General features: G+C 73.2%; 85 protein-coding genes, 3 tRNA genes, 1 pseudogene and 1 riboswitch. Of the genes and pseudogenes, 47 read left to right on the forward strand and 42 right to left on the reverse strand.

What is annotated here, in order from left to right; translation table 11 throughout:
- Positions 1-12: 12 nt before the first annotated feature.
- Both Q3W68_RS27385 and Q3W68_RS27390 read right to left on the reverse strand, forming a co-directional pair.
- Positions 13-927 (reverse strand): IS3 family transposase, encoded by a 915-nt coding sequence (locus Q3W68_RS27385; RefSeq protein WP_302904860.1) that lies wholly within the window; start codon positions 925-927, stop codon positions 13-15.
- A complete protein-coding gene (locus Q3W68_RS27390) occupies positions 924-1217 on the reverse strand; it encodes a transposase (protein WP_013289120.1) in 294 nt (97 codons plus the stop codon). The genes Q3W68_RS27385 and Q3W68_RS27390 overlap by 4 nt, the downstream gene beginning before the upstream one ends.
- Before the next feature lie 480 nt (positions 1218-1697).
- On the opposite strand from Q3W68_RS27390, the pseudogene Q3W68_RS28375 reads away from it, so the two are divergent.
- Both Q3W68_RS28375 and Q3W68_RS27405 read left to right on the forward strand, forming a co-directional pair.
- Positions 1698-2749 (forward strand): annotated as a pseudogene (locus Q3W68_RS28375) (IS110 family transposase).
- 47 nt (positions 2750-2796) lie between these two features.
- The gene (locus Q3W68_RS27405) at positions 2797-3237 is read left to right on the forward strand and encodes a hypothetical protein (protein ID WP_302908186.1); all 441 of its coding nucleotides are present in this window, start codon (positions 2797-2799) and stop codon (positions 3235-3237) included.
- Positions 3238-3399: 162 nt separating this feature from the next.
- Here the strand turns inward: Q3W68_RS27405 and Q3W68_RS27410 are convergent, their stop codons facing one another.
- Positions 3400-4371, reverse strand: a complete 972-nt coding sequence (locus Q3W68_RS27410; RefSeq protein WP_302908187.1) for a hypothetical protein — start codon at positions 4369-4371, stop codon at positions 3400-3402.
- A gap of 135 nt (positions 4372-4506) precedes the next feature.
- On the opposite strand from Q3W68_RS27410, the gene Q3W68_RS27415 reads away from it, so the two are divergent.
- The gene (locus Q3W68_RS27415; RefSeq protein ID WP_302908188.1) at positions 4507-4650 is read left to right on the forward strand and encodes a hypothetical protein; all 144 of its coding nucleotides are present in this window, start codon (positions 4507-4509) and stop codon (positions 4648-4650) included.
- 81 nt (positions 4651-4731) lie between these two features.
- Here the strand turns inward: Q3W68_RS27415 and Q3W68_RS27420 are convergent.
- The 6 genes from Q3W68_RS27420 to Q3W68_RS27445 all read right to left on the reverse strand — a co-directional run bounded on the left by Q3W68_RS27420 (position 4732) and on the right by Q3W68_RS27445 (position 9548).
- Positions 4732-4803: transfer RNA gene (locus tag Q3W68_RS27420), tRNA-Val, on the reverse strand.
- Positions 4804-4886: 83 nt separating this feature from the next.
- Entirely contained in the window at positions 4887-5354 is a 468-nt protein-coding gene (locus tag Q3W68_RS27425; protein ID WP_128138072.1) for a peroxiredoxin, read from the reverse strand.
- Between the two features lie 82 nt (positions 5355-5436).
- A complete protein-coding gene (locus Q3W68_RS27430) occupies positions 5437-5871 on the reverse strand; it encodes a DUF3052 domain-containing protein (RefSeq protein ID WP_013287823.1) in 435 nt (144 codons plus the stop codon).
- Between the two features lie 110 nt (positions 5872-5981).
- On the reverse strand, positions 5982-8555 hold the full coding sequence (locus tag Q3W68_RS27435; protein WP_302908189.1) for a transketolase C-terminal domain-containing protein: 2574 nt from the start codon (positions 8553-8555) through the stop codon (positions 5982-5984).
- A 62-nt stretch (positions 8556-8617) separates the two neighbouring features.
- Complete coding sequence (locus Q3W68_RS27440; protein WP_302908190.1) at positions 8618-9088, reverse strand: MarR family winged helix-turn-helix transcriptional regulator; 471 nt, start codon at positions 9086-9088, stop codon at positions 8618-8620.
- A 52-nt stretch (positions 9089-9140) separates the two neighbouring features.
- The gene (locus Q3W68_RS27445) at positions 9141-9548 is read right to left on the reverse strand and encodes a secondary thiamine-phosphate synthase enzyme YjbQ (RefSeq protein ID WP_302908191.1); all 408 of its coding nucleotides are present in this window, start codon (positions 9546-9548) and stop codon (positions 9141-9143) included.
- 189 nt (positions 9549-9737) lie between these two features.
- Here Q3W68_RS27445 and aceE point away from each other — a divergent pair, with 189 nt between their 5' ends.
- Positions 9738-12482 carry a pyruvate dehydrogenase (acetyl-transferring), homodimeric type gene (gene aceE, locus Q3W68_RS27450; protein ID WP_302908192.1) on the forward strand — a complete coding sequence of 915 codons (2745 nt, stop codon included), beginning with the start codon at positions 9738-9740 and terminating at the stop codon, positions 12480-12482.
- Positions 12483-12620: 138 nt separating this feature from the next.
- On the opposite strand, the gene Q3W68_RS27455 is transcribed toward aceE, so the two are convergent.
- Positions 12621-13067: an SRPBCC domain-containing protein gene (locus Q3W68_RS27455; protein ID WP_302908193.1), complete on the reverse strand. Its 447-nt coding sequence runs from the start codon at positions 13065-13067 to the stop codon at positions 12621-12623.
- A gap of 201 nt (positions 13068-13268) precedes the next feature.
- Here Q3W68_RS27455 and Q3W68_RS27460 point away from each other — a divergent pair, with 201 nt between their 5' ends.
- The 3 genes from Q3W68_RS27460 (at position 13269) to gltX (ending at position 17383) form a co-directional block, all read left to right on the forward strand.
- Positions 13269-14582 carry a GH1 family beta-glucosidase gene (locus Q3W68_RS27460; protein WP_302908194.1) on the forward strand — a complete coding sequence of 438 codons (1314 nt, stop codon included), beginning with the start codon at positions 13269-13271 and terminating at the stop codon, positions 14580-14582.
- A complete protein-coding gene (locus tag Q3W68_RS27465) occupies positions 14579-15856 on the forward strand; it encodes an MFS transporter (protein ID WP_302908195.1) in 1278 nt (425 codons plus the stop codon). The genes Q3W68_RS27460 and Q3W68_RS27465 overlap by 4 nt, the downstream gene beginning before the upstream one ends.
- 117 nt (positions 15857-15973) lie before the next feature.
- A complete protein-coding gene (gene gltX, locus Q3W68_RS27470) occupies positions 15974-17383 on the forward strand; it encodes a glutamate--tRNA ligase (RefSeq protein WP_302908196.1) in 1410 nt (469 codons plus the stop codon).
- 4 nt (positions 17384-17387) lie between these two features.
- Here gltX and Q3W68_RS27475 read toward each other — a convergent pair whose 3' ends face one another.
- Positions 17388-17990 (reverse strand): copper resistance CopC family protein, encoded by a 603-nt coding sequence (locus tag Q3W68_RS27475; RefSeq protein WP_302908197.1) that lies wholly within the window; start codon positions 17988-17990, stop codon positions 17388-17390.
- Between the two features lie 191 nt (positions 17991-18181).
- Between Q3W68_RS27475 and Q3W68_RS27480 the strand changes: the two genes are divergently transcribed.
- Positions 18182-18844: a hypothetical protein gene (locus tag Q3W68_RS27480; RefSeq protein WP_302908198.1), complete on the forward strand. Its 663-nt coding sequence runs from the start codon at positions 18182-18184 to the stop codon at positions 18842-18844.
- Positions 18845-18912: 68 nt separating this feature from the next.
- Here the strand turns inward: Q3W68_RS27480 and Q3W68_RS27485 are convergent, their stop codons facing one another.
- A complete protein-coding gene (locus Q3W68_RS27485; protein WP_302908199.1) occupies positions 18913-19242 on the reverse strand; it encodes a hypothetical protein in 330 nt (109 codons plus the stop codon).
- A 104-nt stretch (positions 19243-19346) separates the two neighbouring features.
- Here Q3W68_RS27485 and Q3W68_RS27490 point away from each other — a divergent pair, with 104 nt between their 5' ends.
- The 5 genes from Q3W68_RS27490 to fabF all read left to right on the forward strand — a co-directional run bounded on the left by Q3W68_RS27490 (position 19347) and on the right by fabF (position 24385).
- Positions 19347-20621: a CdaR family transcriptional regulator gene (locus Q3W68_RS27490; protein ID WP_302908200.1), complete on the forward strand. Its 1275-nt coding sequence runs from the start codon at positions 19347-19349 to the stop codon at positions 20619-20621.
- 97 nt (positions 20622-20718) lie between these two features.
- Entirely contained in the window at positions 20719-21888 is a 1170-nt protein-coding gene (locus tag Q3W68_RS27495; protein ID WP_302908201.1) for an acyltransferase domain-containing protein, read from the forward strand.
- Positions 21889-22833 (forward strand): beta-ketoacyl-ACP synthase III, encoded by a 945-nt coding sequence (locus Q3W68_RS27500; protein WP_302908202.1) that lies wholly within the window; start codon positions 21889-21891, stop codon positions 22831-22833.
- An 83-nt stretch (positions 22834-22916) separates the two neighbouring features.
- Positions 22917-23156, forward strand: a complete 240-nt coding sequence (locus Q3W68_RS27505; protein ID WP_007072348.1) for an acyl carrier protein — start codon at positions 22917-22919, stop codon at positions 23154-23156.
- A 2-nt stretch (positions 23157-23158) separates the two neighbouring features.
- Positions 23159-24385, forward strand: a complete 1227-nt coding sequence (gene fabF, locus Q3W68_RS27510) for a beta-ketoacyl-ACP synthase II (protein ID WP_302908203.1) — start codon at positions 23159-23161, stop codon at positions 24383-24385.
- Positions 24386-24474: 89 nt separating this feature from the next.
- On the opposite strand, the gene Q3W68_RS27515 is transcribed toward fabF, so the two are convergent.
- From Q3W68_RS27515 to Q3W68_RS27525, 3 genes are all read right to left on the reverse strand, one after another.
- Positions 24475-24696 carry a hypothetical protein gene (locus Q3W68_RS27515; RefSeq protein WP_013287840.1) on the reverse strand — a complete coding sequence of 74 codons (222 nt, stop codon included), beginning with the start codon at positions 24694-24696 and terminating at the stop codon, positions 24475-24477.
- 71 nt (positions 24697-24767) lie between these two features.
- Positions 24768-26492: a glycoside hydrolase family 3 protein gene (locus tag Q3W68_RS27520; RefSeq protein ID WP_302908204.1), complete on the reverse strand. Its 1725-nt coding sequence runs from the start codon at positions 26490-26492 to the stop codon at positions 24768-24770.
- Between the two features lie 33 nt (positions 26493-26525).
- Positions 26526-27017: a DUF3145 domain-containing protein gene (locus tag Q3W68_RS27525; protein ID WP_302908205.1), complete on the reverse strand. Its 492-nt coding sequence runs from the start codon at positions 27015-27017 to the stop codon at positions 26526-26528.
- Between the two features lie 329 nt (positions 27018-27346).
- On the opposite strand from Q3W68_RS27525, the gene Q3W68_RS27530 reads away from it, so the two are divergent.
- Positions 27347-27676, forward strand: a complete 330-nt coding sequence (locus tag Q3W68_RS27530) for a hypothetical protein (RefSeq protein ID WP_013287842.1) — start codon at positions 27347-27349, stop codon at positions 27674-27676.
- Between the two features lie 37 nt (positions 27677-27713).
- On the opposite strand, the gene Q3W68_RS27535 is transcribed toward Q3W68_RS27530, so the two are convergent.
- Complete coding sequence (locus Q3W68_RS27535) at positions 27714-28343, reverse strand: carbonic anhydrase (RefSeq protein WP_302908259.1); 630 nt, start codon at positions 28341-28343, stop codon at positions 27714-27716.
- A 148-nt stretch (positions 28344-28491) separates the two neighbouring features.
- On the opposite strand from Q3W68_RS27535, the gene Q3W68_RS27540 reads away from it, so the two are divergent.
- The 4 genes from Q3W68_RS27540 (at position 28492) to Q3W68_RS27555 (ending at position 34006) form a co-directional block, all read left to right on the forward strand.
- A complete protein-coding gene (locus Q3W68_RS27540) occupies positions 28492-29406 on the forward strand; it encodes an alpha/beta fold hydrolase (protein WP_302908206.1) in 915 nt (304 codons plus the stop codon).
- Positions 29407-29530: 124 nt separating this feature from the next.
- Positions 29531-31648 carry an AAA family ATPase gene (locus tag Q3W68_RS27545; protein WP_302908207.1) on the forward strand — a complete coding sequence of 706 codons (2118 nt, stop codon included), beginning with the start codon at positions 29531-29533 and terminating at the stop codon, positions 31646-31648.
- A 91-nt stretch (positions 31649-31739) separates the two neighbouring features.
- On the forward strand, positions 31740-32654 hold the full coding sequence (locus Q3W68_RS27550) for a cation diffusion facilitator family transporter (RefSeq protein WP_302908208.1): 915 nt from the start codon (positions 31740-31742) through the stop codon (positions 32652-32654).
- Between the two features lie 143 nt (positions 32655-32797).
- Positions 32798-32928, forward strand: a riboswitch (cyclic di-AMP (ydaO/yuaA leader).
- A 4-nt stretch (positions 32929-32932) separates the two neighbouring features.
- A complete protein-coding gene (locus Q3W68_RS27555) occupies positions 32933-34006 on the forward strand; it encodes a hypothetical protein (protein WP_302908209.1) in 1074 nt (357 codons plus the stop codon).
- A gap of 21 nt (positions 34007-34027) precedes the next feature.
- Here Q3W68_RS27555 and Q3W68_RS27560 read toward each other — a convergent pair whose 3' ends face one another.
- On the reverse strand, positions 34028-34480 hold the full coding sequence (locus Q3W68_RS27560) for an SRPBCC family protein (RefSeq protein ID WP_302908210.1): 453 nt from the start codon (positions 34478-34480) through the stop codon (positions 34028-34030).
- Between the two features lie 101 nt (positions 34481-34581).
- A complete protein-coding gene (locus tag Q3W68_RS27565; RefSeq protein ID WP_013287849.1) occupies positions 34582-34941 on the reverse strand; it encodes an STAS domain-containing protein in 360 nt (119 codons plus the stop codon).
- 418 nt (positions 34942-35359) lie between these two features.
- Here Q3W68_RS27565 and Q3W68_RS27570 point away from each other — a divergent pair, with 418 nt between their 5' ends.
- The 3 genes from Q3W68_RS27570 (at position 35360) to Q3W68_RS27580 (ending at position 37277) form a co-directional block, all read left to right on the forward strand.
- Positions 35360-35764, forward strand: coding sequence for a hypothetical protein (locus Q3W68_RS27570; protein WP_269704695.1), 405 nt, complete (start codon positions 35360-35362; stop codon positions 35762-35764).
- Between the two features lie 159 nt (positions 35765-35923).
- Positions 35924-36598: a BON domain-containing protein gene (locus Q3W68_RS27575; RefSeq protein WP_302908211.1), complete on the forward strand. Its 675-nt coding sequence runs from the start codon at positions 35924-35926 to the stop codon at positions 36596-36598.
- Between the two features lie 124 nt (positions 36599-36722).
- A complete protein-coding gene (locus tag Q3W68_RS27580; RefSeq protein ID WP_302908212.1) occupies positions 36723-37277 on the forward strand; it encodes a thioredoxin domain-containing protein in 555 nt (184 codons plus the stop codon).
- Between the two features lie 7 nt (positions 37278-37284).
- Here Q3W68_RS27580 and Q3W68_RS27585 read toward each other — a convergent pair whose 3' ends face one another.
- Positions 37285-40062: a LuxR C-terminal-related transcriptional regulator gene (locus tag Q3W68_RS27585; RefSeq protein WP_302908213.1), complete on the reverse strand. Its 2778-nt coding sequence runs from the start codon at positions 40060-40062 to the stop codon at positions 37285-37287.
- A gap of 153 nt (positions 40063-40215) precedes the next feature.
- Here Q3W68_RS27585 and Q3W68_RS27590 point away from each other — a divergent pair, with 153 nt between their 5' ends.
- The 5 genes from Q3W68_RS27590 (at position 40216) to serS (ending at position 45912) form a co-directional block, all read left to right on the forward strand.
- On the forward strand, positions 40216-40659 hold the full coding sequence (locus Q3W68_RS27590) for a hypothetical protein (RefSeq protein WP_302908214.1): 444 nt from the start codon (positions 40216-40218) through the stop codon (positions 40657-40659).
- Positions 40656-41792 carry an alcohol dehydrogenase catalytic domain-containing protein gene (locus tag Q3W68_RS27595; RefSeq protein ID WP_302908215.1) on the forward strand — a complete coding sequence of 379 codons (1137 nt, stop codon included), beginning with the start codon at positions 40656-40658 and terminating at the stop codon, positions 41790-41792. Before Q3W68_RS27590 ends, Q3W68_RS27595 begins: the two co-directional genes overlap by 4 nt.
- Positions 41793-41823: 31 nt before the next feature.
- On the forward strand, positions 41824-42999 hold the full coding sequence (locus Q3W68_RS27600) for a trans-acting enoyl reductase family protein (RefSeq protein WP_302908216.1): 1176 nt from the start codon (positions 41824-41826) through the stop codon (positions 42997-42999).
- A gap of 31 nt (positions 43000-43030) precedes the next feature.
- Positions 43031-44185, forward strand: a complete 1155-nt coding sequence (locus Q3W68_RS27605; RefSeq protein WP_302908217.1) for a MerR family transcriptional regulator — start codon at positions 43031-43033, stop codon at positions 44183-44185.
- A 443-nt stretch (positions 44186-44628) separates the two neighbouring features.
- Positions 44629-45912, forward strand: a complete 1284-nt coding sequence (gene serS / locus Q3W68_RS27610; RefSeq protein WP_120568601.1) for a serine--tRNA ligase — start codon at positions 44629-44631, stop codon at positions 45910-45912.
- Here the strand turns inward: serS and Q3W68_RS27615 are convergent.
- From Q3W68_RS27615 to Q3W68_RS27630, 4 genes are read right to left on the reverse strand one after another with little or no spacing between them, the layout of a single operon-like run.
- Entirely contained in the window at positions 45899-46882 is a 984-nt protein-coding gene (locus Q3W68_RS27615; protein ID WP_302908218.1) for a cytochrome c biogenesis CcdA family protein, read from the reverse strand. The genes serS and Q3W68_RS27615 overlap by 14 nt on opposite strands.
- A complete protein-coding gene (locus Q3W68_RS27620) occupies positions 46879-47472 on the reverse strand; it encodes a redoxin family protein (protein ID WP_302908219.1) in 594 nt (197 codons plus the stop codon). The genes Q3W68_RS27615 and Q3W68_RS27620 overlap by 4 nt, the downstream gene beginning before the upstream one ends.
- A 15-nt stretch (positions 47473-47487) precedes the next feature.
- Positions 47488-48954 carry an NADH-quinone oxidoreductase subunit NuoF family protein gene (locus Q3W68_RS27625; RefSeq protein ID WP_302908220.1) on the reverse strand — a complete coding sequence of 489 codons (1467 nt, stop codon included), beginning with the start codon at positions 48952-48954 and terminating at the stop codon, positions 47488-47490.
- Positions 48951-50675 carry a hypothetical protein gene (locus Q3W68_RS27630; protein ID WP_302908221.1) on the reverse strand — a complete coding sequence of 575 codons (1725 nt, stop codon included), beginning with the start codon at positions 50673-50675 and terminating at the stop codon, positions 48951-48953. Before Q3W68_RS27630 ends, Q3W68_RS27625 begins: the two co-directional genes overlap by 4 nt.
- A 238-nt stretch (positions 50676-50913) precedes the next feature.
- On the opposite strand from Q3W68_RS27630, the gene Q3W68_RS27635 reads away from it, so the two are divergent.
- A complete protein-coding gene (locus Q3W68_RS27635) occupies positions 50914-52359 on the forward strand; it encodes an alpha-amylase family protein (RefSeq protein ID WP_302908222.1) in 1446 nt (481 codons plus the stop codon).
- A 73-nt stretch (positions 52360-52432) separates the two neighbouring features.
- Positions 52433-53320, forward strand: a complete 888-nt coding sequence (locus tag Q3W68_RS27640; protein ID WP_302908223.1) for a L,D-transpeptidase — start codon at positions 52433-52435, stop codon at positions 53318-53320.
- A 40-nt stretch (positions 53321-53360) separates the two neighbouring features.
- Here the strand turns inward: Q3W68_RS27640 and Q3W68_RS27645 are convergent, their stop codons facing one another.
- A complete protein-coding gene (locus Q3W68_RS27645) occupies positions 53361-54104 on the reverse strand; it encodes an SDR family NAD(P)-dependent oxidoreductase (RefSeq protein WP_302908224.1) in 744 nt (247 codons plus the stop codon).
- A 139-nt stretch (positions 54105-54243) separates the two neighbouring features.
- On the opposite strand from Q3W68_RS27645, the gene Q3W68_RS27650 reads away from it, so the two are divergent.
- Both Q3W68_RS27650 and Q3W68_RS27655 read left to right on the forward strand, forming a co-directional pair.
- Positions 54244-55095 (forward strand): alpha/beta hydrolase, encoded by an 852-nt coding sequence (locus Q3W68_RS27650; RefSeq protein WP_302908225.1) that lies wholly within the window; start codon positions 54244-54246, stop codon positions 55093-55095.
- Positions 55029-55406, forward strand: coding sequence for a PIN domain nuclease (locus tag Q3W68_RS27655; RefSeq protein WP_302908226.1), 378 nt, complete (start codon positions 55029-55031; stop codon positions 55404-55406). Before Q3W68_RS27650 ends, Q3W68_RS27655 begins: the two co-directional genes overlap by 67 nt.
- Before the next feature lie 66 nt (positions 55407-55472).
- Here Q3W68_RS27655 and Q3W68_RS27660 read toward each other — a convergent pair whose 3' ends face one another.
- From Q3W68_RS27660 to Q3W68_RS27670, 3 genes are all read right to left on the reverse strand, one after another.
- A complete protein-coding gene (locus Q3W68_RS27660) occupies positions 55473-55601 on the reverse strand; it encodes a hypothetical protein (protein ID WP_302908227.1) in 129 nt (42 codons plus the stop codon).
- Positions 55602-55681: 80 nt separating this feature from the next.
- The gene (locus tag Q3W68_RS27665; RefSeq protein ID WP_013287870.1) at positions 55682-55936 is read right to left on the reverse strand and encodes a hypothetical protein; all 255 of its coding nucleotides are present in this window, start codon (positions 55934-55936) and stop codon (positions 55682-55684) included.
- The gene (locus Q3W68_RS27670) at positions 55933-56247 is read right to left on the reverse strand and encodes a DivIVA domain-containing protein (RefSeq protein WP_302908228.1); all 315 of its coding nucleotides are present in this window, start codon (positions 56245-56247) and stop codon (positions 55933-55935) included. The genes Q3W68_RS27665 and Q3W68_RS27670 overlap by 4 nt, the downstream gene beginning before the upstream one ends.
- A gap of 269 nt (positions 56248-56516) precedes the next feature.
- Between Q3W68_RS27670 and Q3W68_RS27675 the strand changes: the two genes are divergently transcribed.
- The 3 genes from Q3W68_RS27675 (at position 56517) to Q3W68_RS27685 (ending at position 58795) form a co-directional block, all read left to right on the forward strand.
- Entirely contained in the window at positions 56517-57353 is an 837-nt protein-coding gene (locus tag Q3W68_RS27675) for a helix-turn-helix transcriptional regulator (protein ID WP_026268303.1), read from the forward strand.
- 13 nt (positions 57354-57366) lie between these two features.
- Positions 57367-57573, forward strand: coding sequence for a DUF397 domain-containing protein (locus Q3W68_RS27680; RefSeq protein WP_302908229.1), 207 nt, complete (start codon positions 57367-57369; stop codon positions 57571-57573).
- Between the two features lie 82 nt (positions 57574-57655).
- Complete coding sequence (locus Q3W68_RS27685; RefSeq protein WP_302908230.1) at positions 57656-58795, forward strand: site-2 protease family protein; 1140 nt, start codon at positions 57656-57658, stop codon at positions 58793-58795.
- A 1-nt stretch (position 58796) separates the two neighbouring features.
- Here the strand turns inward: Q3W68_RS27685 and Q3W68_RS27690 are convergent, their stop codons facing one another.
- The gene (locus tag Q3W68_RS27690) at positions 58797-60023 is read right to left on the reverse strand and encodes an FAD-binding protein (RefSeq protein WP_302908231.1); all 1227 of its coding nucleotides are present in this window, start codon (positions 60021-60023) and stop codon (positions 58797-58799) included.
- Between the two features lie 67 nt (positions 60024-60090).
- Between Q3W68_RS27690 and Q3W68_RS27695 the strand changes: the two genes are divergently transcribed.
- Complete coding sequence (locus Q3W68_RS27695) at positions 60091-60525, forward strand: hypothetical protein (RefSeq protein WP_302908232.1); 435 nt, start codon at positions 60091-60093, stop codon at positions 60523-60525.
- 312 nt (positions 60526-60837) lie between these two features.
- Here Q3W68_RS27695 and Q3W68_RS27700 read toward each other — a convergent pair whose 3' ends face one another.
- Positions 60838-61767, reverse strand: coding sequence for an LLM class F420-dependent oxidoreductase (locus Q3W68_RS27700; protein WP_302908233.1), 930 nt, complete (start codon positions 61765-61767; stop codon positions 60838-60840).
- An 87-nt stretch (positions 61768-61854) separates the two neighbouring features.
- On the opposite strand from Q3W68_RS27700, the gene Q3W68_RS27705 reads away from it, so the two are divergent.
- The gene (locus Q3W68_RS27705) at positions 61855-62163 is read left to right on the forward strand and encodes a metalloregulator ArsR/SmtB family transcription factor (RefSeq protein WP_302908234.1); all 309 of its coding nucleotides are present in this window, start codon (positions 61855-61857) and stop codon (positions 62161-62163) included.
- Between the two features lie 3 nt (positions 62164-62166).
- Entirely contained in the window at positions 62167-62697 is a 531-nt protein-coding gene (locus tag Q3W68_RS27710) for an SRPBCC family protein (RefSeq protein ID WP_302908235.1), read from the forward strand.
- Positions 62698-62713: 16 nt separating this feature from the next.
- Here the strand turns inward: Q3W68_RS27710 and Q3W68_RS27715 are convergent, their stop codons facing one another.
- Positions 62714-63271, reverse strand: a complete 558-nt coding sequence (locus Q3W68_RS27715; RefSeq protein WP_302908236.1) for a Uma2 family endonuclease — start codon at positions 63269-63271, stop codon at positions 62714-62716.
- Between the two features lie 47 nt (positions 63272-63318).
- Entirely contained in the window at positions 63319-63702 is a 384-nt protein-coding gene (locus Q3W68_RS27720; RefSeq protein WP_302908237.1) for a hypothetical protein, read from the reverse strand.
- A gap of 126 nt (positions 63703-63828) precedes the next feature.
- Between Q3W68_RS27720 and Q3W68_RS27725 the strand changes: the two genes are divergently transcribed.
- Both Q3W68_RS27725 and Q3W68_RS27730 read left to right on the forward strand, forming a co-directional pair.
- Complete coding sequence (locus tag Q3W68_RS27725) at positions 63829-64785, forward strand: ATP-binding cassette domain-containing protein (RefSeq protein ID WP_302908239.1); 957 nt, start codon at positions 63829-63831, stop codon at positions 64783-64785.
- Positions 64782-65609 carry an ABC transporter permease gene (locus tag Q3W68_RS27730; protein WP_302908240.1) on the forward strand — a complete coding sequence of 276 codons (828 nt, stop codon included), beginning with the start codon at positions 64782-64784 and terminating at the stop codon, positions 65607-65609. Before Q3W68_RS27725 ends, Q3W68_RS27730 begins: the two co-directional genes overlap by 4 nt.
- 65 nt (positions 65610-65674) lie before the next feature.
- Here the strand turns inward: Q3W68_RS27730 and Q3W68_RS27735 are convergent, their stop codons facing one another.
- Entirely contained in the window at positions 65675-68815 is a 3141-nt protein-coding gene (locus Q3W68_RS27735) for a BTAD domain-containing putative transcriptional regulator (RefSeq protein WP_302908241.1), read from the reverse strand.
- Positions 68816-68868: 53 nt separating this feature from the next.
- Positions 68869-69630 (reverse strand): GNAT family N-acetyltransferase, encoded by a 762-nt coding sequence (locus tag Q3W68_RS27740; RefSeq protein ID WP_302908242.1) that lies wholly within the window; start codon positions 69628-69630, stop codon positions 68869-68871.
- Positions 69631-69788: 158 nt separating this feature from the next.
- On the opposite strand from Q3W68_RS27740, the gene Q3W68_RS27745 reads away from it, so the two are divergent.
- Entirely contained in the window at positions 69789-70256 is a 468-nt protein-coding gene (locus Q3W68_RS27745; protein WP_302908243.1) for an SRPBCC family protein, read from the forward strand.
- A 50-nt stretch (positions 70257-70306) separates the two neighbouring features.
- The gene (locus tag Q3W68_RS27750; protein WP_302908244.1) at positions 70307-71494 is read left to right on the forward strand and encodes an aromatic acid exporter family protein; all 1188 of its coding nucleotides are present in this window, start codon (positions 70307-70309) and stop codon (positions 71492-71494) included.
- A gap of 6 nt (positions 71495-71500) precedes the next feature.
- Here the strand turns inward: Q3W68_RS27750 and Q3W68_RS27755 are convergent, their stop codons facing one another.
- Positions 71501-72085, reverse strand: coding sequence for a GNAT family N-acetyltransferase (locus tag Q3W68_RS27755; RefSeq protein ID WP_302908245.1), 585 nt, complete (start codon positions 72083-72085; stop codon positions 71501-71503).
- 79 nt (positions 72086-72164) lie between these two features.
- Here Q3W68_RS27755 and Q3W68_RS27760 point away from each other — a divergent pair, with 79 nt between their 5' ends.
- Positions 72165-72599, forward strand: coding sequence for a hypothetical protein (locus Q3W68_RS27760; protein ID WP_302908246.1), 435 nt, complete (start codon positions 72165-72167; stop codon positions 72597-72599).
- Between the two features lie 56 nt (positions 72600-72655).
- Entirely contained in the window at positions 72656-73447 is a 792-nt protein-coding gene (locus Q3W68_RS27765; RefSeq protein WP_302908247.1) for an aminoglycoside N(3)-acetyltransferase, read from the forward strand.
- Positions 73448-73621: 174 nt separating this feature from the next.
- Here Q3W68_RS27765 and Q3W68_RS27770 read toward each other — a convergent pair whose 3' ends face one another.
- Entirely contained in the window at positions 73622-73942 is a 321-nt protein-coding gene (locus Q3W68_RS27770; protein ID WP_302908248.1) for a hypothetical protein, read from the reverse strand.
- A gap of 121 nt (positions 73943-74063) precedes the next feature.
- Between Q3W68_RS27770 and Q3W68_RS27775 the strand changes: the two genes are divergently transcribed.
- Together Q3W68_RS27775 and Q3W68_RS27780 are read left to right on the forward strand one after the other, a co-directional pair.
- A complete protein-coding gene (locus Q3W68_RS27775) occupies positions 74064-74291 on the forward strand; it encodes a hypothetical protein (RefSeq protein ID WP_302908249.1) in 228 nt (75 codons plus the stop codon).
- A gap of 226 nt (positions 74292-74517) precedes the next feature.
- Positions 74518-74967, forward strand: a complete 450-nt coding sequence (locus Q3W68_RS27780; protein WP_302908250.1) for a hypothetical protein — start codon at positions 74518-74520, stop codon at positions 74965-74967.
- Positions 74968-74987: 20 nt separating this feature from the next.
- Here Q3W68_RS27780 and Q3W68_RS27785 read toward each other — a convergent pair whose 3' ends face one another.
- Both Q3W68_RS27785 and Q3W68_RS27790 read right to left on the reverse strand, forming a co-directional pair.
- Complete coding sequence (locus Q3W68_RS27785; protein WP_302908251.1) at positions 74988-75323, reverse strand: hypothetical protein; 336 nt, start codon at positions 75321-75323, stop codon at positions 74988-74990.
- 117 nt (positions 75324-75440) lie between these two features.
- Entirely contained in the window at positions 75441-75923 is a 483-nt protein-coding gene (locus Q3W68_RS27790; RefSeq protein WP_302908252.1) for a hypothetical protein, read from the reverse strand.
- On the opposite strand from Q3W68_RS27790, the gene Q3W68_RS27795 reads away from it, so the two are divergent.
- The gene (locus Q3W68_RS27795; protein WP_302908253.1) at positions 75904-76278 is read left to right on the forward strand and encodes a hypothetical protein; all 375 of its coding nucleotides are present in this window, start codon (positions 75904-75906) and stop codon (positions 76276-76278) included. The two genes, Q3W68_RS27790 and Q3W68_RS27795, sit on opposite strands and share 20 nt — an antisense overlap.
- A gap of 722 nt (positions 76279-77000) precedes the next feature.
- Here the strand turns inward: Q3W68_RS27795 and Q3W68_RS27800 are convergent.
- From Q3W68_RS27800 to Q3W68_RS27820, 5 genes are all read right to left on the reverse strand, one after another.
- The gene (locus Q3W68_RS27800) at positions 77001-77543 is read right to left on the reverse strand and encodes a hypothetical protein (protein WP_302908254.1); all 543 of its coding nucleotides are present in this window, start codon (positions 77541-77543) and stop codon (positions 77001-77003) included.
- 74 nt (positions 77544-77617) lie between these two features.
- Positions 77618-77694: transfer RNA gene (locus Q3W68_RS27805), tRNA-Ile, on the reverse strand.
- Between the two features lie 120 nt (positions 77695-77814).
- On the reverse strand, positions 77815-79050 hold the full coding sequence (locus Q3W68_RS27810; RefSeq protein ID WP_302908255.1) for an NAD(P)/FAD-dependent oxidoreductase: 1236 nt from the start codon (positions 79048-79050) through the stop codon (positions 77815-77817).
- On the reverse strand, positions 79043-81178 hold the full coding sequence (locus tag Q3W68_RS27815; RefSeq protein WP_302908256.1) for an MMPL family transporter: 2136 nt from the start codon (positions 81176-81178) through the stop codon (positions 79043-79045). Before Q3W68_RS27815 ends, Q3W68_RS27810 begins: the two co-directional genes overlap by 8 nt.
- Positions 81179-81354: 176 nt before the next feature.
- Positions 81355-81427, reverse strand: a tRNA-Asn gene (locus tag Q3W68_RS27820).
- Between the two features lie 269 nt (positions 81428-81696).
- Between Q3W68_RS27820 and Q3W68_RS27825 the strand changes: the two genes are divergently transcribed.
- On the forward strand, positions 81697-82101 hold the full coding sequence (locus Q3W68_RS27825) for a hypothetical protein (protein WP_302908257.1): 405 nt from the start codon (positions 81697-81699) through the stop codon (positions 82099-82101).
- Positions 82102-82197: 96 nt separating this feature from the next.
- A complete protein-coding gene (locus tag Q3W68_RS27830) occupies positions 82198-83382 on the forward strand; it encodes an ROK family transcriptional regulator (protein WP_302908258.1) in 1185 nt (394 codons plus the stop codon).
- Positions 83383-83464 lie beyond the last annotated feature (82 nt).

Genomic DNA, 83464 nt, shown 5'->3' on the forward strand with positions numbered 1-83464 from the left:
GTGAAGTGACCCCTACCCGCCGGACACCTCGATGTCTGTCAGGGACTCTCGGTGGATCTTCTCGTAGGTGTCGGGGCTGACGTTACCCAGACGGCTGTGCCGACGCCGAGGGTTGTAGAAGCCCTCGATGTAGGAGAAGACCTCCATCTCCAGTTCATGGCGAGACGGCCAGGACCGGGTGTAGATCAGTTCGGTCTTGAGGGTGGCGAAGAACGTCTCCGCCATGGCGTTGTCGTAGCAGTCGGCCACCGAGCCCATAGAGGCCAGGACCCCGCAGGAACGCAGGGTGCGGCCGAACTCGAACGACGTGTACTGCGTCCCCCGATCCGAGTGATGGATGAGCTGTTCACGGGCGGGTCGGCGGTGCTGGATGGCCATGCCGACGGCATCGAGGATGAGCTCGGTGCGCAGGTGATCGGCCATCGCCCATCCGACAACGCGGCGGGAGTAGGCGTCGACCACGACCGCGAGGTAGAGGAATCCTTCCCAGGTGCGTAGGTAGGAGATGTCGGCAACCCAGAGCCGGTTCGGTGCGGTGGCGTGGAACTGCCGCTGGACCAGGTCCGGTGCGGTCGCCGTGGACGCGGCCTTCCGCCGGGGTTTGCCGCGCCGGCGCCGGTGAGCGCCCTCGATCCCTGCTAGCCGCATCAGTCTCGCTACCGACTTGCGGTTCCAACGGTGACCGCGCTCGTGCAGCTCAGCGGTTAGCCGGCGGGCGCCGTAGACGCCTCGGTGCTCCGACCACGCCCGCCGGGTGATCTCCACGCGCTGTTCGTCGCGGCGTTGCCGGTTGGCGGCACGTTGTCGACCGCCGCGCAGCCACTGGTAGAAGGCGCTGTGGCCAACGCCGAGCAGGCGGCAGAGCAGACGGACCGGGTAGCTGGTCTTCTCCGCGTCGATGAACCGGTAGACGTCGGTCCGGTTCACCGCTCCGTCTCGCGTGCGAAGAAGACCGCGGCTTTTTTCAGGATCTCCTTCTCCAGCTCCAGCTGGGCGACCTGCCGCCGCAGCCGCACCAGCTCGGCACGTTCATCAGCGGCCAGGTCACTGGGCCGGCCGCCGTCGCGTTCCTGCCGCATCCGGTCGACCCAGTTGCGCAGCGTCTCGTGGTTGACGCCCAACTCCCGGCCCACATCACGGATCGTGCGACCGGAGTCGAGCACCAACGCCGCGGCCTGCCGGCGGAACTCCTCGGGGTACTTGCTCTGTCGAGCCACAGCGGTTTCCTCCTCCTCGGCAGGATGCCAAGTCAGGAGGTGTCCGGTCTTAGGGGGTCACTTCAAGGCACTTCATCCGCTTATGAGCTGCGCAAAGACAGTGCATCGACCATCACCATTAGGCACCATTGGTCGACGTCCCACGGCCTGGCGACGGCCTGCGCCTGGCCAGCCACCCCTTTACATCAACCGATGTCACACCCCTCTGCAAGCATGGATGCTCAATGGCCAGAGGGGACGACATGGCATCGACCAAGCGGCAACGCCCAATTCTGAGAGGGTGTCCCCGCCGGCCGGGCCTGACCCGACTTTGAACTGGCTCCGTGCCCTCATGTGGACCCGTTGACCCGGTCGGGCGGGGGCACCTCTCTCGGCACCTGCACGGGGCGGCGTGGTGACCTGATTAGGAGCTCGGGTTCGTCCCTCATCCCCGTTCTGTCCAGCGTTCTCCTCGTGTTCGGTGGTCGAGCCTTGCCGTCAATGCAGCGGGTAGGAGGCAGCGTGAACGAGGACCAGGACCTGACCGTCGGGGTCGACACGCACAAGGACGTGTACGTCGCGGCGGTGTTGGACCAGACCGGTCGGGTGCTGGGCACCAGAGGCTTTCCGACGACGATGCGCGGCTACGCGCAGCTCGCCACATGGGCTGAGTCCTTCGGCACGGTGGTCAAGGTCGGTCTGGAAGGCAGCGGCAGTTACGGCGCCGGGTTGCTGCGGTTCCTGACTGACTACGGCCTGACCGTGGTCGAGGTCGACCGCCCGGACCGCTCCACCCGCCGCCGGATCGGCAAGACCGACACCATCGACGACGAGTCCGCCGCCAGGGCGGTTATCTCCGGCCGAGCCAGCGGCACCCCGAGACCCGACACGCCCAGATCGAGATGATCCGGGCTCTGCGCGTCGCCCGCCGCGGAGCGATGAAAGCCCGAATTCAAGCCGGAGGTCAAGTCGAAGCACTCATCGTTTCGGCCCCCGAACCCGTGAGACAACTGGTGCGCGGGCTGGCCGGCAAGAAACTCATCCGCGCCTGCGCCGCTCTGAGGCCTGGCACCGTATCTGACCCGACGACCGCCACCAAGCTCGCGCTGCGCAGCCTCGCCCTACGCTGGCTCGCACTCCAAGCCGAGGTCGACGACCTCGACAGCCACTTGGCCGCCCTCGTCACCGCCGCCGCCCCGGATCTGGTCGCGCTGCCTGGCGTCGGAGTCGACACCGCTGGGCAACTCCTCGTCACCGCCGGCGACAACCCTCACCGCTTACACTCCGAAGCAGCTTTCGCCCGGCTCTGCGGCGTGGCCCCCATCCCGGCCAGCTCCGGACGCATCGACCGCCACCGCCAACACCGTGGCGGCGACCGCGACGCCAACCGTGCCCTCTGGCGCATCACCCTCGTCCGCATGCGCTGCCACCAACCCACCAAGGACTACGTCACCCGCCGCACCGCAGAAGGCAAGACCAAGACCGAGATCATGCGCTGCCTGAAGCGCAACATCGCCCGAGACGCCTACCGGCTGCTCACGAACTCCGCATAGCCAACATCGGTCTCGACACCACTAACCAGATCAGGCACGCTGCACCGGTGGCGATCGACACCACCGGCACATTCTGGCGCGGCGACGACTTGACCGACCTCGCCGACTACCTCCGCGAGTACCAGCCCGGCGGCTACCCGGTAGCTCGGGTTAAGGAGATGATCTGCCAACCGTGCGGCGGCAAGACCTTCGCGGTCCTCGCCGACGACGAGAACGGGTGCGCACAGACACGGTGTCTGACCTGCGGCGACCACGCCTTGATCGCGGACAGTGCCGACTACTGGCTAAACGCCGACCCGGAGGAATGCGCCTGCCCATGCGGCGGCGAAGCCTTCCAGGTCGCCGTCGGGTTCGCCCTGCGCGCCGACGGTGAAGTCCAGTGGGTCAGCGTCGGACTCCGCTGCACCCAGGATGGCACCCTTGGCGTCTACACCGACTGGAAGATCGACTACTCCCCGACCGGCCACCTGCTGATCGGCGCGGCATGACCCACGCGACCCACCCGCTTTCTTGACAGAAATAGGAGCGTCAACCTCGCCCGCAGCTGGCGCACCGGCAGCCGGTCGACTCCGGTGGCCACTCACCCGTTGACCTTTGTCGATTGCTGCATGGGTCGTGCCTCCAGGGGCGACAGCAGGCCGTCGGTCGAGTCAGGTGAAGGGCCGAACGGGCGCAAGGACGGTCCACCGACGCGAGGTGTACGTCAGTGAGGGGGTACCTGGATAGTCCGAGATCAACCAAAGATGCGTGATCTCTGCTGGCAGGACAGGGTGGCGCGCCGGTGGTCCGTAGTCGGCTACCGCTAGCAGACAGCCCTGAATGTCAAGCGAGGAAGCTGGCATAAAGGGCACGACGATGGCTAGGTGACGCTCCGTGCGACCGGACTGAGCCAGCTTGCGGCGCTCACCATCGCACCGGCGGGAAGCGATGAAGCGTTCAGCCCAATCCGTCAGCCTGTTGGGGTCCGATTGGCCCACCCATCCAACCCGCAGTCGGGCTGTTCCCGGCTTCAGGGGCGGTGAAGCTGGCGGGTCCGGGAACGCTGCAACGAAGCCGAGGTCGCTGAGCCCTGTGGGGATTGCGGTTTGGAACGGTGAGTCGGGATAGATGGTCACCCCTGACGCTCGTGCTGCCTCCAGCCCTAGGAGGAACGGGGTGAGCACGTCCTTGGCCCATGCCCTCGGCCGATTCGGATACCGATTGATGCTGAGCTCCCAACCCAAGCGGCATGGCCGGACATCGAGGCAGTCGATACGCTTTGCCTCCCAACCAGCCGCGACCTCGTCGCGGTCCTCAGTAACTTCGACCGCGGCCACCGGGCTGAGCCCACGCATAATATCGAAGTCATGGACGGCATGGCCGCTGTTGAGGTCGGCGTTCTTAAGCCAGCGTGGCCTGATCTCACGCGCGATCACCCTCCAAGCCAGCGCCTCGGAAGGCTTGCTGGGTGGACTGATGACTCGGGCCGAGTAGAACCTCAAGAAGGGGTTGATCTCATCTCCGAATCGACGAGGCTGGCGGTCGTTCCCGACCGTCAGGCGCGGCGAAGTCTCGTCCAGTCTGTCGTCGATCACGACGAAGGTCGACCCTCCCCGCTCACGTCGGAGGCTGCGTAGCTTCACGGCCGGTCTGCTCCCGCCACTGTCCGCCGCCGGCTTGGACGAGACGAGTGACCATCCGACGGGCCTCGTCCTCGGTGTCGAACTCCCACCGGAGCATCTGGCCAGTCTCGGAGTCGCTGGCACACCATCGTCTCGTTGCTGATGGAGTTGGGCGTCCCGCCGCACGTCGTCCAGGCCATCGCCCGGCACGCTGACGTGAAAACCACGCTGAAGATCCACTCGCATGCCAACGTCGACGCGATGCGTCAGGCGCTCGGCAAGCTCGACGGGCGTCTCTGATAGACCCTGTTGCTGTCAGCGTTGCTGTCACCGTCCCCGAGGAACGATCTTCTCGGGGCGGTTTCTGCTGATGATGAAGGGTGGGCGCGGCAGGTTTCGAACCTGCGACCCCTCGCTTGTAAGGCGAGTGCTCTCCCACTGAGCTACGCGCCCGGAACGCCCGTACGGCGGGCCGGAGCGGCCAGCTTACCTGCCCGCCTCCGGCCCCGCGCAACGACGTGCCTGGGGTGTGGGACTCAGGCGGCGACGGCCTCGGCCAGCGCCTTGCGCCAGCCCTGCTGGTCGCGCGCCTCGCCGGGCATGTTCATCTCGGCGAACCGGACCACGCCGGCCTTGTCGATGACGAAGGTGCCCCGGTTGGCGATGCCCGCGACGTCGTTGAAGACGCCGTACGCCTGCGCCACCGCGCCGTGCGGCCAGAAGTCGGCCAGCAGCGGGAACTGGTAGCCCTCCCGGTCGGCCCAGATCTTGTGGGCGTACACGGAGTCGACGCTGACGGTCAGCACCTGGACGTCGTCGTTGACGTACTCGTTGAGGTTGTCCCGCACCTCGCACAGCTCGCCCTGGCAGATGCCGGTGAAGGCGAGCGGGTAGAAGACCAGCAGCACGGTCTTGCGACCGCGGAAGTCGGAGAGCCGGACCTCCTGGTTGTTCTGGTCCTTGAGCAGGAAGTCGGGCGCCTCGGCGCCAACCTCGATGGGCATGCGTGCTCCCTCGGGGATCGGGACTGGAGATGATCAGCCTGCCACACCCGGCACCCGCGGCCGCCGGGTGCCGGGGCCGCCCCTACTTCTTGCTCTTGGAACCGCGCCGCATGACGAGCCGGGCTCCGCTCCAGTCGCGGCCGGCGTTGATGGTGGAGGTCTGCTGAAGCCCGGCGGTCTGCGCGCTCTCCGCGACCTCGCTCGGCTCGACGTGGCCGTCGCGGCCGGCCTTCGGGGTCAGGAGCCAGACCACGCCGTTGTCCGCGAGCGGCCCGAGTGCGTCGACGAGGAGCTCGAACAGGTCACCGTCGCCGTCGCGGTGCCAGACCAGAACCGCGTCGACCACCTCGTCGGTGTCCTCGTCGACGAGTTCCCCACAGCGGTCGGTCAGGGCGTCCCGGAGATCGGTGTCGACGTCGTCGTCGTAGCCCATCTCCATGACGACCATGCCCGGCTCGATACCGAACCGGTCCGCCAGGCTGCGTACCCCGTCGGCCTGGCCAGCGGTCGCGCTCACTGTCGCGTGCCTCCTCATCTATCCCTGCTCGTGGCGTCGGGTGACACCGTCGGGCTCAGTCCACACAGTTGCGGCTCGCCGCGCAAGTGGCGCACCGGGTGGAACGGAATTTACCGTGCCAGCAGCGTACGGGCACCCTGGGTGATGGCTTCGGCGGAGACCAGTACCTGACGGGCAGCCGGACCTAATGGTACAAACGAGTCAAGTGCGGCTACGCGGCGCGCGGCGCCCACGTATCCGGTGTCGACGAGCGCGGACAGCACGCCCTCGCCCACCCCGCCGGTTCGCCGCGTCTCGTCCACCACCAGCACCCGGCCGGTCGCCGAGGCCTCCCGGATGATGTCGGCCACCGGCAGCGGCGCCAGCCAGCGCAGGTCCACCACCCGGCTGCCCACGCCCTCCCCGGCCAGCGTCGCCGCGGCGCGCAGCGACATCCGCACCCCGCTACCGAACGTGATGATGGTGAGGTCCTCGGCGGAGCCGACCCCGTAGACGCGGGCCCGCCCGATCGGCACGTGCCGGTCCGCCCAGGTGCCCGGTTCGGCGTACTCGGCGGTCCACTCGTCGTCACCGTCCGTGTACAGGTCACGGACGTGGTAGAGCGCGATCGGCTCCACGAAGACGCAGACGCTGCCGTCCACCCGGGCCGCCGCCAGGCAGGTACGCAGCATCGGCGCGGCGTCGTCCGGCCGGGCCGGCACGGCCACCACCAGCCCCGGTACGTCCCGCAGCGCCCCCAGCGAGTCGTCGTTGCGGTCGTGCCCGCCGAGCCCGTCCGGGCTCGCCAGGCCGGGCACCCGCACCACCATCGGGTTGCGGAACGCGCCCCGGGACAGGAACCGCATGGTGGCCGCCTCGCCGCGGAGCTGGTCCCCGGCGCCGTGCAGCAGCGTCAGGTGGCGGATCTCGGGCACCGGCAGCAGACCGGCCAGCCCGGCGCCCAGCCCGAGCCCGAGGATCGAGATCTCGTCCGGCAGTGTGTCGAACACGCGCGCCGCCCCGAACCGGTCCCGCAGCCCCTCGGTCACCCCGTACACCCCGCCCCGGGCGGCCACCTCGTGGCCGAACACCGCCGTACCGGGGTGGTCGAGCATGCCGTCGGCGAGCGCCGCGTTGATGCTCTGCGCCAGCGTCAGCGGGCCGGTCAGCTCCGGCGGCTTGCCGCCGAACGCCTCCGCCCGCGCTCCCGCGCCCGGCCCGGCCGCGTGCGCCGCCGCCTCGGCGACCGCGCGGGACACCCGCACGGGCCGGCGCGGCGCCAGTTCCCGCACGATCTCGACCGGGGAGGCGAGCTTCGGCTCGTCCAGCACCTCCTCGGCGACGCGGCGCAGTTGCCAGCCCCGCTCGTCGTAGCGGGCCAGCAACTCCTCGCCACTGGCGTACCCGGAGGTCACCAGCAGTCGCGCGGTGGCCAGCAGCGGGTCGCGGGCCGCGTCGCCGTCACCCTGCTCCATCAGGCGGACCGCGCTCAGGTGCAGCACTGCGGGCCGGCGCTGCCGGCGTACCCAGTCCGCCGCCTCCGCCGCGACCCGGTAGGTCGCGGCCAGGTCCCCGCCGTCGGCGGCGAGGTACCGGATGCCGGGCCGGGCCCGCAGCGTGGCGGCCACCCAGCCGTCGGCGGAGGCGCCGCTGTCCGCGCAGACGAACAGCACGGGGATGCGCAGGCCGGTGTGGTCGTACCAGCCGGTCGTGTTCAGCGCGGCGGTGGCCGTGGCGTGGTCGACCGCGCCGTCGTCGAAGGAGCAGACCACCACGGCGTCCGCGGGCCAGGGCGCCGCCTCCGCCTCGCCGTCGGCGGGTCGCACACCGCGGCGCAGCCGCTCCAGCGCGAGCCCCAGGCCGACGGCGCGCGGCAGGTGCGAGCCGGCGGTCGAGGTGGTCGGCACGACCGCCAGGTCGGCGCGGCCGAAGACCTTCGCCCGCCCGCCGGCTGCGGGTTCCTCGGCGGAGGCGACGATGCCGCGCAGCACGTCGCGCGCCGCCGCCGCGAAGGCGTCGTCGGGCGCGGGCTGCGGCAGATCGGGTACGACGACAGTCGCGTCCCCGTCCGCGTCCACGACGATCCCGGCGCCCACGGGGAGGCTGCCCGCCTCCGTCTCCCCCGGGCCAGCGTCGAGATCTTGGTGGGAAACGGCCCCCGGAGGGGCGCTTTCGCTCCAAGATCTTCCCGGTTCCGGGGCGGTGGGTGGGGCGTCGGCGCCGGTCGCGGGCGGCAGGTCCGGCGGGATGGACGCGGCGGGCGGCGGGGTGGGCGCGGCGGGGGCCGGCTCGTCGGGTGAGTTGCCCGGGGCTGCGCCGGACGCGCCGGCACCGGCGGAGGGGGGCGGGGCGGCGGGGAAGGCGCCGGCGGCCTGGGCGGCGCGCAGGCAGTAGAACGCGCCGGACCGGGCGTGCAGCAGCGCGGGGTCGGTCGGCCGCAGCGCGGCGGCCACCGCGGCGTCGCCCTCGTGACCGGCCGACTCGACGGTGAAGTACCCCTCGCCGAAGCCGGACAGCCACCGCCCGGCCAGGTCGAGCAGCCGGCTGGTCACCTGGGCGTCGAACAGGGCCAGCGTCTGCGCCCCGGTCAACGGCCCGCCGTCGGGCAGCGGCAGCGGTTCGCCCAGGTCGCGCCGCTGGTCGGGCGCCCCGAGCGCGGCCAGTTCGGCTCGGAGCCGGTCGTCGAGATCGTGCGGGGTGGTCACGCGGACAGCATTACCGACTCGGGCCCGCCTCGCCCACTCGGACACGTTCCGCCCGGCGTGGCTCAGACCTGGCCACACTCCTGCGGGCAGCCTTCGTCGGAGACCTTGAGCACCAGGTCCCGCAGTGTGGCCAGTTCGTCGGCGCTCAACCGGTCGAGGAGTCGGGAGTCCGACATCACCTGGCGGAGCCGGTCACGTACCTGCCGCCCCCGCCCGGTGACCACGAGCGCCTTCTGCCGCCGGTCGGCCGGGTCGGTACGCCGTTCCACCAGCCCGGCCTGCTCCAGCTTGTCGGCCAGGCCGGTGACGTTTGACCTGTCGCAGCCGAGCCGCTCGGCGAGGTCACGGGCCGGGAGCGGACGGTCCGGGTCCAGCTGGTGCAGCGCCCGCGCGACCGCCGGGGTGAGGCCCAGCGCCGCGATCCCCTCGTCCTGGTGGTGCCGCATCGCCGCGGCGACGTCCAGGATCCGGCGCACGGTCTCCCCGGCCAGCTCCGCCCGGTCGTGGACGGTGGGAACGGTGGATTGCGCCATCAGGCCATCGTATGGGCGAGTCGATCTTCGATCAGCCGGACGGTGAGGCACCTCATGCCGCGGGCAGGAACGAGAAGCGCACCTGACGGTCGGGGTTGTCGCCGTTGGTGTCGACCAGGCAGATCGACTGCCAGGTGCCGAGCTGGAGCCGCCCGCCGAGCACCGGCAGCGTCGCGTACGGCGGCACGAACGCCGGCAGCACGTGGTCGCGGCCGTGCCCGGGTGAGCCGTGCCGGTGCCGCCACCTGTCGTCGGTGGGGAGCAGGTCGTCGAGCGCCCGCAGCAGGTCGTCGTCGGACCCCGCGCCGGTCTCGATGATCGCCAGCCCGGCGGTGGCGTGCGGGACGAAGACGTGCAGCAGGCCGTCGCCAGCCCCGGACACGAACCGTTCGGCCTCGCTCGTGATGTCCCGGACGGTCGGCCGGGAGCCGGTCCGGACGGTGATCACCTCACTGCGCATACGGCGCATTCTGCCCCAGTGCCCGGTTCGCCGCCGAGTCCGCCGATAGCGCATCCGGTGATCGCGCAAAGTTACTGATGGGTACCTGTGTTCAGCGTCGCGTCTGGGGGTGGGAGAGGTGACGACACGCGCCACCAGGGGGCAGGATGGCGCTAGAGACCTATCCCACACGAAACCGAGGGAACGCCTGTGGCTACGGAACGCAAGCGCCCGGTGATCACCGCTGGTCTGCCGAGCCAGCTTCCGGACATCGACCCTGAAGAGACCAGCGAATGGGTCGAGTCACTCGACGGTGTCATCGACGAGCGCGGGACAAAGCGAGCCCGGTACGTCATGCTGCGCCTGCTGGAGCGGGCCCGCGAGCGGCAGGTCGGGGTGCCGTCGCTGACCACCACCGACTACATCAACACGATCCCGCCGGAGCGCGAGCCGTGGTTCCCGGGTGACGAGCACGTCGAGCGGCGGCTGCGGGCGTACATCAGGTGGAACGCCGCGATGCTGGTGCACCGGGCGCAGCGCCCGGAGATCGGCGTCGGTGGGCACATCTCCACGTTCGCCAGCTCGGCGTCCCTCTACGAGGTGGGCTTCAACCACTTCTTCCGGGGCAAGAACCACCCGGGCGGCGGTGACCAGATCTTCTACCAGGGTCACGCCTCCCCCGGCATGTACGCGCGGGCGTTCCTGGAGGGCCGGCTCAGCGAGAGCCAGCTCGACGGCTTCCGGCAGGAGCTGTCGCACCCCGGCGGCGGGCTGCCGTCGTACCCGCACCCGCGGCTGATGCCGGACTTCTGGGAGTTCCCCACCGTCTCCATGGGCCTCGGGCCGCTGAACGCCATCTACCAGGCGCGGTTCAACCGCTACCTGCACCACCGTGGCATCAAGGACACCTCCCAGCAGCACGTGTGGGCGTTCCTCGGCGACGGTGAGATGGACGAGGTCGAGTCGCTCGGCGCGATCGGCGTGGCCGCCCGCGAGGAGCTGGACAACCTCACCTTCGTGATCAACTGCAACCTCCAGCGCCTGGACGGACCGGTCCGCGGCAACGGCAAGGTCATGCAGGAGCTGGAGGCGTTCTTCCGGGGCGCCGGCTGGAACGTCATCAAGGTCGTCTGGGGCCGGGAGTGGGACCCGCTGCTCGCCGCGGACACCGACGGCGCGCTGGTCAACCTGATGAACACCACGCCCGACGGTGACTACCAGACCTACAAGGCGGAGTCCGGGGCGTACGTGCGGGAGCACTTCTTCGGCCGCGACCCGCGGACCCGCAAGATGGTCGAGCACCTGTCCGACGACGAGATCTGGAACCTCAAGCGGGGTGGCCACGACTACCGCAAGCTCTACGCGGCCTACAAGGCGGCGATGGAGCACACCGGGCAGCCGACGGTGATCCTCGCCAAGACGATCAAGGGCTGGACGCTCGGCTCGCACTTCGAGGGCCGCAACGCCACGCACCAGATGAAGAAGCTGACGCTGGAGGACCTGAAGCTCTTCCGCGACCGCCTCTACCTGGACATCCCGGACAAGCAGCTGGAGGAGAACCCGTACCTCCCGCCGTACTACACCCCGGGCGAGAAGTCGGACGAGATCACGTACCTGAAGGACCGGCGTCAGCAGCTCGGCGGCTACCTGCCCACGCGCAGCACCGCGCGCAAGACGCTGACCATCCCGGGCACCGAGCGGTTCTCCGACGTCAAGCGCGGGTCCGGCAAGCAGAAGGTCGCCACCACGATGGCGTTCGTCCGCCTGCTCAAGGACATCATGAAGGACAAGGAGTTCGGCAAGCGCTGGGTGCCGATCATCCCGGACGAGGCCCGTACCTTCGGTATGGACTCGCTGTTCCCGACCCAGAAGATCTACTCGCCGCACGGCCAGCGCTACACCTCGGTGGACCGGGAGCTGTTCCTGTCCTACAAGGAGTCGACCACCGGCCAGATCCTGCACGAGGGGATCAACGAGGCCGGTTCGGTGGCCTCCTTCACGGCCGCGGGCACGGCGTACGCCACCCACGGCGAGCCGATGATCCCGCTGTACATCTTCTACTCGATGTTCGGCTTCCAGCGCACCGGCGACGGGTTCTGGGCGGCAGCGGACCAGATGGCGCGGGGCTTCGTGCTCGGCGCGACCGCCGGCCGGACCACGCTCAACGGTGAGGGCCTCCAGCACGAGGACGGCCACTCGCTGCTGCTCGCCGCCACCAACCCGGCGGTGGTCGCGTACGACGCGGCGTTCGCCTACGAGCTGGCGCACATCGTGGAGAACGGCCTGCACCGGATGTACGGCGAGGCGCAGGAGAACATCTTCTACTACCTCACCGTCTACAACGAGCCGATCTTCCAGCCGGCCGAGCCGGAGGGGGTGGACGTCGAGGGCATCGTCAAGGGCATCTACCGCTACTCCCCCGCGCCGCAGGTCGGCGACGACGCGCCGAAGGCGAACATCCTCGCCTCCGGCACCGGCATGCAGTGGGCGCTCAAGGCCCAGCAGCTGCTCGCCGAGGACTGGGGCGTGTCGGCCGACGTGTGGTCGGTGACGTCCTGGACCGAGCTGCGCCGCGACGCGGTGGAGTGCGAGGAGCACAACCTGCTCAACCCGGGCGAGGAGCCGCGGGTGCCGTACGTCGCGCGGAAGCTGGCCGACGCCGACGGGCCGAAGGTCGCGGTCAGCGACTGGATGCGCGCGGTACCGGACCTGATCGCCCGCTGGGTACCCGGGGACTACACCTCGCTCGGCACCGACGGCTTCGGCATGTCGGACACCCGGCACGCGCTGCGCCGCCATTTCCACGTGGACGCCGAGTCGGTGGCGGTCGCGACGCTGCGCCAGCTCGCGCTGCGCGGCGTGGTGCCGGCCCACGTGCCGGCCGACGCCGCCCGCAAGTACGCGCTGGACGACGTCAACGCCGCCCCGGTCGGCGAGACCGGCGGCGACAGCTGAAAGGAAGGGCCCCTTCTTAACGCCTCCGGTAGAGGAGGGGCCCCTTCTTAACACCTCGGGAACAGACGACGACGGCCCGGCGTCCCTGGCGGGAACGCCGGGCCGTCACCATCGCGGGCGGCGCCGGGACGGGCTCGGTCAGCCGACGGCGGCCAGGTCGGTCAGCCGGGCCAGCGAGTCCTCCAGATCGGCGCCGACCCGGCGCAGGCCGAGCCGGAGCAGGGCCGCCTTGACGGGTCCGGCGGGCCACCGCACGACGATCAGGCGTACGACTGTGCCGCCGTCCTCGTCGTCCGGGGTCAGCTGGACGTAGATCTCGGTGCGCGCCTCGGCCCGGGCGCCGGCGCCCTTCGCGCGTTCGCGCCAGCCGATCAGGGTCGGCTCCTGGAAGGCGATCACCTCGGCCTCGTGCGCGGCGCCGCGTCCAGCCTGGACCAGCTGCCGTCGCCCGAATCCCTCCCCGGAGAGGACCTCGGCCGCGCGGACTCCCGCCAGCCAGGCCGGCAGCTGTTCGGCGCGCTGCACGACATCCCAGACCACATCCACCGGCGCAGCCACGTGCGCGCTTCGTTCCACGAGGATCATGAGTATCTTTCCCCCACTTAAATCACATCCGCGATATTCGGCACTCTATGTGTAAATCGGACTTAAGCGGACGGGTTCGGAAAAGACACGCCGAACCGCCTTGCGCCACCCAGTCATCTCGGCCTATGGCGCAGCGGTCCGCGGAGCCCTAGAGTCGCGAGCACGCTTCACGTTCTGGAGGGTGACTTGACGACCGCGCCGATGCCCGAGTTCCCCGCCGGCTTCCGCTGGGGGGTCTCCACCTCCGCGTACCAGATCGAGGGCGCGACCACAGTCGACGGCCGCGGGCCGTCCATCTGGGACACGTTCGCCCACACCCCCGGCCGGATCGCCGACGGCAGCACGGGCGACCAGGCGTGCGACCACTACCACAGGTACGCCGAGGACACCGCGCTGCTGGCCGGGCTGGGGGTGTCCGCGTACCGGTTCTCCATCGCCTGGCCCCGGATCCAGCCGGCCGGCACCGGCCCGGCCAACGCCGCCGGCCTGGACTTCTACGACCGGCTGGTGGACGGTCTGCTCGCCGCCGGCGTCGACCCGGTCGCCACGCTGTTCCACTGGGACCTGCCGCAGGCGCTGGAGGACGCCGGCGGCTGGCTGAACCGGGACACCGCCGCGCGCTTCGCCGAGTACGCCGACCTGACCGCCGCCCGCCTCGGTGACCGGGTGAAGCTCTGGATCACGCTCAACGAACCGTTCATCCACATGAGCCTCGGCCACGGCACGGGCGAGCACGCACCCGGCCGGACGCTGCTGTTCGACGCCTTCCCGGTGGCCCACCACCAGCTCCTCGGACACGGTCTCGCGGTCGCCGCGCTGCGCGCCCGCACCACGTCCCCGGTGGCGATCGCCAACAACTACTCCCCGGTGCGGCTCGCCGGCGACACCGACGCGGACCGGGCCGCCGCGGCGGCGTACGACGCGCTGCACAACCGGTTGTTCACCGATCCGCTGCTCACGCGCGGCTACCCCGACGCGCTCGGCCCCGACGCGGGCGTGGTGCGCGACGGCGACCTGGACGTCATCGCCGCGCCGATCGACGTCCTCGGCGTCAACTACTACAACCCGACGGGCATCCGGGCGCCGGAGGCGGACTCGCCGCTGCCGTTCGAGATCGTGCCGCTGGACGGCTACCCGCGTACCGCGTTCGACTGGCCGGTGGCCCCGGAGGGGCTGCGCGAGCTGCTGCTCCTGCTGCACGAGCGGTACGGCGACGCGCTGCCGCCGATCCAGGTCACCGAGAGCGGCTGCGCGTACGACGACGCGCCAGGCGCCGACGGCCGGGTGCACGACCCGGAGCGGGTCGCGTACATGGACGGCCACATCCGCGCGGTGCACCAGGCGATGGCCGAGGGCGTGCCGGTGACCGGGTACTTCGTCTGGTCGCTGCTGGACAACTGGGAGTGGGCCGAGGGCTTCACCAAGCGGTTCGGCCTGGTGCACGTCGACTTCGACACGCAGCGGCGGACGCCGAAGTCGTCGTACACCTGGTTTCGGGATCTGATCCGGCGATGACCACGATGAACCCGACGCCGGCGTCGCTGCCGGCGGCGCTCGCGGAGCCGACCGTGCCGGTGCGGCGCGGCTGGATCGCGCTGATCTTCGCGGCCAACCTGGGCGTCTGGATGGCGTTCTTCACCCCGATCCAGGTGCTGCTGCCGCAGCAGGTGGAACGGATCGCACCGGCCGACAAGGAGGCCATGCTGGCGGTGGTCACCGGCCTCGGCGCGCTCGCCGCGGTGCTGGCGAACCCGCTGGCCGGGGCGCTGTCCGACCGCACGTCGCTGCGGCTGGCCAACCGGCACTTCGGCCGCCGGCACGTCTGGACCGCGTGCGGCGCCGTGGTCGGCGCGCTCGCGCTGGTGCTGCTGGCCCGGCAGAACACCATCGCCGGGGTGGCGGTGGCCTGGGTGGCCGCGCAGGTCTGCTTCAACGCGATGCTTGCGAGCCTGACCGCCGCGATCCCGGACCGGGTGCCGGTGGCGCAGCGCGGCGGCGTGTCCGGCTGGGTGGGCATCCCGCAGGCGCTGGGCCTGGTGCTCGGCGCGGTGCTGGTCACCGCCGTGGTCACCGGCAACGCCGCCGGGTACGCGGCGATCGCGCTCGCCGTGCTGCTGCTGTCGCTGCCGTTCGCGCTGCTGACCCAGGACGACCACCTGCCCCGGGAGCACCGCTCGCCGCTGCGGCTGCGGTCGCTGTTCGCCTCGATGTGGATCAGCCCGCGCCGCCACTCCGACTTCGCCTGGGCCTGGTTCACCCGGTTCCTGGTGCAGACCGGCAACGCGCTCGGCACGCTCTACCTGCTCTACTTCCTCACCGACGGGGTACGGGTGGCCGACCCCGAGGGCTCCCTGCTGGTGCTGATCCTGCTCTACACGGTCGGCATGATGCTCACCGCTGTGGTCGCCGGGCGCATGTCGGACCGCTCCGGCCGGCGCAAGGTCTTCGTGATCGCCTCCGGGCTGATCATGGCGGTGGCGGCGGTGCTGCTCGCGGTGGCGCCGACCTGGCCGATGGCGATCGTCGCGGCGCTGCTGCTCGGCGCCGGGTACGGCGTCTATCTGGCGGTGGACGCCGCGCTGATCACGCAGGTGCTGCCCGCCGCCACCGACCGGGCCAAGGATCTCGGCGTGATCAACATCGCGAACTCGGCGCCGCAGGTGCTCGGGCCGGCGCTGTCCGCGCCGATCGTCGTGCACCTCGGCGGCTACCCGACGCTGTACGCGGTCACCGCGGCGGTCACCCTGCTCGGCAGCGCCCTGGTCGTGAAGATCCGCTCCGTGCCGTGACGCCCGCCGACCGCGGCGCGCGTGTCAGCGCGTGTTAAGAAGGGGCCCCTTCACCTCCGGAGACGTTAAGAAGGGGCCCTTCCTTACTCGGTGGCGGTCCGCCGTAGGCTGGGGGGCGTGACGGTACGTGTACGCTTCGCCCCTTCCCCGACCGGTATGTTCCACGTCGGCGGCGCCCGCTCGGCGCTGCAGAACTGGATCTTCGCCAAGCAGCAGGGCGGGGTGTTCGTGCTGCGCATCGAGGACACCGACGCGGCACGTAACCGGCCCGAGTGGACCGAGGGCATCCTCTCCGCGCTCGACTGGATCGGCATCGCCCGGGGCAGCTACGAGGGCCCGTACTTCCAGTCCTCGTACGCGGGCGAGCACCGGGCCGCCGCGCAGCGGCTGTACGAGGGCGGCCGGGCCTACTACTGCGACTGCACCCGCGAGGACGTGCAGGCGCGTACCGGCCCGCAGCAGCGCGGCTACGACGGCTTCTGCCGCGACCGCGGCCTGGAGCCGGGCGAGGGGCGGGCACTGCGCTTCCGTACGCCGGACGAGGGCGAGACAGTGGTGGTCGACCTGGTCCGCGGCGAGCCGACGTTCGAGAACAAGCTGATCGAGGACTTCGTCATCGCCCGCGGTGACGGCTCCCCGGTGTTCCTGCTGGCGAACGTGGTCGACGACATGTCGATGGGGATCACCCACGTGATCCGGGCCGAGGAGCACCTGCCGAACACCCCGAAGCAGCAGCTGCTGTGGGATGCGCTGGGCGTCAAGCCGCCGGTCTGGGCGCACGTGCCGGTGGTGGTCAACGAGAAGCGGCAGAAGCTGTCCAAGCGGCGGGACAAGGTCGCGCTGGAGGCGTACCGGGACGAGGGCTACCTCGCCGACGCGATGCGCAACTACCTGATGCTGCTGGGCTGGGCGCCGTCGGGCGACCGGGAGATCGTGCCCTGGTCGGTGATCGAGGAGGAGTTCCGGCTGGACGAGGTGAACCCGTCCCCGGCGTTCTTCGACGAGAAGAAGCTGCGCGCGTTCAACGGCGACTACATCCGGGCGCTGCCGGTGGCGGACTTCGTCGAGGCGTGCCGGCCGTGGCTCACCGGCACCGGGACCATCGCCCCGCCGCCGTGGCAGCCCGACGAGTTCGACCCGGCCGCGTTCGCGGCGGTGGCCCCGCTGGCGCAGACCCGGATCGCGGTGCTCAGCGAGATCGTGCCGAACGTCGACTTCCTGTTCCTGGCCGACCCGCTGATCGACGAGGCGGCCTGGGCCAAGGCGATGAAGGAGGGCGCGGCCGACCTGCTGGACGCGGCTGTCGTCGCGTTCGAGGCGCTGGAGTCCTGGGACGCCGAGTCGCTCAAGGCGACGCTGGAGGCGGTCGGCGCGGAACGCGGGCTGAAGCTGGGCAAGGCGCAGGCGCCGGTACGCGTCGCGGTCACCGGGCGCACCGTCGGCCTGCCGCTGTTCGAGTCGCTTGAGGTGCTCGGCCGCGACCGTACGCTGACCCGGCTGCGCGCCGCCCGCGTACGCCTGGTCTGAGCGGTCAGCGGCGCGCGGCGCGGCGGCGTAGCAGCAGCCCGCCCCCGAGCGCGGCGAGCAGCACCACCGCGCCGGCCGCCCACAGCCAGCCCGTACCCCCGTCGTCGTCCGCCTCGGCGGCGGCCGGGGTCGGGCTCGCCGGGGACGGCGCGGCGCTGGTGGGCGCGGCGGTCGGCGCGGCGCTGGTCGGCGGCGCGCTCGCCGACGGCGACTCCGCCGGGGTGCCGGTGGTCAGCGTGAACCGGATCTCCCCCTTGACCGGATGGCCGTCGTCGGAGGCCAGCCGGTAGGTCACGATGTAGAGGCCGGCCGCGCCCGGCCGGAACGGCACCGTCACGCGCTTGCCGGAGAAGGCCGGCGCGCCGCCGGTAGCGGCCACGTTGTCCGGGCCGGTGACGGTGACCTCGGTGGTGGCCTCCTTCGGCGTGGCGAGGAACCGCAGCTCGATCCGCTCCGGTGCGGCGGCCAGCCGGGCCCCGTCGCGCGGGTCACTGCCGGTCAGCGAGTTGTGCGCGGCGGCCGGCGCGGCCGGCAGCAGCGCGGACGCCGCGACCACCCCGAGCACCACCGCCCAGGTACGCGCCACACGGGCGACCCTGCCCCCCATGGTTCCCTCCGTCCGGGTAGGATCCGGCCGATGATCATCGACCGTTCATTGGTCGGTCTCAGCTCGCAGATAGTTCCAAATACTCTTCCACCAGCTGCAACCGAGCGCCGTTCTGCGGAGTCTTGTGGTGGACACCGGTCCAGTGTGACCTGCAGCGGAAGCCAGCCATCGAACGGGGCGAGGAGGCGGCGATGATCCGAAGGGTGAGACGGCTGCTGGTCGCCGTGACCGGGGGCGTGGCGGCCCTGGCGTGCACGCTGGTCCTGACCGGCACGGCGGCGGCCCAGGCGGCGCCCAAGCCGAAGCCGGCCCCGACCGGCGTCGACATCAGCGGCGAGCGGCTCGACGCGCCGCTGAAGCTGCGCGCCGACACCAGCCCGAACGAGGTCAACCTGGTGATCGACCAGGTCCGGTGGCTGGGTACGACCGGCCAGCTGCGCGGCCCGGCCGCGAAGGATCTCGGTCCGAAGTACACCGTGGTGGTGCTCGCCGCCGCCGGCCCGCAGCGCACCTACGACCTGTTCCCGCTGGCCAAGGGCGGTCCGCGGATCTACCGGCCGGGCAAGCAGCCCGACCTGAGCAGCACCCGTGCCGGCTGGTTCTTCGGGCGGCTCAACATGCCCGAGACGCTGCGCTCGGTCGGCGTGCCGATGCCGGCCCAGTTCGACACGCTCGCCGGCGGCATCGGCGGCGGCGAGCGGGTGCTTCCGGAGGAGGCGCTCGACCCGGTGCAGAACATCGACACCGCGCTCGGCGAACTCCAGCGGCTGCTGCTGCTCAACGTGGGCATCGTGCTGGTCATCACCGCCGGGCTGGCCGGCATCGCGCTGCTGGTCCGCCGCCGCACCCGCTGAGCCACGGCATGCGCTGTGCCGCCGCACCCGCTGAGCACGGCACCCGCTGAGCCGCGGCACGCGCCGCGTCAGCACCAGCGGCGCGGCGGGCGCTCCCGGCGGACGATGCGGTTGCGCGGGCGTACCGCGCCGTGACGATGGGCGCCCGCCCAACCCGCCAGGCCGCTGCGGCAGCTCCGGTCGGCCGGTTCCTCGTCGGCCGGGTGCGCCGGCTCCGCCGCCCGCTGCCGGGGCACACCCGGCTCGTCCTCGGCGCGCTCCGGCACCCGGCCGGCCGGCTGCTCGCCCTGCTGGTTCAGGCACGGCCGGCGCAGGTGTGTGGCAGTCGCCGGCTGGTCGTGGCCCCGCCGGCAGGCCTCACCCTGGGCGCAACCGTGCTCGGCCTCCCCCTGCGCCATCCCGGCCCCCCTCACGCGTCGCCCTCGCCCGCCCGGCCGGAGTCTGGCCCGGCGTGCCCTGACACCGTACTGGCCCGCCCGAACAAGATCGTCAGCGCGTACCGGTGGAGATCGTCACGCGGCTGCGGACCCGTCGCCTCGAAGTGGATCCGCTGGTCACGCCGTGTCAGGCTGGTGCGGTGAGCGAACCGGGCGGAACGGAGACGTCGGCGACGCTGCGCCGCATCGAACGGGCGGCGGGTGGGCTGGCCACCGCCAGTGTGGCCCGGATGGACGAGACGCTGCCGTGGTTCCGCGAGCTGCCCGCCGACCAGCGCTCCTGGGTCATGCTCGTCGCCCAGGCCGGCGTGCGCTCGCTGGTGCAGTGGCTGCGCCAGGGCGGCGGCGCCACCGACCGCACCCAGGAGGTGTCGGACGAGGTCTTCGCCGCCGCGCCGCAGGCGCTGGCCCGCTCGATCAGCCTCCAGCAGACCGTGGCGCTGATCAAGGTGACCATCGACGTGGTCGAGGAGCAGGTGTCGGAGCTGGCCGTGCCGGGCGAGGAGCAGTCACTGCGCGAGGCGGTGCTGCGCTTCTCCCGGGAGATCGCGTTCGCCGCCGCGCGGGTCTACGCCCGGGCCGCCGAGAGCCGCGGCTCCTGGGACGCCCGGCTGCAGGCGCTGCTGGTCGACGCGCTGCTGCGGGGCGACTCCCCGGACGTGCTGGCCAGCCGGGCCGCCGCGCTCGGCTGGACGGACGCGCCTCCGGTGGCGGTGGCGGTGGGCCGCTCCCCCGGCGGCGAGGTGGCCGCCGTGTTGCACACCGTCTACCGGCAGGCCCGGCGGATCGGCGTCGAGGTGATCGGCGGCGTGCACGGCGACCGCCTGGTCATCGTGCTGGGCGGGGCGGCCGATCCGGTGGCGGCCACGGAGAAGCTGCGTACCGCGTTCGGCGAGGGGCCGGTGGTGGTCGGCCCGGCGGTGCCCAGCCTGGACGAGGCCACCGAGTCGGCGCGGGCGGCGCTGGCCGGGTTCCGGGCCGCGCCGGCCTGGCCGACCGCGCCGTGCCCGGTCGCCGCCGACGAGCTGCTCCCGGAACGCGCGCTGGCCGGCGACACCGAGGCCCGCCGCCGGTTGCGCCACGACGTGTACGCGGCACTGGCCCGCTCCGGCGGCGAGCTGCTGGAGACGCTCGACGCGTTCTTCGCCGCCGGCGGCACGCTGGAGAGCGCGGCGCGGGCGCTGTTCGTGCATCCGAACACCGTGCGCTACCGGCTGAAGCGGATCGCCGAGGTGACCGGCTTCTCGCCGCTGGCCCCGCGCGACGCGTTCGCGTTGCAGGTCGCGCTGACTGTGGGACGCCTCGACCCGGTGGTGCCGGCGGTCTCCGACAGGCGATGACCGCCGACGATCTTTGTAGGTTTCCTCTAAAGGTTCTAGTGCGGTTTCGTGCCGTACGTTACAGCGCGGCACGCCGGTATCCGTCAGAGTCGTACACGTGCTCGCCGTACTCTCTCCCGGACAGGGTTCCCAGAAGCCCGGCTTCCTCGCGCCGTGGCTCGACCTCCCCGGCGCCGAGGCGCGTCTGCGCTGGTGGTCGGCGCTGGCCGGGGTGGACCTGATCCACCTGGGCACCGGCGCCGACGCGGACGAGATCAAGGACACCGCCCGTACCCAGCCGCTGCTGGTCGCCGCCGCGCTGCTCGCCGCCGAGCACCTGCCCATGCACGACGTCGGGCTGGTCGCCGGGCACAGCGTCGGTGAGCTGGGCGCCGCCGCGCTGGCCGGGGTACTGCCGGCCGAGTCCGCCGTGACGCTCGCCGGCGTACGCGGACGGGAGATGGCCGCCGCCTGCGCGCTGGAGCCGACCGGGATGGCCGCCGTGCTCGGCGGTGACCCGGACGAGGTGATCGCCGCGCTCACGGCGCACGGGCTGCACCCGGCCAACCGCAACGGCGCCGGCCAGATCGTGGCCGCCGGCGCTGTCGACGCGCTCGACAAGCTGGCCGCCGAGCCGCCGACGCGCACCCGGGTCATCCGGCTCCAGGTGGCGGGCGCGTTCCACACGCCGTACATGGCGCCAGCCGAGACCGCGCTCGCCGCGGTCGCCGCCGGCGTCCCGGCCTCCGCCCCGGCCCGGATCCTGCTGTCCAACCTCGACGGCACACCGGTCGGGCACGGCCCGGAGACGGTGCGGCGGCTGGTCCGGCAGGTGACCGCGCCGGTCCGCTGGGACCTGTGCATGCGGACGCTGGCCGACCTCGGCGTCACCGGCGTGATCGAGCTGCCGCCCGCCGGCACCCTCGCCGGGCTGGTCAAGCGGGAACTCAAGGGCGAGGGCGCACCCGAGATCGTCACCCTGAACACCCCGGCCGACCTGCCCGCCGCGCGCCGCCTGATCGCCCGGCACGCCGGCCCCGCCGCCCGCCCGCCCGCGCCGTCGTTCCGGGTGGTCGTCTCCACCGCCGCCGGCCGCCTCGACCGGTCGGCCGGACCGGCCGAGGGCGCCGAGGTACGCGCCGGACAGGTCCTCGGCCACGTCGCCACCGGGCGGGGGCCGGTCGAGGTGACCGCGCACGACAACGGGCCGCTCGTCGAGTGGCTCGCACACCACGACGACCCGGTCGCACCGGGCCAGCCCCTCGTCCGTATCGGAGGAACGCACTAAATGGCCGGCAGCCGGATCGTCGCGATGGGGCACTACCAGCCCTCCCGCGTCGTCACGAACGACGAGATCGCGCAGATGGTGGACACCAACGACGAGTGGATCCGGGACCGGGTCGGCATCGTCACCCGGCGGATCGCGGGCGACGAGACGGTGGCCGACATGGCCACCGCCGCCGCCGGCAAGGCGCTCGCCAACTCCGGGCTGACCGCCGCCGACATCGACCTGGTCGTGGTGGCGACCTGCTCGTCGGTGGACCGCAGCCCGAACGTGGCCTGCCGGGTCGCGGCCAAGCTGGGCATCAACGCGCCCGGCGCCTTCGACCTCAACACCGCCTGCTCCGGTTTCGCGTACGCGCTGGGCACCGTGGACCACGCGATCCGGGCCGGCGCGGCGCGCAACGCGATCGTCGTCGGCGCGGAGAAGCTCTCCGACTTCACCGACTGGACCGACCGCTCGACCTGCATCATCTTCGCCGACGGCGCCGGGGCGGCGGTGGTCGCCGCGACCGCCGACGACGAGCCGGCCGGGATCGGGCCGGTGGTCTGGGGTTCCGCGCCGGAGAAGAGCGACGCGGTCCGGATCGAAGGCTGGCAGCCGTACATCACCCAGGAGGGGCAGTCGGTGTTCCGCTGGGCCACCACCGCCATCGCCCCGCTCGCGCTGCAGGCCTGCGAGCGCGCCGGAGTGGATCCGTCGGAGCTGGCCGCGTTCGTGCCGCACCAGGCCAACGCCCGGATCATCGACGGCATCGCCAAGCGGCTGAACATCCCGAACGCGATCATCGCCAAGGACATCGTCGAGTCCGGCAACACGTCGGCGGCGAGCATCCCGCTGGCCCTGTCGAAGCTGGTCGAGCGGCGCGAGGTGCCCTCGGGCGCCCCGGTGCTGCTGTTCGGCTTCGGCGGCGGCCTGACCTACGCCGGTCAGGTCGTGCGCTGCCCCTGAGACCCCCTCGGGCGCGAACGCGCCGAGGTGTGTGACCGGCGACGCCGGTGACACGTGACCCCCGATGAGAGGAACCAACCGCAATGACCCGTGACGAGATCACCGCCGGCCTCGCCGAGATCCTCGAAGAGGTTGCCGGGGTGAACCCGGACGACGTGGCCGAGGGGAAGTCCTTCACCGACGACCTCGACGTCGACTCGCTCTCCATGGTCGAGGTCGTGGTGGCGGCCGAGGAGAAGTTCGGCGTCAAGATCCCGGACAACGAGGTGCAGAACCTCAAGACCGTCGGGGACGCGGTCAGCTACATCGAGGCGCAGTCCTGATCATGAGTCGTCCCGACGTCGTCGTCACCGGGCTCGGCGCGACGACCCCGCTCGGCGGGGACGTCGCGTCGACCTGGGACGCCATGCTCGCCGGCCGCTCCGGGGTGAGTGCGCTCACCCAGGAGTGGGCCGCGCAACTACCCGTCCGGATCGCCGCCGAGCTGGCGGTCGACCCGTCCGAGGTGCTGGACCGGGTGAAGCTGCGCCGGTTGGACCGCTCGGAGGCGATCGCCATCATCGCCGCCCGGCAGGCGTGGGCCGACGCCGGTCTGGACGAGGCCGGGCCGGACCCGGAGCGGCTGGCGGTCAGCGTCGGCTCGGGCATCGGCGGCGCGACCACCCTGCTCGCCCAGGACGACATCCTGGAGGCGTCCGGACCGCGGCGGGTCTCCCCGCACACCATCCCGATGCTGATGCCGAACGGCCCGGCCGCCTGGGTCGGTCTGGAGCTGGGCGCCAAGGCCGGCGTGCACACCGTCGCCAGCGCCTGCGCGACCGGCGCGGAGGCGATCGCGCTGGGGCTGGACATCATCCGCGCCGGCCGGGCCGACGTGGTGGTGGCCGGCGGCACCGAGGCGGTCATCCACCCGCTGCCGATCGCCGGCTTCAGCTCCATGCGGGCCATGTCGACCCGCAACGACGAGCCGGAGCGGGCCTCCCGGCCGTGGGACTCCGGCCGCGACGGCTTCGTGCTCGGTGAGGGCGCGGGCGTGGTGATCCTGGAGCGCGCCGACCACGCCGCCGCCCGGGGCGCCCGGGTGTACGCGCGCCTCGCCGGCGCGGGGATCACCTCGGACGCGTACGACATCGTGCAGCCGCACGCCGAGGGTGAAGGCGCCATCCGCGCCATCGCCCGGGCGGTCGCCGACGCGGACGTGGCCCGTACCGACATCGTGCACGTCAACGCGCACGCCACCTCGACCCCGGTCGGGGACATGCTGGAGATCGGCGCGCTGCGTCAGGCGGTCGGCGACCACCCGGTGCTCACCGCCACGAAGTCGATGACCGGGCATCTGCTCGGCGCGGCCGGCGCGCTGGAGTCGATCGCCACCATCCTGGCCATCCGGGACGGCGTGATCCCGCCGACGATCAACCTGGACGAGCCGGACGAGGGCCTGACCCTGGACGTGGCCGCGCACAAGGCCCGTCACATGGAGATTCCGGCGGCGCTGAACAACGCGTTCGGCTTCGGCGGCCACAACGTGGCGCTGGTCTTCACCCGCCCCTGAGGTAAGGAAGGGCCCCTTCTTAACAGTCACCTGTTAAGAAGGGGCCCTTCCTCTACCGCAGGCGTTAATAAGGGGCCCTTCCTTACACCTCAGCCGCGGTTGCGGGGGTGTTGCCGGGCGGTCCGCTCGTTGCCGCGCCGGTAGTTGCCCGTCCACCGGGCCATGGCCAGCTGCGGGTCGTCGCCGACCTCGGCCAGGAACTGCGCGGCCCGGCCACCGCGCAACGTGCCGGCGACCCGGCCGTGATGCGTGATGACCACCGTGCCGTCGGCGCGCTCGACGTAGCGGAAACCCTGTGCTGCCTCTCCCATGCGCGCCACCCTGCCAGCCGGGAACGCCCGGACGCACCCGGGTTTCGGCGCGGCCGGGCGAGCGGCGGCGGTCAGGTGCGGCAGGTGGTGGCCGGCAGGCCGGAGACCGGCACCGGGGAGCGCCCGGCCGGGCGGGCCTTGCCGGCGAGCACCGCGGCGAGCCCGGTCATCGAGGCGCGGGTGGACGAGTAGGTGGCCATCAGCGTCGGGGACTTCGCCCCGGACAGCACGTACGGCGTGTCCATCGCCACCGTCACGGCGGCGTCGGCGCGCAGGTCCTTCGCGCCGTCGCCGTACCCGACCAGGTGGACCACGGTGCCGCCGGAGGGCACCACCTTGACCCCGGCCGCGGTGAGCGCCTCGGTCAGCAGCTTGCGGGTGCGTTCCCGGCCGCCGGAGGAGGTCACGCTCACCGGTCCGGTCACCGCGCCGCCGCACTTGCCGCGCAGGACCGTCACGGCGGCGGTGGCCAGGTCGTCGGCGGCCTTGCGGTGCGCGGCGCCGTCGAGCGTGGACAGCGCGGGCGTGTCCCGCCCGGCCAGCCGGAACTTCATGGTCAGCACGCGGGTGACCGCCTCGACCAGGCGGGCGCGGGGCAGCGAGCCGTCCTTGAGCGCGGCGCGCAGCCCGTCGTACGCCTGCTTGACGTTCGGGGTCATCAGGATGAGGTCGTTGCCGGCGTTGAGCGCGCGCACGGCGGCCTCGCCCGGCGACCACTTCTTCGCCGGGGCCATGTTCATCCCGTCGGTGATCACCACACCCTGGAAGCCGAGCTGGCCGCGCAGCACGTCGGTGAGCAGCTTGCGGGAGAACGTGGCGGGGGTGCCCGGGTCGACGGCCTTGACGTCCAGGTGGGCCGACATCACCGCCATGGCCCCGGCTCCGATCCCGGCCCGGAACGGCGGGAACGCGAGGCGGTCCAGCTCGGCGCGGGACTGCTTGATCACCGGCAGTTCGGTGTGCGAGTCCTCGGCGCTCAGGCCGTGCCCGGGGAAGTGCTTGACGGCGGCGCCGACGCCCTCCGCCTGAAGGCCGCGTACCGCGCCCGCCACCTGCGGGGACGCGGTCGCCGGGTCGGCGCCGAAGGACCGGGAGCCGATCACCGTGCTGCGGGCCGCCAGCACGTCGGCGACCGGGGCGAAGTCGAGGTTGACGCCCATCGCGGCCAGCTCGGCCCCGGCGGCCCGCCAGGCGGCCTCGGTCAGCGCCGGGTTCCCGGCGGCGCCGGCGGCGAGCGGGCTGGGCAGCAGCGTCACCCCGTCGGTGATCCGGGTGACCACGCCGTACTCCTGGTCGGTGCCGATCAGGAAGGGCGCGGCGCCGGCGGGCAGCTTTCCGGCGGCGGCGCGCAGCCCGTCGGTGAGCGCGCGGACCTGTTTCGGGTTGTCCACGTTCGTGGTGGCCTGGTTGCCCGAGGTCGGGTCGTCGGCGCTGAAGCCGACCAGGATCAGCCCGCCGAGCCGGTACTTCGCCACCATCTCGGCGGGGGTGTCGACCCCGGCGAGCGCCCGGTTCCCGGCCGCCGACCCGGCGGAGACCTCGGTGGCGGAGCTGCCGTACGCGTACGGCATCAGCACCTGCCCGACCAGGTCCTCGTCGCTGAGCGTGCCGACGAGCGCGGTGGCCCGGGCGGCCGGATCGGCGGCCGGCTGATCACTCGGCGCGGGCGCGGCCGACGACGGCGCCGGGCTCGTCGGGGTGGGCCGGGGCCGGTCCGGCCCGTCCGAGCACCCGGAGACGAGCAGCGCGGTCAGTGCGGCGAGCGCGACGGCGGAGCGCCGCGGGGAAATCGACACGCGGCCCACCGTATCGGGGCAACTCGGCCGCCGTCACCCGACCCGGGTGAGCAGCGTCACCGGCGCGCCGTCGCCGGCGTACCGGTAGGGCTCCAGCTCGGCGTCCCAGGCGGTGCCGAGCGCCTTGTCCAGGGCGTGGGCCAGCGCCTCCGGGCTGCGCGCGGAGGCCATCAGGCTGCGGAGCCGGTCCTCGCCGAGCTGGATGTCGCCGGCCGCGCCGACCGCGGCACGGAACAGCCCTCGGCCCGGTACGTACATGAAACGCTCGCCGTCGACGCCGGGACTGGGTTCCTCGGTGACCTCGAAACGGATCATGGGCCACTGCCGGAGGGCAGCGGCCAGCTCCGCGCCGGTCCCCGGGCTGCCGGTCCAGCCGCACTCGGCGCGACGGGCGCCCGGATCGACGGGCTGCGCCGTCCAGTGCAGGTTGACCGGCGCGGCGAGGACGCGCGCGATCGCCCACTCGACGTGCGAGCACACGGCGAGCGGGGTCGAGTGGACGTATACGACGCCACGCGTTGGCACGGTGACCTCCCGGTGAGCCGAGGTGCGTCTTCCCCTACGACCTCGTCCTACCGAGTGGTACCTGGCACACATGATGACCTGTGTGACTGGTGGTGCGCCAGCGAATCGGAAAATTCGCCGGGCCGCGGGGGCGGGAAATACCCGGGTGGTCGACCCGGTTATGCCCTCTGACGCCGCGACGACCAGCCAGGTGTCGTGGTCGTGTACAGTTCTCTGGGCGGTTCTCTGTGCCGCCGTACATCTTCGCGGGCCGGCGCCTATCCGGGCGTCACTCGCACAGCCCCCGGACGGCCTTCCGTCCCCACCGTACGTCTGCAAGGAGTACCTCCGTGGCGAGCAACACCTCTAAGACCGCGCGCGCGTCCGTCCGGGCCGGCCAGGCTGGCCAGGGTGGCGCCCTCAGCGTGCTGGGCGAGTTCAAGTACCTGATCCCGCTCAACGGCGGCAAGCACGCCTACGTGCGCAACCTGACCAACGGCAAGACCGCGCACCTGCGCACCGACTCCGACGCCTTCGTCGAGGAGATCCGGGTGCTGGCCGCCGCCGGCCACGCCGCCAAGATCCGCGCCGAGATCAACGGCCTGGCCGCGTCCTACCCGGACCACGGCTGGGACGCCACCGAGAAGCGCCTGGTCGAGGCCGGCGTCTTCGAGGGCTGAGCGCCCTCACCCGCACCACCGCGACCGCCCGCCGGGATCATCCCGGCGGGCGGTTTCGCGTCTGCTCCTGCGGCAGCAGCGTGACCTCGCCGGTGGCCAGGTCGTAGAGCGCGCCCTCCACCGCCAGTTCACCGGCCTCCACCGGCCCGGCCAGCCGGTCGTCGGCGCGCAACGCGGCCACCGTGCGCCGGACGTGGCGGCGGATCGCCAGCGGGTGCGCGTCGGGGTCGTCCACCCCGACGTCGGTGACCGCCGGGGCGATCCGGTCCACCACGTACGCGAGGTCCCCGCCGGGGCGCCGTCCGGTGCGCAGCGCCTCGACCGTCGAGCCGACCGCGCCGCAGCGCTCGTGGCCGAGCACCATCACCAGGCGTACGCCGAGCTGCTCCACCACGTACTCGATCGAGCCCCGGACGGCCCGGTCCAGCACGTGTCCGCCGGTACGGATCACGCAGATCGAACCGAACGTCTGGTCGAAGATCGCCTCCAGTGGCACGCGGGAGTCGATACAGCCCAGCACCACCGCGTACGGCTGCTGGTCGCCGGAGGCCACCGCCGCGGCAGCGGTGACGTCGTGCCCGTGCACCGGCTGCCCGCTGATGAAGCGGCGGTTCCCGGCGAGCAGCTCGGCCAGCGCGGCGCGGGGAGTGCGGGCGGTGAACGGCATGCCTCCCAGCCTGGTCACCGATCCGACCTCGCGGGGCCGGACGGGAATCTTCTCCGAAGGCCGGTTGCCGTGGTCTCATGGCGGGTAACGCCGGTGTCACCGCCGGGTCATCCGGTGGACATGCACCGGCGGGCCCGGGAGGTGGACGATGCCGGACCTGGAACTGCGGCTCCCCGACGACGTACGCCTGCACGTCAGCGTCACCGGGCCGGTCGACGCCGAGGTCACCGCCGTCCTGCTGCACGGCTGGACGCTGGACGGGCGCAGCTGGCACCGTCAGGTCGCCGAGCTGCGGGAACGCTTCGGCGGCCGGGTCCGGGTGGTCACCTACGACGCGCGCGGCCACGGCCGGTCGAGCTGCCTGGCGCTGCGCGACGCCACCCTCGCCCAGCTCGGTGACGACCTGGCGGCGGTGGTCGACGAGATCGTCCCGTCCGGTCCGGTCGTCCTGGTCGGGCACTCGATGGGCGGGATGACCGTGATGGAGTACGCCCACCGCCACCCCGACCGGTTCGCCGCGCGTACCGCCGGTCTGGTCTTCGTCTCCACCACCGCCGAGGGGCACACGCACACCGCGTACGGCCTCTCCCCCCGGATCACCAGGCTGATCCGCCTGGCCGAGACCACCGGCGCCGGGGTGCTGGCCCGCTGCGGCGGCTGGCGGCCCCCGCACGCGCTGCTGCGCGCGCTGCGCCCGAGCATCCGCTGGATGCTGTTCGGCGACCGCTGCGACCCGGCGGACATCCGGCTGGTCACCTCCGCGGTGGCCCGGGCCACGCTGCGCTCGATCGGCGGTTTCCGCGCCTCGATCGGCGCCCAGCACCGGCTGGAGACGCTCGCCGCGCTCGGCGGGCTGCCGGCCGCCGCGCTGGTCGGTGACCGGGACCGGCTCACCCCGCCGCCCTGCGCCGAGTCGATCGCGGCGGCGCTGCCCACCACGGAGCTGACCGTCTGCCCGGGCGCCGGGCACATGCTCATGATGGAGCGCCCCGACGCGGTGAACGCCGCCGTCTCCGGCGTGCTGGACCGGGTGCTGGCCGGCCGCCCGGCGACCCGCCGCTGAGCGTCCCCCGCATCCGAGCGGCACCGACGTACGCCACGTGCGCGGCATGCCCCGGCGTGCCGGTTGCCGGCGGCCCGTACCCTCATTCAGCCCGTCGTGCCCTCCGAACACAGGAGCATCCGCGTTGACCGACCAGACCACGCTGGACCGGGAGATCGCCGCTGAGCAGCGCCACCTCGACCGGGTGTACGCCCGGCTGGCCGAGCTGCGCCGGTCCGCGGCCGAGGCCGAGCGGGAGGGCTACCGGCTGGCCCGGGTCGGCAACTTCGGCGCGCTGGTCGAGCGGGACGCGATGGTCTTCCACGCCGCACAGCGCCGGCACGTGCTGGACGCCGAGCACGAGGGGCTGGTGTTCGGCCGGCTGGACCTGCGTACCGGGCAGGTGCTGCACGTCGGGCGTCTCGGTGTGCGGGGCGTGGACGCGGAGACGCTGGTGGTGGACTGGCGGGCACCCGCCGCCGCCGCGTTCTACCAGGCCACGCCCGCCGAGCCGCGCGGCGTGGTGCGCCGGCGCACGATCCAGTCCTCGGCCGAGAAGGTCACCCGGATCGAGGACGACCTGCTGGACCCGGAGGCCGCCCCGCCGGACATGGCGGTGGTCGGTGACGGGGCGCTGCTGGCCACGCTGTCGCGGGCCACCGGCCGGGGCATGCGGGACATCGTCGCCACCATCCAGCGCGAGCAGGACGAGGCGATCCGCTCCCCCGGCAACGGCGTCACGATCGTCTCCGGCGGCCCGGGCACCGGCAAGACGGCGGTGGCGCTGCACCGGGCCGCGTACCTGCTCTACTCCGACCGGGCCCGGTACGCCGGCGGCGGCATCCTGGTGGTCGGCCCCTCCGGCGTGTTCGTCGAGTACATCGCCTCGGTGCTGCCCTCGCTGGGCGAGGAGACCGCCACGCTGCACTCGCTCGGCTCGCTGTTCCCCGGCCTGTCCGCGTCCCGGACCGACCCGCCGGACGTGGCGGCGGTGAAGGGGTCGCTGCGGATGCGCCGGGTGCTGGAACGCGCGGTACGCGACGCGGTGCCGGACTCCCCGGCCGAGCTGCGCCTGCTCTACCGGGGCGAGCTGCTGCGCCTGGAGCGTCCCGCGCTGGACGCGGTCCGGGACCGGACGCTGGCCCGTGGCGCACGCCGCAACGAGGTACGCCGGGCGGCGTTCGACGCGGTGCTCGCCGCGCTCTACGCGCAGGCCCGCACGCTGCGGGTGGGCCGGCTGCCGGAGCAGCCCGCGTTCGAGGACGAGATCATCGAGCGGCCGGAGTTCCGCGAGTTCCTCAAGGCGTGGTGGCCCCGGCTGCATCCACGGCACGTGCTGGACTGGCTGGCCCGCCCGGACCGGCTGCGCCGCTACGCCGGTGGGATCCTCTCCTCGGCCGAGATCCGGCTGCTCGGCGACGCGTACCGGAGCCTCGCGACCGAGGGGCTGACGGTGGCCGACATCGCGCTGCTGGACGAGCTGGACGCGCTGCTCGGCAAGCCGGTGCAGCGGGCCCGCCCCAAGCGCGACCCGTACCAGCTCGCTGGGGGTGTGCGTGAGCTGAGCACGTACGCCGACCGGCAGCGCGCCGCCCGCGCGGCGGCGCGGGAGCGTCCGGCCGACTACCGCGACTACGCGCACGTGGTGGTGGACGAGTCGCAGGACGTCTCGCCGATGCAGTGGCGGATGATCGGCCGGCGCGGGCGGCTGGCGTCCTGGACCGTGGTCGGTGACCCGGCGCAGACCGCCTGGACCGGCGACCCGCAGGAGCTGGACCGGGCCCGTGACCAGGCGCTGGGCCGGCGTAAGCGGCACCGCTACGAGCTGACCACCAACTACCGCAACTCGGCGGAGATCTTCGCGGTGGCGGCGGCGGAGATCCGTCGGCTCTACCCGGACCTGCCGCTGCCCGACGCGGTCCGGTCCACGGGCGTGCCGCCGATCGAGCGCACGGTGCCCGCCGCCGACCTGCCGGCGGCCACCGTCGAGGCGGCCGAGGCGCTGCTCGCGCAGGTGGAGGGCACCGTCGGCGTGATCACGCCGGTGCCGCGCCGCGACGAGGTGGCCGGCTGGCTGGGCGCGCTCGGCGCGGGCCGCCTGCAGGTCGTCACCAGCCTCCAGGCCAAGGGCATGGAGTACGACGGTGTGGTGCTGGTGGCACCGGGCGAGATCCGGGCGGACCCCGGCTCGGGCGTCCGCACGCTCTACGTGGCGCTGTCCCGGGCCACCCAGCGCCTCACCACGCTCGACCCGGTGGGGTGACCGGCCCCGCCGCCACCCACAGTTCACTTGCATACATAGCGATGTGAACATACATTGGGCCGGGCCGGTACGGGGCAGGAAGGGTGTTGGCGTGGGCGCAGGTCATGACCACAGCGGCGCGGTGGCCAACGCGGCGCACCGCCACCGGGGCCGCCTCTGGGCCGCCTTCGCGCTGCTCGCCGCCCTGATGGTGGTCGAGGCGGTCGCCGCCTTCACCACCGGCTCCCTGGCACTGCTCTCCGACGCCGGGCACATGTTCACCGACGTCCTCGGCATCGGCATGGCCCTCGCGGCGATCACCGCCACCCGCCGCGCCGGCACCGACCCGCAACGGACGTTCGGGCTCTACCGGCTGGAGGTGCTCGCCGCCCTCGCCAACGCCGTACTGCTCGGCGCCGTCGCGATCTACGTCCTGGTCGAGGCGGTGCGCCGCTTCGGCGAGCCGCCGGAGGTGCTGGCCGGCCCGATGCTCGTGGTGGCGGTGCTCGGCCTGCTCGCCAACATCGTCGCGTTCGCGCTGCTGCGCGCCGGGTCGAAGGAGAGCATCAACCTGCGCGGGGCGTACCTGGAGGTGCTCGGCGACCTGCTCGGCTCGCTCGGCGTGATCGCCGCCGCGCTGGTCATCGCGCTGACCGACTGGTGGTGGGCCGACCCGCTGGTCGCCGTCGGGATCGGCCTGTTCATCCTCCCGCGCACCTGGCGGCTCGGCCGGGCCGCGCTGCGCATCCTGGTGCAGGCCGCGCCGGAACACCTCCAGGTGACCGCCGTGCACGACCGGCTGGCCGCCGTACCCGGCGTGGCCGAGGTGCACGACCTGCACGTCTGGACGCTCACCTCGGGCATGGAGGTGGCCTCGGCGCACCTGACCACCGACCCGGGCGCGGACCCGGCCGGGGTGCTGGCCGCCGCGCGGGCCGCCCTGCACGAGGACTTCTCCATCGATCACGCCACGTTGCAGGTCGAACCCGGAGCGTCGGCCGGAGTGTGCGGACAGACCGAGTGGTGATTAGGACACACTTAAATCACTGTGGCTAATGTAGTCTTATGCCGGTTTTGCCCCGCCTAGTGGCACTGCTCCACAGAGCCGCGCCCGGGCAGCGCCGGTAGTCTCGGTCGCGACCGCACCCGCGGGCGCCACCGGCCCCGGTGGGGCGGCCGTCGCCTAATCGTCCGCAGGGACGAGCCGGGGAACCACGTACGTGGGGTGCATCCGCGTCAGCGGTAGGGATCTTCCGTCCCGAACCCGTCAGCTAACCCGGTCGGCGCTGACGGAAGGACGTGTGAATGCCCCCAGTGGCACCTGTACGAAGGACGGCCGCCCGGTTGGCGGCCCTGCTCGTCGCGACGCTGACCCTCGGCGTCGCGACCGTTCCGGCCTCCCCCGCCTCGGCGGCGCCGGCGACCGGCCTGCTCGCCGCCGCGCCCGGCGACGACGAGGGCGGCACGCCCGAACTGCGTGCCCAGCTCGACGCCGCCAGCAAGGGCTGGCTGGAGGCGAAGGCCGCGCTGAACCGGTCGGTGAGCCGCCAGAAACAACTCAACGAACAACTCAAGACGGTCGGCGCCGAGCTGGCCGTACGCGACGCCAAGGTCGGCGAGATCGCCGCGGTGGCCTACCGCAACGGCCGCCTGGGCACCGCCGGGGCGCTGCTCGGCAGCAGCAGCCCGGAGGGCTTCATGGACCGGGCCGCCGCACTGGAACAGGTAGCCGCGAACGAGGACCGTACGCTGCGCGACCTGATCACCACCCGCGACGAGGCCACCCGCACCCGCGCCCAGCTCGACGGCGAGATCCGCGAGCAGCGCAAGCAGGTGACGGTGATGGCCAAGCGCAAGGAGCAGGCCGAGCGCGCCCTGGAGGTGGCGAACGACCGGGCCTCACGCAGCAGCAGCGGCGGCGGCAGCGTCCAGGGCACCTCCAGCAAGAACGCGAAGCCGGCGCCGCGCAACTCGGACGGCTCCTGGCCGTCGGAGTCGTGCAGCGTCAACGACCCGACCCCGGCCGACGGCTGCATCACGCCGCGCACGCTGCACGCGCTGCAACAGGCCAAGGCGGCGGGCTTCACCCGGTACGTCTCCTGCCACCGGCCCAGCGGCTCGGGTGAGCACCCGAAGGGACGTGCCTGCGACTTCGCCGCGCAGAAGAACGGCTTCGGCGGCGTGGCCACCGGCGGCGACCGGACGTACGGCAACAACCTGGCCGCGTACTTCGTACGCAACGCCGACCCGCTCGCCGTGCTCTACGTGATCTGGTTCAAGCAGATCTGGCTGCCCAGCAGCGGGTGGAAGTCGTACAGCGGCGGCAACGGCGACCCGTCCAGCGACCACACCAACCACGTGCACCTGTCGGTGTACTGAGCGCCCTGCGGGCCGGCCGGATCAGGCCGGCCGGCCCTCCAGGGTCGCTCCCAGACGCGCCGCCAGGCCCAGGTGAGCCGCCCGGGCCTGGCGGAACGCGTACCCGAACAGCGGCGCCGGCGCGGTGAGCGTGATCTCCACGTCGATGCGTACCGTGCCGTCGGGCTCGTCGCGCAGCCGGGTGTGGTTGCGTACCGTCGTGGCGGGCTGCTGCCGCGCCACTGTGACGACCTCGTCCTCGCTGGCGATCAGCACGTCCGCCTGGTACGTGACCGGGAAGTGCAACGGGCCGAGCTGCAGCCGGTCGGTGATCGCGTAGCTGCCCAGCGCGCCCGGCCGGGACGGCAGCTTCCGGACCCGGACGATCAGCGGATGCAGCTCACCCTGGCGGCTCAGGTCACCCAGCAGGGCCACCGCGTCGGCCCGGCTGCACCGGGCCTGCACGGTGTAGCTGAAGCTGTCGCTGCTCTGCAAGCGGGCCCCCTCGCCGTCGTGCGTCGCGACGATCGTCCCGTACCGACGCCGGACTGGCAACGGGTAGAAGGTCCCCTGGCCGCAGGGCATGTGAACGGCGCTCAGGCGCCGGGCAGCACCTCGGGGGTGTCGTCGGCGAACCACGGCTCGGGCGCGCCGAACAGGCCGAGCAGGCCGGTCACCCAGAGCTGCCGGTGCACGAACCGGCTCGGCTCGGTGACCACGAGCTTGACGCCGCTGACCTCGCAGGTCTGGAAGCCCGCGACCATGGCGCTGATGCCGACCGAGTCGATGAACGTGACGAGCCGCATGTTCAGCTCGATCCGCGAGGGGCGACCCTTCGCGAGCACTTCGGCGATCGCTTCCCGCACCTCGTACGCGGTGTCGACGTCGATCTCCCCACGGGGCGCGATCTGGACGACACCACCCGGCCGCACCGACTTCACGATCGACAGGCTCACGCGAGCACCTCCACTCGCCCATGACGGGCGCCTCATCAGTACGCGGGCCGCGACCGAGCGTATTCCTCCGACGGCCCGGTCGCCACCCCCCGGGATGAGCAATTCGCGAACTGGGCACACCTGGGCGTACCCAATCCGGACCTCCGGGTTCCAGTTTCCCCTTCAGGGCGGACCGCGGCCAGCCGTGTGGCCGGGCGGGCCCGCCGATCCGCCGACCAGGGTAGCTGGCGCACGCACGTCCCGTGGGCACCGGTCCCGGCGCGTTCGGGTGGTTCGTCCCGTTCGTTGCCCGGGCCGCCCGTGAGCCGCGCATGGTTTGCCGGGCGCGCCGGTGGGGCACTGCCCGGGACAGGAACCCGCCGGATGGACACCGGAGTCCGAAGTGGCCGCCGGCCTTCGGCACCCGAGGAGGTAGAAGATGTTCGGATCCAACCTGCTGGACCGCCGGGGCAAGGCCGAGCGCGTCGCCGACCAGGCGTGGCAGAACCTGCTCTCCGCCGTCGGTTCCGCCGGTGACAGCGTGCGCGACGCCACCCGTACCGCCCGCCGCAGCTCCTCCGGCCTGGCCGACGACGCCACCGACCTGGTCGGCTCCGCCGCCGAGGAGGCACGCCGCCGGGCCTCCCTCGCGTTCGACGCGCTCGCCGGCCGCCGGCCCGCGCTGCCGTGGACGCTGCTGATCGCGGCGGCACTCGCCGGCGCGGCGATCGGCTGGGCTGCCGGCACCGCGGCGCGCGCCGCCGGCAGCCGGGACCGCGCCGCCGACGAGATCGAGTTCGTTGACGTCGACCGGCCGAACTCCCCGGCCGGCCTGGACGGCTGACCCGCCCGTACGACACGACGACGGCCGCTCCCGGGGTTCCCGGGGCGGCCGTCGTGCTGCCTCACCCGCAGCGGGTGAGGGCCGCTCACCCGGGACACGCGCAGGATCGCGGGTGCGGGACCACGTGCCCGCGCCGCGATCGACGGGAGGGAGAGCCGGATGGCCACCGACACGGTCACGCGTACCGACCGGGACATCCAGTCCGCCGTGCTCGACGAGCTGACCTGGGAGCCGCGGGTCGGCCCGGACGAGATCGGGGTGACCGTCACCGAGGGCGTGGTGACGCTCACCGGCCGGGTGGACAGCTACGCCAAGAAGTGGGCCGCCGAGCGGGCCGCGCACCGGGTCGCCCGGGTCCGCGCGGTCGCCAACGACCTCGCCGTCCGGATCGACACGACGGCCGGACGGGAGGACCCGGAGATCGCTGTCGCGGCCGTACGGGCGCTGGAGTGGGACGCGTTCGTGCCGATCGAGGCGTTGCAGGTGACTGTGGCCGACGGGTGGGTCACGCTGCACGGCGAGGTCGAGTGGGAGTACCAGCGGCGGGCCGCCGAACGGTCGGTCGCCCGGCTCACCGGCGTACGCGGGGTGAGCAACGGGATCGCCGTGCGCCCCGCTGCGCACGCCGGCGGCCGCGACCTGGCCGAGCGGATCGTGGACGCGCTGGCCCGCAACCGCGCCACCGAGGCCGAGGAGGTCGACGTGCGGGTGCACGGCGACACGGTGCTGCTGGACGGGCAGGTCCACTCGGCCGGCGAGCGCGAGGAGATCGAGCGGGTGGTGTGGAACGCCCCCGGCATCCGGGAGGTGCACAACCACCTGGTCGTGCGCTGACCGGAACCACCCCGCCCGGGTGAGCCCGCCTCACCCGGATCGCGGCCATGGTGGGAGACATGAGTGATCCGAACGGGCTCGACGCGCTGGTTCGGCCGGACTCGGATCGGCGGGTGAGTGCCGGATGACCACGCCACTCCAGGTCACCACCGCACGACTGCGGATCCCGGTGACCGAACGCGACCATGTGCGAGGGCCGGTGGACGCGCCGGTCACGATCGTCGAGTACGGCGACTTCCAGTGCCGGTTCTGCGGCGCCGCGTACCCGAACCTGACCGAGGTGCTGCGCCAGCGGGCCGACACGGTGCGGCTGGCGTACCGGCACTTCCCGATCACCAACGTCCACCCGTACGCGGAGAGCGCCGCGGAGACCGCCGAGGCCGCCGCCGCCCGGGACCGGTTCTGGGAGATGTACGACTGGCTCTACCAGCACCAGGACCAGCTCGACCCGGTGCACCTGTCGCTGGGCGTCGAGCAGATCGGCCTGTCGCCGGAGGAGGTCGCCGCGGAGGTCGGCCGGCAGGACTACGCCGACCGGGTCCGGCAGGACTTCGTCGGCGGTATCCGCAGCGGCGTCAACGGCACCCCGACGTTGTTCGTCAACGACGTCCGCCACGACGGCGGCTACGACCTGGCCGAGCTGCTCGCCGTGGTGGACGCCGCGGCCGACGACCGCTGAGCGACGGTCAGATCAACCGCAGCTCGCGCGCCCGCCGGACGGCGTCCCGCCGGCGGGTCGCGTCGAGCTTGCGGTAGATGTTGCGCACGTGCGTCTTCACCGTGTTGACCGACAGCGACAGCTCGGCGGCGATCTCCACGTTGGACAGGATGCTCTGCAGATAGCGCAGGATGGTCAGCTCCCGCTCGGTGAGCGGCTCGTCGAGCGTCCGGGCCGGGCCGTCCGCCGTCGCGGCGGCCGGTTGCGCGTCCACGCCCCGGACCAGCTCGCTCACAGTGGCCCAGTACGCGGTGCCGGAGTCCAGCCGCGCGGCGAGCAGGTCCCGTACCCCGGGGTCGGCCCGGGTGAAGACGCGCCGGAAGCCGTCCGGCTCGGCGAGCGCCAGCACCTCCTCCAGCAGCCGGCCGGCGCGCCGGGCGTCACCGGTGGCGCCGGCGAGCGCCGCGTCGAGCAGCCCGGCGCCCAGCCGCACCGGCAGCGGCCAGTCCGCCGCGCCGGGCGCGGTCCAGTCGGGCAGCGCCCGTTCGGCAGCCCGGGCGTCACCGGCGCGCAGCCGCAGCCGCGCGGCCGCCAGCGCCGGCGCCGGCCCGTCGCCCGCCGCGTCGAGCAGCGCCCGGGCGCCGTCGACGTCGCCGACGACAGCGCGTACCTGTGCCTCCTCCGCGGCCAGCCACTCGCCCAGCTCCGGGCCGGGCGCGACGGTCCGCGCCTCGGCGAGCGTGCGCAGCGCGCCGCCCGGGTCGCCGCCGTCGGCCAGCAGCCCGGCCCGGCACAGCGCGGTGAGCGCGGCGCCGCCCGGCTCCGCGCCGGCCGGTCCGGCGAGCGCCAGGTGGGCCGTGGCCTCCGCCGGCCGGTCCCGCTGCCAGTCCACGAGCGCCAGCGCCAGGTACGCGTAGCCGCAGTCGGACCGGGACGCCCAGCCCTGGCAGGGCGGCATCGCCAGCGCCTCCCGGGCCAGCTCCTCGGCGGCCCGCAGCGCACCCCGGGCCGCCTCCAGCAGTGCCGAGCGGCTGACGCAGAGCAGTTCGGTACGCGGCCGCCCGGCCCGCCGCGCCGCCTCCCGCGCGGTGGCGAACCGGTCCCGGGCGGTGGACAGCTCCCCCTCGGCCAGCGCGGCCAGTCCGTGCGCGGCGCCGGCCACCGCGCGCACGTCGTCCCGCTCGGCCGCACCGGCGCGCGGATCGCCGGCCCCGGTTTCCGGGCCGCCCTCGGACACTTCGGCCGGGCCGGCGGCCAGCAGGCGATCGGCGGCCCGGCGTACCTCCTCGTGGTCGCCGCCCAGCCGGGCGAGACTCAGCTCCACGGCGGCGGCGAGCCGGCCGAACCGGTCACGGCGCGGCGCGGGCAGGCCGGCGGCGTCGGCCAGCGCCCGCCGCAGCTGCACGTCTGCCGCGGCCGGATCCCCGGCGTACGCCCGCTCGGCCGCGGCGGCCAGCGCCAGCTCCGGATCCCGGCGGACCGCCTCGGCGGGCGGCTCGGGCGGAGCGGGTACGGCGGCCGGTTCGCCCGGCGCCAGCTCGGGCCAGCGGGTGACGAGCAACTCGGTGGCGTCGGCCCACTCACCGGCGAGAAGCGCGTGCCGCAGCGCCTCGGCCGGCCGGTCGTGGGTGCCGTACCAGCCGGCGGCCCGCCGGTGCAGCTCGCGCACCTCGTCGGCGGGCAGCCGGTCCAGCTCGTCGCGCAGCACGTCGGCCAGGAGCGGGTGCGGCCGGTACCACTGCGGGCTGCCGCCGTCCTGGTGGAGGAAACCGCCCTCCCGGGCCGCCTCGGCGAGCAGGTGCCCGGCGTCGGGCCGCCCGGTCAGCGCGGCGGCCAGGTCGGCGTGGACCGCGACGGCCACCGCCACCCGGCGCAGGACGTCGCGGGTCGCCGGTTCCAGCCGGGCGAGCACCTCGTCCCGCAGGTACGCGGCGACGTCCGGCTGGTCACCGGCGAACCGTTCCACGGCGCGCGCCGGGTCGGCGCCGTCGCCGAGCGCGAGCGCGGCGAAGCGCAGCCCGGCCGGCCAGCCGGTGGTGCGCTCGGCGAGCCGGGCCACGGCCGCGGCGGGTACCGCCACTCCGTGCGCGACCAGCAGGTCGGCCACCTCGTCGGCGGTGAACGCCAGGTCGTCGGCGCCGATCACGGTCAGCTCGCCGGCCAGCCGCCAGCGGTGCAGCGCCAGCGGTGGTTCGCCCCGCGCGCCGGCCACCAGCCGCAACCGGCCGTCGGAGTGCCGGAGCAGGAACTCCAGCCCGGTCAGGGCGGCCGGGTCGCTGACCCGGTGCAGGTCGTCCAGGACCAGCAGCACGGGCCGTTCCCGGGCGGCGAGCGCGGCGGCGAGCGTTTCGAGCTGCTCGGGCCGGGGCGGTCCGTCTGGCGCCGGCGGCGGCCCGTCGTCCGGGTCGTCGGCGGCGGCGGTACGCAGGGCCGCCGCGAGATAGCCCCAGAGCCGCCGGGTGGTCTCCCCCTCGGCCACCGTCACCCAAGCCGGCGCCGGCCCGTCCCGCTCCCCCTGCGCCCAGGTCGACAGCAGCGTCGTCTTGCCCCAGCCGGCCGGCGCGCAGACGAGCGTCACCGGCCCGGACGCGCCCTGTTCCAGCCGGTCCAGCAGCCGGGGACGCAGCAGGACCGGCTCCGGCGGCGCGGGCGGCGTCAACCGGGACGCCAGCAGCGGCGGGCCACCGGGCAGAGCATCACCGGCGACATCGGGTGAATCGAGGCCGGTGGTGAGCAGATCGGGCGTACCGGTGATGTCGCTTGTGCCGCTCGGTGCGGTGACGACCTGGTCTGCCTCCTCCGGCATGCGTCCCTCCCCCCGTCGGTGCGGGCAGCGGTTACCCGCACCGCGCCGGTTCACCCCTTCCGGGCGAACCCCGCTCACCCGGGCGGCCCGCACCCTGTAGACACGCGGGGCGGCCGGACGGAGCGCCGGTCGCCCGGGACGGCGGGAGGTCGGGTGGCGCGGAACAGACGGCTCGCGGCCGGCGCGCTGGCGCTGGCGGGGGCACGGGTGCTGGCTCCGGCGGGCGCGCGGCTGCTGGCCCGCCGCCGGGCACGGCGGGCCGGTACCGACCCGCGGCCGGGCCGGTGGCAGGTGGTGACGGTGGCCGCGGCGCCCGAACAGGTGCTCCCGGCCGGGCGGTGGCCCGAGCCGATGCGGCGCCTCGACGGCGCGGTCGAGGTGTGGGCCCGCCCGGCCCCCGGCGGGCGCGGCACGGAGCTGGCGGTCCGCCCGCTGGGCGGGGAGTGCACGCTCCCGGGGTTCGCCGCGCACCTGGTCGGCGACGACCCGGGCCGGTTCCTGCGCCACGTGCTGCGGCAGACCAAGCAGCTCCTGGAGACCGGCGAGGTGCTGCGGGCGGACCGTTCGCCGCTGGACCGGCCGGGGACCGTGACATGAGGGCGCTGTGCTGGGCCGGCGCCGGCCTCGTGGAGGTGCGCCGCGTACCCGACCCGGAGTTGCGCAACGCCCAGGACATGATCGTCCGGGTCCGGCGGAGCACGACCTGCGGCGCGGACCTGCCGCTTCTGGGCGGGCGGGTGCCCGAGGCGTCCGCCGGGGAGGTGCTCGGACGCGAGTTCCTGGGCGACGTGGTCGAGGTCGGGCCGGAGGTACGCCGGCACCGGGTCGCCGACCGGGTGGTGGTGGGCGCGGCGGTGGCCTGCGGGGCGTGCTGGTTCTGCCGGGGAGGGCTGCCGGCCTGCTGTGACAACGGCACGAGCGGCGTGACGGCCGAGCCGGAGTGGGGGCAGCCGTCCGCCGGGGGTTACGGCCGGCCCGCCCGGCTGGGCGGCTTCGCCGGTGGTCACGCCGAGTACGTGCGGGTGCCGTACGCCGACATGGGCGCCTTCGCCGTACCGGAGTCGGTGAGCGACGAGCGGGCGGTGTTCGCCGCGGACGCCGCGCCGGCCGGCTGGTACGGCGCCGAGCTGGGCGAGGTCTCCCCCGGCGACGTGGTGGCGGTGTGGGGCGCGGGCGCGGTCGGCCAGCTCACCGCCGACGCGGCGGTGGCCCGGGGCGCGGCCCGGGTGGTGGTCGTCGACGACCACGACGACCGGCTGCGGATGATCTCCGGGCACGACGGCGTGGAGGCGCTCAACCACAGGTACGTGGACGTGCTCGCCGAACTGCGCGAACGCAGTGGCGGCCGGGGCCCGGACGTGTGCGTCGACGCGTCGGGGGTACCGGCCGCGCCGGTGCGGTGGCCGGCGGCCCAGCCGGACGGCGGGGCCGCGCTGCGCGAGGCGGTGCACGCCTGCCGCAAGGGCGGCGTGGTGGTGGTGCTCGACGCCCGGCCCGGATTCGTGGACCGGTTCCCGCTCGGCGCGCTCGCGGACAAGGGGCTCGCGGTCCGCGCCGCCCGCCGCCGGGGCGGGGCCGCGATCCCGGCGCTGCTGGATCGGATGGCCCGCGACGAGCTGGTCACCGAGCACCTGGCCACGCACCGGATGCCGCTGGAGCGCGGCGCCGAGGGGTACGCGTTGTTCCGGGACCGGGCCGACGGCTGCGTCCGGGTGGTCTTCACACCGTGAAGGTGAGCGCCGTGGATGGCACACTCGGCGGATGCGCGCAGACCGTACGTACGACCTCGTCCTGTTCGGCGCCACCGGCTTCACCGGCGCGCTGACCGCCGAGTACCTGGCCCGGCACGCGCCGGACCGGCTGCGCTGGGCGCTCGCCGGGCGCAACCCGGACAAGCTGGCCGCGGTGCGGAACCGACTGGCCGCGATCGACCCGGCCCTGGCCGACCTGCCGCTGCTCACCGCCGACGTGACCGACCCGGCGTCGCTGCGGGCGGTTGCGGAGTGCGCCCGGGTGGTCGCCACGACAGTCGGGCCGTACGTGCACCACGGCGAGCCGCTGGTGGCCGCCTGCGCCGCGGCCGGCACCGACTATCTCGACATCACCGGCGAGCCGGAGTTCGTCGACCGGATGTACGTGCAGCACCACGCAGAGGCGGTGCGCACCGGGGCACGCCTGGTGCACGCCTGCGGCTTCGACTCGATCCCGCACGACCTGGGCGTCTGGTACACGGTCAAGCAACTGCCGGCCGACGGGCCGATCACCGTCGACGGCTACGTCCGGGCCGGTGGCCGGTTCTCCGCCGGGACGTACCACTCGGCGCTCACCGCGTTCTCCCGTACCGGTGAGATGAGCCGCGCGGCGCGGGCCCGCCGGGCGATGGAGCCCGGCCCGGACGGACGCCGGGTCCGCGCGGTGCCGGGCAAGGTCGGCCGGGTACGCGAGTTCGGCCAGTGGGCGGTGCCGCTGCCCACCATCGACCCGCAGGTGGTCCGCCGGTCCGCGGCGGCCCGGCCGGAGTACGGCCCGGACTTCCGCTACCGGCACTTCGCGGCGATGAAGCGGCTGCCCACCGTGCTGGTCGCCGGCGTCGGGCTGGCCGCTGTGGTGGGGCTGGTGAAGGTGGCGCCGACGCGGCGCTGGCTGCTCGGCCGGCTCGCCTCCGGGCAGGGTCCGACCGCCGAGCAGCGGGCCAAGTCGTGGTTCCGGGTGCGGTTCGTGGGCACCGGCGGCGGCCGGCGGGTGGTGACCGAGGTGGCCGGCGGCGACCCGGGTTACGACGAGACGGCCAAGATGCTCGCCGAGTCGACGCTCTGCCTGGCCTTCGACGACCTCCCGCAGACCGCCGGGCAGGTCACGCCGGTCACGGCGATGGGCGACGCGCTGCTGGACCGGCTGGTACGCGCCGGCATCACGTTCCGCACGCTGTCGGCGTGAGGTTGACCCTCGACCCGCTTGAGGTCACAGGATGACGGCCGTGGAGAGCGAGCTTCGCAGCATCGGCGAACTGGCCCGGGCCAGCGGGTTGACGGTCAGCGCCCTGCGGTTCTACGACCGTTCCGGTGTACTGGCCCCGGCCCGGGTGGACCCGGTGACCGGCTACCGCTGGTACACCGAGGAGCAGGTGGACCCGGCCCGGCTGGTGGCCGGGCTGCGCCGGGTGGGGATGCCGCTGGCCGGCATCGCCGAGGCGCTGCGGCACCGGCACCGGCCGGCCGAGGTGCACCGGCTGCTGGACGCGCACCTGCGCCGCCTGGAGGACGGCCTGGCCGACGCGCGTCGCGAACTCTCCCGGATCCGCAGCCTGATCGACCCGGAGGAGACCATCGTGACCACCCGCCTCGTGCTGTCCCGCACCGACCTCGCCGCCGCCGTGGACGCCGTACGCTTCGCCGTCGGCGCCGACCCCGACCTGCCGGTCCTGTCCGGCGTGCTGGTGGAGGTCGAGCCGGACGGGGTCCGGCTGGTCGCCACCGACCGGCACCGGCTCGCCGTGGCCCGGGTCGCCGGCGCCGTCGACGGTCCGGCGGTGCGCGCGCTGCTGCCGGTGGCATCGGTGGACGAACTCCGCGCGCTGCTGGACCTCGACGGAACCGATGTCGCCGAGGCCGTCGTGTCCACCGACCGCGTGACGGTCACGGTGGCGGGCCGGCCCGTGACCGCCGACCCGCTGCCGTACGACTTCCCGGACTACCGGCGGCTGTTGCGGGCGCAGCTCGGCGACGTGCCCACGTACCGGATCCCGTTCGACGGCGCGGCGCTGCGCGCGGCCCTGACGGCCGACGGCGTCCCGGTCTGCCACCGCGCGCACGAGGGCGTCGAGCACGAGGTGGTGGCGCTCGGCCTGGACGGCCGGGGCGAGCTGCGCCTGGTCGACCCGAACGCTGTGGGCGGTGCAGGCGGCCCAGGCAGCGTGGACGGTGCGGCGGGCGCGGGCGGCGCGGGCGGCGCGGGCGGCGCGGGTGCGCTTCGGGTGGCGGTGAACCGGGAGTACCTGCTGGACGCGCTGGGATCCGGCGACGGCCAGCTCGTGCTGGAGCTGGACGGCCCGATCGCCCCGCTGGCCGTGCGGCGGGCCGACGACGCGCACGCCTTCTCGGTCCTGATGCCGGTACGCCTCTGACGGCATCGGACCCGCGCTCGCCGTCCCGGCACCGCACCGCACCGCACCGGGGCAGGGATCAGTGACCGTGCGTGACGGCTTTGCCGTCCTCCACCCTTCACCCCTTGCGCACTTTGCTCTGCAGCCATCCACGCGACGCTGACGCTCCGTCGAACGCTGCGTCGGTGGCTGCAGAGCAAAGTCGCCAGAGGGGCATGTCGGCCGGAGAGCGGATCCGCGAGATTGACCAGGTCAGCGGGATGAAGGGCTGCAACCGGGCGGCGCGGGCATCGGAGCGCCATCACGGAATGTGAGCACGTCCCGCCGACGGCTCCGTCACCACGCACCGTCACCGGAAAGGGCCTCACGGCGGCGGGCTGCGCGGGCCGGGCCGGGGCGGCGGGGGCGCGACGGTAGCATCTGGAGGTCCCACCTGACTGCCTGGACGGAGGCGTACGAGCAGCATGCTCGACATGGAGTTGATCCGGAAGGATCGCGAGGCGGTGGCGACCGCGCTGGCGAAGCGTCTGGATCCCGCCGAGGTCACCCGGGCGCTGGACGACATCCAGCGGCTCGACCAGGAGCGGCGCGCCCTGATCACGGAGATCGACGCCGAGCGGCAGCGCCGCAAGGCCGAGGCGCGCGCGTACGCGGAGGCGAAACGGTCCGGCGGCACGCCGCAGCCGGTCGCCCCGGAGGCCGAGCGCAAGCAGCTCGCGGAGCTGGAGTCCCAGCTCGACGAGGTGCAGTCCCGGCTCCGCTCGGCGATGAGCGAGCTGCCGAACCTGCCCGCCGACGACGTGGTCGCCGGGGGCAAGGAGGCCAACCGGGTGGTGCGCACGTTCGGCGAGGCACCGGCCATCGAGAAGGTACGCGACCACGTGGAGCTGAGCCGCGCGCTCGGCCTGGTCGACCACGAGCGGGGCGTCAAGCTCGGCGGCTCGGGCTTCTGGATGTACACCGGCCTCGGCGCCCGGCTGGAGTGGGCGCTGGTGAACTGGCTGATCGAGCAGAACATCCAGGCCGGCTACGAGTTCCTGCTCCCGCCGCACCTGCTGCTGGAGAGCGCCGGTTTCGCCGCCGGGCAGTTCCCGAAGTTCCACGACGACGTCTACCACATCGACAAGCAGTCGTCCTCGCGCGGCCAGTTCCTGCTGCCCACGGCGGAGACGGCGATCCTCGGCGCGTACCAGGACGAGATCCTGGAGACGCCGAAGCTACCGTTGAAGGCGTTCGCGTACACGCCGTGCTACCGGCGCGAGGCGGCCGGTTCGCACTCCGACGAGCGCGGCACCGTGCGCGGCCACCAGTTCAACAAGGTGGAGATCTTCCAGTTCACGCTGCCGGAGCAGGCGGGCGAGGCGCTGGAGGCGATGGTCGGGCACGTCGAGGGCCTGGTCGGCAAGCTGGGTCTGCACTTCCAGACCAGCCTGCTCGCCGCCGGTGACGCGAGCGCCTCGATGAAGAAGACGCTCGACGTCGAGGTGTGGATGCCGAGCACCGGCAAGTACAAGGAGGTGTCGTCGGTCTCCTGGGCCGGCGACTACCAGGCCCGCCGGGCGGCGATCCGCTACCGCGAGCCGGGCGCGAAGCAGACCCGTTTCGTGCACACGCTCAACGGCTCGGCGCTGGCCACCAGCCGCCTGTTCCCGGCCATCCTGGAGCAGCACCAGCAGCCCGACGGCTCGGTGGTGGTCCCGGAGGTCCTCCGCGACAAGCTCGGCACCGACCGCCTCACCCCGCGCTGACCCGCTCCCCCGCCTCCGCTCCCGCCGCTCCCGCCCCTCCCGCCTCTCCCCCGCGATCTTGCACTTCCGGCCCGCGAGAAGTCCGCTTCACCCCTTCCGCCCGGGCACCAACTGCAAGATCGCGGGAGCGGGAGCGGGAGCGAGAGCGGGGACGGGTGCGGGTTAGGGCGGCGAGGAGGAGCGCGGCCAGGAGGGCCGCTAGGACGGCTGGGCCTGCGGTGTCGAGGGTGCTCGCCACGGTCTGCTGTGCGCGGGCGGCGGCGCGGATGACCGGGTCGGTGAAGGCGTCGTAGCGGCCCTGGGCGAGGCGCACCTCGTACCAGCCGTACCAGGCGACGTAGCCGCCCGCGACCAACAGCACCAGGCCGCTCAGCCGTGGCACCCACGCGCCCGCGCCGCGTAACCGGGCCACGACCCGCCCGCGCAGCAGCGCCACGGCGAGCGCGGCCACCCCGACCACGAGCGCCATCCCCAGCGCGTACGCGCCGAACAGCGCCAGCCCGCGCAGCGGCGAACCGGCTCGCAGGCTGGTCACCACGATCGCCAGGAACGGCGCGATCGCGCAGGTCAGCGACGTGAGCGCGTACGCCGCGCCGAACAGCGCCATGGACGGCCAGGTGCGGGTGAGCCGGGGCGCCACGCGTAACGGGCGCGGCGTGGGCAGCTGCCGGCCGGCGAGCAGCCAGCATCCGGCCAGCGCCAGCAGCACGCCGAGCGTCACGGTCAGCCACGGCAGCCGGGGCCGCACCCAGTCCGCCGCCGGTGCCAGTGCCAGCCCGAACGTGCCGAACACCAGCACGTACCCGAGGGTGAGCCCGGCCGTCGCGGTGAGCGCGCGTCCGACCGCGCCGCGCCCGCCGTCGGGGCCGGCGACGAGCAGCGAGAGGTACGCGGGCAGCATCGCGAAGCCGCACGGGTTGACCGCCCCGAGCATGCCGGCGGTCAGGGCGAGCAGCAGCGCGCCGGTCATCCCCGGGCCAGCGTCTCGACCTGCCGGGTCAGTGCCTCGCCGTCGAGGAATCCCTGGTGGACGACCCGGCCGGTGCGGTCCAGGACGACGAACGTGCTCTGCTCGGTCACCTTGAACCGGCGCCACAGCGTGCCCGCCCGGTCGTCGATCTGCGTCGTGCCGCCCAGGTCGAACTCGGTGACGAACGACTTCATCGCCTTCCGCTCACCGAGCCCGGCGACGCCGACGATCGGGACCGTGTCGCGGTAGGCCGGGGCGATCTCGGCCACCGTCCACGCCTGGCTGGCGCAGGTGGCGCACCAGGGCGCCCAGAACCACAGCACGACCGGCCGCCCGGCCAGGGCTGCGGCGTCGAACGCCGTACCGTCGAGGGTCTTGCCGGTGAACGACAGCGCGGCCGGCACCGCGGCGGGTGACGCGGACGCCGGCCCGGACGGCGACGCGGTGGCCGGAGACGCGGGAGGGGCCGACGACGCCGGGGCGACCGCTCCGGCCCGGGCACCGTCCTCGGGGCCGGCGGCGCAGGCGGTCGCGGCGACCAGCGTGGCGGCCAGCACTGCGGCGGCGGTCACGCGAACGGCTGTACGCATCGGCGGCTCCTGGTTCTACTCGGCCCGGACCAGGCGGAGCGCGAGTTCGGGGCAGACCTTTACCGCCTTGAGCGCGCCCTCGCGCAACCACGTCGGCACCGGCGTGGGCGGGAACGCCGGGTATCCGTTGCCGTCGAGCCGGATGAAGTCGGGCACCACGTGCGCGCACAGCCCGTGCCCGTCGCAGCGCGACCAGTCCAGGGTGAGCTTCTGCGGGTTGGCGTCCGGCGCGCCGGGCAGGCCCATCGTGCCCTTCACCCGTTTGCCGCAGCCCTCGCCGGTGGCGTGCAGCCGCAGGTCGTCGGCGAACACCTCCATCGCGGACAGTGCGAACCGGGCGGTGCCGTCCGGGTGGCTGCACGCGCCGCGTCCCTTGACGTCGCCGGCCGCGGCCCGGACCAGCTCGACCGGGGCGCTGCCGGAGACCGCGAGGTCGACCGAGCGGGCCAGGTCGGGCAGGCCCATCTTGCACGGGCCGCACTGCCCGGCGGACTCACCCGCCAGGTACCGCACCACCTGGGCGGCCTCGCCGAGCGGGCAGGTGTCGGCGCCGAGCGGCACGATGATGCCGGCGCCGAGAGTGCCGCCCACCGCGGTGAGCCCCTTGCGGGACACCTCGGCCCGCTCGGCGGCCGTCGCGGTGATCCACTTGCCGTGGTAGCCGCCCATCAGGATGCCCGGGCCGGGCGGCACCTCGCACAGGTCGAGGATCTCCCGCAGCGGGGTGCCGGCGGCGCACTCCACCACTGCGGGGCGCTTCGCCGACCCGGTGACGGTGAGCAGCACGGTGCCCGGCTCGTCGTCGGTGCCGAGCGCCGCGTACTCGTACGGGCCGATCCGGGCGGCGACGGCGAGCTGGGCGTACGTCTCGGCGTTCGACAGCAGCGTGGGCAGCCCGCCGACGCCGGAGTCACTGGACCGCTTCTTCGTGCCGGGCGGGATGTGCGGTAGGCCGTTGATGCCGTTGACGAGCGCGCCGCCCTCACCGGAGATGAAGCGGTGCGGGACCGTGACGATCGTGGTGGGCACCGGCATCCGCCGTTCCTGCAACGCCTCGGTCAGCGAGGGCCGGCCCACGTCGTCGTCCGCCACCCCGATCACGATCTCCTCGGCGTCGAGCGCGAACGCGGCGAGCGCGGCGCCGTCGAGGACGAGGTGCGGGGCGCGGGTGAGCAGCACCTTGTCCTTCCAGCTCGCCGGCTCCCCCTCGGTGGCGTTCACCACCACCACGGCGCCGAGGTCCTGCCGCTCGCAGGACTCCAGCACCGCGCGCAGCTTGCGGGCGAACGGGAAGCCCGCGCCGCCCTTGCCCTTGAGGTCGATCGCCTCGGCGAGCCGCAGCAGCGCCGCCGGTTCCATCGGGCCGATCGGGCCGTGCACCTCCTCGTGGGCGAGCAGGTCGAGCCGGCCGAACTCGGCGAACCCGGCGGTCAGGCGGGGCTCGCCGACGCAGGCGACAGGCGGCACCGTCGTGCGCTTCACCGGGCCTCACCTCGCAGCCCGGCCCAGTACGCGCCGTCGACCGCGTCCGCGTCGGCCCGCTTGCGGCGGCTGGACCGGCTCTCCTTGCCCGCGCGCATCGCCCGGCGGGAGGCGAGGTCGACGAGCGTCGGCGTGTCGTCGACGAACGCCTCGTCGGCGGCGTAGCGGGCCGGCGGGCGCCAGTAGTCCGGCTCCTCCGGCACCTCCTCCTCGTCACGGTAGCGGCGGCCGGATCCGCTGAACGGTTCCGCCGTGACCGGGGTGCCGGAGATCGGGCCGGCCGAGATCGGCTCGCCGGAGATCGGGCGGGACTCCCAGCGACGCGGGCTGTCCCACGGCTCCTCCGGCTCGTCGGTGGCGCGCGGCGGCGCGGAGTAGCGGGCCACCTCGGCCGCCGTGGCGTACCGGCCGCTGTCCGGGGGTGCGGAGTGGCGTCCACCGGTGTCCGGCGGCGCCGAGTGCCGGCCGCCGCTCTCCGGCGGTGCGGAGTACCGGGCGACCAGGTCCTCGTCGCCCCGGGAGCGACGGGCCACCCGCTCCTCGTTGGCGCGGCGACGGCGGCGGGACCGCTCGCTCTCGGTCCGGCGTGCCGGCGCCGCCTCCTCGTCGCGGGCACGGACGACGGGGTCGCGCTCCTCGTCGCGGCGGCGGGCGGGCGCCTCCTGCGTGCGGGCGCGCCGGGTGGGCGCGTCCGGCTCGGCGTCGCGCCGCCGAGCGGCGGCGGCGCGGACCGGCTCGCGCAGCGATCCGGGTTCCGGCACCACGGGTACGGCGAACCGCTCCGGATCGCGCCGCCGGGCGGTGCCGGCCGGTGCGGTCCAGGTGGCGGTCGCCTCGGCCCAGCGGCCCCGGCCGGCGCCGCTGTCCTCCTTGTCGGCGGCCTTCTTGCGGCTGAGCGCGGCGAACACGCCGGTACGCTCCTCGGCCTTGCCGGCCATCGCCTTGTTGAGCGCGACGGCCTGGTGCTGCTCGCGGCTGCGCTTGCCGAGGTGGACGGAGACGCGCACCAGCAGCGCCATCACCACGAGCAGCACGCAGGCGAGGTAGCTCAGCACCACCCACGCGGCGGCCGGGCGGCCGGCGTTGAGGCCGTGCACCAGCGCGAACGGCCAGGACACGTACGCCATGGAGTGCAGCGCACGCCAGAACCACTTCGGGCCGACCCCGGCGAACCGGACCCGGATGATGCCGGTCCAGAGCACGCCCACCATCAGCAGCGCGGCGACGGTGCCCAGTCCGACGTAGAGGCCGCTGCCGCTGATGAACGGCACCACCGCGTCGGTCGGGCCGGCCCGGCCGATCGCCACCTTGGTGATGACGTGGAAGAGCAGCCCGGCGACGCCGAGCACGCCGGTGGCCCGGTGCGCCGACTGGAGCAGCACGCGGTGCCGGATGAGCAGCACCAGGCGGTCGGTGGCGAGCAGGCCCAGCATCACCGTGATGCTGAGCGACACCAGGGCGACCACCCCGGCGAAGAACTCGGTGAAGAAGAATCCGTACGAGTACATGACGCCGCCGGCGCCGGCCAGCTCCACACCCGCCCACGCGAGGCCGAGCGCGGAGGCGGTCAGCGCCACCATCGCGGACTTCGACATCGTCCGAGCACCACGGCTGGTGGTGGTGGTCCGGACGGTCGTCGCCTTCTCGTTCTGCTGTGCCCGGGCCATCTGCTCCTCGATCGTCTCGCGGCGGCGCCCCCACCGGCCGACCCTGCTCCCCACTCAGGTACGGAGGGACGGCGCGGACGGATCACCTCCGGTGGCGAATTTCTCGGCCGGATTCTCGAACCGTCCAGCCCGGACGCGCGTGTAGCGCCTGACGCAACGACGGATGCCCATGCGTTGACAGACTTTGCAACAGGCTCGTAACCTTGCCGCAAAATTTCAGGCTGGTTTGCAAGAAGCCAGCACTGGAACAGGCTCCACTCCCCCGCATCCCCCGCACCCCGCAGGAGTCCTGATGCATCGACGCCGATGCCGCGCCGCCGCGCTCGCCCTGAGTCTGGCCGCGAGCCTGCTCGTCCCCGTCACCGCGGCGGCACCCCCGGCCGCCGCGGCCACCCCGGGCGCCAAGAAGGTGATCGTCCAGCTCTTCGAGTGGAACTGGACGTCGGTGGCCGCCGAGTGCACCAGCACGCTGGGCCCGAAGGGCTACGGCTACGTGCAGGTGTCCCCGCCGCAGGAGCACGTCAACAGCAGCCCGTGGTGGGTGTCGTACCAGCCGGTCAGCTACCGGATCGAGTCCCGCAAGGGCACCCGCGCGCAGTTCCAGTCCATGGTGAACACCTGCCACGCCGCGGGCGTGAAGGTGATCGTCGACGCCGTGGTCAACCACATGTCCGGCCAGGAGAACGGCGGCACCGGCTGGGCCGGCTCGTCGTACGGGCACTACAACTACCCGGGCGTCTACTCGGCGCAGGACTTCCACTACTGCGGCCGCAACGGCAACAACGACATCGCCAACTACAACGACCGGTACGAGGTGCAGAACTGCGAGCTGGTCAACCTGGCCGACCTCAAGACCGAGTCGGAGTACGTGCGCGGCCGGCTGGCCGCGTACCTCAACGACCTGCTCTCGCTCGGCGTCGACGGTTTCCGCCTGGACGGCAGCAAGCACATGCCGGCCGCCGACATCGCGGCGATCAAGGCCAAGCTGTCCCGCAGCGCGTACCTGGTGCAGGAGGTCATCTACGGCGCCGGTGAGCCGATCCAGCCGACCGAGTACACCGGCAACGGCGACGTGCACGAGTTCCGGTACGGCAAGGACCTGGCCCGGATGTTCAACAACGAGCGGCTGGCGTACCTGAGCAACTTCGGTGAGTCCTGGGGCTACCTGTCGAGCGCGAAGGCGGTGGTCTTCACCGACAACCACGACACCCAGCGCGAGGGTGGCGTGCTCACCTACCGCAACCGCGGCACGTACGCGCTCGCCAACGCGTTCATGCTCGCCTGGCCGTACGGCACCCCGGCGGTGATGTCGAGCTTCACGTACAGCAGCCGGGACCAGGGCCCGCCCGCCGACGGCAGCAACCGGATCACCAACGTCACCTGCTACTCGGGCTGGGAGTGCGAGCACCGCTGGCCGGTCGTCGCGAACATGGTCGGCTTCCGCAACGCCACCGAGGGCGCCGGTGTCTCCAACTGGTACGACAACGGCTACCAGCACATCGCGTTCAGCCGTACCGGCAAGGGCTACCTGACGATCAACGACGAGGACAGCGCGGTGAACGGCCGCTCGTACTACACCGGGCTGCCGGCGGGCCGCTACTGCGACGTCATCCACGGCACGTTCGGCAACGGCACGTGCAGCGGGCCGGTGATCACCGTGGACTCGTCCGGCTGGTTCGCCGCGAACGTCCCCGCCCACGACGCGATCGCGATCCACATCGGCGCGAAGCTGAGCTGAGCCACCCGGGCCGCGAAGCCCCCGTACCCGTAGTACCGGGTCCGGGGGCTTCCGGTCGGTTACAGTCGGTTTCGTGCTGTTCGACCGGTTCGCCGCGCGCCGGCCTCCTGGCTGGCTGATCGCCGCGCTCGCCGTACCGCTGCTGCTCGTCACCGCGCTGCTGGTCGGCCGCGCGCTCACCGCCACGCCCGCGCGCCCGGCGGCGCCACCCGCCGCCGCGCCCCCGGCCACCGCTGCGCCGAGCCCGTCGCCGCAGGAGTCGGTGCCGCCCGCCGCGCCGCCGCCGGACGACCTGCCGGTGGTCACCTACGACCCGGCGCCGCGCGGCTTCCCGCCCGACCCGGACCCGGCCGACACCCGCCCGCTGAGCGAAGGGCTGCGCCCGAATCGGAACGTGGCCGTCTACGACGCGCCCGGTGGCCGTCCGCTGGCGTTCCTCGCGCCGACCATCAGCGGCGTACGGCTGACAGTGCCGATCGTCGAACGCCGCTCCGGCTGGACCGCAGTGCTGCTCCCGTCGGCCAACCGCACCATCGCCTGGCTGCCGTCGGGCGGCTGGACCACAGTGGTGCTGCGCGACCAGATCGTGGTGGAACGGCGCACCCACCGCCTCACCTGGAGCCGGGACGGGCGCGCGATGCGTACCTGGCCGGTCAGCCTCGGCATGTCCGGGCAGCTCACCCCGCTCGGCCGCACGTTCGTGCTGGGCCGCACGCCGCCCCCGCAGGCCGTCTACGGCGGTGTCGACATCTTCGCCCTCGGCGCGATCCCGGACGACCCGGACGCGGTGCCGACCGGGCTGCGGGGCGCCCACATCGGACTGCACAGCTGGTACAACGACGACACGCTCGGCGAGAACGTCACAAACGGCTGCATCCGGCTGACCCGCAGCGCCCAGCGCCTGCTCCTGACCGAGGTGGAACCGGGCACCGCCTTCGTGGTGGTCGACCGCCTGCCCTGACGGGTCTCAGCCCAGCAGCCGGCCGTCGGCCTGGATCGGCTCAGGCCGTCGAGCCGCCGTCGACCGCGATCGACGCGCCGGTGATGTGCCGTCCGCCGGCGCCCACCAGGTGGCTGACAGTCGCCGCCACGTCTTCCGGTTCCGCGTACCGGCCGAGGGCGATGTGCGACCGCTGCCCGTCCGCGCCCGCGCTGTCCGCCGGGTTCATGTCGGTGTCGGTCGAGCCGGGCAGGATCAGGTTGACGGTGATCCCGCGCGGACCGAGTTCGCGGGCGAGCGCCCGGGTCAGCCCGTTCACGGCGCTCTTGGTCATCGCGTACGCGCTCACCCCGGGAGCCGGGACACGGCTGGCGAAGCTGCTGCCGATGTTGACGATCCGCCCACCCGCACCCATGTGGCGCACCGCCGCCTGGGTGACGAGGTAGACCCCGCGCACGTTCACCGCGATCGCCCGGTCCAGGGCGTCGAGGCTGACCGACTCGATCGGTCCACCCGCGAACACCCCGGCGTTGTTGACCAGGATGTCCAACCGCCCGAACTCGGCGACGGTCCGCTCCACGGCGCCGACCACGGCCGTCGCGTCGGTACTGTCCGCTCTGATCGCCAGGCCGGTCCGGCCGTACGCCTCGATCTCGGCCACCACGGACTTCGCGCTTTCCTCCGCGGTGCGGTAGGTGAACGCGACGTGGATGCCGTCCTCGGCCAGCCTGCGCACGACGGCGGCGCCGATACCCCGGCTCCCGCCCGTCACCAGGGCAACCCTGTCGGCACGTCTGACCGTCATGCCGTCATCCTGACAGTCGACTCAGGACGCTGATCATCCGGGTCACCCGTCCGTTTCCTGTCCGTTCGATCGGACAGGATTGCCGGCACCCAGTCCGGGTACGCGCGGGCCGTCCAGCGGCGGAACGGGGAGACTAGACATGAGCGCACCGACGGGACGAGTCGACACGATCGTGCTCATCCACGGGCTCTGGATGACCTCGCGGAGCTGGGAGCACTGGGCCGAAAGGTACGCCGCGCGCCGCTTCCGGGTGCTCACGCCCGCCTGGCCCGGCATGGACCGCGAGGTGGAGGAGCTGCGGGCCGACCCGTCCCCGATCGCCGCGCAGCGCATCGCCGACATCGCCGCCCACTACGAGGCGATCATCCGGGGCCTGCCGCGCCCGCCCATCATCATGGGCCACTCGTTCGGCGGCCTGATCGCCCAGTTGCTGGCGGACCGCCGCCTCGGTGCCGCAGTGGTCGCCGTGCACCCCGCGCCGGTACGGGGCGTGCTCAAGCTGCCGCCCGCCACGCTGCGCTCCGGGTACTCCATCCTGCACAACCCGGCGAACCGGCACCGCGCCGTGCCGTTCACCCCGGAGGACTTCCGGTACGCCTTCGGCAACACCATCAGCCAGGAGCAGTCCGACGCCGCCTGGGAGCGGTACGCCGTACCGGGCGCCGGGCACGTGCTGTTCGAGGCGGCGTTCGCCAACCTGGATCCGGCCTCCGCCACCGAGATCGACAAGAAGCGCAGCGACCGCGCCCCGCTGCTGATCACCGCGGGCGGCGAGGACCACGTGGTGCCGGCGACCCTCGCGAGCAGCATCGCGAACCTCTACCGGAGTTCGACGGCGCTCACCGGCTACCGGGAGTTCCCCGGCCGGTCGCACTTCGTCGGCGGCGAACCGGGCTGGGAGGAGGAGGCGGACTTCGCGCTGGAGTGGGCGGTCGAGGCGGCGAACGAGTTCTCCCCGACAGTGGTCGCCGAGGCGCCTCGACGGCGCTGACCCACGGATATATCAAGATCAGCAAAAATTGCGCCCGCTCGGCCAAGGACGCGCAGCGCGCCCGATGGCTGCTCCGCGGTTTCGACTGGCTCGCCATGCCCGACGACATCTGGGATCGTGCGATCGACGTCCAGGTGCAGGCGCTGCACAAGGGCAACCACGGGGCGCTCTCGATGGCCGATCTGCTGATCGCCGCGACGGCCGAACGGCATGGCGTGACCGTTCTGCACTACGACGGTGACTTCGACCTGATCACCGCGATCACCGGCCAGCCGACGACGTGGGTCGTCCCGGCCGGAAAGGCCGACTGACCGGCTTCGGCCCCGATGCCGGGTGGGCCACCGGGAGCAGCGCCGAGGTGTCCAGGACGAGCGCGTTCACGCGCCGGCCGCCCCGTCGCCCCCGAACCGGCGCAGCCACGCCATGTTGCGGTCGTGCTGCTCGTCGGTGATCGGCGGCTGTTGTGCCAGCCTCCGGCGGGCCCGCTCGACGTCTTCGCCGGTCACCGCACAACCGACGTTCTCGACCGCGGCTCGCGCATGTTCCGCTTCCGGTTGCGGGCGTCCGACCCCGCTCCGGCGCATGCTCATCGCGGCCGGAACCGCCGGGAGCACTCACCGTCGTGTCCGGGCCGGAGCAGACACCGCTGCCCGCCGGGCAGCAACCGGTCGCAGAACACCCAGTGGCGGACGTTCTGGTCGTCCTCCGCCGACACGGTGGTGCCGCCCGGCTCGGTCTGCGGCAGGACGTGGGTCCAGTGCGCCACCACCCGGGCCAGCCGCTGAGCGGAGAGCAGGTCGTTGACGACGACCGGCAGGTGGATCACCCAGCGCTCGGTCACCTGTCGCACCCCCGTTCGTTTCGGGCCCGGGCCTGCTCCGACTGCCAGCGACGCAGCGCGTTCTTGATCCGGTCGGTCTCCCGGCGGCTCCGGGCCAGCGCGTCGTACACCGCTGCCAGGTCGCCGGCGACGCGGTCGAGGAACTCCCGCACCTCCTGCGGGTCGAGCCCGCGCCGGCCCAGCGGGGTCGTCCGGAAGCTCCGCTCACGGACCTGCCAAGGGCGCAGGGGCTGGTAGGCCGACGAGCGGTAGCAGGTCGATCCGAGGACCGACCGCCGGCGACGCCGGACACGCCGGAGGAAGACGCGCATGAGACCTGCCCCTCACCGTCGAGATCGAACCGTGGAAGGGGGTGGGTCCGTCGGCCCGCCCCGCACCGGCGGACCCACCCCGGCACCTGCCACCGCAGCCTTCGACCAGCAGTACGTCAGCAGGGCACAACACGTGACCCAGATCGACAAGCTGTAACCCAGCCGATCCGGCCACTCACTCATCGTGCAGCGAACCGGCCCCCTTATGCAACTCCCGATTCGGGAGAGTGTCGTTGCGAAGCTCGTCCGGATCCGCCACACTGACCGGCATGACTGGAAGCCCGACCGTCCGACGTCGACGCCTGGCCGCCGCCCTCCGTCGCCTCCGGGAGCAGACCGGCATGACCGCCGACCAGGCCGCCAAGGAGGTGGGCATCTCGAAGTCGGCGATCAGCCGGATCGAGAACGCCCAGGTGTCCGTCATGCCGCCGGTCGCGCGTGGACTTCTCGAGCTGTACGGCGTGGAGGGCGACGAGGTGGACGCACTCGTCCAGGTCGCCCGCGATGCCCGCAAGCGCGGCTGGTGGCAGGCGTACGACGACGTGCTGCCGGACTGGTTCGAGGTCTACGTCGGGCTGGAGGCCGAGGCGTCCGAGATCCGCGCGTTCCAGCCACAGCTGATTCCGGGTCTACTCCAGACCGCCGACTACGCCCGCGCGGTCATCCGCGCCGAGCACCCGGACGCCCCGAGCGACGAGGTGGACCGGCGGGTGGAGTTGCGCATGCGCCGTCAGGACACCGAGACTCCGCCGAAGCTCTGGGTGGTGCTGGACGAGGCAGCACTACGGCGGCCGGTCGGCGGCGCGGAACTGTTCGCGGCACAGTTGCGACGACTGGCCGAGGAGGCGGAACGGCCCGGCCGCACCATCCAGATCCTGACCTTCGGCGCGGGCGAGTACGGGTCGATGGGCAGCGCCTTCAGCGTGCTGACCTTCCCCGAGCCGGCCGATCCGGGGGTCGTCTACGTCGAGACCCGCGCGGGTAGCCTCTATCTCGAAGGCCAACAGGTCAGGGAGTACAGCCGCGTCTTCGAGCACCTGGTCGCCACGGCGGCCGGCGCCCGGGAGTCGCGCGACCTCATCCTGGGGGCGATCGACGAGCTGTGAGAGGACGGCGCGGGTGGAAGAGGCCAACCAGGCGACGGTGACCTGGCGCAAGAGCACCCGCAGCAACGGCTCCGGCGACTGCGTCGAAGTCGCCGACGGCCTGCCCGGCGTGGTCGGGCTCCGCGACAGCAAGGACCCCACCGGCCCGGCCCTCACCTTCGACCGGGCAGCCTGGTCGACCTTCGTCGCGAGCGTCAAACAGCGGTCGTTCCGCCGCTGACGCCCTGATGGCTCCCCCTGGTGCCCTGTGAGATGCCACCCGGCCCTGGTGTGCGGGTGGATCCGCCGGGTATGACGGGAACATGAGGGCGAGTTTCCGGCTGGGCCGGATCGCCGGCGTACCGGTCGGCGTCAACTGGAGTGTCCTGGTCATCTTCGTGCTGATCGCGTGGGCGCTGTCGGCGAGCCTGTTCCCCGCCTCGTACCCCGGTCACTCGCCCATCGCCTACTTCGCGGCCGGCCTGGCCGCCGCCGTGGTCTTCTTCCTCGGCCTGCTCGCCCACGAGGTCGCACACGCGGTGGTCGCCAAGCGCAACGGCATCGAGGTCGAGGGCATCACGCTGTGGCTGTTCGGCGGCGTCGCCGAGCTGAAGGGCGAGGCGAAGGACCCGGGCGCCGAGCTGCGGATCGCCGGGGTCGGGCCGCTGGTCAGCCTGATCCTCGGCCTGTTCTTCGCGGCGATCGCGGTGGCGGTCGCCGCCGCGGGCGGCCACGGGCTGCTGCTCGGCGCGCTGGCCTGGCTCGCGGGCATCAACGTGCTGCTGGCGATCTTCAACGTGCTGCCCGCCGCCCCGCTGGACGGCGGGCGGCTGCTGCGCGCGGCGGTCTGGAAGTTCACCGGCGACCGGACCAAGGCGTCGGTGGTGGCGGCCCGCGCGGGCTGGGTGCTCGGCGTCGTGCTGATCGGGCTCGGGCTGTGGCGGTTCTTCACCGGCGCCGGGTTCGGCGGGCTCTGGCTGGCGCTGATCGGCTGGTTCCTGCTCGGTGCTGCCGGCCAGGAGGAACGCGCCGCCCGGATGGGCGACGCCCTGCGCGGCGTCCGGGTGGGCGACGTGATGACCCCGCAGCCGCAGACCGCGTCCGGCGACCTCACGGTCGCCGACTTCGTCGACCACTACCTTTTCGCGTACCGGCACTCCGCGCTGCCGCTCACAGTCGACGGCAGGCCGGTCGGTCTGGTCACGCTCGATCGGGTACGCGGCATCGCGGCGGACCGCCGCGCCTCGACCACGCTGGCCGAGGTGTCCTGCCGGGCCGACGAGCTGGTCCTCGCCCGCCCGGAGGAGCAGCTCACCGACCTGCTTCCCCGGCTCAACGAGTGCACCGACGGCCGGGCGCTGGTGGTGATCGACGACCAGTTGGTCGGCATCGTCTCGCCCAGCGACATCAGCCGCGCGGTCCAGCGCAGCAGCCTGCGCCAGCAGACGCCCGCCGGGCGGTAAATCAGTCCCGGGGAAAGTAGCGGTCCATCTCGACGGTGCGGAACTTCCCCTTCGGGTCGAACTCGCGCAGCAGTGCGGCGAAGTCGGCGTGCCGGGGGTACGCGGTGGCGGGATCGCGCTCGAACAGCTTCCCCCAGTGCGGGCGCGGCGCGAACGGGGCGAGCCGCTCCTCCACCTCGGCCAGCACCGGCGCGACAGCCACCGGGTCGCCGATCCAGGTGAAGTGCAGCGCCAGCGAGTCGCGCCGGTAGTTCGGGCTGAGCCACAGCTCGTCGGCGGCGATCGTCCGCAGCTCGCAGATCTGGAGCACGGCGGCGATCCGGTCGGCGACCGGGTCGAGCGCGGCGAGCGCCGCCGACGCGTCGCTGCGGGCCACGTGCCACTCGGACTGCAACTCGTCGCCGCTGCTCGGGGTGAAGCCGAGCCGGAAGTGCGGCAGCCGCTCGTGCCACGGCCCCGGCTCGCCGAGCTGCGCCGTGCAGTGCTCCGGCGACATGCCGGGCACTGGGTGCCGGGGCGAGTCGGCGGCAACCGTGTCCAGCCAGTCGGCGGGCGGCGGCGCCTGGTCGGCGTGCTGCTTGACCCACACCTGGTCGAAGCGCTCCGAGCGCCAGGAGGTGAAGACGCTGACGCTGTACGCGGCGTCGAGCGCCTCGTCCAGCGCCGCGCGGGGCAGGCCGAGGCGGACGTGTTGGCGCACCGCGTACGTGGGCACCACGTCGAGCGTGAGCCGGGTGACCACGCCCAGCGCGCCCAGGTTGACCACCAGCCCGGCGAACCGCGGATCGGTCCGGTCGACGGTGATCAGGTCGCCGTCGGCGGTGACCAGTTCCAGCGCGGCGACGGCGGCGGCGAGGTTGCGGTTCCGCGCGCCGGAGCCGTGGGTGGCGGTGGCGACCGAGCCGGCCACCGAGATGTGCGGCAGCGAGGCGAGGTTCGCCAGCGCGTACCCCTGGGCCTGGAGCGCGGTGGCCAGGTCGCCGTAGCGGAGGCCGGCCGCGACGGTGACGGTGCCGCGGTCCGGGTCGAGCGCGACGGCCGGTGGCAGGCCGTCGACCGCGATCTGGGTGCCGGTGGTGTCGCCGAGCCGGTTGAACGAGTGACCGGTGCCGACGGCCCGGACCAGGTCGGCCTCCGCGACCAGCCGGCGCAGCTCGTCGGTCGAGGTCGGCCGCGATCGGGTACGCGCCGACCAGGTGACGTTTCCGGCCCAGTTCGTGTCCGTCATGCGCAGCATCATGCGCCATCATGCGCCGGCAGGGTTGCCCCGGCCACTCGGCGGGAATCCTGGCGGGATGAGCAGCTACCGCGACCCGAGCCTCCGCGGCGACGTGTACCCGTCGGAGGAGGAGATCGACCCGACCGGCGTGGACCCCGACGCTGCGGAGATGCCGCCCGCCGCTGCGGAGATGCCGCCCGCCGCTGTGGGCGTGGCGCCCGCCGCTGTGCGGGAGGCGCCCGCCGCGACCGCGCCGGTGCCGGGGCCCACGCCGGAGCCCGAGCCGGACCCGGTGCCCCACCCGGGGCCGCCGCCGCGCCAGGCGTCCGGCCGGTCGATCGTGACCCGGCACCTGGACGGTTCCGTCGAGGTGGTGACCGACCTGGACGGCGACGGCGTGGCCGACGTGGTGCAGGTCGACCTGGACGGCGACGGCGTGCCCGACGTGACGTACCTGGACAGCGACCGCGACGGCCGCCTCGACACCGTCCGCCGCGCCACAGCGAGCTGATCCGTCCGCCGCTCACGCGTACCGCCGAGGATGGCCCGGCGAACGGGTACAGCTTCCGCGGGGCGCCCACACCGTTGATCATGCAGTTGCTGCCCCGACAAGAGCCGTAAATCCGGCACCGAAAGGGCCGCGACTGCAAGATCGCGGGGGTTGTGGGGTGGTGCGGGAGTGCGCCTCCCGTAACGCGAGATTGTCGTTCCGCAAGGCGGGACCGATGGAGATCTTGGTACGAAAGGGCCCCCATGGGGGCCGTTTGGTACCAAGATCTCGACGGGAGCCGGGAGGCGGGACGGGCGGCGGGCAGGGGCCGGGTCAGACCTGGGGCATCACCTCGGCGGCCACCAGCTCCAGGTGGTCCAGGTCGGCCAGGTCCAGCACCTGGAGGTAGGCCCGGGAGCTGCCGGCCTCGGCGTACCGGCCGAGCGTCTCGACCACCTCGGCGGGCGTACCGGCGGCGCCGTTGGCGCGCAGCTCGTCCGGGTCGCGGCCGATCGCCTCGGCGCGGCGCCTCACCTCGGCCTCGTTGCGGCCGCAGCAGAGCACGAGCGCGTTGGACCAGGTCATCGTGGACGGGTCGCGGTCGATCTCGGCGCAGGCGTCACGCACGCGCCGGAACTGCGCCACGGTGTCCTCGACCGAGGCGAACGGCAGGTTGAACTCGTCGGCGTAGCGGGCGGCCAGGCGGGGCGTGCGCTTCGGCCCCATGCCGCCGAGCAGGATCGGCGGGCGGGGGCGCTGCACCGGCTTGGGCAGCGCCGGTGAGTCGCTGACCGGGTAGTACGTGCCGGGGAAGTCGAACGTGGAGCCCTCCGGGGTGGACCAGAGCCCGGTGATGACGGCGAGCTGCTCCTCCAGCCGGTCGAACCGCTCCCCCAGCGCCGGGAACGGGATGCCGTACGCGGAGTGCTCCTCGGCGTACCAGCCGGTGCCGATGCCCAGCTCGACCCGGCCGCCGCTCATCTGGTCGACCTGCGCCACTGTGATCGCCAGCGGACCTGGTAGCCGGAACGTGGCGGCTGTCATGAGCGTGCCGAGCCGGATCCGGGTGGTGTCGCGGGCCAGCCCGGCGAGCGTGGTCCAGGCGTCGGTAGGGCCGGGGTCGCCGCTCACCGAACCCATCTTCAGGTAGTGGTCGGAGCGGAAGAACGCGGCGAAGCCGGTCTCCTCCGCGCGTCGGGCCACGGCGAGGAGCTGGTCGTATGTGGCGCCCTGCTGGGGCTCGGTGAAGATCCGCAGTTCCATCCCCCGAGCATATGGAGCCGCCCGGGCCGGGGCAGCGCGACCGGTCATTCCTTGCCAGGCATATAACCGGTCAGGCATATTGCAAGGGTGACAGTCGACGCCTTCACCGTGCTGGCCGAGCCCTCCCGGCGACGCATCCTCGACCGGCTGCGCCGGGCGGAGAGCAGCGTCGGCGAACTGGTGGACGCGCTGGGCATGAGCCAGCCGGCGGTGTCCAAGCACCTGCGGGTGCTGCGCGACGCGGGCCTGGTCACCTGCCGTACGGCGGCACAGCGGCGGATCTACCGGCTCGACGTGGCGCCGCTGCGGGCAGTGGACGACTGGCTCGGGCCGTACCGGTCGATGTGGACCGCGCACCTCGACGCCCTGGAACACCATCTCGACAGTCAGGAGTGACAGATGGACCGCGACACGTTCCGTCCCGGCCCGCTCGCCCGGGTGGAGCTGGAACCCGCGAACGACAGGTGGGACCTGGTCTTCGTCCGCGACCTGCGGCACCCGCCGGAGAAGGTGTGGGCCGCGCTCACCGACCCGGGACAGCTCGCCGGGTGGGCGCCGTTCCTCGCCGACCGTGACCTGGGCCGTCCCGGTGACGCAGTGCTCAGCAGTGTCGACGGCGAGCAGAGCCACCCGGCGCCGGCCCGGGTGCTGCGCGCCGAGCGGCCGAACCTGCTGGAGTACACCTGGGGCGACGACCTGCTCCGCTGGGAGCTGACCGCTACCGGCGACGGCACCACGCTCACGCTGCGGCACCGGGTCGCCAAGCCCGGCCTCGCCCCGATGACGGCCGCCGGCTGGCACCTCTGCCTCGACGTCGCCGCGCACCTGCTCGACGGCGACCCGGTCGGCCCGATCCGGGGCGCGCAGGCGAAGGACTTCGGCTGGGCGGAACTCCGCGACGCGTACGCCGAACGCCTCAACCGCCCGTGACTCGCTCCCCCGCGGCCTACGCGTCGAGGTGGTCGGCGGGCGCGGTCTGCAACAGCCAGGCGAGCGGCATCCGGGCATGCTCGGCGTACCGGCCGTCGCCGCCGGGTTCGTGGAGCGTGACGGTCTGCGCGCCGTCCCGCTCCACGACCCAGTAACGCGGGATGCCGGCGGAGGCGTACTCCCGGGCCTTGGTCACCGAGTCCATGGTCTCCGAGCCGGGCGAGACGATCTCGACCACCAGCACCAGGTCGGCCACGGCGGACCAGACGCGACGGCTGGGCGCCTTCCGCCACACCGTGATGTCGGGGATCCGGCCACCGTCACCGCTGGGCCCCGGCACCCGCACGCCGACGGCCTGGAGAACCTGCTCGGCAGGCCAACCCGCCATGATCAGCCAGGCGAAGATCCGGCTCGCGATGATGGCGTGCTCCGAGTCGGGCGGCGGCATGACCGACAGAACCGCCTCGGGGCTGGTCTCGTAGCGGTGACCGTTCGGGTCGGCGGCGTTCATCTTCGCCACGTCGTCGAGCGTCACGACGGCGGGCATGTGCATGCCGACTGCCTCAGCGCTCATGACGCCATCGTATGGCAGCAGCCGGCGTCGCCGTGGTATCCAGCCCGTCACGCGGTCCGGCGGCGCAGCCAGCCGGCGGCGCCGCCGACAAGCGTCGTCCCGATGGTCGTGCCGATCGCCACCAGCGCCGCTCCGACCGCCCACAGGCCGGTGTCGTCGGTCGAGGCGGCGTGCACCGCCCACGGGACGGTGAACGCCACAGTCATCACTGTCGCCACCAGCCAGATGTTCAGCCACCAGCCGCCCACCGCGGCCAGCGCGCCCAGGGTCAGCACCGCGGCGGCGACCTGCCAGACCGCGTACGGCCCGCTCATGTCGCCGGTCTGCGGGTCCACGGTCCAGCCGGACTCCCAGCTCAGCCAGGTCACCCAGGCGCCGGCCGTGGCCAGCGCCAGGAGCAGGCCGCCGAGCAGCGTACGTCTCGTTGTCACGCCTTCGATCCTGCCCGGCCGGCGGGGCGGGCGAATGAGCACGCGTACTCGATTTCGCCGCCGCGCACACGGCGGTGTGCGCGGCGTGTGCGCCCGGTGCCAGCGGTCCCGGTCATCGTCGGCGTCATGAGTTACGCATTCGAGGCAGAGGGCCTGGTCAAGCGGTTCGGTACGACGACCGCGCTGGCCGGGATCGACCTCGCCGCACGCCGGGGGACCGTGCTGGGGGTGCTGGGGCCCAACGGCGCCGGCAAGACCACAGCCGTGCGGATCCTCGCCACGCTGTTGCGCCCCGACGAGGGGCGCGCCACTGTCGGCGGCCACGACGTGGTCACCGACGCGGCCCGGGTACGCCGGCTGATCGGGCTGACCGGCCAGTACGCCTCGGTCGACGAGGACCTGACCGGCACGCAGAACCTGGTGCTGATCGGCCGGCTGCTCGACCTGAACCGTCGTGAGGCCCGGGCGCGGGCGGCGGAACTGCTCGCCTGGTTCGGCCTGACCGACGCCGCGGGACGCCCGGCCAAGACGTACTCCGGTGGCATGCGCCGCCGCCTGGACCTGGCCGCGAGCCTGGTCGGCCGGCCGGAGGTGATCTACCTGGACGAGCCGACGACCGGCCTGGACCCGGCCAAGCGGGAGGAGATGTGGGGCGTGGTCCGCTCGCTGGTCGACGACGGGTCGACAGTGCTGCTGACCACGCAGTACCTGGACGAGGCCGACGCGCTCGCCGACGAGATCTCGGTGATCGACCACGGCCGGGTGATCGCGCACGGTACGCCCGGCGAGCTGAAGCGGATCGCCGGCAGTCAGACGATCGTGGTCCGGCCGACCGATCCGGGCCGGATCGGCGCTGTCGCCGAGATCCTCCGCGTCAGTACGGGGGCGGATCCCGAGCTGCCCCGACCGGGTCTGCTCACCGTGCCGGTGGACGACGACGCCACGTTCACCGCCGTGGTCCGCCGGCTCGACGACGCCGGCATCGGAGTGGTCGAGCTGGCGTTGCGGCTGCCCAGCCTCGACGAGGTGTTCTTCACGTTGACCGGCCACGGTGCCGAGGAGCCCACGGAGGTGGCGGCATGACCACGACCACTCGTACGGCGGCGACGGCACCGTCCCGGACCGGCACCACCCACGCCGCCGGTCGTCCGTTCGGGATGGCCCGGCACAGTCTCGCGCTGGCCGGCCGCAGCCTGGTCAAGACGATCCGGACCCCGGAACAGCTGCTGGACGTCACGCTCCAGCCGATCGTCTTCGTGCTGATCTTCGTCTACCTGCTCGGCGGCGCGGTCGCCGGCTCGCAGCACGAGTATCTCCAGTTCCTGCTGCCCGCGATCATGGTGCAGACCGTGCTGTTCGCGTCCATCGCGACCGGCGTCAGCCTCAACACCGACGTGGAGAAGGGCGTCTTCGACAGGTTCCGCAGCCTGCCGATCGCCCGGTCCGCGCCGCTCGTCGGTTCCGTGGTCGGCGACCTGGTCCGGTTCGTGGTCTCCATCGTGGTGCTGCTGGGATTCGGGTACGCGCTCGGCTTCCGAATCGGCACCGACCCGCTGTCCGCGCTGGCCGCGTGCCTGCTCACCATCGCGTTCGCGTTCGCGGTCAGCTGGATCGGCGTGCTGCTCGGGGTGCTGATGCGCAGCCCGGGCGCGGTGCAGGGCACGGCGTTCCTGCTGCTGTTCCCGCTGACCTTCGGCACCAACATGATGGTGCCGACCGACACGCTGCCCGGCTGGTTGCAGTGGTGGGTCGGGGTCAACCCGGTGGCCGACGTGATGGAGGCGGCCCGGGGCCTGATGATCGGTGGCCCGGTGGCCGGGCCGGTGACCCGGTCGCTGCTGTGGACCGTGGCGATCATCGCGGTCTTCGCGCCGCTCGCGGTGCGCGCCTACCGCCGCCGCGCGTGACCCGGCCGCGTTCACGCCGACGTACCTGACCCGGCCGCGCCGACCCTGACCGGGCGGCACGACGATCACCGAGCCGGGTCGCCGCCCACGAACGCGAGGGCGTCGGCCCGGCTGCGGCCGTTACCCCGGGCGTACGCGGCGGCGTAGCCCTCCTCGCCCAGCTCGGCGCGCAGCCGCTCGGCGAGCCGCTGCGCGTCCGGGTTGGAGCGGTCCGGCCGGCCGCGCAGCGAGTCGGAGACGCCGAGCAGTTCGGCCGCCCGCTCGTACCGGCCCTCCGCCACCGCCAACGCCACCCAGCCGACCGTGACGATCGCGACCACCGGCATGTCCCGGGCGGCGAGGCTGCGCGTGGTCGCCTCGTCGAGGTGCCGGCGCGCCCCCGGCAGGTCACCGCGGGCCAGCGCCAGATGGCCCATCTCGGCCAGCAGCAGGCCGCGGAACTGCGGGGCGACAAGCGGCGTCTCGGCCTGGCGGCGCATCGCCTCGGCGAGACACTCCTCGGCTTCGTCCAGCGAACCGTCGGAGCGGGCGATGCTGCCGAGCATCATCAGCCCGAACGCGCCGTCCCGGCCCTCCCGGCCGGTCACGAACCGGCGCAGCTCGGCCTTGGCGCCTGCCACGTCGCCGGAGCGGGCGCGGATGGCGGCGAGCCAGATCAGCTGGAAGCCCGGCTCCGAGGCCGGGTCGAGTTCCCGGGCCAGCCGCACCGACTCCTCCAGCGCCGCGGTCGCCGCGTCGAAGTCGCCGCGTTTGGTGAGCGCGTCCGCGTACTCGCTGAGCACGTGCGACAGGCTCAACCGCTCACCTACCGCGCGCAGCTCCGCGGCGGCGTCGGTGAGGTCGCGCAGCATGCCCTCGGCGTCGCCGTCGTTCTCCTTGAATTTGCCGCGTATCCCCAGCAGCGTGCCGTCGGTCCACGGGTCGGGGTGCCCACGTGCCCGGTCGATCGCCGCGATCCCGGCCGCCGTGTCGCCGCTGAAGATCGACAGCATCGGCGCGAGCAGCCCCACGATCGGGTGCTTGGTCCCCTCGGCCGCCCGCAGGGTCGTGGTCAGCTCGGCGATCTGCTCCGGCGTCGGCCCCTGCTCGCCGCGTGCCAGCTCCGCGCCGATGCGGATGGCGAGCACCACCGCCCGCTCCTCCGCCGGAGCGGGGCCGGGCAGCGCCAGCGCGCGGGCCAGCACGTCACCGCCGATGCCGCCGTCGTCGCCCCAGATCACCAGCGGCAACGCCAGCCCCGCGCCGATCCGCAGCGCGGTGTCGGCGTCCCCGGCGTCGCACGCGTAGTGCAGCGCGCCGACGACGTTCTCCCGTTCCGCCTCCAGCAGCCGCAGCCACGGCAGCTGACCGGCGGTGCGCAGGTGCGGCTCCGCGGTCCGGACCAGCTCCCGGAAGTACGCCGCGTGCGCGGCGCGCGCCTCGGCCACCGCCCCGGCGGCGGCGAGCCGCTCCAGCCCGTACTCCCGGATGGTCTCCAGCATCCGGAACCGCCCGTCGCCGACCACCTGGAGCAGCGACTTGTCGACGAGCGCGTCGAGCAGCGCGGCGGCGGCCGGGCCGGCGACGCCGGCCGCCGACTCGGCGGTGACCGACGCCGGGAAGACCGCGAGCCGTTCGGCGAGCCGTCGCTCGTCGTCGGTGAGCAGGCCCCAGCTCCAGTCCACCACCGCCCGAAGCGTGCGGTGCCGGGGCAGCGCGGTGCGGCTGCCGCCGGTCAGCAGCCGGAACCGGTCGTCGAGCCCGGCCGCGACCTGCTGCGGCGACAGCGTCCGCAGCCGCGCGGCGGCGAGTTCGATGGCCAGCGGCAGGCCGTCGAGCCGCCGGCAGATCTCCACCACGGCCGCCACGTTGTCGCCGGTCACCGCGAACCCGGCCCGCACGGCGGCGGCCCGGTCGCGCAGCAACTGCACCGACGGGTACGCGAGCGCGTCGCCCGGCGTCGCGTCCGCCGGTGGCAGGCGCAACGGGGGTACGGGGGCCAGCGCCTCCCCGACGATGCCCAGCGGCTCCCGCGAGGTGGCCAGCACGCGCAGTCCCGGGCAGTGCCCGAGCAGGTCCTCGGCGAGCCGGGCGGCGGCCTCGACGACGTGTTCGCAGTTGTCCAGCACGATCAGCGTCTCGTCGGTGGCGATCGTCTCCACCAGGCGGCCGAGCGTGTCGCGGGCCGGCGGGCGTACCGGCTCCAGCGTCCGGTCCCGGCGGCCCAGTGTGTCGAGCACGGCCCGAGGCACGTCCGCCGGGTCGGTGATCGGCGCCAGCTCGACCAGCCAGGCCCCGCCGGGTACGCCGTCGGCGAGCCGGCCCGCCGCCACGCTCGCCAGCCGCGTCTTGCCGGCTCCCCCAGGTCCGAGCAGGGTGACAAGCCGGTTGCCGGCGAGCAGCCCGGTGAGCCGGCGCAGGTCCTCCTCGCGCCCGACGAACGTGGTGAGCGCGGCCCGCAGGTTGCCCCGGGCCACGGCCGTCGGCTGCGGCGGGGCCGCCTCGCCGCGCAGCAGCTCCAGGTGCGCGGCCCGCAACTGCGGCGACGGGTCGACGCCCAGCTCCTCGGCGAGCCGCTGCCGGATCCGCTCGTACGCCGCCAGCGCCTCGGCGGGCCGCCCGGCCGCGGCGAGTGTGCGCAGGTGCAGTTCGGCCAGCCGCTCCCGCAGCGGATGCGCGGCGGTCAGCTCGTCCAGCTCGGCGACGATCAGCTCGGGCCGCCCGGTCCGCAGCTCCGCCTCGATCCGGTCCTCCTGAGCGGTGAGCCGCAGTTCCGCCAGCCGCGCCACCGCTGCCGCCGCGTACGGCGCGTCGGTGACCTCGGCCAGCGCCGGCCCCCGCCACAACGCGAGCGCGTCGCGCAACGCCGTCCGCGCCGTCGCCGCGTCCCCGTCGCGCAGCGCCGCCCGTCCCTGCCGGGCCAGTCGCTCGAACCGCCCGGCGTCCACGTCGTCCGGGTCGAGGTCGAGCCGGTAGCCCGCCGGGCTGCTGCGTACGCCGAGCCCGGGCACCGCCCGACGCAGCCGGGACACGAGCGTCTGCACCGCGTTGGCGGTGTCGGTCGGCGGCTCGTCACCCCAGAGCGCCTCGGCCAGCGCGGGCACGCTCACCGGCCGGCCCGGGTCCAGGGCGAGGCGGATCAGCAGCCCCCGCAGCCGCGCCCCGGCGACGTCGACCGGCCGATCGCCGTCGCGGACCTCAAGCGGCCCGAGGATCCCCACCCGCACCGTGCCACTCTCTCATCCCCCGCCGAGCCGACGCCGACACGACCGTGGACGGGCTACGCGTCGGGGATCCGGACCGTGAGCACCCGGGTGAGGACGCGGAAGCCGGCCGCGTCATACATGCGGCGGGCCGGGTTGCCGTCGACCACCGACAGGCCGACCGACGGCAGCCCGACCTCGCGCGCGCCGCGCAACGCGTGGACGAGCAGCGCCCGGCCGAACCCGCGGCGCTGTGCGCGGGGCGCGACGCCCAGATTCAGGATCCAGACGCAGTCGTCGTCGGTCCACGGCACCGGCCCGGCGCACAGCACGTGCCCGGCGCTGCGGCCGTCCGGGTCGATCAGCCGGGCCGAGGCGGGCACCAGGGGTGGCACCGGCTCGCCGGTGTCGAACATCGCCCGTACCTCCCGGGTGTCGCTGGGCTGCCAGCGGCCGTCCGGGTGGTCCGGGCCGTAGGCCGCGTCCAGCCCCGCGGCGAGGTCGTCGTCCCAGCCGGGTGCGCCGAGGGACCAGCCGTCCGGCAGTGCCACCGGTTCGGGTACGCCGGTCAGGTCGTGCCGCATGTCCGTGGCGGCCCGGCTCAGCTCCAGCCCGTCGGCCACCAGTGCCGCCGCCAGCGCCTCGTCCGGCGTCTCCAGCCGGTGCCCGGCGAGATCGCGCCGTACCTGCGCGACGAGCCGGGTGAGCGGCGCCTCGGGCAGCGGTCGGACGTCGGCCGCGACCGCCGTGCCGTCGTCGTCCCGCAGCCGCATCCGGGCCAGCGGCGTGTCGTCATCCCCGAGCAGCAGCGAGTCGTGGAGGTGCTGTCGTACCGGCATTCGCGGCAGCGTACCGGGCGCGCCCCGCTCCCGCTCCCCGTCGATCTTGGAGTTGTGGGGCCCGAATCGCCCTTCTCAGCCGCATTCATTCACGACCACAACTCCAAGATCGACGAGGGGCACCCGCGGGCGGGAGGGCGCGGGCCTAGGGTTTGGGGGTGAGCAGGATCGATCGGGGCAGCAGGACGATCGCCGCGCCGCCGGCGGCGGTGTATGACGCGCTCGTCGACCGGGCCGCCCTGGAGGCGTGGTTGCCGCCGGACGGGATGCGGGGGCGGATCGAGCACTGGGATCCGCGCCCGGGCGGCGGGTTCCGGATGGTGCTCACCTACCTCGACCCGACCGGCAACCCGGGCAAGACGTCGGACGCCACCGACGTGGTCGACGTCGGGTTCGCCGAACTCGTACCGGCGCACCGGGTGGTGCAGACCGCCGTGTTCCAGGCCGACGACCCGGCGTACGCGGGCACCATGACCATGACCTGGCACCTCGCGGCGGCCGGCGACGGCACCGCTGTGACGGTCACCGCCACCGGCGTGCCGCCGGGCATCGACCAGGCGGTGCACGAGGAGGGCATCGCGTCCTCGCTGGCGCACCTGGCCGCGTACCTCGAATCGGGCGGCTGACCACGACGGACGCCGGGATTGGCGGCGGGTTTTGCGGGTAGCCGCCGGCGGTGACCGGGCAGCGGGAGGGTCGCGGCGGCCGGCGGGGGTCGTCGCGGCGCGCCGGCCTGGACGCGGAGCGGTTCGACGAGGCGTGGGAGCGCGTGAACGAGCGCGGCCGGGCCGCCGGGCGGGACCGGCTGCAACAGCTGCGGATCAAGTCCGTACTCGCCGTGCAGGCCGGCCTCGCGGCGGCGCTCGCGTGGGCCGTCGCGCGCTGGCTCACCGGCATGCCGAGCCCGATCTTCGCCCCGGCCGCCGCGGTCGCGGTGATCACCTCGTCGTTCGGACGGCGTCTCTCCAACACCGTCGAGCTGCTCGCCGGGGTGACGCTCGGCATCATCGTGTCGGACCTGCTGATCGGGGCGGTCGGCGCCGGGGTGTGGCAGACCGGCGTGATCGTCACGGCGTCCGTCCTGGTCGCGCTGGCATTGAGTACGCGGGGCGGGCTCGTGGGCAACGCCAGCGGTACGGCGGTGCTGCTCGGCGCGCTCTCCTCGTCCCGGCACACGCTGGAGTTCCCCCGCTTCGTCGACGCGCTGATCGGCGGCGGCGTGGGACTGGTGGTGACGTTGCTGCTGGTGCCGATCAACCCGCTGCGGGTCATGCGGCGGGTGGCAGCGCCCACGCTGCGGCAGCTCGCCGGCCAGCTCACGGCGACCGCCGCCGCCCTGCGGCGACGCGACCACGACCTGGCCGACCAGGCGCTGAGCCGGTCGCAGGCGGTCGGGGCCGACCTGGGCCGGTTCTGGGACGTGTTCGGCGGCGCGAAGGAGACCGTCGAACTCGCCCCGGCGCGCTGGCCGAGGCGGCGATCGGTCCGGCACTACCAGCTCAGCGCGCCGGACGTGGACCAGGCGGTCTGGAACACCCGGGTGCTGGCCCGGCGGGCCGTCGTGCTGATCGAGGACGGGGAGCCGGTACCGGAGAGCCTGCCGGACGCCGTGGAGGCGCTCGGCGCGGCGGTGCACGCCGTACAGGAGGAGGTTCTCGCGGACCAGGGCCCGGAGGACGCCCGCCGGCACGCGCTGGATGCGGTGGCGGCGGCGACGTGCGCGGAGCTCGCCGGGACCGGGCTGTCCGGCACGGTGATCGTGGGGCAGGTCCGGACCGCCGCGAGCGACATCCTCCAGGCGACCGGGATGGAGCGCGAGGAGGCGATGCGGCGCATCCGAGAGGTGGCCGCCGCGCAGTCGTGACCCGGTTCAGTCGTCCCCGCGGACGCGGGCGTGCAGGTGCATGTCGTGCCGCCCGTCGTCGTGGACGGCCGCGCTGCGTTTGGTGCCCTCCAGCCGGAACCCGGCCTTGACCGCCACCCGGCACGACGCGACGTTGCCGGTCGAGTGGTCCAGCCAGAGCCGGTGCAGCCGGCCCTCGCCGAGTGCCCACGCGCTCAGCGCCCGCAACGCCCCGGAGGCCACGCCCGTGCCGCGGGCGGCCGGAACCACCCAGTACGCGCACCCGGCCTCGCCGTCGTCGAGGTCCACGCCGCCCAGCACGATGCGGCCCACCACCTCGCCGTCGCGCGTCACCGCCCAGCTCGCGCCCGTCGCCTGCCGCCACGCACGGCGGAAGTAGGCGAACCATTCCCGCACCTGCTCCTCCGACGCGGGCCGGCGGGTGTGCCAGCGGCGGATCTCCGGGTCCTGGTACGCGGCCAGCACAGCCGGTGCGTCCCCGTCCTCCCAGGGGCGCAGGACCAGGCCGTCCGCCGCGAACAGCGTCGGCTGCGGGCCGGTGGCGAGCGTGCCCGCGGGAACGGCGGGTGGAGTCGACAGCGGAAAGCGCATGCCCGACTCTCCCCCGCGGACCGCCCCGCGTGTCAATCCGGTTCAGGTCGGCACACGCGAACTCGGCTAGGGTGCGCCTGTGGCGGCGACGGCAGCGGGCGTCTTCCGGCGTACGCCGCAGGAACGAGCCGACCAGCGAGTCGCCTGGGATCGCGCCGACCAGCCGTTCTTCGCCGCCGGGGCCTGCCACATCCTGGCCTGGGTGTGCCGGGACACCTACCCGGACCGGCCGATCGGGCTCGCGGGGTTGCGGTTCGCGGGCGAGCGCCAGGTCATCCACGTGTACGCGACCTGGGCGGGCTGGGCGTTCGACCACGCCGGGTGGAACCCGGAGGCGGACCTGCTCGCCGCCAACCGGGAGTTCGAACGGCGTCCACTGGACCGGATCGCGATCGTCGACGACCTCGCCACGTTCTGCGAGTCCCAGCATCACCGCATGCCGCACCGGTACTGGGGTGATCCGCTCCCCCGCGCCCGCGACTACGTGAACCGGCACGTCCCGCCGTGGGAGTGACGCCGTCCTCCGGCACCGTCTCCGGTCCAGGCTCGGCCCCGCCTACACTGCGCCGCGTGGACCAGGCCGCACCGCACACCGTCAGCTCGCTCGCGTACGACCTGCGCACGCTCGGCGTCGCTTCGGGTGACGTCCTGCTGCTGCACTCGTCGTACCGGAGTCTCGGGTTCGTCGCCGGTGGCACCGAGGCGGTGGTGTGGGCGCTGCTCGACGCGCTCGGACCGGAGGGCACCCTCGTCGTGCCGACGCACACGCCGGACAACACGGACCCGGCCGGGTGGCGGCATCCGCCCGTACCCGAGGCGTGGTGGCCAGTCATCCGCGAACAGACGCCCGGCTTCGACCCGGCCCGCACGCCGAGCCGGTGGATGGGCGCGGTCGCCGAGACGGTACGCACCTGGCCGGGCGCCCGCCGCAGCGACCACCCGCAGGTGTCCTTCGCCGCGCTCGGCGCGCACGCCGCCGACATCGTGGACGGACACCGCCTCGACGACGCGCTGGGCGAGCACTCCCCGCTGGGCGCGGTGTACCGGCTCGACGGCAAGGTGCTGCTGCTCGGCTGCGACCACAGCTCCAACACCTCGCTGCACCTGGCGGAATGGCGGCAGGCTTCGCCGCCGCGGGCGGTGACGGGCTCGGTGGTACGGCTGCCGGACGGCACGAGCCGGTGGACCACGTGGACAGATGTCGTCACCGACGAGGACGACTTCCACTGGCTGGGCGCCGACTTCGAGGCGACAGGCGGCGCGACGACCGGCCGGGTGGGCGGCGCGACGGCCCGGCTGATGCGCCAGCGCGCGCTGGTCGACTTCGCCACCGCCTGGATGGCCGCGAACCGCGAGCACTGACGCCGTCCTGGTCGACAGCGAACGGACGGTACCCCGGCGGTGGTTCACCGATCTGCATATCCGAGAACAGCAGCGTGAGGTCGTGGGTCTTGGCCTCGATCCGCAACTCGTGGAGTTCAAGCCCGATCGCTACAGCCCGACCGGACGGAGAGCTGCCAGGCTCTCCGGGCAGGTTCAGACCGCCCCGCTTTCAGGAGCGGGAATCTCGCGCGGTGGGCCTGGCTCAGCCCGGCACCAACCGCCTCGGAACTCGACTCCGGGCACACCCTCGATCATGCGGCTGATGTCGGCCACCGCCCCGAGTGAGTCAGCGATGCTGCCACGCAGTTCCCCCACCGCCGATTCGAGGTCGTCGTCTTCAGTCGACCAGTCGACATCCGCATCTCGCAGCTCGGCGACGGCACGATCGACGAGAGCCTGAGGATCGGTGACCAGGACGTCGACCCTGCAGTACAGGTGCAGAGTGCGCGGCGCCGACGCGTGCAGGTTCTCCATTCGGCCAGCATGCCGAAGCATGCATGAGTGAGAAAGAAGCGCGCCCGACGCGCCGCGACCCCCAGCCCTGGCGTCAGTGCCGACGGCACGCTGCGGCCCGGCAGACGGGGATACTGCTCATGTGGACGAGTCCGCCGAGTCAGCGGTCGAAGCAGTACGGCGCTACGCCGCCGCACTGAAGGACATTCGGTCGCGTTTGCTCGACGCCTACCCGGATCTCGGCTGCGTCTCAGATCTGATGGTGGCAGTGAGGCATTCGCGAACGATGCCTCGGGAGGGCATGTCGAGCACGGGTATCGAGTACTCGGTTCATGGCGCCGGCCGCTGGTACGCCCTGCCCGTTCACTGATTCGAGCACTCCCCCCGCCCGCCGGAGAGGCGGCAATCCACCGAGCGCCTTCTGCCGAGCCGACAGCCCCTGCCGAAGCCGTCTCACGTCTTGAGGAGGAGCGTCCCGGGAACGTGGGCACTGCCGCAGCGACCGGGAGCAACGAGTCAGGGCGCGTCTCCGTCCGTCCTCGAAGATCCAGTCACCCGCTAGACTTCTCAGCTCGTCATCAGAGCCGGGGGCGTACGTGCTCAAACTGTTCCGGACCAAGAAGGCGGCGTGCCGCTGCCGGCCCCAGTGGCCGGCTCTCGTCACGGAGATGAACGGCTACGTCATGCCGTGCCAGCCGTCCGAGCAAGGCAGCCCGTTCACCACGATGACAGAGCTGTCAGCCAGGTGCGCCGAGTGCTCCGCGACGTACCCGGGCAACTTCGTCATCGACCCCGACACGCCGCCCCCGTTCGACTGGGCACACGAGCCCGAGAACGCCGTGTGCTCCTGCGAGCCTCGATGGCCGAAGCTGATGGTCAAGCTGCAGGGCCAGTGGTTTCTCGGCTACCCGGGTACGGACGGCGAACCGGTCGTCGACGGGGCAACAGAGGGAGCCTTCTGCGACAGCTGCGGGGCCCGGTTCATGGGGGATATGGTGGTCGACCTCGACGACAGGTCCCACCTCGAAGATCCTGACGAAACATAGACGTGCCCGCCCGAGGACGGCTACCCACCGAGCGCCTTCTGCCAGGCTGACAGATCCCGCCGAAGCCGTCCTACCTCATCAGGAGGGGGGTCCGGAAACTTGGCCACTGCTTCAGCGATCTCCTCCACCGCCTCCTCGCCGATCGCCCGGCTGATGGCATCCCACAGGATCGTTCGCGCTCGATCCGCTTGAGGGCCGATCAGCCACTCGGTGATGAATCGATCGAGGGTCTCGGCGTCCGCCGCCCGTGAATCGATCCGGTGGATGGAGACCGCGAGGCACTCGAGCAAGCGAGCTACCTCGATCGCCCGGTCGAGCGGGACGGTCACGGTTGATTCGCCGCTGCTGACGTCCATCGGATCAGTATGCCGCCACACACCGTCCAGATCCTCGGACGGACAGCCGCCAGTCTGCGACCCCCGCGGGGGTGTTGGACGGCCTCGGGCCATCGGTGTGCTGAAGCGCAGCACCCTTTACGGCGGCGCGGTGGCATAGCCCGTCAGCATGGCCGGTCGACCGCTGTCGGCGTGTCCGGCCAGGGAAGGCGGGTGGGGGTTCAACCTGTGATCGAGGAATGAGATCAACTCGGCGGCCGGTCCGACCGGTTGATGGTCGCCACTGCGTCCGCCCTGTAGCGTCATGCTCCCGCAAGATCGCGAGATGGGATACGACGTGACGGTACGACGGCTCGGCCTCTGCGCGGCGGTCGCCGCGACGCTACTCACCGCCTCGGCATGTGGCCGCGCCGACGAGATGCCGAGCACGCCCACCGCCGTGGCGGCGAGCACCTCCACGGAGTCACCCATCCCGACACCCACGGCACCGACGGTCACACCGAGCCTGACACCCAAGCCGTCGCTGACCCCTCGATCCTCCGGAACCCCCCGTTCCTCGACCGCCCCTGCGGCGCCGCCGACGACCAGGAAGGCCACGCAGGTGGCCACCACCAGCAACAAGGCGGCCTGCGCCGCCGTCAAGGGTTCGTTGGAGAAGGCCATCGCCGGCCTGATCACCTTGGGCGGAGTCGCCGCCAGTTCGACAGTGGAGGCCGAGATCGTCAACGCTCGGGCGGAGGCGTCCACCCGGCTGGTCAACCTTCATGCGGTCGCGAACAGGGTGGCCGGCGAGCAGACGGACCGCACGTTGCGGGGCAACTTCAGGGCGCTCGCAGTGGCCGCAGGCCTGAAGGATGTCGAGGTCCGCTCGATCAAGCCCACCACCCCGGAAGGACTCGTCAAGGTAGCGAGCGACACGGCTGCCCTGGAGAGCGCGGTCGACAAGTTCGAGCCGACCTGCGGCAGGTACTGGTAGGTCGGCTGACCAGGGAGTTCTGCGTGGTGGGCGGGCGCGGTTCGAACCCGCGACCGAGGGATTATGAGATCAAGATGGGCACCCCGCCGACCTCGACACATGGCGGTCTAGCAGCCGGAATACCTTCCGACGTCTCTCACCGCGCCGATGCCGGCGCTTGCGCCGCCAGCAGGCCGAGCGCGGCCGGCGCGGCCCGCTTGCGGGCCGCCTTGATCTGATAGAGCGGAATTCGGCAACGTCACGCCGCAACGCGTGTCCCGTCACGGGACATGCTTGACAGTGGCGTCCCACCGCATGGTTGACATGATCGCGGCGCTCTCGGCGAGGACCAGCCCGCCCTGCGACTGCTGAGGTCAGGCACGATGAGGCCGTGGGTATGAGTGTGCAGGTTCGGGAGTTCAGCGGTGCCGTCATCGAGCGGCTTACGGACGCTGCGGGCGTCGGGGCTCTCTGCTCCTTCGCTGCATCGGAGCCGTCTCGTTACCCGTTGCTATCCGGAGTCGATCCCTACGACGACACCTGCTTCAACCCTCGCCAATGCACCAGCCTGGCGGGCGAACTTCGGTCGATCCTTGAGCGATCTGAGGACGGCCGGGTGCGACGGGCTGCCCACGCGGTACTTCAGCTCGCATCGCTCCTGGAGGTCGCGCCCCGACGTCCTCATCACAGACGGCTCCTGTTCATCGGAGACTGACTGAGAAAGTTCGCCGGGCTGCATTAGGTCATCTGTCAGTGATGTGGTGGGACGGATTCGTCAAGCATCTCCCGCGACGGGACACACGTAGACGGTGAGCCATGCGCTCCTTCGATGGCGGACCTGACGCATCGACGGCTTCTGTCTGGCCGAGATGCACGACGGGCACGTAGTCGGTGAGGTCACGGCGCAGTGCTGGCCGGTCAACTATGTACCGGGCTCCGTACCGGTCGTTCTCCCACGCCACTTCTCCGCGGCTTCGGAGCTCCTTCAACTTATCGGCGGTGGTCATCCGATAGCCGGCGGTCCGCCCTGGACCTGCCTTGAGCCGGCGGAAAAGCCGATCGGCCGGATCAGCATCGGTGAGCGCGCGGGTGATCGTGTCCTTGCCGGCGGCTGGCGGTCCGTAGAGGATCACGCCCCGCATCATGCAGGCCTGCGTTCCAAGGATCGTGTCAAGCAGTTCCTTGGCCTGCACCTGAAGTGGGGTGCTGGATGCGCAGTTCTCAACTACCTGGACCAGGTGGCGGATCGCCTCGACCGGGCGGCGGTCGCGCTGCTGCGGACTCACTGCGGACTGAGGGCGTCGGTCCGGACCTTGACGCGGTCCGTCCGGGTCGTCGGCAGCTGAGCTGGGAGAACGGATGGTGGGGCGGGCGGGGTTCGAACCCGCGACCGAGGGATTATGAGTCCCCTGCTCTAACCGGCTGAGCTACCGCCCCGTGACCGCGCCGGATCGTAACCCGCCGATCGCTGCGCGGACCACCACCTACCGGGCGGAAACACGGCCGCGACAGCACGATGGGCTACGCGAGGATAACAACGCGCTATCCGCCGATGGCTCACCCGCGCCGCAACTCCGCGAGAACCGCGCCGACCGTACGCCACCCGCTGGCGAGCGCCCCCTGGATGGACGGGCCGTCGCGGTGGTCACCGGCCACGTACAGGCCGTCGCCGAGCGCCACCGGCTTGCGCAGCCGGCCCTGTGGTGGCGGTGCGGCCGGCAGCGCGTCCGGCACGGCGACCGTGGTGAGGTGGGTCCAGTCGGCGGTGGAGCGGCCGTAGAGGCGGTCCAACTCGCGCCGGATAACCGGTTCGGGCGGTGCCTGCGGGCCGACCACCGAGGTGGCGATCAGGTGCTCGCCCTCCGGCGCGTACGTGGGGGCGGCCCGGCTCACCACCACCGTGTTGGCGACCAGTTCGCGCCGGTCGCCGTCGAGCAGCAGGATCGGCTCGTCCAGCGGCGCCGCCTCGGTGCGGTGGTAGTAGGTGGTGTACGCGTGCATGCGTACCCTCGGCAGCCCCGGCAGCAGCGTGGCCGCCGCGGGCGGGTCGACAGCGACCACGACGGCGCGGGCGGTGATCTCGCCGGACGGGGTGCGGACCCGGCCGGGCGCGACCTCGGTGACCGGGGTGTTCAGCTCGATCAGCTCGGCGGGCAGCGGCGCGGCGAGCGCCCGGGGCAGCGCCTGCATCCCGTCCGCGGGCAGGCCGATCCGGCCGCGCGCGAAGGAGCGCATGACGACCGCGAGGACGTGGCTGGAGGTGGCCAGCTCGCGGTCGAGCAGCACGCCGGACAGGAACGGCCGGAGCAGTTCCTCGATGATCGCGTCGGAGAGGCCGGCCCGGCGCAGCGCCTTCTCGGCGCTGGTCTCGGGCGTGTCGAGCAGCCGCCCGACCGGCATCGTGGCGTAGCCGGCGGCGAGCGTGGCGAACCGCAACCGGTCGGTCAGCGACCCGATGCCCGCGGTGAGCGTGCCGGGTGCCCCGGTGGGTTCACGCAGCGGGTTGACGAGGCGTTCCAGCCGGTCGCCGCGACGGACCAGCACGCCGGAGGTGAACCACCCCATCCCGAGAGTGCCGACGTCGACCAGGCCGGCGAGCCGCGGGTACGCGGTGTTGAGCACCTGGAAGCCGCGGTCCAGCAGGAACCCGTCGACGCGGTCGGTGGCGACCCGCCCGCCGAGCCGGTCGCCCGCCTCAAGCAGCCGCCACGGCACGCCCGCGCGGTGCAGCCGCCGGGCGGCGGCGAGACCGGCCAGGCCGCCGCCGACGACCACCACGTCCGTGTCAGGCACTGTCCACCCCCGCCCCGGCCCGGTCGCCCTCGCGGTGCGACCGCGACAACCGGCCCGGCCACCAGACCTTCGGCCCGATGTCGTACGCGAGCGCGGGCACCAGCAGCGAGCGGACCACGATGGTGTCGAGCAGGACGCCGACGGCTACCGCCACGCCCAGCTCGACGAGCACCACGAGCGGCAGTACGGCGAGCGCGGAGAACGTGGCGGCGAGCACGATGCCGGCGGAGGTGATCACGCCACCGGTGACGGCCAGTCCGGCGAGCACCCCGGCGCGGGTGCCGCGCCGTACCGACTCCTCGCGGACCCGGCTCATCAGGAAGATGTTGTAGTCGATGCCGAGCGCGACCAGGAAGACGAACGCGAACAGCGGGAACGACTGGTCGACGCCGGGGAAGTCGAAGACGTACCGGAACAGCAGCGCGCACAGGCCCAGCGTGGCCAGGAACGACAGCACCACCGTGGCGATCAGCAGCACCGGGGCGACCAGGGCGCGCAGCAGCACCGCCAGGATGACCGCGATGACCAGCAGCACCACCGGGATGATGACGTCGCGGTCGCGTACCGAGGCGTCGGCGGTGTCGACGTTGATCGCGGTGAAGCCGCCGACCACCGCGTCGGCGCCGGGCACCCGGTGCACCGCCTCGCGCAGGTCGCGGATGGTCCGCTCGGCGCCGTTGCTGTCCGGCGGGTCGGCGAGCGTGACGTCGAGCTGCACCCGTCCGTCGACCACCTTGGGGGGCGCGTCCGGGTCGGGCGGCGCGTTCTCGCCCCGCTCGCCGAGCGGCAGCACCGAGGCGACTCCCGGTACGCCCTGCGCCACCTGGGCGACCTGCCGGGCGGTGGCCTGGGTGGTGAAGATGGTGGCTGGGCTGCCGGTGCCGGCCGCGAAGTGCCTGTCGATGACCTCCTGCCCGGCGACCGAGTCGGTGCGCTGGGTGAACAGCTGGGACTGGCCGAGCGTGGTGGCGCCGAGCTGGGTCACCCCGATCGCGAGGGCGGCGAGCACCACGGCGGTGACGACCCAGACGGTACGCGCGCGGCGCGCCACGAAGCCGGCGATCCGCGCCCAGATGCCGTGCTCGGTGCGGGGGTCGGCCTGGTCGTACCGGGGTCGCCGGGGCCAGAACGCCCAGCGGCCGCCGAGGACCAGCAGCGCGGGCAGGAAGGTGAGCATGACCAGCAGCGTGGCGGCGATGCCGACGGCGCTGACCGGGCCGAGCGCGCGGTTGGAGTTGAGGCTGGACAGCAGCAGGCAGAGCAGGCTGACGATGACTGTGGCGCCGGAGGCGATGATGGCCGGGGCGGCGCCCTTCCAGGCGGTCCGCATCGCGTCCCAGGGCCGTTCGTGCCGGTGCAGTTCCTCCCGGTAGCGGGCGATGAGCAGCAGCGCGTAGTCGGTGCCGGCGCCGAAGACGAGCACGGTGAGGATGCCCTGCGCCTGCCCGTTGAGCTTGACGATGTCGTGGTCGGCGAGCAGGTAGACGAAGACGGCGGCGAGCGAGTACGACATCCCGGCCGCCAGCAGCGGGAAGATCCACAGCACCGGGCTGCGGTAGACGACGAGCAGGATGACCAGCACCACCGTCAGCGTGACCAGCAGCAGCGGCCCGTCGATCGCGCCGAACACCTCGATCAGGTCGCCGAGCAGTCCGGCCGGTCCGGCCACGTCGACGGTGAGCCCGTCACGGTCCGGGCCGGCGATGTCGCGCAGGCGTTCCACAACGGACCGGATCTGTTCGCCCTCGGCGCTGTCGATCGGCACGATCACCTGGGCGGCCTGCCTGTCCTGGCTGACTACCGGTGGCGGCAGCGGGCCGACCACGCCCGGCACCTCGGCGAAGCGGGCCGCGTCGGCCTGGATCCGCTGCTGGTCGGCCGGGGTGAGGCCGCCGGGTCGTTCGTAGACCACGAGCGCCGGGGTGGTCTCCCGGTCGACGAATCCGGCGGCCAGGTCCTGCGCCCGGGTGGCCTCGGCGTCGGCCGGCAGGAAGGAGGCGTTGTCGTTGGTCGAGACCTCGCCGAGCTTGCCGGAGTACGGGCCGGCGACGCCGCCGACGATCAGCCAGCCGAGCACCACCGCCACCGCGATCAGCGTCGCGGTCCAGCGGCTGCGTCCTGCGGCCATCTCCACCGTCCTCGAATCGACGCATCAATCGACGCAGCGGGAGTCTAAGTCGACGCCGACCATCCTGCCGGGCGAACGAGGACTCGCGGGCGGAAACCGGGCAGCCGGGCCGCTCGCAGGGGCCGGGAACGACGAACGCCCGCCGGTGATGCCGGCGGGCGTGGCGTGGAGCGAAGCTCCCCCGATTGGACTCGAACCAATAACCTGCCGGTTAACAGCCGGCTGCTCTGCCAATTGAGCTACAGGGGACCGTTCACCGCTCGGTGCGGATCTCTCCGCTCCGTGCGACGGGGACAAGAGTACAGGACATCGGGGGGTGGTGCGCCAGGGGGTTACCGGAGGAGGACCTGACCGGCTGACGTACCAGGATTACGGACAAATCGTCATCTCGGCACAGGGAGGCATGAGCGGAGAGCAGGATGGGTAGTTAGCCGTCGACAGAGAACGCAGGCGCGAGACGGTCGTTCCGCCGACAATGGCGGAGACCGGCGAGAGCGTCAGGTACGGAAGGAGCCGCCATGCGCGGAAAGATCATGTTTCTTGGCGGGCTGGCTGCGGGATTCGTCCTGGGCGCCCGTGCCGGCCGGGAGAAGTACGAGGAGCTGGTGGTCCGCGGGCGCAAGGTGCTCGACCACCCGACCGTCCAGGAGGCGGCCGGGGTCGCGCAGGCCCAGGCGACCCGGCTCTACTCGGAGGGCAAGGACAAGCTGGGGCAGACCAAGATCGGCGAGAAGCTCGCCACCGGCAACGGCGGCAAGCAGGGCATGACCGACGCCGACAAGCCGTTCGCCGGCACGCCGGCCGCGGTCGGCAGCCGCAGCGCCAACGGCACGGGCTCGACCAGCTCGACCGGTTCGACCAGCGCGTCCGGCTCGAGCACGACCGGCACGAGCAGCAAGCCGTCCACCGGCAACACGCTCTGACGCAAGCGGACAGCGGGCCGGTCACCTCCGGGTGACCGGCCCGCTCCCGTGTGCGCGGGCACGGGTGTGGCACATTCTCGGTGGGGAGGTGACCACATGTCGATGGTCGGACCGGAGACGGCGGCTCAGGCGCGGCTGCTGCGCCTGCTGCGCGACGACGGCCCACGCTCCCGGGTCGAACTGGCCGACCTCCTCGGCCTGCCCCGGGCCCGGTTCGCCGCCGAGGTGGACCGGCTGACCACGCTCGGCCTGGTGGAGAGCGCCGGGCCGGCCGCGTCCCGGGGCGGCCGCCGGTCGTCACTGCTGCGCGTCGGCGCGCAGGTCCGGTTCGGCGCGGTGCTCGTCGGCGACGGCGTCCTGCGGGTCGCGCTCACCGACGGCGAACTGAACCCGCTCGCCCGCCACGACGAGCCGGTGGACGTCCGGCTCGGCCCGGACGTGGTGGTCGGCCGCATCGTCGAACTGCTCGGCAAGCTGCGCGTCGAGGCGGGACTGACGTCGCTCACCGGCGTCGGCGTGGCGCTGCCCGCGCCGGTCGAGGTCCGCGACGGCTCGCCGGTCTCCGCGCCGGCCCTGCCGGGCTGGCACCGCTTCCCGGTACGCGACACGCTCGCCGCCGAACTGGGCTGCCCGGTGCAGGTGGACAACGACGCCAACGCGATGGCCCTCGGCGAACGGCACGCCGGCACCGGCCGCCCGTTCGACGACTTCCTCTACGTCAAGCTGGGCGAGGCGATCGGCTGCGGGCTGGTCCTCGCCGGCTCGCTCTACCGGGGCGCAGCCAGCGGGGCGGGCGACATCGGCCACTTCCAGCTCACCGAGGACGGGCCGCTCTGCGGCTGCGGCAACAACGGGTGCGTCGAGGCGTACTGCGGGGATGTCGCACTGGTGCGGGAGGCGGTGACCGCCGCGCGGGGCGGGCGCTCGACGGCGCTGGCCGACCGGCTGGCCGCGGCCGGGACGCTGACGGTGGCCGACGTGGCCGCGGCGGCCACCGAGGGCGACCCGGCGGCGCAGACGCTCGTGCGCGACGCCGCCCGCCGGCTCGGACGGGTGCTGGTCGGGCTGGTCAGCTTCGTCAACCCGGCCATCGTCATCATCGGCGGCGCGCCGGCCGGGATCGGGCCGGTCCTGCTCGCCGAGATCCGGGGCGTGGTCTACCGCCGCTCCACGCCGCTGGCCACCGGCAGCATGCCCATCGTCCTGTCCGACCTCGGCGACACCGCCGGCCTGATCGGCGCCGCCCACCTGGTCAGCACCCAGACCTACGCCGCCCGCTGACCCCCCACCCCGCCCCCACCCCACCCCCGCCGGGCCGCGCCGATCGTGCACTTGCGGCCGGCGTATGGGCGGGTGTTCCGGT

This window comes from Micromonospora sp. C28ISP2-4, from assembly GCF_030519385.1.
Taxonomy (GTDB): domain Bacteria; phylum Actinomycetota; class Actinomycetes; order Mycobacteriales; family Micromonosporaceae; genus Micromonospora; species Micromonospora tulbaghiae.

What these genes read in the sequence shown, in the direction of transcription:
- Q3W68_RS27740 (WP_302908242.1), bottom strand. Translation starts at nt 69,630, where the DNA reads ATGCCGGTACGACAGCACCTCCACGACTCGCTGCTGCTCGGGGATGAC.
- Q3W68_RS27645 (WP_302908224.1), bottom strand. Translation starts at nt 54,104, where the DNA reads ATGACGGTCAGACGTGCCGACAGGGTTGCCCTGGTGACGGGCGGGAGC.
- Q3W68_RS27635 (WP_302908222.1), top strand. Translation starts at nt 50,914, where the DNA reads ATGCATCGACGCCGATGCCGCGCCGCCGCGCTCGCCCTGAGTCTGGCC.
- Q3W68_RS27540 (WP_302908206.1), top strand. Translation starts at nt 28,492, where the DNA reads ATGCCGGACCTGGAACTGCGGCTCCCCGACGACGTACGCCTGCACGTC.
- Q3W68_RS27485 (WP_302908199.1), bottom strand. Translation starts at nt 19,242, where the DNA reads ATGGCGCAGGGGGAGGCCGAGCACGGTTGCGCCCAGGGTGAGGCCTGC.
- Q3W68_RS27455 (WP_302908193.1), bottom strand. Translation starts at nt 13,067, where the DNA reads ATGATCCTCGTGGAACGAAGCGCGCACGTGGCTGCGCCGGTGGATGTG.
- Q3W68_RS27595 (WP_302908215.1), top strand. Translation starts at nt 40,656, where the DNA reads ATGAGGGCGCTGTGCTGGGCCGGCGCCGGCCTCGTGGAGGTGCGCCGC.
- Q3W68_RS27825 (WP_302908257.1), top strand. Translation starts at nt 81,697, where the DNA reads ATGCGCGGAAAGATCATGTTTCTTGGCGGGCTGGCTGCGGGATTCGTC.
- Q3W68_RS27675 (WP_026268303.1), top strand. Translation starts at nt 56,517, where the DNA reads ATGACTGGAAGCCCGACCGTCCGACGTCGACGCCTGGCCGCCGCCCTC.
- Q3W68_RS27505 (WP_007072348.1), top strand. Translation starts at nt 22,917, where the DNA reads ATGACCCGTGACGAGATCACCGCCGGCCTCGCCGAGATCCTCGAAGAG.
- Q3W68_RS27475 (WP_302908197.1), bottom strand. Translation starts at nt 17,990, where the DNA reads ATGGGGGGCAGGGTCGCCCGTGTGGCGCGTACCTGGGCGGTGGTGCTC.
- Q3W68_RS27830 (WP_302908258.1), top strand. Translation starts at nt 82,198, where the DNA reads ATGTCGATGGTCGGACCGGAGACGGCGGCTCAGGCGCGGCTGCTGCGC.
- serS (WP_120568601.1), top strand. Translation starts at nt 44,629, where the DNA reads ATGCTCGACATGGAGTTGATCCGGAAGGATCGCGAGGCGGTGGCGACC.
- Q3W68_RS27685 (WP_302908230.1), top strand. Translation starts at nt 57,656, where the DNA reads ATGAGGGCGAGTTTCCGGCTGGGCCGGATCGCCGGCGTACCGGTCGGC.
- Q3W68_RS27615 (WP_302908218.1), bottom strand. Translation starts at nt 46,882, where the DNA reads ATGACCGGCGCGCTGCTGCTCGCCCTGACCGCCGGCATGCTCGGGGCG.
- Q3W68_RS27535 (WP_302908259.1), bottom strand. Translation starts at nt 28,343, where the DNA reads ATGCCGTTCACCGCCCGCACTCCCCGCGCCGCGCTGGCCGAGCTGCTC.
- Q3W68_RS27445 (WP_302908191.1), bottom strand. Translation starts at nt 9,548, where the DNA reads ATGCGCAGTGAGGTGATCACCGTCCGGACCGGCTCCCGGCCGACCGTC.
- Q3W68_RS27605 (WP_302908217.1), top strand. Translation starts at nt 43,031, where the DNA reads ATGACGGCCGTGGAGAGCGAGCTTCGCAGCATCGGCGAACTGGCCCGG.
- Q3W68_RS27440 (WP_302908190.1), bottom strand. Translation starts at nt 9,088, where the DNA reads ATGGCGCAATCCACCGTTCCCACCGTCCACGACCGGGCGGAGCTGGCC.
- Q3W68_RS27620 (WP_302908219.1), bottom strand. Translation starts at nt 47,472, where the DNA reads ATGCGTACAGCCGTTCGCGTGACCGCCGCCGCAGTGCTGGCCGCCACG.
- Q3W68_RS27690 (WP_302908231.1), bottom strand. Translation starts at nt 60,023, where the DNA reads ATGACGGACACGAACTGGGCCGGAAACGTCACCTGGTCGGCGCGTACC.
- Q3W68_RS27770 (WP_302908248.1), bottom strand. Translation starts at nt 73,942, where the DNA reads ATGGAGAACCTGCACGCGTCGGCGCCGCGCACTCTGCACCTGTACTGC.
- Q3W68_RS27515 (WP_013287840.1), bottom strand. Translation starts at nt 24,696, where the DNA reads ATGGGAGAGGCAGCACAGGGTTTCCGCTACGTCGAGCGCGCCGACGGC.
- Q3W68_RS27650 (WP_302908225.1), top strand. Translation starts at nt 54,244, where the DNA reads ATGAGCGCACCGACGGGACGAGTCGACACGATCGTGCTCATCCACGGG.
- Q3W68_RS27585 (WP_302908213.1), bottom strand. Translation starts at nt 40,062, where the DNA reads ATGCCGGAGGAGGCAGACCAGGTCGTCACCGCACCGAGCGGCACAAGC.
- Q3W68_RS27700 (WP_302908233.1), bottom strand. Translation starts at nt 61,767, where the DNA reads ATGGAACTGCGGATCTTCACCGAGCCCCAGCAGGGCGCCACATACGAC.
- Q3W68_RS27600 (WP_302908216.1), top strand. Translation starts at nt 41,824, where the DNA reads ATGCGCGCAGACCGTACGTACGACCTCGTCCTGTTCGGCGCCACCGGC.
- Q3W68_RS27710 (WP_302908235.1), top strand. Translation starts at nt 62,167, where the DNA reads ATGGACCGCGACACGTTCCGTCCCGGCCCGCTCGCCCGGGTGGAGCTG.
- fabF (WP_302908203.1), top strand. Translation starts at nt 23,159, where the DNA reads ATGAGTCGTCCCGACGTCGTCGTCACCGGGCTCGGCGCGACGACCCCG.
- Q3W68_RS27460 (WP_302908194.1), top strand. Translation starts at nt 13,269, where the DNA reads ATGCCCGAGTTCCCCGCCGGCTTCCGCTGGGGGGTCTCCACCTCCGCG.
- Q3W68_RS27480 (WP_302908198.1), top strand. Translation starts at nt 18,182, where the DNA reads ATGATCCGAAGGGTGAGACGGCTGCTGGTCGCCGTGACCGGGGGCGTG.
- Q3W68_RS27695 (WP_302908232.1), top strand. Translation starts at nt 60,091, where the DNA reads ATGAGCAGCTACCGCGACCCGAGCCTCCGCGGCGACGTGTACCCGTCG.
- Q3W68_RS27725 (WP_302908239.1), top strand. Translation starts at nt 63,829, where the DNA reads ATGAGTTACGCATTCGAGGCAGAGGGCCTGGTCAAGCGGTTCGGTACG.
- Q3W68_RS27465 (WP_302908195.1), top strand. Translation starts at nt 14,579, where the DNA reads ATGACCACGATGAACCCGACGCCGGCGTCGCTGCCGGCGGCGCTCGCG.
- Q3W68_RS27755 (WP_302908245.1), bottom strand. Translation starts at nt 72,085, where the DNA reads ATGCGCTTTCCGCTGTCGACTCCACCCGCCGTTCCCGCGGGCACGCTC.
- Q3W68_RS27500 (WP_302908202.1), top strand. Translation starts at nt 21,889, where the DNA reads ATGGCCGGCAGCCGGATCGTCGCGATGGGGCACTACCAGCCCTCCCGC.
- Q3W68_RS27785 (WP_302908251.1), bottom strand. Translation starts at nt 75,323, where the DNA reads ATGGACGTCAGCAGCGGCGAATCAACCGTGACCGTCCCGCTCGACCGG.
- Q3W68_RS27580 (WP_302908212.1), top strand. Translation starts at nt 36,723, where the DNA reads ATGACCACGCCACTCCAGGTCACCACCGCACGACTGCGGATCCCGGTG.
- Q3W68_RS27575 (WP_302908211.1), top strand. Translation starts at nt 35,924, where the DNA reads ATGGCCACCGACACGGTCACGCGTACCGACCGGGACATCCAGTCCGCC.
- Q3W68_RS27815 (WP_302908256.1), bottom strand. Translation starts at nt 81,178, where the DNA reads ATGGCCGCAGGACGCAGCCGCTGGACCGCGACGCTGATCGCGGTGGCG.
- Q3W68_RS27670 (WP_302908228.1), bottom strand. Translation starts at nt 56,247, where the DNA reads ATGCGCGTCTTCCTCCGGCGTGTCCGGCGTCGCCGGCGGTCGGTCCTC.
- Q3W68_RS27425 (WP_128138072.1), bottom strand. Translation starts at nt 5,354, where the DNA reads ATGCCCATCGAGGTTGGCGCCGAGGCGCCCGACTTCCTGCTCAAGGAC.
- Q3W68_RS27715 (WP_302908236.1), bottom strand. Translation starts at nt 63,271, where the DNA reads ATGAGCGCTGAGGCAGTCGGCATGCACATGCCCGCCGTCGTGACGCTC.
- Q3W68_RS27730 (WP_302908240.1), top strand. Translation starts at nt 64,782, where the DNA reads ATGACCACGACCACTCGTACGGCGGCGACGGCACCGTCCCGGACCGGC.
- Q3W68_RS27570 (WP_269704695.1), top strand. Translation starts at nt 35,360, where the DNA reads ATGTTCGGATCCAACCTGCTGGACCGCCGGGGCAAGGCCGAGCGCGTC.
- Q3W68_RS27555 (WP_302908209.1), top strand. Translation starts at nt 32,933, where the DNA reads ATGCCCCCAGTGGCACCTGTACGAAGGACGGCCGCCCGGTTGGCGGCC.